Genomic DNA, 115,343 nt, shown 5'->3' with positions numbered 1-115,343 from the left:
TAAAGATAGAAATCATGCGTGACAGCAAATATCTCCTGCCTGATAACTATGAAACCATCAAGGCAACCGAAATTCTTGCAAAGGAAGGCTTTGTGGTAATGCCCTATATGTACCCCGATTTGAATGTGGCGCGTGATTTGGTGAACGCCGGCGCGGCAAGTATCATGCCTCTGGCTTCTCCCATCGGCTCCAATAAGGGTCTGGCAACAAAGGAATTCATTCAGATTCTGGTGGATGAAATTGATTTGCCCATCATCGTAGATGCAGGCATCGGCAGACCTTCTCAGGCTTGCGAAGCAATGGAAATGGGCGCAGCGGCAATCATGGCGAACACCGCTCTGGCAACCGCAGGCGATTTGCCCCTTATGGCAGCGGCATTCCGTCAGGCGATTGAGGCAGGCAGAAAGGCGTATCTTTCCGGTCTGGGCAGAGTGCTGACCAGAGGTGCATCCGCATCCGATCCGCTGACAGGCTTCCTGCGTGATTAAGGAGGGATAAGCATGGAAAATCAATTTTTTGTAGACTCTGAATTTCTTTCCCCCGAAGCGCTGAAGCGTAAGCATGAGCTGGAAACAAACCCTGCTTCCAGAAAGAATCACATGGAATATATGCCCGGAATGGAAATCATCAAATCCGATATCCGTGAAACTGTCATGGCGCATGTGGAGGAATACGATTACGATAAATATACGGCAAGAGATGTGCGCGCGGCGCTTGATCATGAAACCTGCTCTGTGGAGGATTTCAAGGCGTTGCTTTCCCCTGCGGCGGCTCCCTTTTTAGAGGAAATGGCGCAGAAGGCAAGAATCGAAACCGGTAAGCATTTCGGCAATACCGTTTATCTTTTCACCCCCCTGTATATTGCCAACTATTGCGAGAATTACTGTGTATACTGCGGCTTCAACTGCTATAACCACATCAACCGCATGAAGCTGAATATGGAGCAGATTGAAAAGGAAATGCAGGTCATCGCGGACAGCGGCATGGAGGAAATCCTGATTCTGACAGGCGAAAGCCGTGCCATGAGTGATGTCAAATACATCGGTGAGGCTTGTAAGCTGGCAAGAAAATATTTCCGTATGGTCGGTGTGGAAATTTATCCTGTGAATACGGATGAATATCAGTATCTGCATGAATGTGGTGTGGATTATGTCACTGTTTTCCAGGAAACCTATGACAATGTAAAATATGAAACCCTGCATCTGATGGGGCATAAGCGTGTTTGGCCCTACCGCTTTGATGCACAGGAAAGAGCCCTGCGCGGCGGCATGAGAGGGGTTGCGTTCTCTGCTTTGCTGGGCTTGTCCGATTTCAGAAAGGACGCACTGGCAAGCGCACTGCATGTTTATTATTTGCAGCGGAAATATCCTCATGCAGAAATGTCCTTATCCTGTCCCAGACTGCGCCCGATTATCAATAATGATAAAATCAATCCTCTGGATGTCGGGGAGAAGGAGCTTTGTCAGGTTCTTTGTGCCTATCGTATTTTCATGCCCTTTGTCGGCATCACGGTATCCTCCAGAGAAAGCAAATCCTTCCGTGACGGTATCGTAAAAATTGCCGCAACGAAGGTTTCCGCAGGTGTTTCTACAGGCATCGGTGACCATGAAAGCAAATACACCGGCAAGGAAGCGGAGAATGCAGAGGGTGATGAGCAGTTTGAAATCAATGATGACCGCAGCTTTGAAACCATGTATGAGGATATGTCTGAGGAAGGACTTCAGCCTGTGCTGAATGATTATCTGTATGTCTGATATTTTGTGTGTCACAAACCGCAACCTTTGTCATGAGGATTTTTTGCAGCGTATCCGGAAAATCGCAGCCTGTCAGCCGAAGGGCATCATCCTGCGCGAAAAGGATTTAAGCGAAGCGGCATACAAGGCACTGGCGGAAAATGTAATGCAAATCTGCAAGCAAAATGACGTTCCCTGCATCCTGCATAGCTTTATTGATGCAGCACTTTTACTGGGAGCGGAGCAGATCCATTTGCCCCTGCATATTTTGCGCGGCATGGAGGAAGAAAAAAAGAAACAGTTCCGAAGCATCGGCGCATCCTGCCATTCTGTTGCGGAAGCACAGGAGGCGGCTCGGCTTGGCTGTACCTATATCACAGCAGGACACGTTTTCGTGACGGATTGCAAGAAGGGACTTGCCCCCAGAGGGCTGGCGTTTTTGCAGGAGGTTGTGGAAAGCGTAGCCATTCCTGTTTATGCCATCGGCGGCATCGGCAGCGAAAATGCGGCATCGGTCAGAAAAACGGGTGCGGCAGGTATCTGTGTGATGAGTGGGCTCATGCAATGCGAAAATGTGGAGGAGCAAATGAAAAAACTGGAAAAATAGAAGAATGTCAATGAAAATTTCTGACAGCATCCGAAAGGAACAGCCCGAAACGGGAAGGCAGAAGGGGAGCGCCTTAGGCCTTGCAGAGATGAACAGCGATGGGAAGCCGTGTTCCGGCGTGAGAGGAGACCATGAAGTTTCGACCGATTTTTTTGAAGAGAACCAAGGATGTTTTTTTGGTTTGCGAAAAATTTCGGGAGAACGCTGTATTGGGAGCCGTTCTCCCGCTTTTTTTATTTTGTCTGCAAAAAGAAAAAATCCCAAAGGGGCTTTGAGATTTTTTGTTCTTACAGACATTTTTTTATTTTGCAGATTCCTTTTTGCGTACTGCGGGTGCGGCATCAAAGGTATGGTTGCGCCCCAGCATATAGGCCAGCTTGACAAGTGCCTTTTCTTCCTCGGTCAGCGGTCGCTCCAATCGTTCTTCAATGTGCAGGAACAGAGACTTCACGTTTGTACGCAGACGCTTCGGCTTTTTCGTCAGCATAGTCAGCGGCTGAAAGGTATCCGGCTGTATATGTTCGGGATGCGTAATGGCAAAGATTTTTGCCGTATAGGTCGCATCGTTCAGAGCATTGTGGAATGTTTCCTCCTGCGGCAGCTCCAGTGCCTCAACCGCATTTTTCAGACCGATTGCCTTGCCTGTTTCATGGTGCAGATATTCCGCTGCAAAGGGCTGTACATTCAGAAACTGATTTGTCATTGCATCGGCATCCAGATTGTAATACAGGATGTTGCGGTACAGGGATTTGATATCGTCCCCGCCCCATGCGCAAAGAACGGCAGGCTCCTTGCCGATAAACGTAAGAAACGCCTGATACGCCTCAGGAAAATGGGGCTGTCCGGTGAGCATCTTCGGACGAATCCCCGTAATTTTTTCCACGAAGGGGTGCAGACGGGGATAAATCTGCGGCGAAATCATGCAATTAAAGGAATCCAGCTGCTCAAAGCGTTCATTCAGCTTCACCGCCCCGATCTGAATAATCTCAAAGGGACATTCCGGGTTCGGCTCCACCTTCTTTCCGGATTTGAAGGGGAACGCCTGATTGAATTCCAAATCCAAAACAATGTAATTCATAGAAAAAACTCCTTTATAGAAAACTTCCGCCGGGAAGTATTAGATTGTTTTAATAGGTCGAAACGCTGCTTTCGATTTAAGTGCGCCTTTTTATCTTACCATGAAAGCAGTCGGAAGAAAAGAGGAACTTCCTTCTTGTTCGATTCTAAAAGAAATGATACTATAAGGAGAAGAAAACGAAACAAAAAAGGGAGGACGAAAATGAAGCTGACATTCACAGAGGAGCAGATTGCAAACGAACTGCACAAAATTTATCTCGAAGAGGATGACCTTCTTATGGAGGGTGAATTTGTCACAGGAGAGGGCAAAAATTATATTATTACAGGCGTAGCAACGATTGAGGGTGAGCGCTATCATGAGTTTGAAATTGAATTTGAGCTGACAGAGGAGCCTGCGGAGGAAACCCTTGAGGCGATTATGCAGACTGATTGGGAATGGTACGATTTCCTTTGTTGATTATATTTTTCGGAGAAAAGAGAAAGGATGTGGAGTGAATGGGAAACTTTCATTATTTTATGCCGACAGATTGCTATTTCGGCAGAGGCTGCGTAGCGGAGCATAAGGCGGCAATGGCGAAGCTCGGCAAAAAGGCAATGGTTGTCACAGGGAAAACCTCCGCCAAGAGAAACGGCGCACAGCAGGATATCACCGATGCACTGGACAGCCTTGGCATTGCGTGGATTCTGTTTGATGAAATCGAGGAAAACCCTTCCGTAGAAACCGTAGAACGGGCGGCAAAGCTTGCCATCGCGGAGGGCGTGGAATTTTTCATCGGCATTGGCGGCGGTTCCCCGATGGATTCCTCTAAGGCGATTGCGACCATGGCGGCGCATCCCGAACAGGGGACGGATGCCCTCTGGAATGCAGAAAATAAGGCATTGCCCGTAGTAGCCGTACCCACAACCGCAGGCACAGGCTCGGAGGTAACGCAGTATGCCATCGTGACCCTGCATGCAAAAAGAACAAAATCGAGCATTGCCGCGCATATCTTTGCCACAGTGGCATTTCTCGACCCGAAATATATGGATACCCTGCCTGCAAGAACCACAAACAATACCGCTGTAGACGCGCTGACGCATCTGGTGGAAAGCTATCTTTCCGCAAAGGCAACCGCGGTCAGCAGAGAAATCGCCAAGCAGGGGCTGCTGCTTTTCAAGGAATGTATGCCTGCCCTGCGTGAAAGAGTCTATTCCCCCGAAACGAGGGATAAGCTGATGCTGATGTCCGCCCTTGGCGGCGTTGCAATCGCACAGACCATGACCTCTCTGCCCCATGGCATGGGCTATTTCCTGACCTACGAGAAGGGGCTGCCTCATGGCATGGCAAATGGCGTTCTGACGCAGGCATATCTGGAGCTGTTCCCCGCAGGGGATGAAAATGTCGCGAAGGTTCTGGAATATCTTGGCTTTGCAAGCACAGACGAAATGGGCACCTTTCTGGATGCCGTTCTGGAGCATAATTCCGTTTACACCGAAGCAGATGTCACAAGCTATACCGACCGCTTCATGGAGCAGAAGGGCAAGCTGGCAACCTTCCCTTATCCTCTGGAAAGAGAAGATATCTACAATATGTATAAAAAAAGCCTGCTGAAATAAGCAAGCCTGTTGCAGACCGAGAAGGAAACTTTTCGGTCTGTTTTCATATATTGAAGGAAAAAGGGGAGAAATGCTATGCCCAGAATTTATCTCAGTCCCTCCTTGCAGGAATATAATCCCTTCTACGGCGGCGGTTCGGAGGAGGAGGTCATGAATCTGATTGCGGATGCCATGGAGCCGTATCTTGCGGCGGACGGCATTGAATATCTCCGCAATGCCCCCGAAATGACACTGGGGCAGGCGATTGCCGATTCCAATAACAGCAATGTTGATTTTCACCTTGCCATCCATTCCAACGCCGCCCCTCCGTCTGTCGCAGGCACAAGGCGTGGCCCTGTGGTCTATTATTATGCCACAAGCCCTTATGGCAGACAGATGGCGGAGCTGATTGCCGATGAGCTGCGTGAGATTTATCCCGACCCATCCAAGGTGCAGGTGCTGCCGACCACAACCCTGCGTGAGCTGCGCCGGACAAATGCCCCCTCTGCATTGGTTGAGGTTGCGTATCATGATAATCCGGAGGATGCCGCGTGGATCAGGGGGAATATTGACGAAATCGGAAAAGCGTTGAGCAACGCGGTCGCTGCCTATTTCGGTTTGCGGTAAGGAGATTGAAAATTTTAATGTAAAAAGAAAGCCATACATCTGTCCACAGAGGTGTATGGTTTTATTTTGCACAAAAACGGAACGAGAAAATGCGACTTCTTTCGGCAAAACCGTCAATACGAAATTTTTTTGGAAAAAAATAAAGGGAAATTCAAATAATGGTCGAATTTAATGTAGTGTATAGATTGTACATATTTTGTGCGCTGTATACGTTAACAAGCCCCTTGACGGACACAAATCCGTTCAAAAATAAACCTATGGGAGGGAAGATTCTATGAAAAATTATGCATCTAACAGAGTGAGAAACGTAGTTCTTTTGGGCCACAGCGGTTCCGGTAAAACCACATATTCCGAAGCAGCGTTGTATTATTCCGGTGCAACGAAGAGATTCGGCAAGGTGGAAGACGGAAACACTGTGTCCGACTATGAAGCAGAAGAAATTCGCCGTAAGGTTTCGATCAATACATCTGTAATTCCCGTTGAATGGCAGGATACAAAGATTAACTTCCTGGATACTCCCGGTTACTTTGACTTTGCAGCCGAGGTAAAGCTGGCAATGAACGTAGCAGATACAGGGCTGATTATGGTTTCCGCAAAATCCGGCGTAGAGGTCGGTACGGAAAAGGCATGGGAATACTGCGAAGAAATGCACCTGCCCCGTATCATTTTCATTAACCAGATGGATGATGAAAATGCAGACTTTGAAAAAACACTGGCTGATTTGCGTAAAAACTTCGGCAAAGCCGTTGCCCCCCTGCAAATTCCCTTTGATGATGAAAACGGCAACTTCATCGGCTTTATCAATCTGATTAAGAGAGATGCCAGAAAGAAGGTAAACGGCAAGCTGGAAAAATGCGAAATGCCGGAGGATAAAAAGGATCAGGTTGAGGTTCTGCGCTCCATGCTGATTGAGGTAGCGGCAGAATCCAGTGAAGAGCTGATGGAAAAATTCTTCAATGATGAAGAGCTGACCGAAGAGGAAATCTATGACGGTTTGCAGGTTGGTATCGCAAACCATAGCATTGCACCCGTTATGTGCGGTTCCGCAACACTGGGCTATGGCGTTAAGCTTTTGATGAATACAATCGTTCGCTTCACCCTTCCTGCAATCGAAGCAAAGGCAAACTTCCATGCCTTCCATGACGGGAAGGACGTTGTTTATTGCTCCTCCGATGACGAACGCTTCTCTGCGTATGTATTCAAAACCATTGCCGACCCCTATATCGGCCGCCTGAACCTGTTCCGCGTGATGACAGGTAAGCTGGATACTACCATGAGTGTCTATAATGAAGAAAAGGATACCGTCGAAAAGGTTGGACGTTTGTATGTTATGCGTGGGAAGGAGCAGATTGAGGTGGATGAGCTGCACTCCGGTGATATCGGCGCACTGGCAAAGCTTTCCAACACCTCTACACAGGATACCCTTTCTCTGAAGGATGCAAATATTATCATTCCCAAGATTGCGCTGCCTGGCTCCGTGCTTTGCATGGCAATCAAACCGAAGGGCAAGGGCGATGAGGATAAGCTTTCCGCAGCCCTGACAAAGATTCGTGAGGAAGACCCCACGATTAAGATGGAAGTAAACCCCGAAACCAAACAGACGCTGGTTTATGGCGTTGGCGAACAGCAGCTGGATGTTATGGTGCAGAAGCTGAAAGCAAAATATAAGATTGAGGTTGATCTGACAGACCCCATCATCCCTTACAGAGAAACCATTAAGGCAAAAGCATCCGTGCGCGGTCGTTATAAGAAGCAGTCCGGCGGTCATGGTCAGTTTGGTGACGTTGTGATGGAATTTGAGCCCAGCTATGATACCACAACACCTGTTATCTTTGAAGAAAAAATCTTCGGCGGCTCCGTTCCCAAGCAGTATTTCCCTGCGGTTGAAAAGGGTTTGCAGGAATGTGTACAGAGCGGCGTGCTGGCAGGCTATCCCGTTGTTGGTCTGAAGGCTACCCTGACAGATGGCTCCTACCATCCCGTTGACTCCTCCGAAATGGCGTTCAAGATGGCAACCTCTGTTGCATTCAAGGAAGGGATTCCACAGGCGAAGCCCGTTATTCTGGAACCCATCGAACACGTTGAGGTGCTGATTCCCGATAAATACATGGGCGATATCATGGGCGATATCACAAAACGCCGTGGGCGTATTTTGAGCATGGATGCAGTCGGCATGAAGAAGTGCATTGTTGCAGAGGTTCCTACCGCAGAAATGCACAAATACGCAACCGACCTGCGCTCCATGACACAGAGCCGTGGTGAATACAGACATCATTTTGAAAGATATGAGGAAGCACCCATGGAGGTACAGAAAAAGATTATTGAAGCACGCGCCGCTGAAAAAGAAAAATAATTTCCGAAAAGTGGCAGATGCAACAGATTTTTCTGAAATAATATGATAAAATGAACCACGAGAAGATATTTTTTCCTCTCGTGGTTTTTTATTTTGATTTTGGACGATACTTGGATAGGTCAATCGGAAGGAGGCTTTTCTATGTACGATATCGGGATTATCGGCGGCGGCCCTGCGGCGTTATCGGCGGCAGTCAGCGCAAGGCAGCGGAATAAAAGCGTTTGCATCTTCGGCAGAAGTCTGGATAGCTCTCTGCTGTTTGCGGCGGAGAAGGTTGATAATTACCTTGGTCTGCCCGATTTAAGCGGCGAGGAGCTGCTGAATCAGTTTTATGCCCACGCCAGAAAGCAGGGCGTGGAGTTTGTGGAATCGCGCATCAAGCAGATTATGCCCATGGGAGAGTATTTTGTTATCAATGCGGATAATAATTTCGTGCAGGCAAAAACGCTGATTCTGGCAACGGGCATCAATAAAAGCCGCGGCATTGCGGGCGAAACGGAGTATCTCGGCAAGGGGGTCAGCTATTGTGCGACCTGCGATGGGATGCTTTATCGCGGTAAAAATGTTGTGGTTGTGGGCGAAAATGCAGAGGGGGAGGCAGAGGCAAACTTCCTTGCGGATGTCTGCGCGCGCGTGACGTATCTGCCTTTGTATCAGCCGGTGATGTATTTAAAGGAAAACATCCATTTAAAGGAAGGAAAACCGCAGGCAGTGCTTGGCGAGAATGGCAGGGTTTCCGCGCTAGAGGTGGGGGGAGAAGCGATTCCCTGTGATGGGATTTTCTTTGCGAAAAACAGCACAGCCCCCGAAAGTCTGCTGTTTGGGCTGGAAACGGATGGCAAGAATATCGTGGTTGACCGTGCGATGAAAACGAATCTTCCCGGTGTTTTTGCGGCAGGAGACTGCACCGGTGCGCCGTATCAGATTGCGAAGGCGGTCGGCGAGGGACTGGTTGCGGCATTGAGCGCGGCGGCATATCTGGATGAAGGCAACCGAAAATAAGAGTGGACAGGTGTGGACAGATTGGACAGATTGGACACGAAAAGGACAGCCAAAAAAGCAAAAGCGGACAGCGGAAATGGACAGAGATTGTATGTGAATGCATACAGTCTCTTTTTTTATGAACTTTTTAAACAATTTGTGAATTTTCAAAAAGGGTCTTGAATATAACTGGATATGGTGTTAATATATGTATTGTAAATTAGCACTCGGATTAGATGAGTGCTAACAGATAGAAAATTATAGGAGGTAATGAAAATGAAACTTGCACCATTAGGAGATAAAGTCGTATTGAAACAGGTAGAAGCACAGGAAACCACAAAATCCGGCATCGTGCTGACAAGTCAGGCGAAGGAAAAGCCGCAGGAAGCAATCGTTGTTGCTGTCGGCCCCGGCGGCATGGTTGGCGATACCAAGATTGAGATGGTAGTGAAGGAGGGCGACCATGTGCTGTATTCCAAATATGGCGCAATGGAAGTGAAATATGACGGTGAGGAATACCTGATTATGCGTCAGAATGATATTCTGGCAATCATCAAGGATTGATTTTAATTGATTTTTGAAAATAAAAATTTGAAAATTTGATTGGAGGAAAGCATTATGGCAAAAGAAATCAAATACAGCACCGATGCCAGAAACGCAATGGCGGCAGGTGTGGATAAGCTGGCAAATACAGTAAAGGTAACACTGGGGCCCAAGGGCAGAAACGTGGTTCTGGACAGAAAATTCACTTCTCCCCTGATTACAAACGACGGTGTTACTATTGCAAAGGATATCGAGCTGGAAGACCCCTATGAAAACATGGGCGCGCAGCTGGTAAAAGAGGTTGCAACGCAGACAAATGATGTTGCCGGCGACGGTACTACAACAGCGACCGTTCTGGCACAGGCAATGATTCAGGAGGGTCTGAAGAATATTGCGGCAGGCGCAAATCCCATCATTCTCAGACGCGGGATGCAGAAGGCAACGGAAGCAGCTGTTGCAGAAATCAAGAAGATGAGCCAGTCCGTTACCACAAGCAAGCACATTGCAAACGTAGCGGCAATCTCCGCAGGGGATGAGGAAGTCGGCAAGATGATTGCGGAAGCAATGGATAAGGTTACAAATGACGGCGTTATTACCATTGAGGAATCCAAGACCATGAAAACAGAGCTGGCTCTGGTAGAAGGGATGCAGTTCGACAGAGGGTATCTTTCCGCATACATGTCTACGGATATGGATAAGATGGTAGCGGTTCTGGAGGAGCCTCTGATTCTGATTACAGATAAGAAAATTTCCAATATTCAGGAAATCCTGCCGATTCTGGAGCAGGTAATGCAGACAGGCAGAAAGCTGCTTTTGATTGCAGAGGACGTAGAAAGCGAGGTTCTGGCAACTCTGGTTGTGAACAAGCTGCGTAATGTATTCACCTGCGTTGCGGTAAAGGCACCCGGCTACGGCGAAAGAAGAAAAGCACAGCTGGCAGATATCGCGGCACTGACAGGCGGTCAGGTTATCTCCGAGGAGGTTGGCATTTCCCTGCAGGATGCAACCTTGGATATGTTGGGTACCGCGAAAACGGTTCGTGTGGAAAAGGAAGCAACCATCATCGCAGACGGTGCGGGTGACAAGGCTGCCATCGAAGCGCGTATCGCACAGATCAAAAAGGGCATGGAAGAAACAGATTCCGCATTTGATAAGGAAAAATATCAGGAAAGACTGGCAAAGCTTTCCGGTGGCGTAGCTGTGATCAAGGTTGGTGCGGCAACAGAAACAGAAATGAAGGAAAAGAAGCTGCGTATGGAGGATGCACTGGCGGCAACAAAGGCAGCAGTGGAGGAAGGTATTGTAGCCGGCGGCGGTACTGCTCTGGTTCATGCCATGGATAAGGTAAAAGCAGCCTGCGCAGAGCTGGCAGGGGATGAAAAAACAGGTGCGGATATCGTCATCAAGGCACTGGAAGCACCTCTGCGTCAGATTGTTGCAAATGCAGGTCTGGAAGGGTCTGTGATTGTAAACAAGGTAAAAGAGATGAATGACAGCATGGGCTTCAACGCGCTGACAGAGGAATATGTGGAAATGGTTGAAGCAGGTATCCTTGACCCTGCAAAGGTAACAAGAAGTGCATTGCAGAATGCAACCAGCGTTGCTTCCACCTTCCTGACAACAGAAGCGGTTGTTGCGGAGCTGCCTGCGAAAAACGCACCCGCAATGCCTGATCCCGGCATGGGTAACTACATGTAATAATTTAAGTCGAAAGCAGACTTCGCCCTACTCTAAAAGGTGCGCCCAAATAAGAAAACTTGAATTCTGAAATGCTGAAAGCTACGGCTACTGCGTCAGTTCCCCTTGACAGCCTAAGTCAAAGGATGCCTGCGGGAAACTTCCTTGTATCCGCAGGCTTTCAGCTATTTCATTTTCTTCATGTTTTCTTATTGGGACACACCTAAGAGTGGGGCATTTTTCTTGTAATTTTTCGTTTTTATGGAAAAGAAATTCAAAAATTTTTGAAATTTTGTGGAAAATCACACTGGTGTATTTGCAGAGCGGACAAATATCCGAGAATAAGAAAAAATGTCTTTCTACAAGGAACTTTTTTATGGATACCTATTGACTTTGTTGAATTTAATCATATATAATTGGGAAGGTCGATAAATTATGCGGTTTTTGTCAAAAATACTTGGGTTATCGACAGAAAATTGAAATAAGGTTAGGAGGGATTTTAGTGTTACAGGTATTTGATATCATCGGACCTATTATGATTGGCCCTTCCAGTTCTCATACAGCAGGTGCAGTGCGTATCGGGAAATATGCCCGTTCTGTTCTGGGCAAGAAGCCCGTGAAGGCTGTGATTCAGTTCAGCGGCTCCTTTGCCAAGACCTATAAGGGTCACGGTACGGATAAGGCTGTGATTGCAGGGATTCTGGGGATGGACACAGACGATGCCCGTATCCGCAACAGCATGCAGATTGCGACAGAGGAAGGTCTGGATTTTACCTTTATCGAAGAAGATATTGACGGCGCACACCCCAATACGGCGGAAATTACGCTGACAGATGAAGCAGGAAGAACCGCGCTGATTCGCGGTGCATCCATCGGCGGCGGCAATATTATTATCAATAAAATCAATGATACAGAGGTATCGATTTCCGGTAAATCCGATACATTGGTGATTCCCCATGATGACGTTCCCGGTATGATTGCCGTGGTAACAAACATTCTGGCAGACAAGGGTGTAAACATACATGGGTTCTCTCTGGGCAGAGACCATAAGGGCGGTACAGCTGTTATGACAATCGAGATCGACGGTCATGTGGACGAGTCTATCAATGATGCAATCATGGAATGTCCCCATATTCACGCATCTACGATTCTGAAAGCAATTTAAGAAGGAGAGGCGGAGAACTTGTTAAAATATGATTCTATTGCCGAATTGGTAAACGAAGCGGAAAAGAGAGGCTTGAAGCTTTCTGAGCTGGTTCTGAAAACACAGGCGGCAATGACGGAAAAGACAGAAGAAGAAATGTTCGCAACCATGGAGCGATCCCTGCAGGTCATGAAGGAATCCGTACAGGATGGGCTGGATAAGGACAAGCGTTCTGCCAGCGGATTGACAGGCGGCGATGCCTACAAGCTGAATGAGGCATTGAAGGCAGGCAAGAATATTGCAGGTCATTTCTTCGGCAATGCAATGATGAAGGCGGTTGCGGTTGCACAGACAAATGCCTGCATGGGCAGAATCGTAGCATCCCCGACAGCGGGCAGCTGCGGTATTCTTCCTTCTGCACTGCTGACATTGCAGGAGGAAAAAAATATTTCGGATAAGGATCTGGTTATGGCACTGTTTACTGCATCTGCGGTTGGTATCGTGATTGCAACGAATGCCAGCGTGGCAGGGGCGGCAGGCGGCTGTCAGGCAGAATGCGGCGCGGCAAGCGCAATGGCGGCGGCGGCAATGGTAGAGCTTTGCGGCGGCACACCCAAGCAGTGTGAGCACGCTTGTGCAATCGCGCTGAAAAATATTCTCGGTCTGGTTTGCGACCCTGTTGCAGGTCTGGTTGAGATTCCCTGTATCAAAAGAAATGCCGGCGGCGTAGGCAATGCGCTGGTAGCGGCTGAGCTGGCACTGGCAGGCGTGGAAAGTCATATTCCTGCGGATGAGGTAATTGTAGCGATGAAGAAAATCGGTGATACAATGTCCTCTACGCTGAAGGAAACCGCAGAAGGCGGTCTGGCTGTGACACCGACAGGGAAAAAGCTTTGCGAAAAGGTATTTGGTTGATGCAAAAGGCAAACCTCAATACTTTTCATATTTAGTTTTCGTACAAACCGTAGAAACAAGCAATTATACAAACATTTATCAAATCAATCATTTAATAGGAGAAGGTCAAAATGAGTATTATTCAGAAATGGAATAGCATTTCCTTAGTAAAACGTATCGTTTGTGGTCTGATCATTGGTGCAATCCTTGGTCTGCTGATTCCACAAGTAAAAGTTATCGGTGTTCTGGGTACCCTGTTCGTTGGTGCTCTGAAGGCTGTAGCACCTATTCTGGTATTCTTCCTGGTTATCGCAGCTCTGGCTTGCGGTCAGGAGGGCGGCGGCAGAACAATGGGCCGTGTAGTTGCACTGTACCTGATTGGTACATTCGCAGCGGCTGTTGTTGCTGTACTGGCTTGCCACTTCATCCACATCGTTCTGCCTCTGGGCAACGCTGCTTCCACAGATGGCTACACAGCAGCAGGCGGCATTGGTGAAGTATTCTCCAATCTGCTGAACAACATTGTTTCCAACCCCATCGGTTCCATGGTAAACGCAAACTACCTGGGTATTCTGTTCTGGGCTGTTATCTTTGGTCTGGCACTGAAAAAAGCAAGTGACACAACAAAGAAAGCACTGAACGATTTCTCCGAAGCAGTTACAGCAGCAGTTAGAGCAGTAATCTCCTGCGCTCCCTTCGGTATCCTGGGTCTGGTATTCACAACAGTATCCGAAAACGGTCTGGGTATCTTCACAGAATACGGTAAGGTTCTGGCAGTTCTGGTTGGCTGCATGGCTTTCGTAGCTCTGATTCTGAACCCCATCATCGTATGGACACAGATCAAATCCAACCCTTATCCTCTGGTATTCAAATGCCTGAAGGATTCCTTTATCACAGCATTCTTCACAAGATCTTCCGCAGCGAATATCCCTGTTAACATGACTCTGTGTGAAGAACTGGGTCTGGATGAAGATAACTACTCCATCTCTATCCCTCTGGGTGCAACCATCAACATGGGCGGTGCTGCAATCACAATCACAGTTATGACACTGGCTTGCGTAAACACACTGGGCATGGAAGTTCCCCTTGCAATGAAGGTTCTGCTGTCCTTCGTAGCAGCTATCTCCGCTTGCGGTGCTTCCGGTGTTGCAGGTGGTTCCCTGCTGCTGATTCCTCTGGCTTGCTCTCTGTTTGGTATCCCCAACGATGTAGCAATGCAGGTTGTAGGTGTTGGCTTCATCATCGGCGTAATTCAGGACTCCTGCGAAACAGGTCTGAACTCTTCTACAGACGCACTGTTCACAGCTGCTGCTGACTTCCACGATATGAAGAAAGCAGGCAAGGACATCTGGGCTTGGAGAAAGAAATAATTTTCAAAGGGAATTTAAGCAACAAAATTTTATAAAAAAATACGGTTGGTACGAGCCCCCGTCGCTTACGCGACGGGGTTTTCTTTTGCAGGAAGGGCTTAAAGAAAATTTAATATTTTCCCAGTTGTAATCTATGATTTTTTTGCTATAATTGACTTGAAAACACAGTTGGAACAGCTTGTGGACGAAATTGAGGTGGAAAGTATGTTGTGGATGTTTTTATTTATCATTTGTATGATTGGAGTATTCGGGAAGCTGCTGCTTTTCGGGATACAAATGGCTTGGGGAATCTCCAAATTTTTACTGACGATTGTAATATTGCCGCTGATTTTAATTGGTATGGTGGTAGGAGGCTTGCTTTATATCGCATTCCCGATTCTGATTGTGATTGGGATTATCACACTGCTTTGTAGGTAAGAATAGAGGCGTTCATCGAAGGATGGACGCCTTTTCTGTCGAGGGGTTTCGGAAGAAAGGTATTCCTTCTAAATTGTATTTGTGGTATACTTACAAATAAGTATGTAATTATGAAAAAGAGGAGAGGGAGTGCAGTTCATGAAAAACAGAGTGAAGATTTCCATTGACGGAAAAAGCTTTACGCTGGTTGGCGAGGAATCGGAGGAACATATCCGCAGTGTGGCGGCTTATATTGATGAGAAAATGACGGAAGTCCGTGAAAAGGCCGTTGCTGTTACGTTGGATTCCAGCCTTGCTTATGTGCTGACCTCTGTGAATGTGGCAGATGATTACTTCAAGGAAAAGGCATATACTGCTGAGCTGGAGGGCAGACTCATCGGCATGACGGCGCGCGTGCAGGAATTGACGCATAAGCTGGAGGAAGCGGAAAAGGCGAGAGAGAATGCGGAAAACAAGCTGGATGAATATATTCTGGCGATGGAGGACAACGGCAGCGCGCAGATGCACCAGACATACCATTCCGCAGGGAAAAATAAAAAAGGAAAGAAATAATCATAAAAATTAACGAAAAAAGAAATAACGAAAAGCAGCATGCCGATGAAGCATTTGAGAGAATTTCATAGGTTTGCTCTTTTCTTTTACAACGGGTTTGCATGAGAGAGAAAGGAGACTATTATGTCTGGAGTGAATCGACCGGAGCTGCTTTCCCCTGCGGGTTCCATGGAGAGCCTGAAGGCGGCAGTGAACGGCGGCTGTGATGCGGTCTATCTGGGTGGCAAGCAGTTCAGCGCAAGGCAGTATGCGGGGAATTTTGATTTGAAGGAATTGGAGGATGCCTGTGATTATTGCCATCTGTGCGGCGTAAAGGTGTATGTAACGGTAAATACGGTATATAAGGATGAGGAGCTGGCAGGGTTTTTGACCTATATCAGGAGCCTGTACGAAATGGGCGTGGATGCGCTCATTATGCAGGATACAGGCGCGGAAAGACTGGTAAAGGCACATTTTCCTGATTTTCCCCTGCATGCAAGCACGCAGATGACCTGTAATTCTCTGGCTGATGTGAAATACTGGGAAGGCCGTGGGTTTGATAAAATCGTGCTGAGCAGAGAGCTTTCTCTGGAGGAAATCAGGCATATTACGGAAAACACCGAAGCGGAAATCGAAACCTTTGTGCATGGGGCGCTTTGTGTTTGCTATTCGGGGCAGTGCATTATGAGCAGCATGCTGGGCGGCAGAAGCGGCAACCGCGGACGCTGCGCGCAGACCTGCCGGTTGCCCTATACGCTGTATAAGGGCTATGACAGCATGGCGGAGGGATATCTGCTTTCCCCGAAGGACGTGATGACGGTGGAAATTCTGCCGCAGCTGATTGAGGCAGGAATTGCATCGCTGAAAATTGAGGGCAGAATGAAAAGCCCTGAATATGTGGCAGGGGTAACGCGGATTTACCGCAAATATATTGACCTGTATTTTGAAAACCCGGAGGAATACAAGGTAGATCCCGCGGATATCAAGGCGCTGCAGCAGCTGTTTAACCGTGGCGGCTTTACGGAGGGATATTACACCTCCTTTGCCGGACGGGAAATGATGAGCATTGAACGCCCGAAATCGTGGGGGCTGAAGGTCGGCATTGTGGACAAGTATCTGCCGAAATATAAGAAGGTGACGATTCGCACAAGAGAGCCCTTGGTTCCCGGAGATGGTCTGGAAATCTGGACGCAGACAGAGCCGCACGTTGGGACGAATGTTTCCAAGCATTCCAAGGCGGGCGAGGTGATTACGATTACCCTTGAGGGGGATATCAACAAAAATGATGTGGTTTACCGCACCTTTGGGAAGGCATTGCAGGATGAGCTGAAAAAGACCTACGAAAAGGATACACGCAAGCTTCCGATTTACGGGATGCTGCGTGTGAAGGAGGGCGAACCGATTTCCTTACAGCTTTGGGATAACGGCGGCAACAGCGTTTTTGTCAGCGGCAGTATCGTAGAGCCGGCAGGCAGCTCGCCTATGCTCCCGATGAAGCTGCGGGAAAACATCAGCAAGATGGGCGCAACCCCCTTTGTTCTGGCGGATTTGCAGACGGATATCGACAGATATATTTATGTGAATATCAGCGAGGTGAACCGTGTGCGGCGTGCGGCGTGCGAGGCACTGGAGGCGGCGATTCTGAAAAAATCCAAGCGGAAGGCGAAGGATGACGCGGTGTATGCGAAACCGGAGAAGCAGCCGATGCAGCTGCGGAAAAAGCTGACAGCGGTTGTGACGAACATGGGGCAGCTGGATGCCGTTTTGCAGGCGAGAGGCATTTGCAGGGTGTATTATGAAGCGGCGGCGGATTTGGAGAAAAATCTGGACAAGATTCTGGCAAAATGCCGCAAGGCAGGCGTGACGCTTTATGCCGCACTGCCGAGAGTGGCAAGAGAATGGAATGCGGAAGCAGAACAGCCGATGATTGACAGGCTGATTGCGAGCGAGATTGATGGCTTTTTGGTGCGTGCCGCAGGGCAGTTTGCACAGGTGCAGAAAAGCGGCAAGAAAATTGTTGTTGACTACAATCTGAATGCGATGAACCGGCAGACGGTGGAATACTGGAAGGAGCAGGGGGCGGACAATGTCTGTCTTTCTGTGGAGGCGAATTTGCAGGAAATTAACCGCATGGGGGACAAGGACTGCGAAATGGTGGTTTACGGCTATCTGCCGTTGATGAAAACACAGCAATGTCCCATCGGGAATTATGTGGGCGGCAAGGACGGACATAAATTCTGTACGGAGCGCAGCAATGAGGATTTGTATTTCCTCAGAGACAGAAAGGGCGTGAAATTCCCCTTGATGACGGACTGCGAGAGATGCGTCTGCACGATTCTGAACGGCAAGCCTTTGTTTACGCTGAAATTTTATGATGAAATTCTGGAAAGCACAACGGGTCTGGTGCGTCTGGACTTTACAAAGGAGGGCCCCGGCAGGGCAGAGCGGATTGCGAAGGCATACGGGGAAATGACGGCGGATGCGGAGCGGATGAGCCCCGCGACACGCAATCTTTTGGGAGAAATGAGCGAAAAGGGCAGCACGAAGGGGCATTTCTTCCGCGGAGTGGAGTGATGTAAATGTTTGATTTAATCATAATGCTGAGCAGATACCTGTTCATTTTCTATATCGTTTTGTTCCTGTGGCAGGGCATTGTTTATGTTGCCTATGAGCAGGGCGGCTTTCTGGGGAACCCCTATACGGCGGTTTCCATGCAGAGACGGATTACGGTATTGATGCACATGACGGCGTTTCTGATTCTGGGATACAACAGAGAAACATATATGTTTGATATTACGACGCTGCTATTTGGGGCGATTTCGTTGGTTTTTCTGCTGTTCGCGGTGAAGCTTCTGGACAGGTTTTATTACGAGGGCTGTCCGCTCATCTGGACGGGGATGCTGTTTCTGATGGATGTGAGCTTGATTATTTTACAGAGGGTGGAGCCTTCTCTGGCACACAGACAGCTGATGTGGATGTGCATTGGGCTGGCAGGGATGTCTTTTTTGCCGACCTTCTTTCGATGGATTCCAAGGTTTGAAATGTTTGAATGGGTGTATATCATCGGGTGCTATCTGCTGCTGCTTTCGACAAGGTTTTTCGGCGTGTCAAAATACGGCTCTACCAACTGGCTTGCCATTGGCCCGGTTACCTTTCAGCCCTCGGAGATTGCAAAGTTTCTGTTTGTATTCTACCTTGCGAGCGTATTCCGCAAGAGGGTGGAATGGAAGCAGTTTCTGACAACGGGGATTTTGAGCGCAGGACTGGTGATGCTGTTGGTTTTGCAGAAGGACTTGGGCAGTGCGCTTATCTTTTTTATGACATACATGGTGATGCTGTATATTGCGACCTCGAATGAATTTCTGTTCTTTCTGGGGATGGGTGCGGCAAGCGTGGCGGCAATGGGGGCGTATAAGCTGTTTTCTCATGTGCAGGTGCGTGTGGCGGCATGGCGCAACCCCTGGGCGGATATTGATGCAGGAGGATATCAGATTGTCAGCTCCCTTTTTGCCATTACGACATGGGGGCTGTTCGGCAGCGGCTTGACGAAGGGGATGCCGAAAAGTATTCCCGTTGTGGAAAGCGATATGATTTTCTCGGCAATCTGCGAGGAATTCGGTGTGATTTTCGGCGCAGGCATCATCGGGATATTTATTATGCTGCTGTACCGCGGGGTGCGTATTGCACTGGACTGCAACAGAAGATACTACAGTATTCTGGCGGCAGGAGTGACCACGCTGATTTCGTTTCAGGCGTTTGTGATTCTGGGCGGCGTGATGAAGCTGATTCCCCTGACGGGGGTAACACTGCCGTTTGTCAGCTACGGCGGCAGCTCGGTTCTGGTCAGCCTGATGATGATTGGGCTTTTGCAATGGGTATGCGTATATTGCGAGCAGCGCGCTCAGCAGGAGCAGGAGGAGCAGCGGATGATGGAGGAAATGCAGATGGGAGGCGGCAGATATGAGTAATATGAAGCGAAGCATGCGCCGCGTATTCTGGCTGCTGGCGTTATGCTTTTTCCTGCTGTTGGGCTATCTGGGGAAGCTGGTTTTTGTAGACAGAGAGGAAATTTCCGGCAACTCCTATAACAGCCGTCTGCGGTATGTGGATGAAACCATCAAGCGTGGAGACATTCTGGACAGAGAGGGCGAGGTCATCGCGACCAGCACAAGGCAGGAGGACGGTATCTACAAGAGAGAATATCCGCGCGGACGGATGGCGGCACATATTACAGGCTACAGCAGTGTCGGGAAAACCGGCGTTGAGGCAGCAGAAAATTTTGAGCTGATGAAGCTGCACAATGAATTATTTCAGCGCGTGAGCAGTGTGGTGCGGAAAACGGAGCTACAGGGCAACAGCGTTGCTTTAACGATGGATATGGATATTCAGACAACGGCAGGCAACCTTCTGGGCAGTGCCAAAGGAGCGATTGTTGTGATGGAGCCTTCGACGGGGCGGATTCTTGCCTTGCAGGCGTATCCCGACTTTGACCCGAATACGGTGGAGGAGCAATGGGATACACTGAAGGAGGATGCGGACAGTCCACTGGTGAACCGTGCGACGCAGGGGCTTTATCCGCCCGGCTCAACATTTAAGACTGTAACGGCTTTGGCAGGGATGGAGTACCTTTCTGACTGGCAGAGCTTTCAGGTGGAATGTACGGGCGAAAGAGTTTTTCAGGATAAGGTGATTCATTGCTACAATAATAAGGTGCATGGCATGGTGGATATGAAAAGTGCGCTTGCCTACTCATGCAACTGCTATTTTGCGGCACTGGCGGATGAAATCGGTGCGGGCAAGCTGGCGAAGACCATGCGGCAGGTCGGCATGGATGCAGACAGCCGCTTTGAACTGGAAACAAGCCGAAACAGCATTTATCTGGCGAAGGGTGCTACGGAAAGCGAACTGGTGGAAACGGCAATCGGGCAGGGCAGAACGGGAGTTACGCCCCTGTATATGGCAATGCTTGCCTCTGCGTTTGCGAATGACGGGATGATGATGAAGCCATATATCGTAGACCACGTGGTTTATCCGGATGGGACGGAAACAAAAAACACCGTTCCCGAAAAGCTGACGGAAATCTGCACGGCGGAGGAAGCGGCAGCCATCAGGGACATGATGATAGGGGTTGTTTCCGGCGGCACAGGCACGGCGGCGGCAATCAATGGTGTGACGGTTGCCGGCAAAACGGGTACGGCGGAAAATGCCACAGGCTATGACCATAGCTGGTTTATCGGCTTTGCGCCTGCGGAGAACCCGAAGGTTGCGGTTGCGGTTGTGATTGAAAATGCCAACTACGGCAGTGCAACGCCGATTGCAGGCAAGGTGATGCAGGCGGCTCTGGCAGAACTGGAAAAATAAGCTGAGGTGACGAAATGAAGCTGTGGTTGGATACATCGAAGGCATACGCCATTGCCCTGGAGGGCGGTGGCGCAAAGGGTGCGTATGAGGTCGGTGTCTGGAAGGCGTTGGACGAGGCCGACGTGCGGTTTGATGCGGTGGCAGGCACCTCTGTCGGCGCACTGAACGGGGCGATGATGGTGATGGGAGAGCTGGAGCAGGCGCTGCGACTCTGGGAGAACATTCGCTTTTCGCAGGTATTTGATGCGGATGATGAGCAGCTAAAGAAGCTTTATGACCATAAGCTTTCGGAGGTGGATTTTCGGACGCTTTTCAAGGATGTGATGGAAGCCATCCACGAGGGTGGCCTGGATATTGAACCGCTTCGGAGGCTGATTGCGGAATGGGTGGATGAAGAAAAAATCAGAAGCTCCCCGAAAAAGCTGTTTCTTGTGACGTATTCTCTGACGGACAAAAGGGAACTGGACATGGATGCGGACGAGCTGGAGGAAGGCAAGCTGCGGGATATGCTGTTGGCGAGTGCGTATGTGCCGCTATTTCAGCGGAAGAAGCTGGACGGTAAGGATTATGTAGACGGGAGTGTGCATAATATTGTGCCAATTAGCAGCTTGCTGGAACGCGGCTATCGGGATATTATTGTGATTCGGATTTTCGGCGTGGGCTTTGAAAAACGGACGCGGATTCCCAAAGATGCGAATATCATTACGGTTGCGCCGAGAGAAAGACTTGGCGGTGTATTGCAGTTTGATGCGGCGCAGAGCAGAAGGCTGTTGCAGCTGGGATATTTCGACGGACTGCGGATGCTGTATGGTCTGGCAGGGGAGAAATATTACATCGACAGGCAATGGAGCGAAACAGAGGCGTATTTTGCGTTGCAGGAGCTGTGCAGACTTTTTATAAAGGAAGAAACACCTTCTCTGCGGGCGCTGAATGAAACGATTCTGCCTAAGCTGGCGAAGCATTTAAAGGTGAAGGACGGGGGATATTATGACCTGCTGACGGCACTTCTGGAAAGGCTGGCGGAGCGGCAGGGGATTTCACCGTTTCGGGTGCGGACGGAGGAAATGCTTCTGCTTGAGATTGCGGCGAAAATGAAGAAAAAATAGGAAATATAACTATGAAGGAAATTCTTTTCTGAAATATTTAAAATACGAAGTGTTTTTCCTTTTTCAGAAAAGATTTTCCGAATATAATAGAAGAAACTCATAGAAATGAAAGAAAGTGCTTTTCGCTCCAAAAGGGGCGGAGGGCCTTTTTTATGCAGAAAACAACGGAAAACACAGAAAATACTCAAAAAAGAGAAAGGAAAAAAGGATAACTTTTCTGCAAAGAAAACGGACAGGCAAACATACCAATAAATATTTTTGCATATAATTTAACAATATAGGGGGTTCGGGCAGGCGTTTTAAAACCCTGTAGAACCGGTAGGAATAAAAATCCCCCTTTTTTGGTAGGGTACGAAAGAAAGAAATACCAACAAAGAGATGGGAATTGTCGGCGGTTTCTTGTGTGGAGATAGTCATTTTGTGCAAAAATCGACACTTTTTTTCAAAAAAACATAGGAATTAGATAGCATACGAAGTATCCTGTATACAAAAAAACGAATTTTCTGCATTTTTCTTCTTTTTTTGCAGGATTTTCTAAAATAAAAACAATTTTTTAACAATTTCTATTGAAATACGGAAACAATGATGTTATAATCTAAACAAATACAAGAGGCGGATATAGCCTAGGGTATTTGGAATGATTAAAAACTTATATTCACGATATTCAAGAATAGAAAGGATATAGGTTTTTTCTAATGTCATCCGATGTGCAGCCTGTCTTTTAGGGAATACGGGGACGACGGGCGGCACCAAACGTTTCATGATTGTTTTATCGCATGGTTAAAATATAGAAACAGAGGAGGTAAAACAAGATGTACACAATGGGTGTTGACATCGGCTCCGCATCTTCAAAGGCAGTTATTTTGAAGGACGGGAAGGATGTTCTTGCTGCAGAGGTTGTACAGGTAGGTACAGGCTCTACAGGTCCCAAGAAGGCTATGGAAATGGCCTTTGAAAAAAGCGGTGTGAAGGAGGAGGAAATCGACTTCATCATTGCGACAGGCTATGGCAGATTTTCCTTGGAGGATGCGGATAAGCAGATGTCCGAAATCAGCTGCCATGCAAAAGGTATTTACCATTTGGTACCCACTGCACGTACCATCATTGATATCGGCGGTCAGGATGCGAAAGCAATCCGACTGGATAACAAGGGTGGTATTAAGCAGTTTTTTATGAATGATAAATGCGCAGCAGGTACAGGTCGTTTCATCGAGGTTATGGCCAGAGTATTGGAAACAACACTGGATGAAATGGCAACACTGGACGAACAGGCAGAGGATACCGCACCAATCAGCAGTACTTGCACTGTATTCGCTGAATCCGAGGTTATTTCTCAGCTCTCCAAAGGCACTGACAGAAAGAGCATTGCCAGAGGGGTTCACATGTCCGTAGCTAGCAGAGCGTGCGGCCTTGCATACAGAGCGGGTCTGGAAAAGGACATTGTCTTTACAGGCGGCGTTGCAAAAAATGCAGGCGTAGTAAGAGCGGTCTCTAGCGTATTGAAAACAGATGTAATTGTGGCACCCAATCCACAAACAACAGGCGCGCTCGGTGCGGCACTTTTCGCATACGAAGCGGCAACAAAAAAATAATAAGAAAGAGGGATTAGAATGAGTTTAACACAAGGCATGACAGCAAAGAAATTGTTAGGCTACTATCAGAACAAAGCTGACCAGGACGCAAGAGAAGCTAAAGCAAGAGGCGACCTTGTTTGTTGGTCCGCATCCGTAGCTCCTTCCGAATTCTGCGTAACAATGGGTATCGCTATGATTTACCCCGAAACACACGCAGCAGGTATCGGCGCAAGAAAAGGTGCTATCGATATGCTGGACGTTGCAGCAAGAAAAGGCTACAACATCGACTGCTGTTCTTATGGTAGAGTAAACATGGGTTACATGGAATGTCTGAAAGAAACAGCTATCACAGGTAAGAAACCCGATGTACTGGTTAACTCTCCTGCAGCTGATGTTCCTCTGCCCGATCTGGTAATCACATGTAACAACATTTGTAATACACTGCTGAAATGGTATGAAAACCTGGCTGTAGAGCTGGATATTCCTTGCATCGTTATCGATGTACCTTTCAACCACACAATGCCTATTCCTGAATATGCAAAAGCATATATTGCAGACCAGTTCAGAAACGCTATTTCTCAGCTGGAAGTAATCTGCGGCAGACCTTTTGACTGGAAGAAATTCAAAGAAGTAAAAGACCAGACACAGCGTTCCGTATACCACTGGAACAGAATCGCTGACATGGCTCAGTACAAACCTTCTCCTCTGAATGGTTTCGACCTGTTCAACTACATGGCACTGATCGTAGCTTGCCGTTCTCTGGACTATGCTGAAATCACATTCAAGGCATTTGCAGATGAACTGGAAAAGAACCTGAAGGCTGGCGTTTATGCGTTCAAGGGCGCAGAAAAAACACGTTTCCAGTGGGAAGGTATCGCAGTATGGCCTCACCTGGGTCACACATTCAAGACAATGAAGAACCTGGGCTCCATCATGACAGGTACAGCTTACCCCGCACTGTGGGATCTGCACTATGATGCAAACGACGAATCTCTGCACTCCATGGCAGAAGCTTACACAAGAATCTACATCAACACATGCCTGTCCAATAAGGTTGAAGTTCTGTTGAACATCATGGAAAAAGGCAAAATCGACGGTACAATCTACCATCTGAACAGATCTTGTAAGCTGATGAGCTTCCTGAACGTTGAAACAGCTGAAATCATCAAAGAAGCAAACGGCAAACCTTACGTTTCCTTCGACGGCGACCAGACAGACCCTAACGTATACTCCGAAGCACAGTATGAAACACGTGTACAGGCTCTGGTTGAAATGATGGAAGCTAACCTGGCAGAAGCGTAAAATAGGAGGAGGAGAAAACGATGAGTAAAGTAGAAGCTATCTTATCCCAACTGAAAGAAGTTGCAGCTAATCCCAAAAAAGCAATGGATGATTATAAAGCTGAAACAGGTAAAGGCGCTGTAGGTATTATGCCTATCTACGCTCCCGAAGAAATGGTACACGCAACAGGTTACCTGCCTATGGGTATCTGGGGCGCACAGGGCAAACAGATTTCCAAAGCACGTACATATCTGCCCGCATTCGCTTGTTCCATCATGCAGCAGATCATGGAACTGCAGTGCGAAGGCGCTTACGATGATCTGGCAGCAGTTCTGTTCTCTGTACCTTGTGATACACTGAAATGCCTGTCCCAGAAATGGAAAGGCGCTAACGCTGACAAGGTAATCGTATTCACACACCCTCAGAACAGAGGTCTGGAAGCAGCTAATCAGTTCCTGGTAACAGAATATGAACTGGTTAAAAAACAGCTGGAAGCTTACCTGGGCGTTAAGATCACAAACGCAGCTCTGGAAAACTCCATTGCTATCTACAACGAAAACAGAGCAGTTATGCGTGAATTCGTTAAAGTAGCAGCTGACTACCCTCAGGTTATCAGCGCTGTTGACCGTCATGCTGTATTCAAAGCAAGACAGTTCATGCTGAAAGAAAAACACACAGCTCTGGTAAAAGAACTGATCGAAGAAATCAAAGCTATGCCTGTACAGCCTTGGGATGGTAAGAAGGTTGTTGTTACAGGTATCCTGCTGGAGCCCAATCAGGTTCTGGAAATCTTCGACGAATTCAAGCTGGCTATCGTTGATGACGATCTGGCTCAGGAATCCAGACAGATTCGTGTTGACGTTCTGGACGGCGAAGAAGGTCCTCTGTACAGAATGGCAAAGGCATGGCAGCAGATGTATGGTTGCTCCGTTGCAACAGATACAAAGAAAGGCCGTGGCAAGATGCTGATGAACAAGGTTGCTGCTACAGGCGCAGACGCAGTTATCATTGCTATGATGAAATTCTGTGACCCCGAAGAATGGGATTACCCTGTAATGTACAGAGAATTCGAAGAAAAAGGTATCAAGAACCTGATGTTTGAAGTAGATCAGGAACTGACATCCTTCGAACAGGTTAAGACAAGACTGCAGTCCTTCGTAGAAATGCTGTAATTTTCCTACCGCATTTGCTTTGATGGAAATGTAAATAAACAGGGGTAGGTGACTACCCCTGTTCTTGTTCATGTAATATTTTAAGAATTACAAATTTTTTAATAGGAGGTCTAACAGAATGGCTAGACAGGTAAAAGTTATTACTGCTGCTGAAGCTGCTGCATTGATTAAAAACGGCGATACCGTTACAACAAGTGGTTTCGTAGCATCCGCTATCCCCGAAGCTCTGGACAGAGCTGTAGAAGAAAGATTCCTGGCAACAGGCGAACCCAGAGATATTACTTATGTTTACTGCGGTTCTCAGGGTAACAAAGACGGTCGTGGTGCAGAACACTTTGCACACGAAGGTCTGCTGAAAAGATATATTGCAGGTCACTGGGCAACAGTACCCGCTCTGCAGAAAATGGCTCTGGAAAATAAGATGGAAGCTTACAACGTATCTCAGGGTGCTCTTTGCCACCTGTTCAGAGATATCGCTGCACATAGACCCGGCTGCTTCACAAAGGTAGGTCTGGGTACATTTATCGACCCCAGAAACGGCGGCGGTAAAGTAAACGATGTAACCAAGGAAGACATCATCGAGCTGGTTAACATCAAGGGTCAGGACTATCTGTTCTACCCCGCATTCCCCATCAACGTTGCTCTGATCAGAGGTACATACGCTGATGAATCCGGTAACATCTCCTTTGAAAAGGAAGTTTCTCCTCTGGAAGGCACATCCGTATGCCAGGCTGTTAAAAACAGCGGCGGTATCGTTGTAGTTCAGGTAGAAAAACTGGTTAAAGCAGGCACACTGGATCCTCGTCTGGTTAAGGTTCCCGGCATCTATGTTGACTATGTAGTAGTTGCTGACCCTAAGGATCACCAGCAGACACTGGATTGTGATTACGATCCCGCTCTGTCCGGCGAAATGAGAAACCCCGACGTTGCTCCCGAACCCCTGCCTCTGAGCGCAAAGAAGATCATCGGTCGTCGTGGCGCTGTAGAACTGGAAAAAGACGTTGCAGTTAACCTGGGCGTAGGTGCTCCTGAATATGTTGCATCTGTAGCGAACGAAGAAGGTATCGGCGACTTCATGACTCTGACAGTAGAAGGCGGCGCTGTTGGTGGTGTACCCGCAGGCGGCATCAGATTCGGTTCTGCTTACAACGCAGACGCACTGCTGGATCAGGGCTATCAGTTCGACTTCTATGATGGCGGCGGTCTGGATCTGTGCTATCTGGGTCTGGCTGAATGTGACCCTCACGGCTCCATCAACGTTTCCAGATTTGGCCCCAGAATTGCCGGCTGTGGTGGTTTCATCAACATTACACAGTGCACACCTAAGGTATTCTTCTGCGGTACATTTACAGCAGGCGGTCTGAAGGTTAAGGTTGAAGACGGCAAGGTTGTTATCGCACAGGAAGGTAAGAACAAGAAGTTCGTTAAATCTGTAGAACAGGTTACATTCAACGGCGATATCGCAAACAAGAATGGTCAGCACGTAATGTACATCACAGAAAGATGTGTATTCGTTCTGAAGGAAGATGGTCTGCACCTGACAGAAATCGCACCCGGTATCGATTTGCAGACTCAGATTCTGGATCAGATGGAATTTGAACCTATCATTGACAGAAACGCTGACGGCAGCATCACTCTGATGGATGCAAAACTGTTTGCAGACGGTCTGATGGGTCTGAAGGAAATGAAGGAAGGCAAATAATTTAATTATTGGACAACTTCGTTTTGATTCATAAAAATTCGGCTCCTACCTGAAAAGGTAGGAGTCTTTTTTATATTGTTTTCCGGTTGTAATTTCCTGCATAATTCTTTATAATAAGAAGCAGTAATCATTGGTTTGGGAAGGCAGGAAAAGGGTGAAGGTATGCCGAAGCTTTATAGAAAAAGATTTATACCCGATGAAATCGTGGAGTTGAAGGATGACCGCATTGTGTATCATGAGGGAAATATTATGATTACCGAATGGGATGTGCTGCATCCGAAGGCAAAATTCAGCCATGGCATTTCCTGCTATTACATGGATAAGGGTTGGAAAATTAGTAAATTCTTAAACAAAAAGAAAGAACTTGTTTATTATTATTGTGATATTATAGAAACAGCATACTTGAAGGCTGAAAATGCGTATATTTTTACAGACCTGCTGGCGGATGTGATTATTCATCCCGACGGTGCGGTTGAGGTGGTTGATTTGGGTGAGCTTTCTGATGCGCTGGAGGACGGCAGCATTACCGAGAGAGAAATCAAGCTGGCATTGCGAAATCTGGACTCCCTTCTGCAAGTGATTTATAGCGGCGGTCTGCCGGAAATGATTCACTTTATGGAGAAGAAGGTGTGAAGATGGAAAATATACACGGCGGGCACAGGGATCGGATGCGTTCCCGCTATTTGCAGGAAGGCCCGGATGGCTTTGCCGACCATGAGCTTCTGGAAATGCTCCTATATGGCTGTATTCCCAGAGGGGACACAAACCCCGTTGCACATCTGCTACTAAAGGAATTCGGCTCACTTTCCAATTTGCTGGAAAGCGATGCACATGAAATTGCAAAGACAGAGGGCGTTGGGCTGAAAAGTGCGGTTTTTCTGACACAGCTGCATGAGGTGATTCGCAGATATGAAAGGGAAAAGCTTGGCAGCAAACCGGAGCTGACCTCGATTACACGCTGCGTGGAGTATTGCAGACAGCTGCTCAGCCATTACAGCACAGAGAGATTTTACATAATCTGCACGGACAGCCGCAGAAGGGTGATTCATGTGGCAAAGCTGGCGGAGGGCACGGTTGGCAGTGTATTTGTTTCCAATCGGCAGGCGGTAGAGGTTGCGCTGCGGTATAAAAGTGCAGGCGTGATTTTCTGTCATAACCATCCCGGCGGCAGGGTGACACCATCCAATGCAGACCTGACACTGACTGTTTCACTTAAAAAAATACTGGATTCTCTGGGTGTTAGAGTGCTTGACCATATCATCATAGGGGAAAACGGAAGCCATTTCAGTTTTTTTGCGAATGGGCTGTTGAAAAATGAAGAAGATGATGAGGAGGAATTTTAATATGACGAAAAGATTATATCGTTCCAAAACAGATAAAAAAATTTCAGGCGTATGCGGCGGCATGGCAGACTATTTTGCGATTGACCCCGTTATTGTGCGTCTGCTTTGGGTACTGGGGACATTGATGAGCCTGTTCCTTGGCGTGGCGGCTTATATTGCCTGTGCATTTATCATCCCCGAAGAGCCGGACACCATTGATGCCGATTTTGAAGAAAAGAAATAAAACGAAGCAAGGAGTGTTAGAAAATGGAACAGAAAAAGCGTATTTTCAGCGGTATGCAGCCCTCCGGTGTGATTACACTGGGCAACTATCTGGGGGCGCTGAAAAACTGGACAAAGTTGCAGGATGAATATGACTGCTTATACTGCATCGTGGATATGCACGCGATTACGGTGCGTCAGGATCCTGTGAAGCTGCGCAAGCAGGCAAAAGATTTGCTGGTGCAGTATCTGGCGGTTGGCTTAGACCCCGAAAAGAATATCATTTATTATCAGTCTCATGTGCCACAGCATGCAGAGCTGGCTTGGATTCTGAACTGCTACACCTATATGGGTGAGCTGAACAGAATGACGCAGTTTAAGGATAAATGCGCAAAGCATGCGGACAACATCAACGCAGGACTGTTTACCTATCCCTCTTTGATGGCGGCAGATATTCTGCTGTATCAGACGGATCTGGTTCCTGTTGGGGAAGACCAGAGACAGCACCTGGAACTGACAAGAGATATCGCGCAGCGGTTCAACGGCATATACGGGGATGTATTCAAGGTGCCGGATGCGTATATCGGCAAGGTTGGCGCGCGTGTGATGGCATTGCAGGAGCCTACTAAAAAAATGTCCAAATCTGACGAAAATCAGAACAACATCATTACCTTGATGGATGACCCCAAGGTGATTATGAATAAGATGAAGCGTGCGATGACGGATTCTGACACAGAGGTACGCTTTGCGGAAGAAAAGCCCGGCATTTCCAACCTGCTGAGCATTTACTGTGCGGTGACAGGCAAAACGATTGCCGAGGCGGAAAAGGAATTTGCAGGCGTGGGCTATGGTACGTTTAAAACGGCGGTCGGTGAGGCGGTTGTTGCGGAGCTGGAGCCTGTGCAGAAGCGCGTGAAGGAGCTGGAGGCAAACAAGGACTATCTGGATGCGATTATTAAGAGCGGCGCGGAAAAGGCAAGCCGTCTGGCAGACAGAACACTGACGAAGGTGCAGAAAAAGGTTGGCTTTCTTCCCAGAATCAGATAAGATTTGAAAATAGGCACTATCCGAGAAAATTTCGGGTAGTGCTTTTTTATGTTACAGGATGCTTGTATGTTACAGGATGCTAACAACTTTCTTACGGCTTTCTTAAGAATGGTGTGCTGTGGTTGAAGGAAGAATGTCTTTCTGCTATGATAAAAGCAGAAACTTGTCATACAAATTGAAGGCAAAAGGGAGGCGTTCCGAATGAAGAAAAAAGTATGTCTGGCGATGAGTCTGCTGATGTTGGCAGGGACGGTGCCTGCGCAGGCGGAAACGATTGGAGAGGCGGAGCAGATTACATTTACTGCGCAGGTTGGCACAAAGGAGCTTTATCGAAACCAGAGCAGGATTTCGTTGGATGCGGCAATTTATATCAAGGATGGCTATGCGATGTTGCCGCTGCGCGCCTTTCTGACCTCGATTGACAACGGTACGATGCACTGGGAAAAGGAAACGAAGCTGGCATGGATGATGCTACGGGGGAATACGGTCGCCTGCGACATTGAGAAGAACAGCATTACGGTGAACGGAGAGCCGATCGAAGTAAGCGGAAGGATGGACATTCGGGATGGGCGGATTTTTGTGCCACTGCGGAACTGGAAAAATATTCTGAATGGCTGCGGCTATACGGTGGCAGATACGGATATCATCTGGGACGCGGCGGAGAAAACGGCAACGGTGCAGCTTCTGGATGACAGCAAGGTGATTGAGATTCCTGCGGATGCGCCGAGAATGACGGGCGAAGGGAGAAAGGCGAGCTATACCATGCCTTTGCGCAGTGAATACGATGAAATTGAGAATATCGGGGATGGATATTTTATTGCAACGAAATTTCCGGAAGCGGCTGGGATTGGTTTGTCTATGCTGGGGAAGGCTTATTACCTTCTGGACAGCAAGGGGAAACGGCTGTTATCCTACGAGAATGGAGAAATTGAATATCTGAAATATCTGGGAGAAGGCTATTTAAGGTTGGAATACGAAAACGGAGAGACTGCTCTGATTGACAGAAACGGAAAGGAGCAATTCAGAACTGCGGAATATTCGATTTATCAGGTTTCGGAAGGACGTGTCAGGGTATCGAATCGGGGTAAAATGGGCTTCTGGGACTTGCAGGGGAATGAAATTACACCGTTTCTTTATGACACGGTATGGATTTTCTCTGAAGGAATGGCTGAGGTGGCAATTTATGAGGAAACAGGAGGAAAGCCTGTGCCGCGGTATGGCTTTATTGACAGGGACGGAAACGAGGTTGTTTCTCCCAAATATATAGAGAGCAGAGATTTCCATGACGGCGTGGCGGCAGTGCAGACGGCGGACGGCTGGGGCTACATCGACAAGACGGGCAAGGAAATGCTTGTGCCACAGTACGCATGGGCAGGAGATTTTACGGACGGCAAAGCCTTTGTGACGGAGCAGAACGGGAAAACGTGGCTGATTGACAAGAGCGGCAAAAAGGTGCAGTTTATTACAGAGGGACTGCCTGTGATACAGGCACGGGAGAATAGTAGTGCGGTAATTCAGGTGCCACTTGCAGACTGGGGCTATGGGGACGATATGACCGGCTGTCCATATTACAACCAAAAGGGCGAGAAGCTGAACTTGACAGAGATTGCGCTGCTGGATGCGGTTGACGGCATTGCGGTGGCGTATGATTGGGTGACGCACAAGCGGTTTTATATTGACGAAAGCGGCAAGCAGTGCATTGCGGATACGTTTGACGGAGTGGACGCATTTCTGGACGGCTATGCAGTGGTGCAGAAGGCGATTACGGGAGCAGACGGAAAGGAAGATGTGGAATGGGGGATTATAAAAAGATAAGTCGGCACCCTAAGTAAAGCCTTGAAACTCGCTGTTTTCCTCGTCGGAAGTGAATTCCGACTGCGGATTCCATTTGGGAAACTACTTACCGCCCAAGAAGGGGCGGCAGGCGAAGCCTGCTTTGCGTAGCAAAGTAATGAACAGTTTGTTTCCCAAGCCCTTCCGCTACCTCAAAAATTATTTTGTCTACAGTCTGAGCCTTTCTGCGGAAAGGCTTTTTTATATGAAATATGAACAAAGGATGAACAAAAGTGCAGTAACTGAATGTTTTATGTTAAGAAGTCTTAACACGGATTGACACGGAAAAGTCCGAGATGATAAAATTGAAAGTAATACACTAGGAAAATCAGGTATTTCCTGAAAGATGTGGAAAGGAGGAATTTTTCTGTTAGAAAATATTCGTTTGAAAGAAAAAATTATGGAATCGCTGGCTTCCGTACTGCCATTAACGGCAATCGTTTTTATTCTGAGCATTACGCTTTTGCCGTTATCCTCGGGGGCATTGGTGCTGTTTTTATTCGGGGCAGTGATGCTGATTATCGGCATGGGCTTTTTTACGATGGGTGCGGATATGTCCATGATGCCGATGGGCGAGGGCATTGGTATGGAGATGAGCCGTACAAAAAATATAGGTGGCCCATTATTGGTTTGTTTTATTCTGGGGATGCTGATTACGATTGCAGAACCGGATTTGCAGGTTCTGGCGGAGCAGGTGCCCGCGATTCCGAATAAAATTCTGATTCTCTCTGTTGCGGCAGGGGTGGGGCTATTCCTGATGATCGCGCAGATTCGTATCTTTTTTCATATTCCTCTGGCGAAGATGCTTTGGGTATTTTATCCTTTGGTATTTCTTCTGGCATTTCTGGCACCGGATTCCTTTATTCCCGTTTCCTTTGACAGCGGCGGCGTGACAACGGGGCCTGTAACGGTACCGTTTATTATGGCACTGGGGATTGGTCTGGCAACGCTGCGAAGTGACAAAAAATCGAGAGAGGACAGCTTTGGTCTGATTTCGCTCTGTTCCATCGGCCCGATTCTGGCGGTGCTGCTGTTGGGGATTTTTTATGAACCCGATCAGGCGTTATACAGCCCGACAGAGGTGCCTGCGGTGGAAACAACGAGAGATGTGGCGCTGCTGTTTGCGCATGAGATTCCCGAATATTTCAAGGAGGTTGCGGTGGCACTGATTCCCATTGCGGCAGCATTTGCGCTGTTTCAGATGCTGTTTCGGCGGTATAAAAGGCATCAGCTGATGCGTGTCGGCTTTGGGTTTTTGTTTACATATATCGGTCTGGCAATGTTTCTTTGCGGCGTAAATGTCGGCTTTATGCCGGTTGGGCAGATTATCGGCGCAGGGATTGCGGACTGTGGGTATGCGTGGCTATTGATTCCCATTGGGATGGTGATTGGGTATTTCATTGTTGCGGCAGAGCCTGCGGTTCATGTGCTGACCAAGCAGGTAGAAGAAATTTCCAACGGCTTTGTGACGGCAAAAATGATGCAGACGGCACTTTCTGTCGGGGTATGTATTTCTGTCGGGATTGCGATGCTGCGGATTTTGACGGGGATTTCGGTTCTCTGGTTCTTAATTCCGGGGTATGTGTTTGCGCTGGTGCTGACACGCTACGTTTCTCCGATTTTTACGGGGATTGCATACGACAGTGGTGGCGTTGCCTCCGGCCCGATGACGGCTACGTTTTTATTGCCCTTTGCAATGGGGGCGTGCGAGGCTCTGGGCGGCAATGTGATGACGGATGCGTTTGGCATTGTTGCGATGGTAGCCATGACACCACTGATTACGATTCAGATGATGGGCTTTATCACGCAGATGAAGGAGAAGGCAAAACGGCGGTATATCGAGGTGCAGATGCACCAGCTGGAGGACGATATTCTGTATTTTGACTGAAATGGGGTGGAAAAATGAAGGATTTGAAAATAGAGCCGATGAAGCTGATTGTTTCCATTGTGGAGCGAGGGCAGGGCAGAAATATGATTGAATTATTCAACGGGCAAAGGCTGACACACCATTTGCAGTGCGCAGGAAAGGGAACAGCGACCTCTGAAATCAGAGATTTACTCGGCTTGGACGGCGTGGAAAAGGATGTTATATTTACGGTTGGCAGGGGAACGATGGTGAACCGCGTGATGCGAGATTTGAATAACGAGCTGCGTGGCGCGGCGCGTTCCCGTGGGATTATATTTGATATGAAGCTGACGGCTATGGCGCATGTAACGGCGCTGGCAATACAGATGAATGTGCAGAACGAAGTGGGGAGGGTGGATACGATGACGGAAGAAGGCATGGAAAACAGCATGATTCTGGTGACGGTGAATCAGGGCTTTACGGAGGAAGTGATGGAAACTGCGAGAAAGGCAGGCGCGCGCGGCGGCACGATTATTCATGCACGCTGGGCAGGCAGTGAAAGCGTTGAGGAATTTTACGGAATTACGGTACAGCAGGAGAAGGAGGTTATCGCGATTGTTTCGTCTGCTGCGAAGCGTAAGGACATCATGGAGGCAATCAATAGAAACCATGGCATGAAAACAGAGGCGCGCGGTACGGTCTGTTCGCTTGCGATTGAGGATATCGTGCGTCTGGGATAAGGGTCCGGCTAAAAAATTGACAAAAGGCGAAAAACGAATTATCATAAAAAAGACGGATGCAGGGTTTTCTGCATACAAAGAGGGATGCAGGGAAGGATGGAAACAGAGAAGGCAGAGGGGAGGTTAAGCAGATGTACTACAGCATCAAAAGCGGCGGATGGCAGAGGATTGCAGAGCCGACAGGGCAGGAGGAAGGTCTGCTTGGCATTTTCCCTTATGAAAAAATGCTTGCCTGTGGCAAAAAATGGGGGATTTCTGCGGAAATTCTGGAGGAGGCAAGACGGTTCAGCTATGCCAGATATGACTCCTTTGAGAATTTTGACTGCGTGAGCCTGGAAATGCTTGATTTTGAGAATATCCTGCTGAGCATCGGCAGTGTCATTCTGTATCTGGAAAAGGGGAAGGCCTTTTTCTTTACCTCTAAAATGGATATTGTGACGGCACTGCTGGAGGAATGTCTGGAGGGACTGGGCGAAAGGGTGACGCTGAACCGCGTGATTTATTCGTTTTTTGAATTACAGACGAAGAAGGATGATATTATTTTTGACAGCATTGAAAAAGAGATTATGGACTTGGAGCAGGCACTCATTGCAACGGGGAAGCGGGATTGTGTTTCGGAGATCATCAGCCTGCGCAAACGGCTGATGGTGCTGAAAAAATATTACGAGCAGTTTCTGAATGTACTGGATATTCTGGTGGAGAACGAGAACGGAATTTTTGACGGGAAAACCCTGCGCTCCTTTAAAATGCTTTACAGAAGAACGGAGCGGCGGTTTCAGAACGTACTGAACCTGCGGGAATATGTGACGCAGGTACGAGAAAGCTATGAGGCGGAGGTTGACATCAGCCTGAACACAACAATGAAGATTTTTACGGTTGTGACAACGATTTTTTTGCCGCTGACGTTAATCGTAGGGTGGTACGGGATGAACCTGAAGATGCCCGAATATGGCTGGAAATACGGCTATCTTTTTGTGGGGCTGCTTTCGCTTACCTGCATTGCAGGCATTATCATCTTTTTCAAACGCAAGAAATGGTTCTAATGTACACCGAAAACGGACATTTGTAAATAAATTTGCGAAAAACTGTTGACAGAATCATTCTGCATGCTATAATGATTCTTGTGGAAGACACAAGATATGGTAAATGCGTTGATGAGGACAGTAGTCCTTTCCGAATGCCACAGAGAGGGATGTATTTTGCTGGGAGCATCCTGCTTTGGAAAGAGAACGAAAACCACCTCTGAGCGGCTTTAATACAGCCCGGTGACTCCGTTATCGTCGGAAATGAGTGGTTTAATCAGAACAATTAGGGTGGAACCGCGGGAGTAGATGCTCTCGTCCCTTTTCGTAGAGGAAAGTGGATGATGGGCTTTTTCTTTTGCCCAAAATTCTCTTTCAAGGAAAAATGTTCTAAAAAGGAGAGATAGCAATGAAGATTACACTGAAAGACGGCGTAGTAAAAGAGTTTGACAATGCGGTTTCCGTTCTGGAGATTGCAAAATCCATCAGCGAGGGTCTGGCAAGAAATGCCTGCGCCGGTATCGTTGACGGCGAAGTAAAGGATTTACGTTTTGTTGTGGACAAGGATGCTGAGGTTTCTATCTGTACATTTGAGGATGAAGCAGGGAAAATGGCATTCCGCCACACAGCATCTCATATTCTGGCACAGGCAGTAAAGCGTCTGTATCCCGAAGCAAAGATTGCAATCGGCCCTGCCATTGCAGACGGCTTCTATTATGACTTCGACAGAGAAAAGGCCTTCACACAGGAAGAACTGGAAGCACTGGAAGTTGAAATGAAGAAGATTGCGAAGGAAGATATTCCTATTGAAAGATTTGAGCTGCCCAGAGCAGAAGCAATCAAATATATGGAAGAAAGAGAAGAACCCTACAAGGTAGAGCTGATTCAGGATTTGCCTGAGGATGCAATTATTTCCTTCTACAAGCAGGGGGACTTCACAGACCTGTGCGCAGGCCCTCACCTGATGAGCACAAAGACAGTGAAGGCAATCAAGCTGACCTCTGTTGCAGGGGCTTACTGGAGAGGCTCCGAAAAGAACAAAATGCTTTCCAGAATTTACGGGACTGCTTACCCCAAGGCATCCGAACTGGACGCATATCTGACAATGATGGAGGAAGCAAAGAAGCGTGACCACAGAAAGCTGGGCAAGGAGCTGAAGCTGTTTGCACTGCTGGATGAAGGCCCCGGCTTCCCCTTCTTCCTGCCTAAGGGTATGGTACTGAAAAACACACTGCTGGATTACTGGAGAGAAATCCACAAAAAAGCAGGCTATGTAGAAATTTCTACACCCATCATTCTGAACAGAGAGCTTTGGTACAGATCTGGTCACTGGGAACACTACAAAGATAACATGTATACAACAGTCATCGACGGTGAGGATTATGCGGTAAAACCTATGAACTGCCCCGGCGGTATGCTGGTTTATAAGCAGGATATGCACTCCTACAGAGACCTGCCGATGCGTGTGGCTGAAATCGGTCTGGTACACAGACACGAAAAGAGCGGCGCACTGCATGGTCTGATGCGTGTTCGTTGCTTCAACCAGGATGACGCGCATATTTTCATGACAGAAGAACAGATTAAGGATGAAATTTCCGGCGTAATCAGCCTGATTGACGGTGTATATAAGCTGTTCGGCTTTAAATATCACATTGAATTGTCCACAAGACCCGAAGACAGCATGGGCTCTGACGAGGCTTGGGAAATTGCAACAGCAGGCTTGCAGAACGCACTGGATGAAAACGGCATTAACTACACAATCAACGAAGGCGACGGTGCATTCTACGGCCCTAAGATTGACTTCCATCTGGAGGACTCCATCGGCAGAACATGGCAGTGCGGTACCATTCAGCTGGATATGCAGATGCCCGAACGATTTGAGCTGGAATACACAGCAGCAGACGGCACAAAGAAACGCCCTGTTATGATTCACCGCGTATGCTTCGGCTCTATTGAGCGTTTCATCGGTATTCTGATTGAGCATTTCGCAGGTCAGTTCCCCGTATGGCTGTCTCCTGTACAGGTTAAGGTGCTGCCGATTTCCGAAAAATTTGCAGACTACGCAAAGAGTGTAGAGGATGCACTGGATGCAGCAGGTATTCGTGTGGAAACAGACAACCGTGCAGAAAAGATTGGCTACAAAATCAGAGAGGCAAGAAACGAAAGAGTACCTTACATCATCGTTGTGGGGGAAAAGGATCAGGAAGCAAACATGGTTTCCCTGCGTTCCAGAAAGAACGGCGAGGAAGGTCAGGTTGCTCTGGCAGATTTCATTGCAAGAATCAAGGAAGAAATCGATACAAAGGTTCTGGATTGATTTTTATAAGAAAAGAAACAAGGGTGGGGAGAAATCCTCACCCTGTTTTTAAAAATCCCGTAAAATCGGCAAAAAATGTTTGACAATAGGGGATATACATGATATACTGCTTTAGTAAAACAAAGAAGAAGTTCCGCTTCTCACCTTATGGCATGGGCAAATAGGGTTAATACAGTATCCAAACAGAGGGTTGCTCTGTTTTTCTGTGTGCGGCGGATTCTTCCGGCGCTTTTCTTTTTTGGAAAGGGCGCTTGTGGACACAGTTTATTTGGGAGGTGCTTGACAATTACTGAATTGATGATTAACGAACAAATTAGGGACAAGGAAATCAGACTGATTGACGAAAACGGCGAACAGCTTGGTATCGTTTCTTCCAGAGAAGCCCAGAAAATCGCTGACGAAAGAAAGCTCGATCTGGTAAAGATCGCACCAACAGCGAAACCCCCCGTATGCCGCATTATGGACTACGGTAAATACAAATTCGATCAGGCAAAGAAAGAAAAAGAAGCCAGAAAGAAGCAGAAAACTGTTGATGTAAAGGAACTGCGTTTGTCCCCCAGCATCGATACACATGATGTTCAGGTAAAAGTCAAAAAAGCAAACGAATTTTTGAAGGACGGCGACAAGGTGAAAATCAGCATCCGTTTCAGAGGACGTGAAATCGGTCATTCCAAGGTTGGCATGCAGATCATGGAGGATTTTGCAAAGGCAACAGAGGAATTCGGCACGGTGGATAAGCAGCCGAAGATGGAGGGCAAGAGCCTGGTTATGTTCCTTGCACCAAAGAACTGATCCGCAAAGGCGGAAGGAAACTATCACAAAACATTTTTAGGAGGAAAATACAATGCCTAAGTTGAAAACAAAAAAAGCTGCTGCTAAAAGATTCAAAATTACCGGCACAGGTAAGCTGAAAAGAAACAAATCCAACACACAGCACATTCTTGGTAAAAAGTCCAGAAAGAGAAAAAGAAATCTGAGACATGCTACAACCGTAGACAGAACAGTAGAAAACAAGGTTAAAAAGACACTGCTGCCTTACGCATAATCAAGCATTCTTGGGACAGTTATTTTTCGAGTATAATTTATTAGGAGGACTTTACAATGGCAAGAGTAAAAGGCGCGCTGAACGCTAGAAAAAAACATAAAAAAGTACTGAAGCTGGCTAGAGGCTACCGTGGTGCCAGATCCAAACAGTACAGAGTAGCAAAACAGTCTGTAATGAAGGCAATGGCATTTGCTTTCGCAGGCAGAAAACAGACAAAGAGAGAATACAGAAGCCTGTGGATCGTAAGAATCAACGCAGCTGCAAGAATGAACGAAATTTCCTACAGCAAGCTGATTCATGGTCTGAAGGTTGCCGGTGTAAACATCAACAGAAAGATGCTGGCAGAACTGGCTGTATCCGATCCCGCTGCATTCACAAAGCTGACAGAAACAGCAAAGGCAGCTCTGTAATCGAAAAACAGAATTTGAAAAAAGGCTTTCGTCTATGATAGATGGAAGCCCTTTTTTATACGCAGGAAATGGGAGGCGTTTTATGGATGAAATATTGATAAAGGCGGGCGGCTTTCTGTTTATGATTGCGCTGGGGTTTGTACTGAAGCGTATCGGGCTTTTTTCTCTGGATGACAGCGGCTTTTTAAGCAAGCTCGTGCTGAAGGTTACACTGCCGATGGCGATTATCAAAAACTTTCAAGGGCTGGAGCTGAACAGAAGCTATCTGATGGCGATTGGCATTGGCTTTGCGGTGAACTTTATTGCGATTGCCGTTGTGCTGCTGCTGACGCGGAAAAAATCCCCCGCCCATCGGGCGTTTTATATCATCAATACGGCAGGGTTTAATATCGGGCTTTGCACACTGCCCTATATGTCCAGCTTTTTTGCGGCGGATGCGGTGGCATTGGTCTGCATGTTTGATGTTGGCAACGCGATTATGTGCTTTGGGATTACCTTCTCGATTGCGATGGTGATTTCCAAGGGGAGCGTGAACGGCAAGGAGATTTTGCGGACGCTTTTTTCCTCTATGCCGTTTGTGACCTATTTGGTGATGATTTTGCTTTGTGCGGCGCAAATCCATCTGCCGCAGCCCGTCTACACGGTTGCAGGGATGATTGGACAGGCAAACTCCTTTCTTGCAATGCTTTTAATCGGGATTTTGTTTGAGCCGAAAATCAACCGCAGCGAGAGGAAGGACATGGCAGGCGTTTTTTTACTGCGAATGGCGTTGGGGATTGCATTTTCTTTGCTGATTTATCATTTCCTGCCTATACCGCTGCGGTATCGTCAGGTTTTGGCAATTATTGTTTTTTCGCCCATTTTGAGTGTTGCGCCGATTTATACGGAACGCTGCGGCTATAATCGTTCGGTGGCGGCGGTTTTAAATTCGCTGATGCTGCCCTTTAGCATGGTTGTGATGACGATTCTGCTGATGCTTTTGAAGGTTTATTAAATTGCGCTATTTATCAGTTTAACTGATTATTTTTATGGAAATAATCAATTTTACAAATAAATAAAGCTGTGCTATGATAAGGCTGTAAGAAAGAGATGGGTTCCGGAACCTCCTATTCAAAGAGCATATTGAAAATCAAGGGAGGCATCATCATGAAAAAAGTAGATAAACAGTGGGCAAGAGAAGTTGTAGCAGTGGGCGTTTTTGTGGTTGCGCTGTGCGCAGTTTGTGCATTTATGAACGGAACAGGCTATGTGCCTTTCAGCGTTGTATGTTAAAGAAGGAAAATCCGGTCATTTGAGGATATCAAGTGACCGGATTTTTTATGTCTTTTTATGGGTTGGACGCTGCGGAAGGGGAGAAAAATTCCTCTGCGGTTTCCGTAAAATATTTCATGGCAGGGGTAACCCATTTTTGCCTGTGATAAAAAATAAGCAGATCCATTTTGATATCAAAGCCCGCTACGGTAAAGAGAGCGAGATTTTTTTCTTGCAGGATAGGTAGGGTTGCATATTTGGGCAGGAAGGAGATGCCCATCTTTTTTTGCAGGAAATGCAGAATGATGGCAAAGCTGGAAATCTCCTGCGTATGATGAAAGGATGCACCGTGCTGGATTGCCAGTTCATCGAAAATCTGGCGATAGTTGTTGTTTTTTTCGGTCAGAAGGATGGTTTCTTCCATCAGCCGCTCAGGGGGCACGTTCTTTTGATTCGCCAGAGGATGCTCCGCAGAGGCGATAAAAGGAACGGCAACCGGGCGAGAAAATACGGTTTTCAGGGTAGGGTGATAGGCAGGACGGTCGGCAAGGAAAATGATATCCAGATTGCCCTTTTCCAGTTGGTCATATAATTCCAGCGTCACGCCGATGATAATATCCAGATGCACCTGCGGACATTTTTTCAAATATTCTTCCAGAAGCAGGGGCAGAAAGGAGCTGGCGATAGATTCAATCGTGCCGATGCGCAGGGTGCCTGTAGGGGTGGTATTTTCGGAAACGGTTTCGATGGCTTCCGCTTCCAGCTGTACCATATCATTCGCATAGGAAAGAAAGGCGCGCCCCTTTTCGGAAAGCAGCACACGCTTGCCGATGCGGTCAAACAGATTGACACCCAATTCCTGCTCCAGCTGTTGAATTTGCAGGGTGATGGTGGATTGTGCATAGCCCAGAACCTCCGCCGCCTTGGAAAAGTTTTCAAATTCCGCTACTTTGATAAATGATTTGATATTTCTCAGTTCCATTGTAATCTTCTCCTTTTTTCTATCTTACAGGGAAAACGGGAAAAAGACAAGGTCAGAATATTTTATGAGACAAAAGGTTTTCGTTGAAAGTTTATCGGCGGTTGTAGTATAATGGAAGGACAGAAAGGGGAAAGATACATGATTGGCGAAAAAATAAAATTTATCCGGACGGAAAAGGGGATTACCGGAAAAGAGCTGGCAGAAAAAGCAGAGGTGACACCGGGATATATCTCACAGATTGAGCGTAATCTGATTAGTCCCTCTCTTTCCGTACTGATGCGGATTGCAGAGGTGCTGGAAATCCCCTTGGTTTCTTTATTTACAGAGGAAGAGGAGGAGCAGGTGACTGTCATCCGGAAGGATAAGCGCACAAAAATACAATTTGCTGATATCAACATGGAGTATCAGTTTGCGACACCCTACAGCAGGAATAAGAATATCTGCACGCAGATGGAGATGATTTGTTTGCGCCTTGGCCCGAAAAGCTGGGGCAGTACGATTGTGCAATATCACGAAGAAGCGGGAGAATGTACCCTGGTGCTGAAGGGAACATTGGAATATCATATCGGGGATACCGTTTATACCCTGAATGAGGGAGACAGTATTTATGTGCCGCCAAAGACGTATCATCAGCTGTATAATCCTACGGATGAAGACGTAGAAGCGGTGGCAACAATTTCGCCCGCCTATTATTAAAAAAATAATTTTGAAGCAGGAGACACATTTCAAATGAGATGTGTCTTTTTTTAGCATTTATAAAAATTTAATTATTCTAAATAAATTTAAGTAGTTCTTATTGACAATAAGCGTTAAACTATATATAATATAGCTAAATAATTTAATGAGGACGGATACAAAAGAAAAAAGGCAACAGAAAAGGCACAAGAACCCCCTGACAGAAAAGATAGGAGGAAGGTCTATGAGTATTTTAACATCGAAAAGGTTTCAAAAGTATTTTGTTCCCGGCATTGTATTTCAGTCTTGCGTAATTGCCGGCGGCTACGGAACAGGGCGTGAACTGGTAGAGTACTTTATGGGGTACGGCCCGAAGGGCGGCTTGCTCGGCATGTGTATCGTATCTCTGCTGGTGTGGTCCCTTATCTGTGCGATATCCTTCATGTTTGCACAAATTTTCAAAAAATATGATTATAAGAGCTTTATGAAGGAGCTGATGGGCCCCGGCTGGGTTGTTTTTGAAATTGCTTACATCTGCTTTATTGTTATTGTATTGGCGGTTGTATCTGCTTCAGCCGGTTCGATTCTGCATGAATTATTTGGGCTGAACAAATGGATCGGGATTATCGGGATGTCTGTAGCAGTATTTGCATTGGTTATGAATGGTTCTTCCTTGATTGAAAAGGTTTTATCCTTATGGTCCTTTGTATTATACGGTGTATACATTTTGTTCCTGATTCTGGTATTCGCAAATTTCAGCGGACAGATTGGTCACAATATTGCATCCGTTCCTGTCACGGGGAATTGGGCAATCGGTGGTTTCCAGTATTCCTTCTACAATCTTGCGATTATCATTGCGGTTTTGTATACCATTAAACATAGTGATACACCAAAGGATGCAGCGATTGCCGGTGTTCTTTCCGGCTTTATTGGTATTTTGCCCGGGATCATTCTCTTTATCGCAATGTGTGGATTCTATCCTACGATTATCGAGCAGGAGCTGCCGGTTGACTATATTCTGACACAGATGAATATGCCTTGGCTGCGTTATATTTTCCAGATTGTACTGTTTGGTACGCTGATTGAAACAGGCTCCGGTCTGATTTATTCCATCACTGACCGTATCGCGGAGGCGTTTAAAAACAAAGGGCAGGAGGTGCCGAAATGGTCCACACCTGTGGTAGCAGTTATTTTGCTGGTAGGCACAACAGCAATTTCTTCCTTTGGTCTGACGGGGCTGATTGCGAAGGGATACGGTACATTGGCTTGGGTAATGTTCATTGTATATGTAATTCCCATTCTGACATTGGGTATTTACAAAATTTCAAAAGCTAAAAAAAATTAACGTGAAATGCTGAAAAGCGGTTGACAAATTTTTTTGGAGTTATATAATTAGTTCATGTTGTTTCTGTAAAAAAACATGAACAAAAAACAAAAGAGAAAATTGGTGAATTGGCCTAAAGTAAGGAGTGGTATTTATGGCATTGAATACAGAGAAATGTAATGCGTGGGTGGAAAGAGATAAAAAGGTTTTTGCGCCTACCCAGCATTTGTCCTATTATCCTATGGTAATCAAAAAGGTTGATCAGGATGTTATTTACGATGAAGATGATAACCAGTATATCGATTTCCTTTCCAGTGCATCTTCCCTGAATCTGGGCAGCTGCAATCCCATCATTACGGCGGCTGTAAAGGAACAGCTGGACAATTATTCTCAATATACGATTGCTTATACCTATGGCAGAAAGAGCATTGAATATGCGGAACGGCTGACTTCTGTTTACCCCGGTGGCGTGCCTGCAAAAATCGTTTTCGGCAACTGTGGTTCCGATGCGAATGATGCGGCAGTGAAATTTGCAAGAGCCTACACCGGCAGAAGCAAAATCATCACATTTATCAATGCGTACCATGGCAGCACATACGGTTCTATTTCCATGTCCATGGTAACAACGCGTATGCGTGCAAAGATGGGCCCTATGCTGCCTGATATTTACTGCTTCCCGTTTTATGATGTATCCTATGATGATGAAACCTGCGAGAAGGAATGTATCGCAGATATCGAAAGAGCATTTGCAACCTATCTGCCTGCGGAGGAGGTTGCGGCAGTCATCATTGAGCCTGTGCAGGGTGATGCAGGGCTGTTGGCAGGGCATCCTATCTTTATGAAAAAGCTGTATGACCTGTGCAAAAAGAACGGTATCCTGTTTATTTCCGAGGAGGTTCAGCAGGGCTTCTATCGTACCGGCAAATTCTTTGGCATTGAGCATTATGATATCATCCCCGACGGTATCATCATGGGCAAATCCATCGGTGCAGGCTTCCCTCTGGGCGGCTTTATGGCAAAAGCAGAAATCATGGATTGTCTGCCTGCGCCTGCACACCTGTTCACACTGGGCGGCAATGCGACTGCCTGTGCAGCCGGCGTAGCGGCATTTGATTATTTGCAGTCTGACGAATTTCAGAAAATTCTGGCAGATAATACAAAGCTGCTGGAGGAATGTGTTGCTGACCTGCGTGCGACATTCCCCGATGTTATCACGGGCAGAAGGGGCATTGATATGTCCTGCGCACTGGTTGTGACAAAGAAGGATGAAAACGGCAATGACGTACCCGACGGTGACGGGACATTCAAGATTCTGTACAGAGCGTATGAAAGAGGCTTGCTGATTATTTCTCTGTCCGAAAATATTCTGCGTGTACAGCCCCCTCTGAACATCAGACCCGAAAATCTGAAAAAGGGCTTTGCAATTCTGAAGGATTCCATTCGGGATTATGTAAATGGAGATATTCCCGATTCTGTAATGGAATTCCGTGCAGGCTGGTAATCTGAAATAAAATAAAAGATAAAGTCGAAAAAAGCATCCGTATGAAAGGGAATTCCTTCGTTTCGGATGCTTCTTTTTTTGATATTATTCGGTTTCGATCCAGTAATCTGTGCCGCTTAGACCGATATCGGCGGCGTGGAACACGGGATTTTTGCCTTCGCTTTTCTGCTTCCGATAATCCACCAGAGCCTTGCAGGCGGTTTTTCCCATGATGAGACAGGAGGGGACGTTAATCAGTGCCATGATGCCCATGAGAACATCGGCTAAGTCCCAAGCAAGCCCTGCGGAGAACTGCGCGCCCATGAAGATGATGACTGCTGCCAAGAGGCGATAAAACAGCATGAAGGGCTTATTTTTGGTTGCCTTGGGGTAAAGATAGCTGATATTCATTTCGGCATAGAAATAATTGCCGACCAGCGTGGTGAAGGCAAAAAGCGTGAGGGCAACGGTGATGAAAACGCTGCCGGCGGAGCCGAAATTTGCGACCAGAGAATCCTGAATATAGGCGGCATTCATGGTATTTCCTGCGGCATCCACATAGGCGGAGGCATCCAGATTCGTACAGAGAATCATGAAGGCGGTGGAGGAGCAGATGAGGATGGTGTCGATAAAGACGGAGAGCATCTGCACCAGACCCTGCTTGGCAGGGTGGGAAACATCGGCAGAAGCGGCGGCATTCGGGGCAGAGCCGATGCCGGCTTCATTGGAATACAGACCGCGCTTGATACCGTTCATCATTGCCGCACCAAGAAGACCGCCGAAAACGGATTTCGCGCTGAAGGCTTCGCGGAAGATGCGGACAAAGACGAGGGGCAGAGTCTGAATATGCAGGAGCACAATAATGACTGCTGCAAGAATATAAATACCTGCCATGATGGGGACGAGCACCTCTGTTACCTGAGAGATGCGCTTGCCGCCGCCCAGAATGACGATGCCTGCCAGAACGGCAACGATGGCACCGATATAGAGGGACGACCGCTCGCCCGGTACATAGACCTTGATGAAATCAGTCATATTGAAGGAAGCAAGGGCATTAAAGCCGCCCATATAGGTGAGGATGAGGGCAACGGCAAAGGCACCGCCCAGAAGCGGAGAGCCAAGCCCCTGTTTGATATAATAGGCCGGGCCGCCATAGGAGCCATGCTCGCCCTTTTTCTTATAAATCTGTGCGAGGGTGGATTCGATAAAGGCGGAGGCACTGCCGATGATGGCAATGAGCCACATCCAGAACACGGCACCTGCGCCGCCTGCAATGATGGCACCCGTTACGCCGACCACGTTGCCGGTTCCGACACGGGAGGCGGTGGAAACCATAAGCGCTTGAAAAGAGGAAATGGATTCTCTGTCCTCCTTTTTTTCCGCGATGACGCGAATCGATTCTCCAAACAGGCGGAACTGGATAAAGCCTGTTTTTATGGTGAAATAAAGACCTGCTGCGATGAGCAGGGCAATCAAAATATAGCTATACAAAAAGCTGCTGATTAAGCTGATAATATTTGCAAATGCTTCCATAGAATACTCCTTTCAAAAAAATACTCCTACTATATTAAAGGAAAGAACCCGTTTCGTCAAATAAGTACGAAAAAAAGAACAGAGCCGGAGAGGAGGTGGGGTTAATATCTCTGAAAGCAGGTGATTTTATTCATTTGCATACGAAATGTTTTTGAGATACGGAAAAATGTTTGCAGAAAAAAGACAAAAACTATTGACAAGCAAAATTTTCCTGTTAAAATCTTTATTATCACGAAAAAATAGTGACGAAGGTTTTAAAGGTAAATTGTGTACGGAGGATACAAAATATGGAGCAAGCAGTTAGAAAAATCGCCTTACTGGGCATGGGCACTGTTGGCGGTGGTGTATATGAAATTATTGAAAGACAGAAAGAGGAAATGCCCTTTAAAATTGGGGCGGCACTGGAGGTTGTGAAGGTTCTGGTGCGGAATAAGGCAAAATATGCGGACAGGATACCTGCCGAAAAGCTGACGGATGTCTGGGAGGATGTTATCGGCGATGACAGCATTGACATTGTGGTTGAGGTGATGGGCGGTATTGAGCCTGCGCGTACATACATTAAGGCGGCATTGGAAAAGGGCAAGCATGTTGTGACAGCCAATAAGGACCTGATGGCAATGCACGGACATGAGCTGCTGGAGCTGGCAGGAGAGCACCATTGTGATTTGCTGTTTGAAGCGGCAGTGGCAGGCGGAATTCCCATTATTCGCCCGCTGAAGCAGTGCCTGGCAGGCAATAATATTACAGAAATCATGGGCATTATCAACGGGACAACAAACTTCATTCTGACAAAGATGAAGGAGGATGGTATGGACTTCGGCGAGGCTTTGCAGCTGGCAACGGATTTAGGCTATGCCGAGGCAGACCCTACAGCGGATATTGAGGGCTACGATGCCGGCAGAAAGCTTGCTATTATGGCCTCTATCGCGTTCCATACATCGGTTACCTTTGATGATGTTTTTACGGAAGGGATTACGAAAATTACAGCGAAGGATATGCGCTATGCAAAGGAAATGGGCTGCAGCATCAAGCTTCTGGGGATTGCGAAGAATACGGAAACGGGTATTGAGGTAAAGGTACATCCGACCATGATTCCTGAGAACCACCCCTTGGCAGCGGTCAACGATTCCTTTAATGCCGTATTTGTGCATGGGGATGCGGTGGATGATGCGATGTTTTACGGACGAGGTGCAGGGGCCCTGCCGACCGGCAGTGCTGTTGTGGGCGATATTATGGATGTGGCGCGCAACATGCTTTTCCACTGCAACGGACGCATTGGATGCAGTTGCTACAAGAACCTGCCAATTAAGCAGATTGGCGATACAACCAGCAGATATTACATCCGCATGAGACTGGAGGACAGAGCAGGTACATTGGCGGCAATGGCAGGTGTTTTTGCGGAAAATGATGCGAGCATTGCGATTCTTTTGCAGAAGGAAACGATTGAAAATGATGCGGAAATCGTTGTGGTAACACATGAGGTGGCGGAAAAGAAATTTATGGATGCCATCAAGAAATTCTCCTCTATGGAAATGGTAAAGGAAATTTCTTCCATTATTCGCGTGTATGCACTTGGAAACATATAATTTTTAGAAAAGACAGACAAATAGTCTGTCTTTTTCTGTCTGAATTTGTTAAGAATGATGAATGGCATTTCTTTTCTTGGGATGTTATGATATATCCTGTGAAGAAAAGAGGGGGAAAAAGAAACATGAAGTATTTTACAAAAGAATGGTACGAAGCGTGTCAGGCTGCCGATTGGTGTTTGAATATGGCAGTTTCCAAGAATGCGGAGGAATTTTCCGAGGAATACTATAAGGATTTGTATACACGCCGCCGCCGTGCCTTTGTGAAACAGATGAAGGAAGAAGAAGGAGAAGCCTTTGACAAAATTGCGGCTGAGGTTGCATTTATGAAGCATCATGAGGAAACCGTAAAGCGCATGGAGAGGATTCTGCCCATCGAAATTAAGGCTGCGGTTGCGGATATGCGCGTGCTGGCACTGGACATTGCGACAAAAGAGGTGCGCCATCAGCTGAAAGCATGGTGCGAGGAGCAGAAAAAGCTTGCAGACGCAAAGGAGGCAGAATATGCCGCAGACGGCACGAAGGAGAGCAGTGAGACCTTCGCAGGCTGCGAGCTGACGGGGGTGGAAATGAAGGAAACGACATTGACGCTGACGCTGAAGGGCAATGTGAAAAAGGCTGTTTTTAAAAATTATAAAATTCTGAAGCAGGAAGGCTATCTTCTGGGGGCAAAATGGCTGAAAGAGGAGGCTTATGCTGCGGAGGGCGGCAAGGAATACCATATCTTGCTCAGAAAAAGCAACGGTACACTTGGGTATCTGACGATTTTTGCGGAGCAGCTTACAATTTTAAAATAAAGACAGAAAAAGGCGGACTGACTGTCCGCCTTATTTTTATTCGTTCATAACGAATGCAATCATTTCCATATCTTCATCGGTATTGTTTTCCATGGCATGCCATTGACCAACCTTGATGGAGCAGACATCTCCGGGATGTACCTCTGTTTTTGTGCCGTCGTTATCCACGAAGGTACCAACACCCTTGAGGATGTAATAGGGCTCTGTATTGCCGACGTGCTGATGCCAGCCAATGGAGCTGTGAGGCTTTACGATGACGCGGGCGAACATGGTGCCATGCCCCATCAGATCCTCGCCTTCCAGAATGTGATGGATTTCTACACTGCCCTTGCCATCTCTCAGACCTTCTACGGTAACAACTCTCTCTTTTTTAATCATGATGATTCTCCTCTCTTTTCATAAAGCTTTCGGCGGCGGCAACGCCCGATAAATCAAAGGTTGGGGTATATTCCCCGGTTGCCGAAGAGCGTTTTTGCATAAAACCGTTTTTTAAGCCGATTTCAAAAAAATAATCAATTACCTTTTCATATTCAAAGGTAGTCAGTTTGCGGGAAAGTGCCTTGATTTCCTTTGCACGATACAGGGGCGTATACTGGCTCATGAGAGAAACAAGAGTTTCTTCGCCGAGGGATGCCCGCACCCAGTCGAGAATTCGCATGCTGTCGCGATATTGCCCGGGCAATATCAGATGACGCAGAAGCAGCCCCTTTTGCAGGAGACCCTCTGCATCAAAAACATCCTGCGGCATCTGCCTGCGCATTTCCAGAATGGCAGCTGCGGCGGTTTCCCTGTAGTGCGGCGCATGGGAATAGGAAACGCCGAGGTCATTGTTCCAATATTTAAAATCGGGCAGATAGATATCCACCAAGCCATCCAGCATGCGTAAGCCTGTCAGGGATTCGTAGCCGTTGGAATTATAGACAACGGGAATCCGCAGACCCTGCGCCCTTGCCGATTCCAAAGCCTTTGCCACCTGCGGAATAAACTGCACCGCGGAAACCAGATTGATATTATGAAAGCCTCTTTCCTGCTGTTCCAGAAAAATCTCCGCCAGACGGAGGATGCTGACTTCTTGCCCGAAGCCCTCCTGACTGATGGTATGATTCTGGCAGAAGACACAGCCTAGATTGCAATGGCTGAAAAAGATTGTGCCGGAGCCTTTTGTGCCGCTGATGGGCGGTTCTTCCCACAGATGTCCGCTGACAAGAGCAACCTTCGGCAGGAGGGGGGCATGACACCACCCTGCTTTGCCTGCGGTGCGGTTAATGCCGCAGCCTCTGGGGCAGATTTCGCAATGGGATAACGCGGTTTTCATTTTTTCCATAGCAAGTACACCTCTGTCTTTCTTATTGTGATTGTATCATAGGGGAACGGAAAAAGACAACTGTTTTTCGACAGAAGAACGAAAGAGATGTTTTTTGAGAACGACATTGCCAGAGATTCCCCTTTGCTTTTTCGACAAAAAGATGCTATTCTATGGTCTGTAACAGGTGATAGGAGATAAACAGAAGTGAAGGAGCATGGGGAGGAAACGAGCATGAGAGAATATCAGACAGGCATGAGAGAAGAACGGGTTCTTTCTAAGGTTGTTTGCAATGGCTGCGGCAGGGAAATCCCCTTGAGGGGGGCGGACTATTTCCATGCGGAAAAAACATGGGGATATTTTTCCGAGCAGGATGGCAGGCAGGATGCCTTTGACCTTTGTGAGGAATGTTATCGGAAAATGACGGAAGGGTTTCGGATTAAAATAGAAGAAAAATAGCAACAGCAGATTTTGGCGTTCATCGGAGGGATGGACGCTTTTTTGTTTGGAGAAAGGATTTATCTGCTGCGGAAGAATCTTTCAGAATGGACGGAGACAGCCTGTGACGAGGAATGTCAAATTTGCAGAGATGGGACAGTTGAGGTAGTGGATGCGCCGGAATATCACAATACGTGAAGTAATATGGAAAATAAAGTTCGATTTGTGATACTGCCAAAACTGTTTGACTATAGTTATAGACAATGCTATAATCTGACTATAACTATAGTCAAAATGATGCGGAAAATAGAAAAGAGATGTTTATATGCAGTTTTATGATTCGGAGATAAAGGTTTTGAATATCCTCTGGAGATACGGAGAGCTTGCGGCAGGAGAGGTTGCAAAAATTCTGGGGGAGGAGGAAGGCTGGAAAAGGACAACTACCTATACTATGCTGCAGAAGTGTATTGATAAGGGATATGTAAGGAGAAGCGAGAAGGGCTTTCGCTGCAGGGCAACGATGACGAGAGAAGAAGCGCAGATGAGCAGTGTATCGGAACAGATTGAAAAATCCTATTCTTCAAAGACAGCTTTTTTCAAAGCGTATTTAAGCAAGGAAAATTTATCCGAGCAGGAGATTCAGGAATTATTTCAGATTGTGGATGATCTGAAGAAATAAAGGGGGGGCAGCATGAATTTTCTTTACATGAGCTTTTCTGCAGGCTGTATTGTATTGTTTACGGTTCTTTTGCGGACACTTTTCAAGAAAAAATTGCCCATAGAGCTTTTCTGTGGCTTATGGTGGCTGGCAATGCTGCGGGCATTGATTCCGTTTTCGATTCCGTCTGTTTACAGCGTTTATAATGCGAAAATAGGTATCGGAGGATGGTTTGAGAAAAGTCTTGATTTTACACTTTCGGAGAGAATCTTTGCAGAACGGGCGGAAGCTGTTGTTTCTGTTATATGTATGATACTCATTTTTTCTGTAGCGGTTTTTTCTGCGAGATATTTTATAAGGGTACATAGGTGCTGTAGTAATATTGCGGAAAATGCCGCCCTTGTGCAGAGCGCGGAGATAAGGTCTGCGCTGAAAGGCTTGAAATTGCCGATGAACGGAATCAGAATAAGGACATCGGATTTTGTGGACAGCCCTGTATCCTATGGATTTTTTCAGCCGGTTATTATTCTGCCGAAAAATTTAGCGACGGAGGACAAGGAAGCGCTGCAGTGTATTCTGCTGCATGAGGGGATACATATCAGGTATCTGCATTATATATGGAAAATTGTAGCTGTGATTGCTGTTTGTATCCATTGGTTTAACCCATGTATGTGGCTGCTTTATTGGTATCTGGAGAGAGATACGGAGATTTTCTGTGACAAGAAGGCTATCGGGATTCTGCATGAGGATAAAAAGGAGCTGTATGCGAAAACGCTTATCAATATGGCGATTAAACAGAGGGAGAGCGTTGCTTTCGGCAATCATTTTGTGCAGAAGGGTATGCTGAAGGAAAGAATCCTGATGATTATGCATTGGAAAAGAAATTCCTTGGGACTGCTTTTGGTCTCTCTGTTTCTTTTTGCGGGGACAGCAGCAGCTTTTGCGACAACAGATATTTCTGTTGCAATGAATGAGGAAAACAATAACCGGATACAGGTTATGGACGTGTCGGAGGAAAAGGTCTGTTTCGTAGGCGATGAAGAAATAGATATGGCGTTATCCTATGAGGAGCTGAAACCGTATCTGTATTCGGGGGATGCGGAAGAAACAGAAAAATCGGTAGCTATCAGGGGGTATAAATATACGGCGCAAACGCCTGCACCTGCTGTAATTCATGTATCTATGGAGAAAGACGGAGAAATTTACACAGGGATACTCGCATTTTCTCATGGGGAAAAAACAGCAGGCAGAACCTATGTGGGGTATTATTGCGGTTCCTTACGGCAATAGGGTATCTGTAAAAAAGTACGGGTGGAATTTTTGTCAGATTACCGAAAAACGATGTCAAACAAGCGACGAAATCGAGAAAGAATTGTGAAGGATTGCAGATTGACACGGAAAAACGCAGATTATATAATATAAAAAAATACAGTAGAAAAAAATATAGTCGAAAAAGGGTGAAGCGAAGTGAAGGTACAAAAGAATTATTTATCTCCAAAGGAATATGAAATTATGACGATTTTCTGGAGCATGGACAAACCGCTGACGGCATCGGAAATCCTACAGCACAGAAAAGAGGGCACATGGGCGGCGAATTCCATTCATCCTCTGCTGAATAAGCTGTTGGAGAACGGGTATATTGCGGTCTGCGGTTCGCAGAGGGTGGCGAAGGTGAACAGCCGTTTATATGAGGCGAAGGTGAGCCTTTCCGATTACATCACGAATCAGGTTTCGGAGGTTTTTGAAAATGAGACGAACAAGTTCAATGTTTCCTCCTTTTTATCCGGACTGATGGGCGGCGATGAGGAAAAGGACGAGAAAATTATTTCCGAACTGGAAAACTGGTTGGACGATTACAGCAAAAAGAGTGTATAAATAGGGGAGACGTATGATTTTCGTTACGAGATATTCATTTATTACGGCAATTCTGCTCAGCAATCTGTTTTTTCTGTTTTTTATAGGCTTATCCAGAAGCAACAGGGTGTTGCTGCGGATTCCGTTAAGGGTATTTGCGGTGCTGGGGGCGGCGTTGCTGGTGAAGCTTCTATTCCCGATAGAGGTGGAAAGCACAATAGAAATCAGTTCCTTTCAGATTTATCCTGCGATTATCGCGTTTCTGGGAAAAAAGCTGTTTACGATTGGCGGCTTTGTGGTGCAGGTGCGGTGGCTGCTGCTTGCGGTCTGGATGACGGGGACGGTCTGCATTGCGTGGAGCAGGATTCGTTTTTACAGACAGCTGGTTCGCAGGTTTGGACATCTGCCGAGCATCTGCGACGAAAGCTATCTGAAAATTCTGGAGGAGGTCAAGCGGGAGAACGGGTATGCATTTGAAACAACGGTGATTGTGGATAAAAATATCCGAACGATACTGGAATTCGGCTATTTCAGGCAGATTATCTTCCTGCCGAAGGCGGCATATACCGAGGGTGAGCTGCGGTACATTTTCCTGCACGAACTGGAGCATTTCGCAAATAAGACAAACTGGATGAAGCTGATTGTTATGGTATTGGAGTGCATTTTCTGGTGGAATCCGTTGGTGTATCTGTTCAGAGATGCCTGCGCGCAGCTGCTTGAGGTATACTGCGACTCCTGCGTGAGCAGAAAGCTGAACAAACAGGAGAAGGTCGATTATCTGGGGTGTCTGCTGCAGGAAATGAAACGGGAGCGCGCCGTCTGCCGTAGCTACCCGTTCGGAAGTCAGTTTTTCCGACAGGCGAATCTGAAACAGCGGTTTGCGGTGATGATGCAGTTTGAAAGGGACAGAAAAATTGAAAAATGTATTTATTTTATGATTTTTGCACTGCTTTTCCTTTCTTATAGTATCGTGCTGCAGCCGGAATATAGACCGCCGGGGCTGAATCTTGATTATATCTATACAACAGATTATATCATAAAGCATGGAGAAGATGGCGTATACACGCTTTATATAGAGGATGAACCGGAAATGATATTTATGTCTGTGGAGGAAATCGAACATCTGGGATTGCATTACGATGCGCAGAATGACGAGAAATGAGAAACGATGACGGAGGTGGAATCACATGAACAGGAATCGAATCATCAAGGTTATTTTAGGTGTGCTGACGGTGCTTCTGGTTGTATGGTTTTGCGTATTATTTTATCAGGACGGCTATGCACGTGACTACGGCATTTATCGGAGCCGGACATTGCTGCTTATGGCGGTGGTTTTGCTGCTTTGCTGTGTGGTTTTGTTTTTCTATGGCAGCTTTTTCTGCAAAAAGGGAATCGGAAAGGTGCAAATCTGCAATTTCGTTTTTCTGATTCTGACGGTTGCGAGTCTGGGGCTGTGGGGGAATAGTGCTGCGGTAAAGGATGAGGATGCAGAGGTGAAGGCGGTGCTGGAAGACTATATCAAAGAGGAAATGGACGGCAAGGTGCTATTTCTGAATCTGACAGAGGTGCCGCGGTCGTTTTATCAGAATCCTTCTGCGGATGCGCCTTACTATGATGCGCAGGATTATGACTGGCGTTACTATAATGTGAGCTTCTATTATGAGGATCAGCAGGATAAAGAGGCTTCGGGGGATTATCATTGGAATGCTTATATGGTGAAGGAGGATGCAGAAGCGGCATGGAAGGTGGTGTCACTGGGGGAATCGTAAGCGTGGACAGGTGAGAAATGCTATATAGAAATGGAGGGAATGCAGATGAAAAAACAGATTGGTTTGTTTCTTGGAGTTTTACTGCTGATTGGTGCAACGGGGTGCGGAAAGGAACCGCAGAAGCAGGACATGACCGGGGCATACAATGTATATGAAGGCTATCTGACGGTTAAGGATAATCAGCTGATTGTTGATGAGATTAAGTTTATTGATTTAGCAGATAAGTATTGGATAGATTCTTTAAACTTAACAGAGGAAGATATGACGAATGGATACTATATCTATAATCCTTCGGATGAGAAACTCACATTCACATTAAATGACGAAACAAGATACGATTTTTATGATACAGGTGCTTTATTTATTTCGGAAGATAATGAAACCCGTATGTATACAACACAAGAGGTATCTGAGTTTCTGGAGAAATTTGATGCGGGAAATGGAGAGCTTGGGAAAACACCTTTTGAAATACAGGTGCTTGAAGATGGCAGGGTGATTTCTATCAGAACGATGATTGAAATTGCATGAGGTAAATTTTGATAAAGAAAAAGGGGACAGGGATATGAAGAAAAGAAAAATGATTCTGAGCGTGATGCTTCTATTATCTATCACAACGGGCTGTGCTGCGGGAGAGGCGAAGGCGCTTTCTGACAGCAAAGGGCGCATGAGTCTCTCTCAGCAGATTGCGAAATGCAACAGCAAGGAAAGCGCGATTTCCATTGCGGAGAACGGCATAGAGAAGATTTTCGGGGCGAATAAATACGCTCTGGAGGGGGACGCATCCTATAATCAGGACAGCAGTATTCAGCCGGATGGCTGGTTTGTGCAGCTTTATGACGGGGCTTGGGATTATGCCGTCTGGATTACGGAGGACAAGAACCGCATCCACTTTGTCAGAGGCGGCGAAGCGCATCCGTTGGAGTTTATTTCTGCGCAGGAGATGAAGGAAATCATCGAGAGTGAGGAAATACTGGATTCTGCCAAGGCACTGGTTGCGGAGCAGCTGGGGGATGACAGGGAAATCAGAGACGCGTATTTTGATAATACGGAGGAAGGCACACCGCATAATTCTGTGGATGTGACGCTTGTGATGGAGGATGGGCATATTTACATGCTGACATTCTATAAGGATGGCACACTGCGGTCTCTATTATATCTGGAATAAAAAAGGTGTTGGAGAAATCCAACACCTTTTTATATACTTTAACGCCAGTTGAAGGTAGCCATGCCATAGATATAGATGAAGGCAATCAGCCCTGGCAGGACGAAGCGGAAAATCGGCTTCATCCAAGGGCGCACCTTCAGGCCCTTACCGCTATTTGCTTCTGCAAGGAAGTTATCCCAGCCCCAGCCGAACTTATTACAGCAGAAGAGAGCAAGCACCAGAGAGCCAAGCGGCAGAATATTATTGGAAACAAAGAAGTCCCAGAAATCCAGCCATGTTGTACCTTCTGCGAAGGGCTGAAAATGAACGATGCTGAAGCCCAGCGCCGTTGTCAGCGCGAGCAGGAAGATGCCGATGCCGCAGATGACACTGCCCTTCGGACGAGACCAGCCTGTCAGCTCACGAATCATGGCGAGGATATTTTCGCATACGCCGAGTACCGTGGACAATGCCGCGAATACCATGAACAGGAAGAACAGGGAGCCCCAGACACGACCGCCGGGCATGTTATTGAAAACAGCCGCCATGGTATCAAACAGCAGACTGGGCCCTGCGGTTACTTCAAGGTTATAGGTGAAGCAGGCAGGGAAGATGATTACGCCTGCGAGGAAGGCAACCAGAGAATCCAGAATGATGACATGAATTGCTTCGCCCATCAGGGAGCGTTCCTTGCCGATATAGCTACCGAAAATTGCCATGCCGCCCATACCTGTGGACAGGGTGAAGAATGCCTGATTCATTGCACCAACCACAACGGAGCCTTTGATTTTGGAAAAATCGGGCTTGAGGTAGAAGCTCATCCCTTTGCCGGCACCGCCCAGAAGCAGGCTATGTACTGCCAGCGCGAGCATCAGCACCAGAAGGGCAGACATCATATATTTTGTGACACGTTCCAGACCGCCCTGCAAATTGAAGGAAAGAATAAAGAACGCAACAACCAATGTAATCAGCAGGAACAGCACATTGACCGATGGTGAGGATATCATGGCACCAAAGCCGAGGCTCGCATGGTTCCCGGTGAGGAATCGGAAGAAATAATAGATAATCCAACCGCTGACAACGGTGTAAAATGCCATCAGCGCGATATTCCCTGCCAGACAGAACCAGCCGAAGATGCCCCATTTCTGTCCGGGCTTTTCCAGCTTTTTATACATGAAAAGAGGGCTTGCCTGCGCTGCTCTCCCGATGGAAAATTCCAGAACAAGCGCGGGAATCCCCAGAAGAATTAGACAGAGAATATAGACCAGCATGAAGCTGCCGCCGCCATTTTGTCCACACATCCATGGAAATTTCCAGACATTCCCGCAGCCAATGGCACAGCCTGCGGAAAGCATGATGAAGCCCAAACGGCTTCCGAGTTGTTCACGTTTCACGAGAGAATACCCCTTTCCTTTACACGATCCTGTCTGCTTTGCAAAGAACAGGACATTTTTTGTTCTTGTTTTCATGAAAAATTGATAATACATCCATAAAGAATATTATATAAAAAAACATAATATTTGTAAAATTGATTGTTTTGCTGTATACTAACGAAAAAATCGTTTGTATAAAAAGGGGTGTTACAATGAATACCAACAGCTTGAAAACATTCATTGCCGTTTGCGAGCATGCGGGCTTTTCTGCGGCAGCGAAGGAATTGGGCTATACGCAGTCTACGGTTTCCTCGCAGATTAAGCAGCTGGAGGCAGAATTGCAGGTGCGGCTGTTTGACCGCTATTATCACAGAGTCAGCCTGACAGAGGAGGGGATTCTGGTCTTACAACAGGCGCGAAATATTCTCAATGCGCAGGAAAAAATGCTGGCATCCCTGAAATTCGGGGAACGGATTGAGGGGGAGATTCGCCTTGCGATGTCAAGCTCCATCTGCAATCGCTATTTTAAAGAGGAGTTTTTGCAGTTTCGCCGTAAATATCCGGGGATACGGGCGGAAATCAAGGAGGGCGGCACGGAGCAGATGTTTGATATGCTGCGGAAAAATGAGGCGGATATTGTATTTACATTGGACAGGCATATTTATGATTCCGATTTTATCATCTGCGCGGAGCAGGAGGAGCAGGCGCATTTCATTGCGGCGACAGATCATCCCCTTGCGAAGCGGCGGCTGACGTTGCAGGAATTATGCGGAAATGAATTTGTGCTGACGGAGCGAAAAATGAGCTATCGTGCCATTCTGGATGAAGCACTTGCGTCCAAATCCATGGAAATTCGTCCGATTCTGGAAATCGGGAACCCAATTCAGATTTGCGAGTTGGTGAAAAAAAGCAATCTGCTCTCCTTTCTGCCGGATTTCGTTACGGAGGACTATGTGCGGACAGGGCAGGTGACACGATTGCCGGTGGAGGACTCCATGGAGACAGTCTGGACACAGCTTCTGATTCATAAAAATAAGTGGCGTTCCCCTGCCATTCACGCATTTCTTGATTTTTATAAGGATGTCATGCAAAAGAACAGCATTTTGACTGAAAAATAGCAGAATAGCGGAGAAATAAAGGTAGGAAAATCGAATTATCTGTGATATAATGGCAAGAAAACTTTTGAAATGCTTTAAAATAAGAACAATACAAAAGAAAAAAGGGGGAAAAACATGGCAGACAAAATTAAGGAATTATTGGAAAAAAACGGACAGATGATTATTGACGGATCGATGTCCACGGCGCTGGAGCAAATGGGCGCAAATTTAAACTGTAACCTTTGGACGGCACGCGCATTGGTGGATACACCTGAGCTGGTCAAAAAGGTACATACGGACTATTTCAAGGCGGGCGCGGATTGTGGAATTACCTGCAGCTATCAGGCAACGATTCCCGGCTTGATGGAAAACGGCTTTACCCATGACGAAGCGGCAGAAATTGTTGCGAACAGCGTAAAGCTGTTTTTAGAAGCAAGAGAGGAATGGTGGAATGCGGAGGGCAAGGCGCAGGGGCGCGTGTATCCTCTTTGTCTGGCAGGCATCGGACCTTACGGCGCATATCTTGCGGATGGTTCGGAATACCGCGGGAATTACGGCGTATCCGATGAAGCCCTGCGTACATTTCATAAGGAAAGAATGGAGATTCTCTGGAACGCAGGCGCAGATATTCTCTTGATTGAAACACAGCCCTCTCTGCAGGAGGCTCTGATTGAAGCGGAAATTGCAGAGGAGATGGGAGCGGATTACTGGATTAGCTTTTCCTGCAAGGACGGGCATCATATTCATGAGGGCAACACCATTGCGGAATGTGCAAGGGTGCTTTCCGAGAACCATCCCGGACTGAAAATGGTTGGCGTGAACTGCTCCAAGCCGGAGCATATCGTAAGCCTGGTTCGGGATATCAAGCAGGAAACGAATTTGCCTGTCGGCGTATATCCCAACAGCGGCGACATTTATGATCCCACCACAAAAACATGGGAAAAGGTCGGCGGTGGTGCGAGCTTTGAGGAAAATGCACTTTCCTATTTTGAAGCAGGCGCAGATGCGGTCGGCGGCTGCTGTACCACAACCTGCACCCACATCGAACAGGTTGTGAAGGCGCGGGATGCGTTTCGCGCGCAGGCAGTATCAACAAAAGATAAAAACGAAAGATAACAGAAAGGAATTATAAATATGCAGTCAATTGTAGATTTTCTTTATATGGTGGATGACATGCTCTGGGGAACACCCATGGTTGTCATCGTTCTGGGTACGGGCATTTTCCTGTCCCTTCGGTTTGGCTTCAGCTATCAGCGAAAGCTGAAATTTAACATAAAAAATACCTTCGGCAATATGACCGCCGCAGGCGAGGGCGTGGGTACGGTATCCAGCTTCCGCGCGGCTTGTACGGGGCTTGCGAATACGGTCGGCACGGGGAATATCAGCGGCGTTGCAACGGCAATCGTAAGCGGCGGCCCGGGCGCACTTGTCTGGATGTGGGTTTCCGCATTTTTCGGGATGTCTACAAAGGCATGCGAAATCATCCTTGGCCAGCGCTACAGAGAGCATTACAAAAACTCTATGGATGAATATGTCTGCGACCGTTCCTTCGTCATGAAAAATGCGTTTGGCTGGAAAAGAGGTGCCATTGTGCTTGCGGTTTTTGCCTTTGTGCTTGGCCCCTGGACCTGTTGCGTGCAGACAGAGGCGGTAACCAGCTCCATGCAGCAGGCCTTCGGCGTGACACCCCTCATCAGCGTGACAATCATCGGTGTTACCTGTATTGTTACGATTTTCGGCGGTCTGAAAAGAATTTCTGAGGTTATGAGCAAGGCGGTTCCTATTATGGCGGTGCTTTATATTCTGATGGGGCTTGGCGTAATCATTCTGAATATCAAGCAGGTTCCTGCGGCGGTTGCTCTTGTGTTTGAATCTGCATTTTCTCCTACGGCGGCTGTGGGCGGCTTTGCCGGCGCAACGGTAAGAGATGCGGTGAAATACGGCGTGGCGCGTGGGATTTATTCCAATGATGCAGGTACCGGTTACGGTATCATTGCGCATGCACCGGCAATCACAGACCATCCTGTGCGCCAGTCTGTATGGGGCTGGGGTGAAATTACACTGGATACGCTCATCATCTGCTCCATTACGGCGTTTACCATCATTATCACAGGCTCTTATTTCCAGAGTGATGCGACATCCGGCGCGCTGACAACGATTGCCTTCGGCATGGCGTATGGGCATGTCGGCGCGAAGCTGACTGCGATTGCAATCGCTGTTTTCGCATGGACAACCATCATCGGGATGTACTATACCTGTGAAAAATCTGTAAACTATGCTTTTGGCGATACCGAAAGAAATAAAAAAGCAATACCGATTTATATTATTTACTATATGCTGCCCTGTGTTATTTTCTATAACATTGAGGCGGATGTGCTCTGGGCACTGACAGATATTCTTTCTGCCTGCTATGTAGCACTTACCATCTTCTTTATTTATGCAAAGCACAAGGTTATTTTTGCACTCTTTGATGATTTCTGGAAGAGATTCCTGCCTGCGAAGGAAAGAGGGGAAAATCCTCCTGTTGTTTCCTTCGACTGCGCACTGGAAGGAGAAGGTGCAAAAGCAACAAAATAACAGGATGAAATTTGGCGTGTTTGATACACGCCTTTTTCTATGCAAAAAAAGTCCCTGCCATGGCAGGGACAAAAATGTGTGGAATGGATGCTTTTTATGCGTCACAGTCCTCTCTGCTTCTGCGTGTATCGCAGTCATCCCCGAAAACCGTGCCGAAGCCGCAGCAGGAACGGGGCTTTGCGGTGGGAGAAAAGAGGTCTAAGGGGAAACGGATATCCTCAAAGCCGTTGCAGGGGTCACTGTTTGTGGCATTTGTAGTACAGCGTTCGGGGACACATCTGCCCAAAGAATTTACCATGATATTGACTGTACGGAACAGCTTTACAATCGTAAACAGCCCGATGGTTACATTAACTGCAATGGGTGCGCCGAGAGCAGCATCGCCGCTGCTTTGGGAGGAATCGCAGTCGCAGCCGCAGGAATGGCAGGGATTGCAGGAATGGCAGGGATTGCAGGTGTTACAGCCGGGGAAACGCAGCTCTGCATTCAGCGCAACTGCTTTCCCCTCCGCAATGATGAACGGTCCGCCCTTGGATGCGGCATTCTCGAACTGATCGGTTACGGTGGTCACATCTGCCTCGGTAGAGCCAAAGAGCGTTACGCGCAAATGATGGCTGTTGGTGGCATCAATCGTCCCGATAAAACAGCCGTCGGCGCGGCGAAACTCCAGTGTATAATTGAATACATATTTCAGCTCGATATCCCAGCAGCCCTTTTGCAGCGGATTTGGCCGTTTCCGCAGAATTTCAATGCGGGTCAGGTCTAAATCGCGGATGGTCACATCGGCGGCGTTGCAGGGAGGAATGATGATATCACCCTCGCAGAGCATATCGTTGCAGCTGGGGGTTTCGCTCCTTGCGGCACGAGCGGGGCCCAGAATACTGCTGCCCAAGCATTTCTGGATGCGGCACTGGTCGAAAATCTTCTGCACAATGATACAGGTTTCCTCGTTCCGCCCGTTGCTTTCGTTGCTGCCGTTTCCGCAGAAATTGCAGCTTCTTGCACTTAAATCAGCCTTGGAATCAAATTCAAAAGCGCCCATAAGACAGCCTCCTTTAAAGTTGTGGTTTCTTTTAACATAGTATGAAAGACGAAGGAAAGCGTGACCGCATGCAGGAAAGAAGGATTGTTTTCTTGCGAAAACAATGTTATAATGAAATTTAATGAATCATATAAATTTCACTTAGAAGTGTGAGGAATCGAAATGAAACGATTGATGGATATTCATACCCACGCCGTTGCAAGCGGGCATGCCTACAGCACAGTGGATGAAAACTTGAGATGGGCGGCAGAGCAGGGCTTGCAGCTGGTCGCTTTGACAGACCATGCGCCTGCTATGAAGGATACCACCTGTCATGCCTATTTTGCAAATCTGCACGTTTTGCCCGAAATGCTGCATGGAGTGCGGCTTTTGAAGGGGATTGAACTGAATATTCTGGATTTTGACGGCACGATAGATATGGATGAAGCGGTTTTGCAGAGATTGGATCTTGCGATTGCAAGCCTGCACATGCCCTGCATTAAGCCAGGCACGAAAAAGGAGAATACACAGGCGTTTTTAAAGGTGATGGAAAATCCCTATGTGGACATCATCGGACACCCCGGAGACCCTCGCTATGCGGTGGATTATCGGGAGCTGTTCCGCATGGCGAAAGAAACAGGCACGCTTCTGGAAATCAACAACGCTTCTTTAACACCGGGCGGCTTTCGGGAGGGCAGCAGGGAGAATATTAAGAAAATCCTTCTGATGAGCATGGAGGAGGGACAGCCTGTGGTTCTGGGCAGTGATGCGCATTTTTATCGGAATGTGGGGGATTTTTCCTATGCGGAGGATTTGCTGAAGGAGCTGCAATTTCCGGAGGAGCTGATTCTCAATAATACGCCGGAAAAATTTCTTGCAGGACTCAGACATGGCAGAAAATAAAAAATGTATACGGAAAAGAACGTGGAAAATCTCTTTACTTTAATGCTTGAAAGTGTTACAATATTTTTAATAGAAATATGAAAAATAACAGGAGAAGGTGGCGTTCCGAATGAATAAAAAGATCAAAAATGAATTGACCGATAAATTGTTTGAGTGCATTCTCAGCATGGAAACCGTGGAAGAGTGCTATCAGCTCTTTGAAGACCTTTGTACCATCAACGAAATTCAGGCAATCGCGCAGAGAATGGAAGTGGCGGCAATGCTGGATGCCAAGCGGACCTATGTGGAAATTGCGGAAAAAACAGGCGCTTCCACAGCAACTATCAGCCGTGTCAATCGTTGCCTGCATTACGGCACGGATGGCTATAAGCTGGCGATTGACCGTGTGAAGGCAAAAAAAGAAAAAGAAGATAACGAATAATCTTTTTGAATCGATTTATTTGAGAGAGATTATAGGGCTGGTTTGACAAGACGATTTTGCCAAATCAGCCTTTCTTATGTTGGCATCCTGCGAAAAAAGCGGAAACAGAAAAGAAATGGGAGAGAATGACATGATTGGATTTGATAAACTGAACGATATGCAGAAAAAAGCAGTTTTGCAGACAGAAGGGCCTGTGCTGATTCTGGCGGGGGCAGGCAGCGGCAAGACCGGTGCCTTGACGGTGCGGATTGCACATCTGCTGGAAACGGGTGTAAAGCCTTGGAATATTCTTGCGATTACCTTTACGAATAAGGCGGCGAAGGAAATGCGCGAGCGTGTGGAAAAGCTTGTGGGGGATACAGCAAGAGATATGTGGATCAGCACCTTCCATTCCACCTGTGTGCGGATTCTGCGCAGAGAAATTCAGCATCTGGATTATGAAAATCAGTTTTCTATCTATGACAGCGACGATCAGGAAAAAATCATGCGCGAAGCCTTCAAGCGGCTGAATATGAGCACAACGGATAAGACCTTTTCCGTTAAGGGGGCAATGAGCATCATCAGCCATCTGAAAGAGGAGATGACAAGCTGGGAGGACTACGCACAGCATGTGGACAAAAATGATTTGAAGGCAGTGCGTATCGCAAAGGTATATCAGACCTATCAGAAAATGCTCAAGGAAAACAACGCGCTGGATTTTGACGATCTGATTTATAAAACCGTTCTGCTTTTCCGTCAGTTTCCCGATGTTCTGGAAAAATATCAGGAAAGATTCCGCTATATCATGGTGGATGAATATCAGGATACGAATACAAGCCAGTATGAGCTGGTGGCAATGCTTGCGGCAAAATATAAAAATCTCTGTGTGGTCGGGGATGATGACCAAAGCATCTACGGCTGGCGTGGGGCAAATATCCGCAATATTCTGGATTTTGAAAAGGATTTTCCCGATACAACTGTAATTAAGCTGGAGCAGAATTACCGTTCCACAAAGAAAATTCTGGAGGCGGCGAATGCTGTCATCCATCATAACCAGACCAGAAAGGATAAGACACTCTGGACAGAAAACGACAGCGGCAGTATCCTGCATATCTATAAGGCGGATAACGAATATGATGAGTGCCGCTTTGTGGCAGAAAAAATTCTGGAGCTGGAAAAGCAGGGCAAGACCAGAAACCAGATGGCTGTTTTGTATCGCACCAATGCACAGAGCCGTGCGGTGGAGGATCAGATGGTGAAGCGCGGGATTCCCTATCGCCTGTTCGGCGGCGTGCGCTTCTATGAACGAAAGGAAATCCGAGATATTCTTTCTTATTTAAAGGTGCTGGCGAACCCTGCGGATACGATTGCTCTCAGAAGAATCATCAACGTACCCAAGCGCGGCATTGGCGAAACCTCTCTGGATAAGCTGGCTGCTTTTGCAGATGAAAACGGGCTTTCTCTTTACGGCGCACTGAGCCGTCTGGATGAAATTACTACGCTGAAAACAAGGGTGGCAAAATTCAAGGATTTCTATGGCCTGTTTGAACAGCTGCGCGCCGATGCGGATGGACTTTCCGTTTCCGAATTGATTGACGCCATTGTGAAGCGGACGGGCTATTTACAGCTGCTGATGGCAGAGGGGACGGATGACGCGCTGAACCGTATCCAGAATATTGATGAATTTGTGAATAAAGCGGCGGAATATGATAAAGCTAACCCCGAAGGCAAGCTGGAAGGCTTTCTGGAGGAGGTTGCTCTCGTTGCGGATATTGACAGCTATGAGGAGGGAGAGGAAACCGTTGCCCTCATGACACTGCACAGCGCGAAGGGTCTGGAATTCCCCTATGTTTTCATCATCGGTATGGAGGAGGGAATTTTCCCCGGCTTCCGTGCGGTGATGTATGGCGGCGAAAAGGAAATTGAGGAGGAACGCAGACTTTGCTATGTGGGCATTACACGTGCGAAGGAGGAGCTTTACCTGACGCACGCAAAAAGCCGCATGCAGCATGGGATTACGCAGTATAATCCGCCTTCTCGCTTCCTGAAGGAAATTCCTGCGGATTTGGTAGATATGCCGACCAGACAGATTTCCGATATGGCGAAAAAATATGATGCCATGACGCAGAATAAGCCTGCTCTCGGCAGAAAGAATGTGCTGCCCCCGACAGCAAAATTCGGCGGGGTCGGCATGAAAAAGGAAATGCCTGCGCCCAAGGATTTCAAGCTGAGCTACGGCGTGGGGGATAAGGTGCGTGCGCCGAAATACGGCATTGGCACAGTGGTTTCCATCAATAACGGCGGCGCAGATTTCGAGGTTACCGTTTCCTTTGGCGCAAAGGGGACGAAGAAATTCATGGCGCGCTTGTCGAAGCTGATTAAGGTAAGCGAATAAGCAGAGACGGTGAGGGATGCGATATGACAGAGAGAATAAAATATCTGGTGGAGCAGTTGAACCGGGCGGCGAAGGCATATTATCAGGAGGACAGGGAAATTCTTTCCAATCAGGAATATGATGCGCTGTATGACGAATTGGCTGCACTGGAACAGAAAACAGGCACGATTCTTGCGAACAGCCCCACGCAGAAGGTTGGCTATACGGTGCTGAGTAATCTGGTGAAGGTGGCGCACGAAAGCCCGATTCTTTCCTTGGATAAAACGAAGGAAACGGCGAAGCTTGTCAGCTTTCTGGGGGATAAAGCAGGGATTTTATCATGGAAGCTGGATGGACTGACGATTGTGCTGAAATATAATCATGGGAAGCTGGAGCAGGCAGTCACGCGCGGAAACGGCGAAATTGGCGAGGATGTGACGCATAACGCCCGTGTGTTCCGCAATGTGCCGCTTTCCATTCCCTTTCAGGGGGAGCTGGTGCTGCGCGGCGAGGGGGTCATTCCTTACAGTGAATTTTACCGCATCAATGAGGAGCTGGGCGAGGAGGAGCAGTATAAAAATCCCCGTAACCTTTGCAGTGGCACGGTGCGGCAGCTAAACAGCGAGATTGCCGCGAAGCGAAATGTGAAATTCATTGCCTTTACCTTGGTGCGTGCCGCAGGCAGAACCCTTTCGGACAGCAAGGCGGAAAATATGGCTTGGCTTGCCGAAATGGGCTTTGATGTGGTGGAGCACTGCATGGTGACGGCGGAAACGGTTGCCGCTGCGGTAGAGAAATTCCGCGATAAAATCGAGCAGAATGACATTGCCTCCGATGGACTGGTGCTGACCTTTGACAGCATTGCCTATAGCCAAAGCCTTGGCAGAACGGCGAAATTCCCGAAGGATTCTATTGCCTTCAAATGGGCGGACGAAATGGCGGAAACCACTCTGCGGCAGATTGAATGGAACACCTCTCGTACGGGGCTGATGAACCCTGTTGCGGTGTTTGACCCCGTGGAGCTGGAGGGCTCAACGGTGAGCCGCGCAAGCCTGCATAATGTCAGCATTTTGAAGGAATTGAAGCTGAGCATCGGGGATACGATTAAGGTCTATAAGGCGAATATGATTATCCCTCAGATTGCGGAAAATCTGACGGGAACGGTTTCCACGGCGGAAATTCCCAAGCATTGCTTTGTCTGCGGCGAGGAAACGGAAATCCGTAAGCTGCGCGACGGCGAAGCGCTTTACTGCACTAACCCGAACTGTTCCGCACAGCGGATACAGGCACTCAGCCATTTTGTTTCCAGAGATGCCATGAATATCGAGGGGCTTTCGGAGGAAACGCTGAAGAAGTTTCTCGAAAAGGGCTTTGTGGAGAATTATCCTGATTTGTTCCGCTTGGAAAAGCATCAAGCGGAAATCACAGCCATGGAGGGCTTTGGGGAGAAATCCTATCAAAATCTGATTGCATCTGTGGAAAAGGCGAAAACCGCCGAGCTGCCGAACTTCATCTATGCACTGGGCATCAATCATGTAGGGCTGCGAAATGCAAAGCTGCTCTGCAAGGAATTTGATTATGATTTGGAGAAAATCAAGGCGGCAACGGAGGAGGAGCTTGTGCAGGTGGAGGGCTTCGGCGAAATCATCGCACACAGCATTGCCTATTATTTCAGACAGGAAGCGCATTTGGCACTGCTTGCGGATGTTTTGCAGTATCTTTCCTTCCAAGAGGCAGAGCAGGCAGAGACCGGCGAAAGCCCTCTGGCAGGGCTGACCTTTGTTGTGACGGGGGATTTGGAGCAATTCGCCAACAGAAAGGAATTGCAGGCACTCATTGAAAAGGGTGGCGGCAAGGTGACGGGCAGTGTCACCAAAAAGACGAATTTCCTCATCAATAATGATATTCATTCTGCATCCTCGAAGAATAAAAAGGCGGCAGAGCTGGGGATTCCCATTCTCAGTGAGCAGGATTTTATAGATAAATTTTTAAAATAATGAGATAGGACAAAAAGCGGCTTCTGGAGAAAAAGTCGCTTTTTGTCGTCATTTGTCACGAAATCCGGCTGTTTTTTTGTTTATTAAATCTATAGATTTTTTCTATTTATTTTGCTATACTCATTAAAAATACATTAGGATTTTAATAGCAGCGATAAGGATTCCTGATTTGCTGCTTTCTTATGCGCTTTTTTGCATGAGAATGGGAGGGAAGGCAATGAATTTAAACCAGTTGTATTATTTTAAAACGCTGGCAGAATTGGAGCATTACACTAAGGCGGCGGAAAAGCTGAATATTTCTCAGCCGACGCTCAGCCACTCCATTTCTTCCATGGAAAAGGAACTGGGGGCAAATTTGTTTGAAAAGCAGGGCAGAAATGTTGTTCTGACAAAATATGGGCGGATTTATATGTTCTATGTGGAAAACGCCCTGACACAGCTGGAGTTGGGGAAAAATCAGATTGAACGTCTGGTTTCCGAGGGGGGCGGACACGTTGGACTGGCGTATATGACATCGGTCGGGACGAACTTTGTCCCCGGACTGATTGCGGGCTTTTTGGATGATCCACAGAATAAGAATATCTCTTTTTCCTGCTATGAGGGCAACACGAAAACGCTGTTGTATAATCTGAAACGAGAAAAGTATGATCTGGTTTTCTGCTCCATGGTGGAGGCGGAGAGCGATGTGGAATTTATTCCTGTTTTCGAGCAGAGCCTTGTGGTTATTTTGCCGGAGGGGCATCCCTTGGAGGATAGAAAGAAGGTAACGATTCAGGATATTTGCCCGTATCCGCTCATCAGCTATACGAAGGAAAGCGGCATGCGCCGTATCATTGATGATATGTTTACAAAGGCGCAGATTATGCCGAATATTCTTTGTCAGTTTGAAGATGTCAATTCCATGGCAGGTCTGGTTGAGAAGAATCAGGGGATTGCCATTGTAACGGATAGCCAAGCACTGCGTAACTATAACGTCACCAAGCTGGAGTTGGATACGCCATATTCCCGCAGAATGGTTTATATGGCGTATGTGCTGAATCGGTATCTGCCGCCGGCGGTGGAAAAATTCAAGGATTACACCATTCAGCGGACAAAAACAAAGAAATAAGCAAACAGGATTTAAGGGAAGGAAATAGAAATGCTGCAGGATTTAGAATACGGAAGATTAGAAAACGAGTTTCGCCATACGGCACCTGTTGCCACGGCGAAGGTGGTCTGCGCACAGGGCAGCCGGCTATTGGTGAAACGTAAGGAAGATGATACATTGGTTTTGCCGACCTATGCGGAGGTAATGGCATGGGCGAAGGAAAAAGGCTGGACGCATTGGTATGAAAACGAGGTACAGTATGTGTTCCGCATGCAGGAGGAGGATTACTTCATTTGGATGGGCGAAGCAGGTGCGCCTGCGGATACGTCCTTCTGCTATGAGCCTGCCATGACATTGCGTCAGGTGAAATCCAAAAATATCTGCTATGCCATGATGACGGCGTGGCATTTGTTTGACTGGTATCGCAGCAATCGTTTCTGCGGACGCTGCGGTGCGAAAACAAAGCATGACGAGAAGGAACGCATGATGCGCTGTCCGGAATGTAATAACATGATTTTTCCTAAAATTGCGCCCTCTGTCATTGTCGGCGTGACGCATGGGGATAGATTGCTTCTGAGCAAATATGCCAACCGCAGCTATACTCGATACGGCATGATTGCAGGCTTTACGGAGATTGGCGAGACGGTGGAAAAAACCGTGCAGAGGGAGGTTATGGAGGAAGTCGGTCTGAAGGTAAAAAATATTCGTTATTATAAAACACAGCCCTGGGGTGTAACGGGCGGCTTGCTGTTGGGGTATTTCTGCGATCTGGACGGAGAGGGTGAGGATATCACGCTAGACCGAGAGGAGCTGGCGATGGCTGAATTTTTTCCGAGAAATAACCTCCCTGCACACGATGACGGCATCAGCCTTACAAGAGAAATGATGCGCATGTTTGAGGAAGGCAGAGAGCCGAAATAACGAGGAGAAGGCCGAATGAACGAGAGGCTTAGGTACGAATCTGTTCTCCGGAAAGAAAACATTGGTCGAGGAAATGGGCTATGATGCCTTTGAGGCGCAGCTTGCCATGTCCTCGCGATATTACAAAAAGCACTTCTTTGAAGGCGAATAAGCAATCAAAAAGAGACTCTGCATAGAGTCTCTTTTTTCATGCTTTCGTTAATCTTCGTTATCGCCGTAGCGGGTATCCTCGTTAAAGTTAGGAATCATATCAATGCCGCGGTTTGCATCGCCGCCTGCGTTTTTGCCGAAGTGATAATCATTCCCCGGCAGGATAGCATTCAGCACAATGCCTGCGATTGCCGCAATGGCGAGGGAGGTCAGTGTGATATCTGTGTTGGCAACATTGAAGGTCAGTCCATCGGAGAAGCCCAGACCGCAGACAAAAATCACACCTGCGATAATCAGATTGCGAGATTTTGTGAAATCTACGCGGTTTTCTACTACGTTACGCACGCCGATTGCGGAAATCATACCATACAGCATGAAGCTGACACCGCCGATAATCGCAGAGGGCATAGAACCAATCACCTCTGCCATTTTGGGGATAAAGCTCAGGATGATGGCATAAACCGCAGCAATGCGGATGACCTTGGGATCATGCACCTTACTCAGCTCCAGAACGCCTGTATTTTCGCCATAGGTGGTATTGGCTGGGCCGCCCACCAGTGCGGACAGGGAGGTTGCAAGCCCGTCCCCAATCAGGGTACGGTGCAGACCGGGGTCTTCAATCAGATTTTCACCGACCGTTGCGGAAATGGCGGACATGTCACCGATATGCTCCATCATGGATGCAAGCGCGATGGGTGCCATTACCAGAATGGCGGAGATGTTGAATTTGCACAGAGAAAATTCGGGCACGCCTACCATGGGGGCAGCCGTGATATTTGTAAAATTCAGAATTGCAGAGCCGTCTGCATTTGTCATACCCATTGCATTGAAAATCAGAGCCGCAATATAGGAAATGACAACGCCCATCAGGATAGGGATAATCTTAAACATGCCCTTGCCCCAGATATTGAAAACAACGATGGTTGCAAGCGCAATAAAGGCAAGCAGCCAGTTTGTGGAGGCATTGCTGACAGCGGAGCCTGCCAGACTCAGACCGATACAAATGATAATCGGGCCTGTTACAACAGGGGGAAGAAAACGCATAACCTTTTTTACACCGATTAGGCGAATGATGAGAGCAAGCACCAGATACAGAAGCCCGGCTACCAGAATTCCGCCGCAGGCATAGGAAAGCTTTTCGGCATTGGAAATATTGGCAAAAGCACCTGTGTTCAGCTTAGAGATGGTAGCAAAGCCGCCAAGGAATGCAAAGGATGAGCCGAGGAAGGCAGGAACCTTGCCCTTAGAGCAGAAATGAAACAGCAGTGTGCCGACACCGGCGCAGATAAGCGTAACCTGTACATGCAGAACGTCCTCGCCAAAGTAGCTGTTTACCAGAATGGGCACGAGAATTGTTGCGCCGAACATGGCAAACATGTGCTGTAGACCTAAAAGTAACATTTTCGGAACGCCTAAGACCGAGGCGTTGCGGATGATTCCGTTGTTTTCGTTCATAAAAAACTTCCTCCTGTTATGATAATGGATGATAACAAAATAGATTGTCGTGGCAGATAAGCACTGTAAGCGGCTAATCCACGGACAGAGCCGTGTATATGAGCAGGCTCTGCGAATCGTAGAATTTGCTGTGAAAACAGCAGATAGACGCTGTAAGCGGCTAACCCACGGACAAGCCGTGGGTATTATACCATAGCTACAGGAGAAAGCACAATGTAAAATCAAACGATTTTTAGAAATTTCTGTCAGAATCAGTCTGTATGTGAGGCATCATAGTATGCCTGAATTTCTTCCGGCAGGCGATCCGGCAGCATTTCATGGATTCTGTCCTCATTGCCGTCCGCAAGAGCCGTTTCGTAATACCAGCATTTGAATTTCAGCATGGCGAGCGCCTTTTCCATGCGCTTGATTTCCTTTTCACATTCCAGCTTCTGCTTCTGAATCAATTCCAGACGCTTGGGATAGGTTTCACTGCCCTCGGTACACCATTGCATAAACTGCTTGATGTTTTTGATTTCCATGCCGGTTTTTTTCAGACATTCCACCAGCCGCAGGGCTTCCAGCTCCGTGGTATCAAAATGGCGGATGCCGCCGCTGCGCTTGATTTCGGGGAAGAGCCCCTCCTTATCATAATAGCGCAGGGTGGAAACGGGTAATTGGAACAGTTCGGATACCTGACCGATGGTATACATAAGAATCGCCTTCTTTCAGAAAAATATAAATTCGGTATTAACCTAAAGTTAAGTTTAAGTATTAAAGCAATCGTAGCACAGGAGCGGGGGACTGTCAAGCGGAGGAAATCGCAAAAAAAACAGGCTTGGTTATGGATTGTCATAATCGAGCCTGTTTTTATAGGAGAAGGTTTCCTTTTTCAGTATTTGTTGCTTTCGCTTTATGCGTTGATGGTATCGCAGATGCGCTTGCCCATTTCCTTTGTGCCGATTTTTTTGGTGCCTTCGCTGTAGATATCGGGGGTTCTGTAGCCTGCATCCAATACCTTTGTGACAGCATCCTCAATCGCCTGCGATTCTGCAACCAGACCGAAGGAGAATTTCAGCAGCATAGCGGCGGAAAGAATGGTTGCGATGGGGTTTGCCATATCCTTGCCTGCGATATCGGGGGCGGAGCCATGGATGGGTTCGTACATCCCGAATGCGCCATCCGCCAGACTTGCGGAGGGCAACATCCCGATAGAGCCGGTAATCTGGCTTGCTTCGTCGGAAATAATATCCCCGAAAATATTAGAGGTTACGATAACATCGAAATGCTTGGGATTTCTCACCAGCTGCATTGCAGCATTATCCACATACATGTGGTCTAATTCCACCTCAGGATAATCCTTTGCAACCTCTGTCACGGTTCTGCGCCACAGCTTACTGCTTTCCAGAACGTTTGCCTTATCAATGCTGGTAACGTGCTTATTGCGCTTCATAGCGGCTTCAAAGGCCTGTACGGCAATGCGTTTGATTTCAAATTCGCTATATGCTTCAACATCATACGCTTCTTCGCCGTGCTTGCCTTCACGATAGCCGCGCTCCCCGAAATAAATGCCGCCTGTCAGCTCTCTGACAACCAGAATATCCAGACTGTCGCCGATGATTTCGGGCTTGATGGGGCTTGCGTCGCTCAAAGCCTTATGGATGATGGCAGGGCGCAGGTTTGCATACAGCCCCAGACTGCTGCGCAGCTTCAGCAAAGCGCCTGCTTCGGGGCGGAGATTAGCAGGCAGATGATCCCATTTTGGGCCGCCAACCGCACCCAAGAGGATGGCATCACCGTTTTTGCAGGCCTCTAAGGTTTCCTCAGGCAGGGGCTCGCCATACGCATCATACGCACAGCCGCCTGCCAGCTTTTCATTGAATACAAAGTCATGACCGTATTTTTTGCCGACACATTCCAATACGCCCATGGCTTCAGTCACAACATCGGGGCCGATGCCGTCCCCCTTTAATACTGTAATATGATAAGAACCCATTTTCTTCACCTTAACCTTCGATTTTTTCCTTTGTATATGTTACCAGACCGCCCGCAGCCATAATCCTCTGCATGAATGCAGGGAACGGCTCAGCCTGATAGGTTTTGCCCTTTGTTTCGTTTGTAATCACGCCTGTGTTGAAATCAACAGATACGGTATCGCCTGCATCAATATCATGTGCGGCTTCCTCACATTCCAGAATCGGCAAGCCGATATTGATGGCATTGCGGTAGAAAATTCTGGCGAAGGTGGAGGCAATGACACAGGAAATGCCTGCACATTTGATTGCCAGAGGGGCATGCTCACGAGAGGAGCCACAGCCGAAATTCTTTGTGGCTACGATAATGTCGCCTTCCTTTACATTGTTTACGAAATCCGCATCAATATCAATCATGCAGTATTTTGCCAGCTCCTCGCCGCTGGATACGTTCAGATATCTTGCGGGGATGATAACGTCTGTATCGACGTTATCCCCGTATTTAAAGACTTTCCCTTTTGCTGTTTCCATTATTCCATCCCTCCTGCAATCTTTTCGGGGTCTGCAATATAGCCTGCGATGGCAGATGCTGCTGCAACTGCGGGGCTTGCCAGATACACTTCACTTTCTGTATGACCCATTCTGCCGACAAAGTTTCTGTTCGTTGTGGATACGCAGCGTTCGCCTGCTGCCAGAATCCCCATGTGCCCGCCAAGGCAGGGACCGCAGGTAGGGGTGCTGAAAATTGCGCCTGCTTTTACGATATCCTCTACATAGCCAAGACGGATGCAGTCCAGATAAATCTGCTGTGTGGCAGGGATAACGATGGTGCGCACCTTGGGGTGTACCTGTTTTCCTCTGAGAATTTCTGCCGCAATCTTCATATCGTTCAGTCTGCCGTTGGTGCAGGAACCGATTACAACCTGATCGATGGCAATCTCGCCTGCTTCGTCAATCGTTTTTGTGTTTTCGGGCAGATGAGGGAAGGCAACGGTCGGTCTTAATTTGCTTAAATCAATCGTATAAACCTCGTCATATTCCGCATCGGGGTCTGCCTCGTAAACAACAGGCTCTTTTGCGGAATGTTCCTTTACATATTCCATTGTTTTTTCATCCACGGGGAAGATGCCGTTTTTCGCACCGGCTTCAATCGCCATATTCGCCATGGAGAAGCGGTCATCCATCGTCAGATACTGAATTCCGTCACCGACAAATTCCATGCTGCGGTACAGTGCGCCGTCCACACCGATCATGCCAATGATGTGCAGAATGATATCCTTGCCGCTGACCCATTTTGCAGGCTTGCCTGTCAGCACGAATTTGATGGCACTGGGCACCTTGAACCATGCTTCGCCGGTTGCCATGCCGATTGCCATATCGGTGCTGCCGATGCCCGTGGAGAACGCACCCAATGCGCCGTAGGTACAGGTATGGGAATCCGCGCCGATGATAACCTGACCGGGAACAACAATCCCTTTTTCGGGCAGAAGGGCGTGCTCAATGCCCATCTGTCCAACGTCGAAGAAGTTCTTCACTTCCATATCATAAGCAAAGGTACGGCAGGCCTTGCACTGCTCTGCCGCCTTGATGTCCTTGTTGGGGGTAAAGTGATCCAGAACGATAACCACCTTATCCTTATCAAAAACCTCCTTTGCGCCTGTTTTCTGAAATTCCTTCAAAGCAACGGCGGTTGTGATGTCGTTGCCCATAACAATATCCAATTTTGCCTGAATCAGCTGTCCGGCTTTTACGCTTGCTTCCCCCGCATGGGCTGCAAGAATCTTTTGTGTCATTGTCATTCCCATGATGCTATCCTCCAAAAATTTCTTTTGTACTCTCTTGCTCTTTTCTTATCTGATAATCTTGTTTGTTGTGCTCACTACCGCACGCAGACCGGATTTTGTGATATTGCTGGATGTGCCTGCGCCGAAATATATGCCGCCTTCGTTATCGGCAATCTGGATGTAGGAGATTGCACGGGATTTTGTGCCGTGGGACATGGAATGTTCTCTGTAGTCCACAACCTCCATCACGATATGGAAGTAGTCTTCGATGGCATGGCAAAGAGCGGAAATAATGCCGTTGCCGGTGCCTTTCAAGGTAAGGGGCTTGCCGTTGAAGTTACATTCTGCCTCAATGGCAACGTCCTCGTGGTTTTTCAGAACGATTTCCTTATAAGTAACCAGCTCCAGAGGGGCTCTGCCGTCTACATAATGGTCGATGAATGCTTCGTAGATATCAGCAGGTGTCAGATCCTTATGCTGTCTGTCGCTCATGCTTGTGGTAACAGTGCTGAAATCCTGCTGGAAGGCCTTGGGCAGATACAGACCGAAATTCTGTTCCAGAACGAAGGCAACGCCGCCCTTGCCGCTCTGGCTGTTGATACGAACGATGGGGTCGTAGTTTCTGCCGACATCCATAGGGTCGATGGGCAGATAAGGAACCTCCCAGTGGTCGGGATGCTGCTTCATTGCTTCCATACCCTTTCTGATGGCATCCTGATGAGAACCGGAGAAGGCTGTATAAACCAGAGAGCCTGCATAGGGGTGTCTGGGGGAAATGCTCATTCTTGTGGATTCCTCGTAAATCTTTACGGCTTCATCAATATGGCTGAAATCCAGTTCGGGGTCAATGCCCTGAGAGAAGATGTTCATGGCTACATTCATGATGTCTGTGTTGCCGGTTCTTTCGCCGTTGCCGAACAGTGTGCCTTCCACACGGTCAGCCCCTGCCAGCATAGCCAGCTCGGTTGCCGCTACGGCTGTGCCGCGGTCGTTGTGTGCATGCAGGCTGACGTAAATGCTGTTTCTGTATTTCAGGTTTTCACAGCAGTATTCAATCTGGTCGGCGTAGATATTGGGTGTCGCCATTTCTACGGTAGAGGGCAGGTTGATGATTGCCTTGTGGTCGGGTGTGGGCTCCCAGACATCCAGAACCGCATTGCAGATTTCTACGGCAAAGGGCATTTCTGTGCCTGTGAAGCTTTCGGGAGAATATTCAAAGAAAAACTCCGTTTCGGGGATAGCTGCTGCTTCTTCCTTAATCTGCTTTGCGCCTGCAACTGCCAGATCAATGGTTTCCTGCATGGAATTGCCGAAAACAACATCTCTTTGCAGGGTGGAGGTGGAGTTATACAGATGTACGATTGCTTTTTTTGCACCCTTCAATGCTTCGAAGGTTTTATGGATGATGTGGGGTCTGCTCTGTGTCAGCACCTGTACGGTAACATCATCGGGAATCAGGTTGTTGTCAATCAGGCATCTTGCAAATTCAAATTCGGTATCGCTTGCCGCAGGGAAGCCGATTTCGATTTCCTTAAACCCTGTATCCACCAGAAACTGGAAGAATTTCAGTTTTTCGGGCAGGTTCATGGGGATTTCCAAGGACTGGTTGCCGTCTCTCATGTCAACGCTGCACCATACGGGTGCTTTTGTGATGGTGTTGTTGGGCCATTTGCGGTTGGGCATGTCCATTGTGGGGTAGGGTCTGTATTTTGTGTAGTTCATCATTGGTAGTTCCTCCTTAAAATTCTGTGTGTGTTTTTTGTTTGATTTTATCTTTGGTTCGTTTGTATGCGTGGTTAGAATGAGCGATGAGCAAAAGAAAAAGCCCTTCATCTCCCTCATTAAGAGACGAAAGACCAGAAATCTCCGCGGTACCACTCTTTTTTATTCCCGAAAAGGAATACACTTTCCCAGATACAGGCTGTAAGAACCAATATCCTGTCGGTATAACGGCCGACTCGCCGGTTGCGCCTACTTGCTCTCAGTTCAGCGAACCACTCCGAGGCCAGTTCAAACATTCTTCCGTTATCTGCTCGCACCAGCCGCAGACTCTCTGAAAACATCCAAAGGTTTTACTACTCCTCTTCCCTGTGTTTGTTGTGTTGTATTGGAATGAATACAATTTAAACACCAAATTGCTTTTTTGTCAATACAAAATTTGAAAGTTTTTTGTATTCATATAAAAACAAGAAATCGGAATTTCCCCTGTAAGAAAGAAGAAAGTTGTGCTATAATGAAACGATAGCATATAAAAGAATGAAACAGCTCCAAAAATCATGAGGAGGGATAGATATGAAGGGAAAAAAGAAAATTGCTTCGATTCTGGCGTGTGCCATGCTTTTGAGTGCGGCACCCGTAGAAGCAATGGCATATACAGTACCCGATACGGTGCGTGTCGGGCTGGAATCGGTTTGTAAAAACGTGGCATCCGCAAGCATCGGTGTGTGGGAATTGCAGATTGGCATGCAGAAGGGCGATGGCTTTCAAAGGGGCGGCGTGATTACCTCAAGCGGTCTGTTTACGGCAAGGCCTGCCGTGGGGGACTATATCGCAGTGGACAAAACGATGGACTGTGCGGACGCATTGGACATGGCAAATGACATGAAAAAAAGCGGATTGGACACCTATGCGGCGTACCTGAGCGGAGGGGACTGGACGGTCTATGTGAAGGATGCCTCTGTTTCCGCTGTGGAGGCTGCGGCAGATGAAAATGCAAGCCGCGTTTCCTTTGAGGGCGTTGCGATTACGGGCGGCGAAGCCCCTGTGCTTGTGCCGGAGAATGCCGTCATGATGGGCGGCAATGTGGCAGATACCTTTAAGCTCAACAGCATGCCCTATCGCGGAATGCTGACGTTTTCCGTGAATGGCAGCAGCATGACGGGCGTGAATATCATTGGCTTAGAGGAATATCTCTACGGCGTGGTGCCTTCCGAAATGCCGAAAAGCTATGATGCAGAAGCGCTGAAGGCGCAGGCGGTTGCGGCGCGCACCTATGCCATGACGAAGCTGGGCGCGCATACGGGCAGCGGCTATCAGCTTTGCGACACCACAGCCTGTCAGGTTTATAAGGGCTACAGCAATGAGGCGGATGCCACCACAGCGGCGGTAGATGCAACGGCAGGCGAGGTTGCCTGCTACAACGGCAGCCCGATTGAAGCGGTGTTCTCCGCATCTACAGGCGGCTATACCGAAAGCAGTGAAAACGTATGGAATGCGGCGGTGCCGTATCTGCGTGCGGTTCCCGAACCGGGGGAATATGGCGATAACAGCTGGACAAAGACTTTGACACTGGATGAGCTGACTGCGCTTTTGCAGGCGAAGGGTGAGAATATCGGCACAGCGAAGGATATTGTGATTACGAAGCTTTCCACAGGCGGGCGAGTGCAGGAGCTGCAAATCGTCGGAACAAGCGGCACAAAAACGCTGACGAAGGAAACCATTCGGACCTATTTTTCCTCTGCCTGCGGCACACTGCCGAGCAAGATGTTTACGATTAACGGCAAGGGCGGCACGGTAACGGGTGGCACGAGCACAAGTGCGAAGGGCGGTCTGCTTTCTGCGGCGGCAAGGCAGGGCATTGTTGCAAAAACAGAGGGTGCGCTTTCCTATCTGAATGGGAAAAAGCTTTCCGTTGATGTGGATGCAGCACAGCCTGCGCAGAATACCGATAACGGAGCCTATACGGTTTACAACGTGAGCATCAGCACCGTTGCAAATGGAAAATTCGTATTTTCCGGCAGCGGCAGCGGTCATGGTGTCGGCTTGAGCCAGAAGGGCGCACAGGGCATGGCGCAGATGGGCTATGATTATAAGGAAATTTTGTGCCATTATTATACAGGCATTACGATTGAGGGCTGATATTATGAAGGAATTCAGAGCCTTCCTGCTTTCCCGAACGGGCTGGCAGGATGAAAACGGCAATACGGTTGTTTTTTCCGAAACGAACCTGACAGGGGAAACGGCAGGGGATGGGCTTTGGCTGTTTCTGGATGAGGGACTGCGCTGCGGCGGCATGCACCGCAGGATTGCGGCAAGCGAAGCGGCAATCAGAGAGACACTCTGCGGTGTCGGGAAGGAGCAGCTTTGGGAGAAAATAGCAGCCGATTGGGCAAAGGAGGCATAAAAATGTTTTGTGAAAAGCTGACGGAGGAACAAATCAGAAGGGTGATGAATGTCATTTCCGATGACGGCGCACTGACGATTCTGAAAATCCGTACCTACGATAAAAGCTTTGAGGATGCGGTTGCGGTTTCCGCTGTGCCGGAGGTAACGGCGAAATTTCAGGAGGATATTGAAACCTATCAGCTGCATGATTATTTCATCAGAGGAAAGAATCGCGCAGGGGCAGGCTCCGATTATATTTACAGAAAAATGATGTATGAATGGTTCGGCGAGCCGTATGTTGTAAAATATCTGATGGAATATTAAGGGGGAACGGATATGTATGTAAAAAGACTCAAGGATGATGAAATTTTGCAGATTATGCGTGTCATTTCCGACCCCGACTGCGAAATTGTGAGCATTTTCCGCAAGGTGACAGACCCTGAGGTGGTTATCAATTCGCAGGATATGGAGGAACGCTATGTGCTGCATGATTATGATATAGAAGGGTTTGATTATCTGCCCGATGATTCCACGCGGATGTACCGTAAGGAAATGCTGAGGATTTTCGGTGAGAAATATGCGGCGGATTATATGTTGAGAAGATAAAGAGGAACAGAAATGAAAACAAGTGATTTTTACTTTGACCTGCCTGAAGAATTGATTGCGCAGGAGCCGCTTGCGGACAGAGCATCCAGCCGTCTGATGGTGGTGCATAAGGACAGCGGAAAGCGTGAGCATCGGCATTTTCGGGATATTAAGGAGTATCTGCGCGCAGGGGACTGTCTGGTTATCAACAATACCAAGGTTTTGCCTGCCAGATTATACGGCGAAAGAGTCGGCACAGGCGCGGCGATGGAGATTCTTTTGCTGGTGAGAAGGGATATAGATACATGGGAGGTTCTGGTGCGCCCGGGGAAAAAAGCGCGCCCCGGTGACAGGATTTCCTTTGGCGGCGGCAAGCTGATTGCGGAGGTTTTAGAGGTCATCGAAGGCGGCAATCGTATTATCAAATTTGAATATACGGGTGTGTTTGAAAATATTCTGGAGGAGCTGGGAGAAATGCCCCTGCCCCCTTATATCACCCATAAATTAGAGGATAAAAACCGCTATCAGACGGTTTATGCGGAGCATGAGGGCTCTGCGGCGGCACCCACGGCAGGTCTGCATTTTACGCCGGAATTATTAAAGGAAATTGAAGACATGGGGGTAAGGATTGCCCATGTTACCCTGCATGTTGGTCTGGGCACCTTTCGCCCCGTGAAGGTGGAGGATGTGCTGGAGCATGAAATGCACTCTGAGTATTATGTGGTAGAGCCGGAGCAGGCGGCGATTATGAATGAAACGAAGAAAAACGGCGGCCGCATCATTGCGGTTGGCACAACAAGCACAAGAACACTGGAATCCGTAACGGATGAAAACGGCGTGATTCAGCCCAAAAGCGGCTGGACGAAGATTTTCATTTATCCCGGATACACCTTCAAGGCGGTGGATTGCCTTGTGACAAATTTCCATCTGCCGGAATCTACGCTGATTATGCTGGTTTCTGCGCTGATGGGGAAGGATTTGGTTATGGAAAGCTACGCCGAGGCGGTAAAGGAGCGGTATCGGTTCTTTAGCTTCGGGGATGCGTGTCTGTTTCTTGCAAAAGAAAAATGAGCAATAAAAAAGCCTTACTGTAAGTAAGGCTTTTTCTTTTGCTTAGCCGATGCCGCCGTTCAGTGCGCCGAGAATCAGCACCAGAACGCAGACGGGGCAGAGGACATATTTACAGAGCGGATAGAACCAAGGGAACAGGGGCTTATCCCGTCCCTTATTGACCTCCGCTTCCACAAATTCACGCTTGCAGAACCAGAAGAACATGATTGCCGCCAGACCTGCGCCGAGGGGGCAGATATAAATGGACAGCACATCCATCCAACCGGAAACAATGCCCTGGATACAGATGGAAACAACGATGCCAATGATGCCGATGGTAAGGCAGGCAGGCACGCGGGCAAAGTTGAATTTTTCCTGTAGGGTTGCGATGGGCGTTTCATACAGATTGAGGAGAGAGGTCATCCCTGCGAACAGCACTGCCACAAAGAAAATGATGGCGAACAGAGAGCCGCCGGGCATGCTGTGGAACAGATTCGGCAGGAAGATGAACATCAGCCCCGGGCCGCCCTGATCCAGCTGAGAGCCTGTGGTTGCCATGGCAGGAATGATGACCAGTGCCGCAAGGCATGCCGCCAAGGTATCAAAGAAGGCAACGCGCGCCGCAGAGGCAGGAATATTTTCTTCATCGGAGAGATAGGAGCCATAGATGATGGTGCCGTTGCCTGCGATGGAGAGGGAGAAGAATGCCTGTCCGAGGGCGTAAATCCATGTCATAGGGCTTTTCAGCGCGACAGGGTCTACGCGAAAGATATAGCGATAGCCTGCCACTGCACCGGGCTGTAATGCAATATAGACAGCAAGCCCGACAAACAGCAGGAAAAACAGCGGCATCATGATTTTATTTGCTTTTTCGATGCCCTGCCCAATGCCCATCATCATAATCAGGATGCAGAGGAGCAGTGCCGCAATCTGCCACCCGTTATTGCCGAAGGCGCTTGCCATGCCGCCGAATGCCGCCGCATAGGAATCAACATCCGCCGGGGCAAGGGTTGCGCCGGTAAATGTGCCGACGGCGTATTTCAAAATCCAGCCCATGACAACGGTGTAGCCGATTGCCATTGCCAATGCGCCGACCATGGGAATCAGCCCCAGTGCCTCCCCCAGCTTGCGCTTGCCGCGGCTTTCCAGAGCCATGCCGAAGGCATTGACAGGGCCGGAGCGTGCCGCACGCCCGAATGCCATTTCCCCGATGACACCTGTTGCGCCAATCAGCACAACAAAGATAAAATAAGGAATCAGAAAGGAACCGCCGCCGTAAAGGGAGACCCTTGTCGGGAACATCCAAAGATTGCCCATGCCGACCGCGGAACCCACACAGGCAAGGATGAAGCCGAGCCTGTTGGTAAAAGAATCACGTTTTTTCATAAGTTTCTCCTTTATAAATGATAAATGCCTGTGTAGTATACCATTTTTTTCGGGAGAAGGACAGAATAAAACGGAAAATTGTACAGAATCGGATGATTTTTTTGAGGAACAGAGAGCAGATTCTTTTCCTTGAAATAAAGGGAAATCTACTATAAAATAGAAGGAGTGTTTAGGGAAAGTCGGTGAGAAAAATGGACTTATTTGAATATAACCGCAGCCTGCAGGGCGGCAAGGAGGCACCGCTTGCGGCAAGGATGCGCCCAAGCTGTCTGGAGGATTTTGTCGGGCAGGAGCATATTGTCGGGAAGGGCAAGCTGCTTTACAGAGCCATTCAGAGCGACAGGCTCAGCTCTGTTATTTTTTATGGCCCGCCGGGGACAGGCAAGACCACTCTGGCGAAAATCATTGCCAACACCACGAAAAGCAAATTCTGCCAGATTAACGCGACAACGGCAGGCATAAAGGAGATTAAGGAAACGGTGGAGGATGCCAAGGCGGAGCTTGGGATGTACGGCAAAAAGACGATTTTGTTTATTGACGAGATTCACAGGTTCAACAAAAGCCAGCAGGATGCCCTTCTGCCGCATGTGGAGGACGGCACGCTGATTCTGATTGGGGCGACAACGGAAAACCCTTATTTTGAGGTGAACAAGGCGCTGGTTTCCCGCTCGATTGTCTTTGAGCTGCGGCAGCTTGAGGACAAGGACATCAAAAGACTGCTGGAGCGGGCATTGACGGATGAGAAAAACGGCATGGGTATCTATCATGCGAGGATGGATGCGGACGCGATGGATTTTCTTGCAAATACGGCAAACGGAGACGCGAGAGCCGCGCTCAACGCTTTAGAACTGGCAGTGCTGACAACGGAGCCACAGGCGGACAAAACGATTCACATCACCTTGGAGGAGGCGCAGGAGTGCATCCAGAAGCGCGCGCTGAATTATGATAAGGATGGGGACAACCATTATGATACGATTTCCGCGTTCATCAAGAGCATGCGCGGCTCTGACCCCGATGCGGCTTTGTATTATCTGGCGAAAATGATTTATGCAGGGGAAGACCCGAAATTTATTGCGCGGCGAGTTGTCATCTGTGCATCGGAGGATGTGGGCAATGCAGATCCGCACGCGTTGCAGGTAGCGGTTTCTGCCATGCAGGCGGTCAATTTTATCGGGATGCCGGAGGGGCGGATTCCCTTGGCGCAGGCGGTGACATACGTTGCCTGTGCGCCGAAAAGTAATGCCGCCTATCTTGGGATTGACAAGGCGCTGAGTGATGTACGCAATATTCGGATTCGTACCGTTCCACCGCATCTGAAGGACAGCCATTACAGCGGTGCGAAGGAGCTGGAGCATGGCGTAGGCTACAAATACGCACATGATTACCCCGGACATTATGTGAAGCAGCAATATCTGCCGGATGAATTGGTTGGCACGGTATATTATGCGATGACAGAGAATGGCGTGGAGCGGCGCATGAAGGAGCATCTGAGGCGGCTGAAGGGGGAGTAACAGGATTTTTCTTGGAAATTTCTTGACTTTCCGATTTGATATGTTAAAATAAATTTATTATGATTTGAATGACTGTGAAGATGAAAAGTACGCAGTGAACCATCTCCAGAGAGAGGGCTTTCGGGGAAACCTGAGCTGAAAGAGCCCTTAGCCTGTGAAGCTGCGGAAGTTCCCATCGGAGTCGGCTTTCTGAACAGAGAAGTAGGAAAGCCCGTTTCATGCTCGTTACGCATCAGAGTGCCTGTGATAGCAGGAATTTGGGTGGTACCGCGAGCCTTCGTCCCTTTGTGTGACGGAGGCTTTTTCTTTTTTGGGTGTGCCCCACCCCGTAAAAATCTGAAAAAACCTTGCAAAAGAGAGGAGAAAGCAAAAATGAAGGATAAGCTGAAACAAATCCAGCAAAAAGCGCTGAGCGCATTCCAGGATGCAAGAGAGATCAAGGATGTAGATGATTTAAAGGTGAAATTTCTGGGTAAGAAGGGCGAGCTGACTGCCATTCTGAAGGAAATGGGCAAGCTTTCCGCAGAGGAAAGACCTGTCATCGGGCAGATGGCGAATGAAGTAAGACAGAGCATTGAAAAAATGCTGGAGGAAAGCAAGAAACGTCTGGAGGCGGCAGAACTGGCGCACAGACTGGAGGCAGAAAAAATCGACGTAACCATGCCGGGGAAGGAAAGACCCGAAGGGCATAAGCACCCCATGAGCATTGTGATCGACGAAATCTGCGATATTTTCAAGGGCATGGGCTACGAGGTGGCAGACGGCCCTGAGGTGGAAAAGGACTACTATAACTTTGAGGCGCTGAATATTCCTGCAAACCATCCTGCAAAGGATGAACAGGATACCTTCTATATTAATGGGGATATTCTGCTGCGTACACAGACCTCTCCCGTGCAGGTGCGTACCATGGAGAAGGGCAAGCTACCTATCCGTATGGTTTGCCCCGGTGCGGTATATCGTTCCGATGAGGTGGATGCAACCCACTCCCCTGTATTCCATCAGCTGGAAGGCATGGTGATTGATAAGAACGTAACTATGGGCGATTTGAAGGGTGCATTGGCAGTGTTTGCGAAGGAGCTGTTCGGTGAGGATACAAAGGTTCGTTTCCGTCCCCATCATTTCCCCTTCACAGAACCCAGTGCGGAAATGGACGTAACCTGCTTTGCTTGCGGCGGCGAGGGTTGCCGTGTGTGCAAGGGCGAGGGCTACATTGAGCTGCTGGGCTGCGGCATGGTTCACCCCAAGGTGCTGAAAATGAGCGGCATTGATCCTGAGGAATACAGCGGCTTTGCATTTGGTATGGGTCTGGAGCGTGTAGCTATGCAGAGATACGGCATTACAGACCTGCGCTTGCTGTTTGAAAACGATGCGAAATTCCTGAAGCAGTTCTAATAGACTGCAAAAGATTGCGGGGCGTTGGTTCAAGCAGGCTTTGCTTCGCAAACCTTGCCCTTCGGGCAACCGCCGCATCTGTTCGGCGGTGCGTACCCACACCCCACGAGGTGATGAGAACAAAAACAGGATTCAAGTTGAATATATCTGTCTGCAAAGAGAGGAATCCCCTTGCAGGAGTCTGAGGACAGCGTCCTCGGAGAAAAAGAAAGGAGAGTTAATTTCATGGACGTACCTATGTCTTGGATGAAAGAATATGCACCCGTTACAGCGGATATCAAGGATTTTATTGAGGATATCACGTTGTCCGGTTCCAAAGTAGAGGGCTACACAACCGTAGCCGGCGAAATTAAAAACGTAGTGACAGGCTATATCAAGGAAATCGTAAAGCACCCCGATGCCGATAAGCTGGTGATCTGCACGATTGATGCAGGGCAGGGCAGGGACTTAACGATTGTTACCGGCGCACCCAATGTGAGAGTGGGAGATTATGTACCTGTTGCGCTGAACAATTCTGTTATCGCAGGCGGCAAGGAAATCCACACAGGCGAGCTGCGTGGGGTTGTTTCCGAAGGGATGCTCTGCTCTGTGGAGGAGCTGGGCTGCGATAGACACGATTTCCCAGAAGCACCCGAATACGGCATCTATATTTTCCCCGAACCCGTAGAATTGGGTAAGGATATTGTAGAAGTGCTGGATTTGAAGGATGAAGTGGTGGAATACGAAATTACCTCCAACAGACCTGACTGCTTCTCTGTTTTGGGGATTGCAAGAGAGGCTGCCGCAACCTATGATATTCCCTTCCATTATCCCGAAATTAAAGTGGCAGAAAAGGCGGAAGGCAAGGCAGAGGATTTTGTAAAGGTAACGATTGAGAACCCTACACTTTGCCCCAGATACGTTGCAAGAGTGGTAAAGAATGTAAAAATCGGGCCTTCTCCCAGATGGATGAGAAAAAGACTGCGTATGGCAGGTGTACGCCCCATCAACAATATCGTTGATATCACAAACTATGTGATGATTGAAATGGGACAGCCGATGCATGCATTCTCCATCGAAACCATCAAGGACAGCCATATTATTGTAAGAAACGCAAAAGAGGGCGAAACCATTACAACACTGGACGGACAGGTGAGAAGCCTTGATCCCTCCATGCTTGTGATTGCCGACCCCGAAAAGGCAGTTGCGATTGCAGGCGTAATGGGCGGCGAAAATTCCATGATTGTGGAAGGCTCTCAGGCGGTGCTGTTTGAATCCGCAAACTTTGACGGTCCGAACGTGCGTATCACAGCGAAAAAGGTTGGTCTGCGTACAGACGCATCCAGCAAGTTTGAAAAGGGACTTGACCCCAATCTGGCACTGGAGGCAGTGAACCGCGCGGTGCAGCTGGTGGAGCTTCTGGAGGCAGGTGAGGTTGTGCCCGGCGTTGTGGATGAATATCCCAACAAGAGAGAGCCTTGGCAGCTTGCCTACAACCCTGCATGGATTAACAAATTCCTTGGGACAAGCATTTCCGAAGAAGAAATGCAGAAGATTTTTGAAAAAATCGAATTGAAGGTTGACCCTGTAAACCATATTGTAACGATTCCTACCTTCCGTCCCGATTTGGAGGCACAGGCAGACCTGGCAGAGGAAATTGCACGCTTCTACGGCTACAATAAGATTGAAGCAACACTGGCTTCCGGCACACCTACGGTTGGCAAGAGAACCTATGCGCAGAGCATTACTGCACTGGTGAAGGATACTGTGATTGCAAACGGTCTGTGCGAGGCAATGACATATAGCTTTGAAAGCCCGAAGGTGTTTGACAAGCTGCTGATTCCTGCGGACAGTGACTTGAGAAAGGCCATTGTGATTTCTAACCCTCTGGGTGAGGATTTCTCCATCATGAGAACGGTTTCCTTTAATGGGATTCTGACCTCTCTGGCAACCAACTACAACAGAAGAAACGAAAGCGCAGGGCTGTTTGAGGTGGCGAAGGTTTATATTCCCAAGGCACTGCCCCTGACAGAACTGCCTCACGAAATTCCCACACTGACCATGGGGATGTACGGCAATATGGATTTCTATGATTTGAAGGGGATTGTGGAGCATCTGATGCACGTTCTTGGCATGAGCAAGGTGGCAGAATATGTGACAGAAAAGGCACTGCCTTGGATGCACCCCGGCAGAACGGCTTCTGTGATCGTAAACGGCGAAAGCATTGGTTATTTGGGTGAAGTGCATCCTGCGGTGCTGAAAAACTACGGCATTGGTACAAGAGCATATCTGGCTGTTCTGGATATGGAAAAGGTAATTGCGAATGCAAACAGAGATGTGGTTTATCAGGCATTGCCGAAATTCCCCGCACTGACAAGAGATATTGCGATGCTGGTGAAGGAAGATGTAACCGTGAAGGAAATTGCGGATATCATCAAGAAAAACGGCGGCGCATATCTGGAGGAGGCAAAGCTCTTTGACGTATATCAGGGGGCGCAGATTGAAGCAGGCTATAAATCTGTGGCATATTCCATCACCTTCCGCAGTGCGGAAAAGACACTGGCAGATGCCGATATTGCAGATGCAATGGATAAGATTTTGAAGGGCTTGGCAGAGGAGCTGGGCGCACAGCTGAGAGATAAATAAGGAATCGGGATTTCCGAGAGAAAGAACCGCCATGGCTAAAGGTGCGCCCAGATAAGAAACCATAAATTCTGAAATGCTGAAAGCTACGGCTACTGCGTCAGTTCCCCTTGACAGCCTAAGTCAAAGGATGCCTGCGGGAAACTTTCTTGTACCCGCAGTCTTTCAGCTATTTTATTTTCTTCATGTTTTCTTATTGGGACACACCTAATGCTGTGGCGTTTTTTGATGGAATTAACAGTGTTTCGCACTGGTTGGGCGCGGGTGCGCCAAAATGAGGAGGTTGGACAACGTGGACGGTTCGCCCGTTTGGAACTTTTGCGGCGAAACAGAGGATTTCTTCCTTACTTTTTATGCTAAAAAGTAACAAAAACTTGGAACCCGTTTCGTGATGGGTTCCAAACCTCCACAGACGAGGAAAGGGCAACAAGGTTTCCCTTTCCAAACCCTTCCCCACGAGCCGGAAACGGCAGGGAGAAAAGCGGCGCAGGTGCGCCTAAAGAGGTTAGAAGAATCCATTTGCGAAATAGTGTAAATAATAGTAAAAAGAAATGGAATGGCGGCAGGGGGTGCAGGTATGCGTTTATTTAGAATGATTGTTTCTATTTTTGTGATGCTGATTGCGGGCTTGATTGGTTTTTTCGTGGGCATTAGAATAGATGAGGCAATGGGCGGTGCGGTTTTATTTTCCGTGATTGCCGGAATTGCCTGCGTGATTTATACGATAGAGAATCAGGAAAAATGAGATTGCCGACAGGATTCTGAAAAGCGGAGAGCGTTTTTTGGAGAGGATTTTTTACTGACGAGAGAAGAAATGAAAAAGAGCGAAAAAACAGCCCTTGGAGAGTGCTTTCCGAGGGCTTTTGTTATTTTATTTTACATATTCATATTTTTTAATATAGCAGATACCGATGGGGGTGGGGCCGGTATGGGTGCCGATGGTGATGCCGACGGGCCAGATTTCATCCATTACATCGAAGCCTTCTGCCAAGAGGGTCTGGCGCATTTCTTCTACGGTGGCGTGGCGTTCCTTTTCCCCACGCACCAACAGCACGCGATAGTGTTCCTTCTCGCTGTCGATTTCGTTTCTTGTCATATCCATGATGGTTTTGAGCGCTTTTTTATGCCCGCGCACCTTGCTTTCGGGATACAGTTCGCCATCGCGCATGACGATAATCGGCTTAATATTCAGAATCGCGCCTGCCAGAGCGGCGGCTTTGCCGATTCTGCCGCCCTTCTGGAGATAATCCAGAGAATCGACGGTGAAGTTGATTTTTGTCATATATTTTTGCTTATCCAGAACGGCAAGCAGTTCTTCCATAGAATAGCCGGCATCGCGCATGCGGCATGCTTCGTAGACCAGAAGCCCCTGCGAGCCTGTGACACAGGCACTATCCAAAACGATGATTTTGCGCTCGGGATAGGCTTCGCTGAGGATATTTGCCGCATTTACGCCGCTCTGATAGGAGCCGCTGAAATTTGCCGTAAGACAGATACAGAAAACATCCTTACCTTCCTTTAAAACGGGTTCCATGGCATCCATGTAATCCTGCACAGAGGGCAGAGAGGTTTTCGGATAGAGCTTATCGGCATTGATTTTATCGTAAAATTCATCGGGGGTAATATCCTGCAATTCCTTTAGGTAATTTACCGTATCAAAGGAAACATGAAAGGGGACGTAGGTTACATCCAGCTGTTCCAGCACGGCGGCAGGAATATCGCAGGAGGTATCGGAAAGTATTTTATATGTAGACATAGAGCTATTCCTCCATTTGAAATCTATAAAATCGATTTTGAATTAGTCTTTCTATCGGTTTATTTTACTTTGTATTTTGGGCGTTGTCAATAAAAAACACTGTCACACTGACGTAGTAAAGCATACCAGATGTTGTGTTATTCTGCTGTGCGGAAGTGGTTTTTATTGTAGGATTTGCCAATTTCCGAAGAAGATGGTATCATTTGTAGGCATGAAGAAAACGGAAGGGAGGAAACAGAGATGGGAAAGATTCTGGTCATTGCCGAGAAGCCCTCTGTGGCAAGGGACATTGCAAAGGTTTTGCAGGCAAAGCAGAAGGGAGAAGGTTGTCTTATCGGGGAGCGCTATGTGGTTTCCTGGGCGGTCGGGCATCTGGTGACGCTTGCGGAGCCGGAGGAATATGACGAGAAATACAAGAAATGGAATTTTTCCACGCTGCCGATTCTTCCTGAGGAAATGCAGCTGAAAGCAATCAAACAGACGAGAGACCAGCTAAAGATTCTGCACAGCTGGATGCACAAAAGGGAGATTGACAGCTTAATCTGTGCAACGGATAGTGGGAGAGAAGGGGAGCTGATTTTCCGCTATATTTATGAGATTACGAAATGCAAAAAGCCGTTTCGGCGGCTCTGGATCAGCAGCATGACGGAGGAGGCCATCAAGGAAGGTTTTGCAACGCTGAAGGACGGCAGAGAATACGATTTATTATACACCTCCGCGAAATGCAGGAGTGAGGCGGACTGGCTGGTAGGGATGAACGCCACGCGGGCGTATACCCTGCAATATCACGCGCTTCTGAGCATTGGGCGTGTGCAGACACCGACACTGGCGTTGATTGTGGAGCGGCAGAAGGAAATCGATGCCTTTACGGCGGAGGATTATTTTGAAGTACAGGCAGACTTCGGCGGCTATACGGGGCTTTGGATTGACAGGGAGGAGCATACCCGTATCGACAGGGAGGACGCGGCGCAGGCGATTCTTGCGAAAACAAACGGCAAGCCTGCCACGATTACAAAGGTGGAAAAGGAAGAAAAGAAAACGCCGCCGCCCCTGCTTTATGATTTGACGGAATTGCAGAGGGAATGTAACCGAAAGTTCGGGTTTTCCGCGAAAAAGACACTGGACATCGCGCAGAGCCTGTATGAAAAGCGAAAAATGATTACCTACCCCAGAACGGACAGCCGCTACCTGAGCGAGGACATGAAGGGAAAGGTGAAAAGTACGATTCACCGCTTGCAGGCGTTGGAGGAATACGCGCCCTATGCGGAGCCGCTTATGCAGGAAATCCGATTCACGAAGCGTATCATTGACAATGCGAAGGTGACAGACCACCATGCCATCATCCCGACGGATGGGAAGCTGCGCCCCGAAAGCCTTTCCGAGGATGAGAGAAAGGTGTTTTCTCTGGTGGCGGCACGTTTTCTGGCGGTGTTTTATCCGTATTATCGCTATGAGGTGACGAAGGTTTACGCCGAGGCGGAGCAGGAACGCTTTCTTTCCAAGGGGACGGTTGTTCTGGAGGAGGGCTGGCAGGCAGTGGAAAAGGCACTGGTGCCGACTGCAACGAAGAAGAAAAAGGCAAAGAACGAGGAGGAGCAGAAGCTGCCGCCCTTGCAGGAGGGTGAGGTGCGGGCGATTCGCAGCATGGAGCTGCTGCGGAAAAAGACGAAGCCGCCTGCACCCTATACGGAAAGCAGCCTGCTTTCTGCGATGGAAAACGCAGGACGGTTTGTGGAGGACGAAGCACTCAAGGAGCAGATGAAGGACAGCGGCTTAGGCACACCTGCGACAAGAGCTGCCATCATTGAGCGACTGCTGACGGTGGGATATCTGACGAGAAAGGGGAAAACCCTTCTGCCGACGGAAAAGGGCAGAAAGCTGATTGAGGTTGTGCCGCAGGAGATGCGCTCGCCGCAGACCACGGGCAAATGGGAAAAAGGACTTTCCTCGATTGCAAAGGGCAAAATGACGGAGGAACGCTTTATGGCAAGTATTCGCCGCTATGTGCAGTTTCTGATACAGGATGCGGCATCGGGCAGACGGGCGGATGTTATCTTCCCTGAGGAGCAGGTGCGCGGAAAACGCCGCAAAACAAATGCCTTTGGGAAATGCCCTTTCTGCGGACGGGATATTCTGGAAAATTCAAAATCCTTTTATTGCGCAGGATGGAAAAGCGGCTGCAAATTTTCGCTCTGGAAGGACAGCCTGAAGCCATACGGTCTGGAGCTGGACGGCGGTATGGTGAAGCTGCTGCTGAAAAAGAACAAATCCGAGCGCGTGGCGGTGACACTGCCGCAGACGGGCGAGAAGGGAACGGCGGTTCTGATTCTGAACAAGGACAAGGGCGGACAGATAGAGCTGATGGATTTTACAAGAGAGAACGCTTAAGTCGAAATCAGGAGAAAGAAAGAGTTGAAAGAAGAAAAAAGATTTGATATGATTTTAAATTGTGAGAAAAAATTTCTGAAATAGATTGGAAAGATAGTAAGGATTGGAGAAGAACATGGAACAGATTTACAGTATGCTGGGGATTTCTGCGGAGGTAGAAGCCTTTGGCAATGCGGTTTTAAAGGATTTAAAGGAACGCTTTGAAAAAATTGACGCGGTGGCGGAATATAATCAGGCGAAGGTACTGCGTGCCATGCAGGAGGAACGCGTGGATGGTACCTGCTTTGCGGGCTCGACGGGCTATGGCTACAATGACAACGGGCGCGATAAGCTGGAAAAGGTGTATGCGCGCTGCTTCGGGACAGAGGCGGCTCTGGTGCGCCCCCAGATTACCTGCGGCACACATGCACTGGCAATCGCGCTGAGTGCGAACCTTCTGCCCGGAGATGAACTGCTTTCCCCTGTCGGCAAGCCGTATGATACACTGGAAAACGTCATTGGGACAGTGCCCTCTGCCTGCTCTCTGATGGAATACGGGGTCAGCTACAGACAGGTGGAGCTTATGGAGGATGGGACATTTGACTATCCTGCCATCAGAGAAGCCATCAACGAAAAGACAAAGCTGGTGACGATTCAGCGTTCCAAGGGCTATGCCATGCGCCCGACCTTTTCTGTGAAGCAGATTGGGGAGCTGATTGCATTTATTAAGGAAATCAAGCCTGATGTGATTTGCATGGTGGATAACTGCTACGGTGAATTTGTGGATGTGATTGAGCCTTCCAACGTGGGGGCAGATATGATTGTCGGCTCTTTGATTAAAAATCCCGGCGGCGGTCTGGCTCCTATCGGCGGCTATATCTGCGGCAAGCAAAGCTGCATTGACAGATGCGCATACCGTTTGAGCGCACCCGGTCTGGGGCAGGAGGTCGGTGCCTCTCTGGATCTGAACCGTGCGCTGTATCAAGGCTTTTTCCTTTCCCCTACGGTTACGGCAGGGGCATTGAAGGGGGCTGTTTTTGCGGCGAATGTGTATGAAAAGCTGGGTTTCTGCGTGATTCCCAACGGCACAGAGTCCCGTCATGATATCATTCAGGCGGTGGAGCTGGGCAGTGCCGAGGCAATGGAGGCATTCTGTCAGGGGATTCAGGCGGCGGCCCCTGTGGACAGCTATGTTACGCCGATTCCCTATGCGATGCCGGGGTATAACTGCGATGTCATCATGGCGGCAGGGGCATTTATCCAAGGCTCCTCGATTGAACTGAGTGCGGATGGTCCAATCAGAGCACCCTATTCCGTTTATTTCCAAGGCGGACTGACGTGGTTCCATGCGAAAACGGGGATTCTGATGAGCTTGCAGAAGCTATATGAAAAAGGATTGGTAAAGATATAAATCAAAATCAGAAGGTGGTCGGATTTACCGACCGCCTGTTTTTTTGCCCAAAAGCAAGGAGAGCATCCTTTTATCCAGACAGCCGAGGAGAAAAAGAAACAGGAGATACAGAATCCCCATGCCGCAGAGCGAGCCGAGGAACAGCAGCTTGGACGGGGCAAAAATGCGGATACAGTATTTTGTTATCAGCCCGGCGGCCGCACCGGCAAGCAAAGGTTTGAAAAAGCAGCTGCGGCAGGAGGGCAGAACGGCGGTGCGCTTCCAGAGGCGGTGCAGGGAGCAGCTGACGGAAAACAGCAGGCTGAGAAACCAGCCGCCCAGAAACGCCGCCACGCCATAGGCAGGCATGCAGAACCAGATGACGGCGATGCTGATGCAGGAGGAAAGAATGTTGTTGCGGAAAAGGAAAAGCTGCTCTCCCAAGCCATTCAGAAGTCCGTGAAGGGTGGTCTGCGCATAAAGCAGAGGACAGAGGAAGGCGAGCGGAAACAGCACCTGCCCCAATGCCGCGCGGTCATAGACGATATAGCAGATTTCGTGTGGAAAAACGGCAAACAGCGCCGCCGCCCCGAACCCAATGACAGAGGTAAAGAGGAAGGTGGCGGAAACGGTTTTGCTGATGCGGGTATCCTGCCTGACGGCGCAGGCCTCGGAAATTTCCGGCACGAGGGAAACGGATGCTGCCATCAGGCAGGCGGAGGGCAGGAGAACAAGGGGCATTGCCATCCCTGTCAGCTCACCGTAGGTGGAGAGGGCTTGGACGGTATTCTGCCCGTGGAGCTGCAGCTGTCTGGGAATCAGGAGATTTTCAACGGTGGAAAGGAGTGAGCCGGCAATGCGGCTTGCGGAAAGCGGCAGGGCGGTGCTTAAAATCATGGCAAGGACGGCAGGAGAGGACAGCGTGGGCTTGCGTATAAATTTATGCTTCCTTTTATAATGGAAATAATTCCAGACGGTAAAGCCGCAGGAAAGCAGTTCCCCGAACAGGATGCCGCAGACGGCGGCACCGCAGGCATAGCTGAGCCCGCGTGGGACAAAAATGCCTGCCAGAAAATAAATCGTCAGGATACGGACGGTTTGCTCCAGCACCTGTGAAAAGGCAGGGACGAGTGTCTCCTGTATGCCGAGGAAGAAGCCGCGAAAGCAGGAGCTTGCTGCCATAAACGGCACAGCCAATGCCAAAAGGCGCAGGGAAAAAGCGGCGCGCCTATCCCTGAGCATAGAAAGGGCGATGCTATCCGCGCCGAAAAACAGGACACAGCTGACAGCCGCACTTGCACAGAGGGAAAGGCAGACCGCCTGCTTGACAATGCGCCCGATATTCCCATTCTGTCCGCGGATGTATTCCTGCGCGACAAGGTGGGAAATGGTTGTGGTGAAGCCGGCAGAGGTGATGCTCCATGCAAGCATATACAGCGGCAGAATCAGCTGATACAGCCCCATGCCCTCTGCGCCGATGGCGTTTGACATGAAAACACGATAGAAAAAACCCATACATTTTGTAATGAGATTGGCACAGGTCAGGATAAGGGTTCCGGTGATGATATTTTTTCTGCTCATGGCAAAGCCTCCGAAGGGGGTTCTTTTACTTATATGACAAGAGGACAGGAAATAGAAGGGAAACAAGGAGAAAACGGGGATTTGACTGAACAAAAGTAATGCTTTTTTGGAAGAAAAAGGTAGAAAATGATACGAATATTTCGCATATAAACCGTCAAAAAGACTGAAAAACAAATATTCTTATGATTTTCGTACGTTATAATAAACAATTTTGCAAGGGCGATAAAAAAATTCATTGAAATGTATTGACAACAATTTCTTTGAGCGATATAATCTACTCACAAAGAGCATATAGCCGAAGGAAGAAGTGAATTTATTTCATTCATTTCTTACAAAAACAAATGAAATTCTGCTGCGGACGGGAAAAAAAAGAGCCGTTTTTCCCCAAGAGCCGGTTGCCGCAGAGAAGCTTTTGTGTGATGCTTCGGAACGTGCTTCACTTGCTGGAAAACTGACGGAAGCATTTCTGTGCAGGCAAAAACGGAATTATTTTATCAGCATTATTTATTGCCTGCGTTACAGAAGCACCGATGGTTTCAGCGCATACCCTAAAAAGGAGGAAGGAAGAAATGAGTAACAACAACAACGAAATGAAGAAGGAGCTCGGCATGGGCGCTGCGATGGCTACAGTAGTCGGCTGCGTAATCGGTTCCGGTGTATTCTTCAAACCCACAGCAATCTACACAGCAACAGGCGGTGCGCCCGGTCTGGCAATCATCGCATGGGTGGTAACCTCTCTGGTTTGCCTGTGTGCGGCAATGACATTTGCCGAAATCGCAATCTTGATTCCCGAAACAGGCGGTATGCCCGTATATCTGAAAAAGGTATTCGGTGACAGGGTTGGTTATCTCTGCGGTTGGATGCAGACTGTTGTATTCTATCCCGGTCTGGTTGCGGCACTGGCAGTAGCGGTTGCAAACCAGGCAAAGCTGTTCCTGGGCGACGGCATGGTTGTTCCTGTGGCAATCGTATGTATCATCATCATGGTTGCGCTGAACTGCATGGGCGCTAAGGTTGGCGGTGCAGCACAGACTATCTTTACCGTAGCAAAGCTGATTCCTCTGGTTCTCATTATGATTTTCGGCTTCATCAGAGGCAACGGCAATCCCATTTTCGACCCTATGCTGGGTGAGGGACTGAAATTCGGCTCCGTTTTGGGGCAGCTGATGATTGCAGTTCTGTTCGCATACGAAGGCTGGACAAACGTAGGTGCAATCGCGGGCGAAATGAAAGATCCCGGCAGAGATTTGCCTAAGGCGATCGTTGGCGGCGTAGCGCTGATTATGGCGGTTTATATTATCATCAACCTGGCTTACCTGTGGGTACTGCCTGCTGATGTAATGATGAATCTGGAATCCCCTGCATCCGCAGTAGCAATGCAGATCTTCGGCAACATGGGTGGTAAAATCGTATCCGTTGGTATCATGATTTCTGCCGGCGGCGCATGCAACGGCTTTATCCTGTCCGGTTCCCGTACAGCACTGTACATGGCAGAACAGGGTGACCTGCCCGGCAGCAAGGCTCTGTCCAAAATCTCCGGCACAGGCGTTCCCATCAACTGCATTTTCCTGATTGGTATTCTGGGTGCAATTTATGCACTGACAGGTCAGTTCGACCTGCTGACAAACCTTGGTACATTCGTTGGCTGGGTATTCTACACACTGACATTCCTGGCAGTTATGGCTTACAGAAAACAAGCACCCGATCTGGAACGTACTTACAAGGTACCTGCATACCCTGTAATTCCTATCATCGCAATCGTTTCCGGTCTGTATGTTCTGCTGAACCAGCTGTTCATGGCAGGTCCTGATGCAAGAAAGGTTGCTGTAGGCGGTATCATTCTGGTACTGATTGGATTGCCCGTTCGTGCAATCTTCACAAAGAAGAAAGCGGCATAAGGCAGTCTGAACGATTTCGTTCCATAAATTAAAAATATTTGCTTATGAAAGGCTTCAAAGGCGTATTCTTTCTGAACTAGGCGGTTCGGAGGGGATACGCCTTTTGTTTGTGAAAATAAAGTTGTCTGAGAAGACGGAAAAGGTAGGAAATGCCCATAAAACCGAAGCAGGCAAAACTTTTTCCCTTTTGCACAAATGCAGAATACGCTGAAAATTCTGCTAAAATGTACGACTTATCTACGAAATTTAGTGGTGGAATATACAAAATATACAATAAAAATGAGGGTGTTAAGAAAATGGTAAAAAATATATCGTCAGATACCACTAACAGTCTTGACATTTTTTTGATAATCATTGATAATATATTGTATTGGAGTAAATGCAGATGTCAGTTTCAGCTTGAATTTTCAACAAAAGCCGGAGGAATTTCGGCTTTTTCGGCAGAAGGAAACGGCATTTTCATGGAAACAGAAGGGAAGTAAATGCTTTTGAGGGAAGGATGGTTCAATGTATTTATTATTGTTACTGCTGTGGTTTATTTTTAATGGCAGAGTAACGCTGGAAGTTGCCCTGTTTGGGATAGTGATCTGCGGCTGGCTTTATTGGTTTATCTGCAAGTACATGGGCTACAGCTTTCAGAGAGAGAAGGTTCTTGTGAAAAAGATTCCTCTTTATCTGAAATATGCCTTTGTTTTGCTCTGGGAAATTTTCAAGGCGAATGTGGATGTCATCAAGATTATTTTTTCGCCGAAAAAAGCAGAGATTCAGCCTGCACTTGTAAGGTTTCATACGGATTTGAAAAGTGAAGCCTCTTTGGTTGCTCTGGCGAATTCCATCACACTGACCCCCGGCACCTATACGGTGGAATTGGAAAACGGAGAATATGTTGTGCAGGCGCTGGATCGGGAAAAATTCGGCGAGGGTCTGGAGGATTCCGTTTTTGTAAAGCAGTTGAGAAGGTTGGAGGGATGAGCGTATGAGCGGTACAATGCATTTTATTCTGGAAATCGCTATGTTCGTTCTGGCGTGCGGCATGATTCTGGCGTTTATCCGTGCAGTCAGAGGGCCTCGTTTTACGGATCGTATTGTGGCGATTAACATGATTGGTACCATGACGACGGTAATGATTGGGATTCTTTCCGCTTATCTGGGCGAAACCTCTCTGGTGGATGTTTCTCTGGTTTATTCCTTGCTGAGCTTCTTGGCGGTAGTGGTGATGTGTCACGTTGTTACCCTGCATCATAAGGGTCGTCTGCTGTTTCTGGCAAGAAAGGAAAAGGAGGCAGAGGAAAAATGTCAATAAGAGAAATCATTGCAGCAATCTGCATTTTTATAGGGCTGTTTGTGTTCCTTTGTTCGATTCTGGGGATTTATCGCTTTAAATATGCGATGAACCGTATGCACGCAGCAGCCTTAGGGGATACCATGGGAATTTTCTTTGTTGTATTAGGTCTTCTGATTTTAGGGCAGGATATTTTCCACATGGCAAAATATGCCCTTATCATTCTGTTTTTCTGGCTATCCAGTCCCATTTCGACACACCTGATTGCGAAGGTAGAGCTTCTGACAAACAAAGACTGTGAAGAAAGGATGAAGGACAGATGAGCGATTTTAGCGTTACCATTCAGATGATTTTGGTTATTTTTCTCATTGCCAGTGCCATCGGCGTTTCTGTAACAAGAAAGCTTTTTATGGCGGTTATCGTTTTCATGGGGTATAGCTCCGTTATGGCAATTGTGTGGCTTTTTCTGGAATCTCCCGACCTGGCTATCACAGAGGCGGCTGTTGGCGCAGGGATTGATACGGTACTGTTCTTCCTGACGCTGAAGAAGGTTCACGCACTGAAAGGCACAAGGGAGGGGTGATGAGATGAAAGAAGAAAAATCGTTTTGGGAGAAATTGAAACGTTGGATTGACGGGGACGAGGTGCTTCTCGATGCAGATGAAATTATCTCCAAAAAAGAGAAAAAAGAGTTTATTTATGAAGAAAGAATTTTTCCGATTGGAGACATTCGCTCCAATGTAACCCTGTATTGTGTGCTTTCCGTTTTCGTTACGGTGGTATTCATTGCAGTTATGCTGCATGTAGTTATGGAGCTGCCGATGTTTGGCGACCCGAACAGCATCACCAACAACGAGGTTGCGGCGCGCTACTTGGAAAAAGGGATTGCGGAAACAGGCGCAATCAACTTTGTTGCAGGCATGATTCTGGATTACCGTGCCTTTGATACCTTTGGCGAATCCAATGTACTGTTTATGGCGGTTATCGCGGTGCTGATGCTGCTGCAAAGAGATAAAAAGAACATTGATGCGGCAGAGGATCAGGAAATGCAGGAGGACGAAATGCTGGATGCAGAGGATTCCAAGCTGATTCTGAAAAAGGGCGCGAAATGCCTTGCTCCTGTGGTTATCCTGTATGGAATCTATGTTGTTTTAAACGGACATCTTTCTCCCGGCGGCGGCTTTTCCGGTGGGTCTATCATCGGCGCAGGTCTGATTCTGTATTCCGTGGCATTCGGACATAAGAAGATGCAGACCTTCTTTACGATTAAAACACTGACTTTGACAACGGCAGCGTGCCTGCTGACCTATTGCGGCTGTAAGAGCTATTCCTTCTTTACAGGGGCAAACCATGTCGGCTGGGAGGTACCGAAGGGCACACCCGGTGCAATTCTAAGCTCCGGCTTTATCTTGCCGTTGAATATCTGTGTCGGTCTGGTTGTTGCATGTACGATGTATGGGTTCTATGCGTTATTTACAAAAGGAGAAGTCTGATTATGAGTCAACTGTTGACAAATTATTATGAAGCAGCTTCTGTTATTCTTTTTGGCATTGGATTCATGAATCTGCTTCTGCAAAGAAATCTGATTAAAAAGTTTATTGGTCTGAATATTATGGATACGGCTACCTATCTTTTTCTGGCGGCGAAGGGCTATGTGGCAGGCAGAACTGCCCCGATTTTGACAAACGGCATTATTGATGCGGATTATTATATCAACCCCATTCCTGCCGGTCTGGTTCTGACGGGTATTGTTGTATCGGTATCTGTAACAGCGTTCTCTCTTGCTCTGGTTCTGCGGCTGTATAAGCATTACGGCTCGTTGGATATGGATGAAATCCTGAGAATGATGAGAGAGGAGGAAGGGGAATAATATGGAACATCATGTAAACCTCGTACATAATATACCTTTCTTCAGCGTCTTTTTTGCGATGTTCTGCGGCATCATTACGCCTCTGCTCAAAAGCGGACGTGCGGCACGCCATCTGCATGGCTTCATGGTAGGGCTTGTCGGCATACTTTCTGTTGTGCTTCTGGCGAACGTGGTGAAAAATCAGGAAGCATATACCTTTATGATGGGGCATTTTCCTGCACCTTGGGGCAATGAATTGCGCATCGGGCCTCTGGAGGCGTTGCTGGCGGTTATGGTCAGTGTGGTTATGTTTTTAACCATCACGGCAGGCAGCAGGCAGATTTTTGAGGAAATTGTTCCGGAAAAACAAAAATTTTACTTTATTATGCTGAATGCAACCTATGGCGCAATGCTGGCAATGACATATACAAACGATATGTTTACAGGCTACGTTTTCATTGAGATTCTGACGATTGCCTCCTGCACACTGATTCTGGCAAGAGGGACAAAGCAGGCAATTGTCGGCACAACGCATTATCTGGTGTTCGGCTGTATGGGCTCCGGTCTGTTCCTGCTGGGTGTTTGTATTCTTTATGGCATCACAGGGCAGCTCTTATTCCCGCAGATGAAGGAAACGATTGCCATGCTGATGGAAACAGGGCAGTATCATTTCCCGCTGATGATTGTAGTCAGCCTGATGTTTATGGGTCTGGGCATCAAGAGCGGTCTGTTCCCGTTCCATTCTGCACTGCCTACGGCTTACGGCTCTACGATGACAACCTCGAACGGGATTTTGTCCGGTCTGGTGCTGAAGGCATATATCATTCTGGCAATCAAGCTGGTATTTGAAGTATTTACCATTGAAACACTGGTTAAATTGAGAATTGCGGACGTTCTGTTCGTTCTGGGCGTTCTGGGCATGATTATGGGCTCCTTCTATGCCGTACGGGAAAGCCGGCTGAAGCGTATGCTGGCATATTCCTCTGTGGCACAGATTGGCTACATCTTTATGGGGATTGGCTTAGGCTCAGAGGCGGGGATGCTTGCAGCCTGCTTCCATGTTCTGGCACACGCCGTTACAAAATCTATGCTTTTCCTTTGCTGTGGTACCTTTATTGAGGAGGCCGGCGGCAAGGAGCAGCTGGAAAACCTCAAGGGGGCGGCTTACCGCAACCCTCTGGCAGGGGTTGCCTTCATCGTTGGGGCTATGTCCATGATTGGTGTGCCGCTGTTTGCAGGGTTCATCTCCAAGCTGTACTTTGCGGAGGCTGCATTAAAAATGACGGGGACACGTCTGGTTCTGGTTCTTGCGGCACTGGCTATTTCCATGATTCTGAATGCGATGTATTTCCTGCCCTCTGTTATTGCAATCTGGTCTCGCCCTGAGACAAAGGAAAAAACAGTCAGAGTGCAGAATTCTCCGCTGTTTGCAATGGCAATGGTACTGTTTATTGTAGTCAATTTGGCACTGGGTATCGGCTATCGTCCCATTATCGAAATCATGAAAATGGGTATCGAGCTGATTCAGGTTGCATTATGATGAGAGAATGAGGTGAAAGAAATGAACGGATCTGTACTTTTGCTGCTCCCGATGATTTTACCCTTCATTTTTGGTCTCATCATTGGTTTCCAAAAGGAGGAAAAGCAGCGCAATATCTTGGTATTTATTGCAATGGCTGTGGAAGCGGCTCTGGTCTGGTATCTTTGCAGCGGAGAGATGCAAACCTTCGTGCTCTGGCGGATATCTGACCGATTGGCACTTGTTTACAAAACGGACGGATTGGCAAGATTCTTTGCCTGCCTCATCAGTACCATCTGGCTGATTGCAGCAGTGTTCTCCATGGAATATATGAAGCATGAGCATAAGCCGGCGCGGTTCTTCATGTTTTATACGTTTTCTCTGGCGGCATTGATGAGTCTTTGCTTCTCCGAAAATATGATGACGATGTATCTGTCCTATGAATTTATGACAATTCTGACAGCACCACTGGTTATCCATACGGGTACACCTGAGGCAACGCGTGCGGGCTTGAAATATCTGGGGTATTCCTTCTTCGGCGCAGGCTTAGGGCTGATGGGGTTCTTCTTCCTGAACACCTATTGCAGAACAACCATCTTTATGCCCGGCGGCACACTGGATATGGCGATGGTGGCAGGGCATGAAAACCTGCTTCTGGTTGTGTTCTTCCTGATGGCGCTTGGCTTTGGCTGTAAGGCGGGTATGTTCCCCCTGCATGCTTGGCTGCCGACGGCGCACCCCGTTGCACCTTCTCCTGCATCCGCAGTGCTTTCCGGTATCATTACGAAGGGCGGTATCATTGCTATCATTCGTGTGACATATTATCTGTTTGGCGTGGATTTTCTGCGCGGCACTTGGGCGCAGACGGCTTTGCTTGTGCTTTCCATTGTGACGATTTTCATGGGTTCCATGCTGGCATATAAGGAAAAGCTGCTGAAAAAGCGGCTGGCGTATTCCACGGTTTCAAACGTATCGTATGTTGTGTTCGGGCTGATGCTGATGTGCCCTGCCGGATTTATGGGCGCGCTGCTGCAGGTGGTATTCCATGCGGTTGCAAAGAATATCCTCTTCCTTTGTGCAGGTGCGATTATCTATAAGACGCATAAGACCTACGTTTCCGAGCTGAAGGGCATTGGCAAGGAAATGCCGATTGTGATGTGGACGTTTGCGCTTGCGGCACTTTCGCTGATAGGGATTCCGCCCACAAGTGGCTTTGTGAGCAAATGGTATCTGGCACAGGGCGGCTTGCTGCCACAGGCGGGGATGCTTGGTCTGGTCGGCGTAGTGGTGCTGATGGTCAGCGCACTGCTGACGGCAGGCTATTTGATGAGTATTGTAGTGAATGGGTTCTTCCCCGGCAAGGATTTTGATTACGCATCCTTGCAGAAGAAGGAGCCGAATTATTTGATGACGGTACCTCTGGTGCTGCTGAGTATTGCTGTAGTCGGCTTTGGCATGATGCCTGCGCCTTTGATGCAGGCAATCCGCAGTATCAGCGGAATGATTTTCTAAGGGAAAGGGAGGAAACATTATGAACGCATTTGCGATATTGTTACCGGTGATCTTTCCGATCATTGCAGGTGCCTGCCTGCTGCCGGTAAAATTTAGTGACAGAAAGGCGCGCCAGAGGGTGGTTCTGCCGATTATCGTGCTGAATGCGATTTTTGCATTGTATGCCATCTTCTTTGCGGACAGCGGCGCGATTACGATTTTCCGCTTCAGCAACAGATTGTCTCTGGCACTGCATGTGGATGGCTTATCCAAGATTTTCGGTACGATGGTATCTCTGCTTTGGATTCCCACAACGATTTATGCCTTTGAATACATGACACATGAAGGACATGAAGACCGTTTCTTCTCCTTCTTTACCATGACATTCGGCGTAGTTATCGGGATTGCCTTTGCGGATAACTTCTTAACGATGTATCTGTTCTACGAATTTCTGACATTGGTGACATTGCCCATCGTGATGCACCAGTTCGATAATAAGGCGCGCCACGCCGGGAAAACCTACGTCCTTTATATGATGTTCGGTGCATCTCTGGCGTTTATCGGGTTCGTGTTTGTGCTGTTCTACGGCACAACGACAGATTTTGTTTACGGTGGTGTGCTGAATCCCGATTTGATTGCAGGCAATGAACAGATGCTGCGGTTGGTATTTGTGCTGGCGTTCTTCGGCTTTGGTGTAAAAGCGGCGGTATTCCCGTTTTATCGCTGGCTGCCGAAGGCATCCGTTGCCCCCACACCCGTTACGGCTCTGCTGCATGCCGTGGCAGTCGTAAAATCCGGTGTGTTTGCCATCATCCGTCTGACGTATTACGCCTTCGGTACGGAATTTCTGATTGGCACATGGGCGCAGTATGTGATGCTGATTGCAGCTTCGATTACGATTGTGTTCGGCTCGACCGTTGCACTGCGGACACCGCATATCAAAAGAAGATTTGCATATTCTACCATCTCCAATCTGTCCTATATCATTTTTGGCGTTGCCATTATGACACCGATAGGGCTTGCGGCAGGGATGCTACACATGATTTATCATGCGGTAATCAAAATTACACTGTTCTTTACTGCCGGTGCGATTTTATATAAAACCCACAGAGAATATCTCTACGAGGTGGAGGGCTTCGGCAAGCTGATGCCGATTACCTTTGCAACAATGGCAATTACGGGGATTGGTCTGGTTGGCGTGCCGCCCTTTGCAGGCTTCCACAGCAAATGGGCATTGGCAACTGCGGCAACCGCAAGCGGCAACCCGGTTACCTATATCGGCGTGGTTGCGCTGATTTTGTCTGCACTGCTGACGGCATTGTATATCTTCTCCATCATCATTCGGGCATATTTCCCGCGGGAGAAGGAATACCCTGCAGGCTATTACGATCATGTATCCGATCCGAATAAATATATGACAGTGCCTTTGATTGTTCTGGCAGCTGTTTCGATTCTGATGGGTCTGATGCCTGCGACACTGCTGGGCATTATGAATGATGCGATTATGGGCATACTGTAAAGGAGGGGAGAAAGCATGGAAACTATGACAACAAGCATAATTTTACCGTTTCTGGTGTTCTTTCCTTTTCTGGGTGCGGTAATCAGCTACATCATCGGGCGCAGCAATAAGGGCGCAAGGGATATCTGGTGCTGGATTTTATCTGCGGTGATTTTCATTGCGAGCCTGACGCTGATTGGGAAGGAAACAGTTTATAGCCTGCGCGGCTTCTGCGGCTTGGGTCTGAGCTTTGCGGCGGATGGCTTCGGCGTGATTCTTGCCGTGCTGACGGGCGCAATCTGGCTGATTACAACCATCTTTTCCAAGGAATACATGGCGGCTGAACGGAACAGAAATCGGTATTATTTCTTTGTGTTCCTGACATTGGGCGCAACGATGGGAATTTTCCTTTCCGCCGATTTGTTTACGACATTTATTTTCTTTGAAATTATGTCCTTTACCTCTTTTGTGCTGGTTATGCATGATGAGGAGGACTTTACGGTTCGCTCCGCAAAAACCTACCTTGCGGTAGCGGTGATTGGCGGTCTGGTGACACTGATGGGTCTGTTTATGATGTATCAGAAGGCAGGCACGCTGAACATGGCAGAGCTGACCGCGTTTATGCAGAGCAGGGAAAACCCTGCGGAGTTCTATGCCATCGGCGTATTGATTCTGTTTGGCTTTGCGGCGAAGGCTGGGCTGTTTCCGCTGCATATCTGGCTGCCGAATGCGTATACCGTTGCACCGGCACCCTCCAGTGCGCTGCTCAGCTGTCTGCTGACAAAAACAGGCGTATTCGGTACGATTATCGTCAGCTGCAAGCTTTTCCTGCATGATGCGGCTTGGGGGCAGTTTATTCTTATTCTGGGCATTATCACAATGGTGCTTGGCGCGGTTCTGGCGGTATTCTCCGTCAATCTGAAACGCACATTAGCTTGCTCCTCCATGTCCCAGATTGGCTTTATCATCATCGCCATCGGGATGCAGGGACTTCTGGGCGAGCATAACGCCTTGGCGGCAAGCGGCACACTGCTGCACTTCCTGAATCACTCTCTGTTCAAGCTGCTGCTGTTCCTTGGTGCAGGTGTGATTTTCATGAACCTGAGAGAATTAAATCTGAATAAGATTCGTGGCTACGGTAAGGATAAGCCGCTACTGAAGCTGATTTTCCTGATGCCGATTCTGGGTATCGGCGGTATCCCTCTGTGGAACGGTTATATCTCCAAAACGCTGATTCACGAGAGCATGGTGGAATATATCGAGGTGCTGAAGGAAGCAGGGCAGTCCATCGCGTTTATGAAGGGCGCGGAAATTCTGTTCCTGTTCTCCGGTGGGCTGACACTGGCCTATATGACGAAGATTTTCGTATGTATCTTCCTTGAGGATAACCCCTACGGCACACCGAAGCCTGTCAAAAATGGGCCTTATATCAGCAGGCTGATGGCAGTCATTCTGGGCGCGATTGCAATTTGCCTGCCGATTCTGGGTATCTTCCCTCACCAGACACAGGATGCTCTGGCGGCAATGGGCGCACATTTCATGAATGCACATACCCCTGCGCATGCCGTGCATTATTTCGCATGGGTAAACCTCAAGGGTGCGGTGATTTCCATCTGTGTGGGCATTGTGGTGTATTTCCTGTTCATCCGCAAGGTGCTGATGCAGAAGGATGCAAACGGCAATCTGGTTTATGTGGATCGCTGGCCGGAATGGTGCAATCTGGAGGATAAGGTATATCGCCCGATTCTGCTGACCGTTCTGCCTTATGTGGGTGGCTTCTTCGCCCGTATCGCAGGAAATCTGATGGATGATATCATTGCATTGCTGCGTATCTTTATCTTCAATAATGATAATGGACGCATTGTTCCGCCGGAGGATAAATATTTCTCTGCTTATACGGATTATGAAAATGACCATCAGGTATACCGCGAAGGCTTCGCGCAGAGTATTCTGCTGATTGGTCTGGGTCTGACGATTGCGGTAATCTATATCATTGTTTAACGGAAAAATTTTGAAAAGTCCCTATTAGGGGTGTTCCGATAAGAAAGCATGAAGAAAATGCAATAGCTGTAGCTTTCAGCATTTCAGAATACAAGGCTTCTTATCCGGGCGCACCTTTTATGGGGACTTTTTTAATGTGAAAAAAGAAGGGTATAGCTGCTTCATCTTTGTCCATACTAAGGAAAAAGAAGGAGAGGGAAAGCTATGGATTTTAAACAGAGCGAAACAAAGAAAAACCTTATGCGTGCCTTTGCAGGGGAAAGTCAGGCGAGAAACCGTTATATCTTCGCTGCGGCGCAGGCGAAAAAACAGAAAATGCAGGTGGTGGAATTTGTATTCAGGTTTACTGCCAAGCAGGAGGAGGCGCATGCAGCGGTTTTTTATCAGCATTTGAAGGAGCTTTCGGGGGAAACGGTTCACATTGACGGCGGCTATCCCGTGGATATTTACGAATCCGTTTCGGAGCTTTTGCGTGCGGCAGAGCATAACGAATATGAAGAATTTGACCCGGTATATCAGGCGTTTGGGGATAAGGCGCTGGAGGAGGGCTTTCCGCAGGTGGCAGCATCCTTTCATCAGATTGCAGGCATTGAAAAAACACATGGAGACCGTTTTGGACAGCTTGCGGATTTATTGGAGGAAAATAAATTATTCATCAATTCTGTGGAATGTAAATGGATGTGCTTAAATTGCGGCTTTATTTTTGAAGGGAAGGAGGCTCCGCAGGAATGTCCTGTTTGTCAGCATGACAGGGGCTTTTTCATTCGATTGGAGCTGGCACCCTATACGGCAAAGGCATAAAAAAGGGGATAAGGCAAAGTTACCTTATCCCATACATAGCCTTTAAAAGGGCGCATTGTTCCAATGCTTTCCGTTGATGGTGGCATGCTCATCCTCTTCTAAGGGGATGACAATGCACTTTTTACCATTGATAAATTCCGTCTGGATGTCAGGCAGCTTTTCCGCAGAAACCTGCAAAATGACCTCTTTTTCAGGGAGTGCTTCCTTTTCCTCCAATTTTTGCTTCAGGCTTTCTACCTCTAATGCCAGCACATTCGCTTTTTTCGCGGCAGCGTGCGTTTGCAATGCCTTGCTGTCAATCAGATTTTCCGCAAGGGGAGGGGTATCGCCGAAGGTTTCCTCACAAATTTCCTCCACCTTGGAAATGACTTCCTCGGAAAGACCTTTTTCTGCCATAGCCTCCCGAATGGCAGGTGGTGTTAGGAGAACAGGCTCGTTTTCAAACACATTTTTGTGTTCCTCCACCATATCATTCAAATCCTGCTGAATATCCAGAATGACGGTTTTCGCATCCTCCACCTCCTCGGAAATAACATCCTTTAAAATGCCATGGAAGGTCTTTTTTTCCTCGGCGGCGGTGCGCTTTGCTTCACAGCCCAAAACCTCCTGCATGAACGCAGGCTGCGCCTTTTTGGCATCCTTCACATAATAGCCCATGGCATTAACATCGCTGCTGCGGTCGGAAAAGGCAGGAAAGAGAAACCCTGTTTCGGGGACGGAAACCACCCAATCACGAATACGAGGCGCGATGATGTTTTTATCCTTATGATAGCCTAAGCCTGCCTTTGTCAGCTCGACAGGGCAGATGGCACATAGGACATATTCATAAACCTCTTCGGATTCGTCCAGCTTATTGTTATCGGTCGTTTTCGTGATAACATCATAGGCATCATGGAACAGGAGAATCAGATAATTCCCTGCAAAATCATATTCGCGAATGATGCGCTCATAAAGCAAATCCAACAGCCCATCCTGCTTCAAAGCACTGTCGCGCAGGGCAAGGAAGAACTTCTGCGCTTCTTCTCCTGCTTCATCCCTGCGGAAGGAAAGCTCTAAAAGATTGTTGCCGATTGTGCCGGAAAGAGCCTTTTTTGCAATTTCCAGATATTTATAAAATTCATCCTCCTCCAGATTGAGAAAGGTTTCGTCGATATGTAAGAGAATATTTTTTTGGTTGTCCACATAACAGCCGCGCAATTTCGTAAAGGTGCAGGCATCTTTTTTGAAGCGGCGCTTTAATTCCAAAATGTCTTTTTTCTGCATGGGTTGCTCCCTTCTTTCGTTTTGATTTCAAAAGCTATTATAAATACTTTTTTCGGGGAAAGCAAATTTTTAAATTAAGAAAAATTTCCCTTGCAATCTCGGAAAAGGTATGCTATTATATTTAAGCAGTTTATTTCTGCGGCTGTGGCGGAACTGGCAGACGCATCAGACTCAAAATCTGACGCTGGTGACAGCGTGTGGGTTCGAGTCCCACCAGCCGCACTTTTTAGAACCTTGTTTGCTTCAAGGTTCTTTTTTTATGCTCTCATTTTATCTTAATCGTTCTTTAAGGAAAAACATGGATTATTCACCTGACGTTCATACTTCGTTCAAATTCAAACAGTATAATAACGGCATAAGATAAAACAAAGCCATAAAAGATATGGAGGGATAGAGCATGTACGAATATGATGAGTACAATCCGAAAAAGAAAGATGAATATGAAGAAACAGAGCAGGAATCCATTGACTATTCCGCAGACGGCATGGAAGACGAACCCCATGTAGACGGAGAATCCATAGAGATGGAGGCAGAGGTGATTTCCGGCGAGGAATATACAGAGGAAATTTCCGGTGAGCAATTTTCCGAGGAGGAGGGCTTTTCTGAACAGGAAGACGTTTCAGAGACCGTTGCTGAGGAAGGCGCAGAGCAAGCAGAAGCCTTTGCGGAAGAAACCGCAGAAGCAGAGCAGGAATATACAGGCCCCTGCGTCAGAGAATATCATTATGAGGAAAAGGTGAAAAAGCCGAAAAGAAAGCAGGGCGGAAACGGCTGGAAGAAATTCATTGCAGCCTGTCTGGTTTGCAGCATCGCAGGCGGCTCTGCGATTGGGGTCAGCTACAGCGCGGCACAGAGTCATTTCGGAAAGGAAACCGGTGCAAAGACCGCATCCACAAGCAATACGGAAAGTGTATCCTATCTGACGAACGGGCTTTCCACTGTGGATATCGTGAAGAAGGTAAAGCCCTCTGTTGTCAGCGTTTCCACTACCACAACAGGCGTGACACAGTATATGGGGCATTTCACTGTACCATACGAAGCAGAGGGCGCAGGCAGCGGCGTGATCTTCTATTCGGATGATGATAAGATTGCCATTGCGACAAATAACCATGTCATCGAGGGTGCAAATTCCATTTATGTGACGCTGGACGGCGATAAGAGCGTACCGGCGAAGGTAGTCGGTACAAAGAGTGAATCCGACCTGGCGGTGCTTTCTGTTTCTTGGTCTGATTTGAAAAAGGCAGGCGTGGAAAAGGTAACAACCGCAACCTTCGGCGATTCGGATGACCTTGAGGTCGGCGAATGTGTCATTGCCATCGGCAACGCCATGGGCATGGGGCTTTCCGCAACGGACGGCATTGTCAGCATGAAGGAGCAGACCATTAACGTAGACGGCAATTCCCTGACTGTTTTGCAGACCAGCGCGGCAATCAACAGCGGCAACAGCGGCGGCGCACTGGTAAACAGCAAGGGCGAGGTCATCGGTATCAATACGGCAAAATATAATTCCTCTATGGCGGAGGGCATGGGCTATGCCATCCCCAGCAATCAGATTAAGCCAACCGTAGAAAGCCTGCTGGAAACAGGCACACAGCCGCAGCCCTATATCGGCATTACCGGTACAAACGCATCTCTGTATAACCTTGAGGTCGGCGCACTGGTGCTTGAGGTAAAGGACAACAGCCCTGCGGCAGCGGCAGGTCTGAAATCCGGCGACATTATCACACAGTTCAATGGCAAGACCATTAAGGATATGGACAGCCTGCTGAACGCAATGGACAGCTCGGATATCGGCAAAAAGGTTGACCTGACGGTTGTGAGAGATAACAAGGATAAAATCAAGCTGCAGCTTACCGTTGCAGATAAAAACAGCTAAAGCAATTCCTACAGATAAAAATTAAGAAAAATGCGGTTGAAATGCCGATTCACATACATTCACATAGATTCTTTCTATCAACGACCGAAAAAATCGAATGAGATAGATAAACTTGCATCAGAAAAACTCCTATTGCAGACAGTGTAGACAGCTTGCAGTAGGAGTTTTTTTGTGGGGGGATATTTTTATTTGCCTGTCATGACTTTTTCGGCAAACTCCGTCACAACAATGGAATCATAAGGGATTTCCTGCGAAAGCTCCTTTCCTTCCATCATGATTTTCTGGATGAGGACAAAGCCTTCGGGGGAAACGGTCGGGTCGGTTTTCCAGGTATCCTGTTTCTGATAGCGCTCCACGATGGTGGTGAGGGTATCAAGGTCGGTTTCGGCAAACTGCGGCTGAATTACCTTTGCAATTTCTGCGGCAGAATGGCTTTCTACCCATTGCTGCCCTTTATAAATGGCACGGGTGAAGGCTTCGACGACATCGGGATGTGCCTGTAGGAAAGCATCCTGTGCCATATAAACGGTGTAAGGCACATAGCCGCTTGCTTCACCCAGAGATGCCACAATATGCCCCTTGCCGCTCTGCTCAAGCGTGGTTGCGGCAGGCTCAAATTCTACGGTATAATCGCCGACCTCTCCCAGAAATGCGCCTGCGGTGGAGGTGAAATCAATGTTGTTGATGATTTCCATATCCTTACCGATAGTCATGCCGTTTTCCTTGATGACATATTCCAGAACCATTTCCGGCATGCCGCCCAATCTGCCGCCGATGACGGATTTTCCTTCCAAATCAGACCATTGGAAATCGGGCTCATCCTCTCTGGAAACAAGAAAATTCCCTGCGCGCTGGGTCAGCTGGGCGAAGGTTTTGGGGTAATCTGCCTTCCCTTCGGCATAGACATACAGACCTGCCTCTGTGCCAAGCAGGGCAATATCCGCGGAATCGGAAAGCAGGGCGGTCATGGATTTATCCGCACCATTGCCGACCGCAACGCTCACATCTAAGCCCTCCTCCTCGAAAAAGCCCAATTCCTGTGCGACATACTGCGGCGCATAAAAAACAGAATGGACGACCTCATTCAGACGGACGGGGGTCAGCGTTTCCTCTGCCGTTTCTGTGCCGCAGCCAACTCCTGCGGACAGGCAGAGCGCCCCCGATAAAGCCAAGCAAAGTTTCTTTTTCATAGCCGTTCCTCCTAAGAGACTGATTCTGATTTATGATATGCCATATCTCGGAAAAAGGTGTGCTGTATTTTTTTTCGCGTCAGATATATTTTTTCTCAATTTTGTAGTATAATTATTTTTAATATGGAAAATTAGGCTTATATCGCCTTGTATATAAATTTTGTGATGACAGGAGGCTATTTTCATGGCTGAAAAAATCATGCTGATTGACGGCAACAGTATTGTGAACCGTGCATTTTACGGCGTTCCGCTGCTGACCAACGGAGAAGGTCGCTATACCAACGGGGTATATGGATTTCTGAATATTTTATTTAAGCTTCTGGATGAGGAGCAGCCCGATTATCTGGCGGTGGCGTTTGATTTGCATGCGCCCACCTTCCGCCACAGAACCTTTGACGGCTACAAGGGAACCAGAAAGGGTATGCCGGAGGAGCTGCGCGAACAAATGCCCCTTTTGAAGGAGGTGCTGCAGGCCATGCACATCCCTATTTTCGAGCAGGAGGGCTTTGAGGCGGACGATATTCTGGGGACGCTTTCCGCTCTGGCGGAGAAAAACGGCATTGTGCCTGTTGTGGTTTCGGGGGACAGAGACCTTTTGCAGCTGGCAGGGGAAACCCTCAAGGTGCGGATTCCCAAAACGAAGGGCGGACGCACGGAAACAGAGGATTATTACGCGGCGGATGTGCAGGCGAAATATGGCGTGACACCTGCCGAATTTATTGATATGAAGGCGCTGATGGGGGATGCGTCCGATAATATCCCCGGCGTGCCCGGCATTGGCGAAAAAACCGCGGCGAAGATTATCACGCAGTATCACGATATTGAAACGGCGATTGCCCATGCGGCGGAAATCAAACCGAAAAAGGCATCCGAAAACCTTGCGGCGTATCAGGAGCAGGCAAGATTGAGTAAATTTCTGGCGACGATTGTGCGGGATATGCCTTTAGAATGGGATAAGGAGACCCTGAAAATCGGCGATATGTTTAACCAGACGGCATACGAATTGGTAAAACGTCTGGAATTTAAGAGCATGTTCAGCCGCTTTGAGGGGAGTGCTTCCGCACCCAAGCAGGCAGAGCAGACCTATCGCTTTGTTGCGGATAGGGAAGGTGCGAAGGAGGTGCTTGCCGCGCTCAAAAAGGGCGAGGTCGGGTATGCCTTTGTTTACGAAAACGAGGAGGGACAGGGGCTTGCGCTCTATCAGGAGCAGCTTGGGGGTGTCTGGATGGAAGCATCCATGGCATTTTTGATGCAGGAGCTTCTGGAGATATTTCAGCCGTTTTTTGCGGACAGCGCATACCGTAAAATCGGGCATGATGTGAAGAAGGATATTCGTTTTCTGCGCAGCTATGGCTATGACGGCTTTACGGCGGAATTTGATACCGCTATCGGGGCGTATATCCTCAATGCGACGGGCAGCTCCTACGAATATGACGATATTGCGGCAGCCTTTCTGAATGAAACCTATCCTTCGCAGGAGGAGGTTTTCGGGAAGGGCAGAACGAAAAAGGCCTTTGCCGCGTTGCCCGAAGCAGAACGCACCGCCTATGGCGCAAGGCAGGCGGAGATTTTCTTCCGCGCGAGAAAAGTGATGGAGGAGCGGCTTGCGGAAAATGAGCAGAAAAGCCTGTTTTATGATATGGAAATGCCGCTGATTTACGTTCTGGCGGATATGGAAAAATACGGCATCAAGGTGGATAAGGCGGCGCTTTTGGCGTATCAAAAGCGTCTGGGCGAAAGTCTGGACGGCATGGAAGAAGAAATTTACACATTGGCAGGGGAAAAATTCAACATCAATTCCCCGAAGCAGTTAGGCGTGATTTTATTTGAAAAGCTGGGGCTGAAGGGTGGCAAAAAGACCAAAACGGGCTATTCCACCGCGGCGGATGTGCTGGAAAAGCTGCGGACGGCGCATCCCATTGTGGAGCGGATTCTGCACTACAGACAGCTGGCGAAGCTGAAAAGTACCTATGCGGACGGACTTCTGGCGGTGATGGATGCCGAAACGGAGAAGATTTATTCTACCTTCAACCAGACCATTACGGCAACGGGACGGATTTCCTCAACAGAGCCGAATTTGCAGAATATTCCTGTCCGTCTGGAGCTGGGCAGAGAGCTTCGGAAAATTTTCATTCCCGAAAGTGCGGAATTCTGCTTTCTGGATGCCGATTATTCGCAGATTGAGCTGCGCGTACTGGCGCATATCTCCGGGGATGAAAGCCTGATTGCAGCGTTCAAAAGCAATCAGGATATTCACCGCATGACGGCTTCGCAGGTGTTCCATGTGCCGTTTGACGAGGTGACACCATTGCAGAGAAGCAATGCCAAGGCGGTTAATTTCGGCATTATCTACGGCAAGGGCGCGTTTAGCTTGGGGCAGGATTTAGGCATCAGCCGCAAGGAGGCGGAGGAGTACATCAACGCTTACTTCGCGAGATATCCCAAAATCAAGACCTTTATGGAGGATACGATTAAAAACGGGACGAAAAACGGCTATGTCTCTACGCTCTGGAACCGCCGCAGAAATATGCCCGAATTGCAGAGCAGCAATTTCATGCAGAGGGCGGCAGGTGAACGTGCGGCAATGAATATGCCTATTCAGGGCACTGCTGCGGATATTATTAAGCTTGCCATGATAAAGGTGCATCGTGCCTTGCAGGAGGGCGGCTATCGTTCTCGTCTGATTTTGCAGGTACACGATGAGCTGCTGATTGAAGCATATAAAGAAGAAAAGGAGGCTGTCGCAAAAATCCTGAAGGAAAACATGGAGCATGCGGCGGATTTACTGGTTCCCTTGGATGTGGATGTGCATGAGGGCGCATCGTGGTTCGAGGCGAAATAAAAAAGAGGGGAAACGAAATGAAGGTAATCGGTTTGACAGGCGGCACGGGCAGCGGTAAAAGCGTTGTCAGCAAAAGCCTTGCGGCGGCAGGCGCAGTGGTGATTGATGCGGATAAAATTGCGCATGAAATCATTTTAAAAGGCGAGCCTGCATATCAGGAAATTGTGAAGTATTACGGAACGGGAATTTTGGATGCAAAAGGAAACATCATCCGCAGAAGGCTAGGGGAAATTGTCTTCCATGATGCCGAAAAGCTGGCATTTTTGAACCAATGCACCCATAAATATATCTGTGCGGAGGTGGACAGACAGATTGCCAAGGCAGAGAAGGAAAACACCGCCAGGGCAGTGATTCTGGATGCACCGCTCCTGCTTGAGGCAGGGCTGGAAAACCGCTGTGATACGGTCTGGGTGGTCTATGCCGATCCGGAGGTGCGCGCAAAACGTGTGATGGCACGCGATGGTGTCAGCTATGACCTTGCCAAGGCGCGCATTGCCAACCAGAAAAGCTGGGAGGAATATAAGGAGTCGGCATCGGTTGTGATTGACAACAGCAAAGAGCTTGCCTATTTACAGGGGCAGTTGGATGAAATTTTAAAAACAATATAAAAAGGAAGCAAGGAACAATGATTCGATGTATCAGGAAATTGTTTACGCTGGCGGTGGTTCTGGTGCT

At 48.0% G+C, this 115,343-nt stretch carries 105 protein-coding genes, 1 tRNA gene, 1 pseudogene and 3 other annotated features (2 of these 110 cut by a window edge); of the genes and pseudogenes, 89 read left to right on the top strand and 18 right to left on the bottom strand.

Translation table 11 applies throughout. The annotated features are described in order from the left end of the window. The 3 genes in view from GPK49_RS05220 to GPK49_RS05210 are tightly spaced (at most 12 nt apart) and all read left to right on the top strand, a layout consistent with a single transcriptional unit that may run on beyond the window. Positions 1-488, top strand: partial view of a thiazole synthase gene (locus GPK49_RS05220; RefSeq protein WP_016408288.1) — the 3' portion only. Its footprint begins 286 nt before the window's first position; the window shows 488 of its 774 coding nt (coding positions 287-774); its start codon lies off the left edge, out of view; the stop codon is at positions 486-488. 12 nt (positions 489-500) lie between these two features. Continuing rightward, positions 501-1,754: a 2-iminoacetate synthase ThiH gene (gene thiH, locus GPK49_RS05215; protein WP_215676958.1), complete on the top strand. Its 1,254-nt coding sequence runs from the start codon at positions 501-503 to the stop codon at positions 1,752-1,754. Further along, a complete protein-coding gene (locus GPK49_RS05210; RefSeq protein ID WP_215676957.1) occupies positions 1,747-2,340 on the top strand; it encodes a thiamine phosphate synthase in 594 nt (197 codons plus the stop codon). Before thiH ends, GPK49_RS05210 begins: the two co-directional genes overlap by 8 nt. A gap of 301 nt (positions 2,341-2,641) precedes the next feature. On the opposite strand, the gene GPK49_RS05205 is transcribed toward GPK49_RS05210, so the two are convergent. Beyond that, positions 2,642-3,418: an exonuclease domain-containing protein gene (locus GPK49_RS05205; RefSeq protein WP_215676956.1), complete on the bottom strand. Its 777-nt coding sequence runs from the start codon at positions 3,416-3,418 to the stop codon at positions 2,642-2,644. A gap of 201 nt (positions 3,419-3,619) precedes the next feature. On the opposite strand from GPK49_RS05205, the gene GPK49_RS05200 reads away from it, so the two are divergent. The 34 genes and pseudogenes from GPK49_RS05200 (at position 3,620) to GPK49_RS12915 (ending at position 40,801) form a co-directional block, all read left to right on the top strand. After that, the gene (locus GPK49_RS05200) at positions 3,620-3,874 is read left to right on the top strand and encodes a hypothetical protein (protein ID WP_118579649.1); all 255 of its coding nucleotides are present in this window, start codon (positions 3,620-3,622) and stop codon (positions 3,872-3,874) included. Between the two features lie 38 nt (positions 3,875-3,912). Next, positions 3,913-5,013: an iron-containing alcohol dehydrogenase family protein gene (locus tag GPK49_RS05195; RefSeq protein WP_215676955.1), complete on the top strand. Its 1,101-nt coding sequence runs from the start codon at positions 3,913-3,915 to the stop codon at positions 5,011-5,013. A gap of 75 nt (positions 5,014-5,088) precedes the next feature. After that, positions 5,089-5,619 (top strand): N-acetylmuramoyl-L-alanine amidase family protein, encoded by a 531-nt coding sequence (locus GPK49_RS05190; protein ID WP_215676954.1) that lies wholly within the window; start codon positions 5,089-5,091, stop codon positions 5,617-5,619. A gap of 274 nt (positions 5,620-5,893) precedes the next feature. Continuing rightward, positions 5,894-7,972 carry an elongation factor G gene (gene fusA / locus GPK49_RS05185; protein WP_016408295.1) on the top strand — a complete coding sequence of 693 codons (2,079 nt, stop codon included), beginning with the start codon at positions 5,894-5,896 and terminating at the stop codon, positions 7,970-7,972. A gap of 141 nt (positions 7,973-8,113) precedes the next feature. Beyond that, entirely contained in the window at positions 8,114-8,974 is an 861-nt protein-coding gene (locus GPK49_RS05180; RefSeq protein WP_118579640.1) for an NAD(P)/FAD-dependent oxidoreductase, read from the top strand. Between the two features lie 255 nt (positions 8,975-9,229). After that, positions 9,230-9,517, top strand: coding sequence for a co-chaperone GroES (locus tag GPK49_RS05175; RefSeq protein WP_118579637.1), 288 nt, complete (start codon positions 9,230-9,232; stop codon positions 9,515-9,517). Between the two features lie 54 nt (positions 9,518-9,571). Continuing rightward, on the top strand, positions 9,572-11,194 hold the full coding sequence (gene groL / locus GPK49_RS05170; RefSeq protein ID WP_215676953.1) for a chaperonin GroEL: 1,623 nt from the start codon (positions 9,572-9,574) through the stop codon (positions 11,192-11,194). Positions 11,195-11,741: 547 nt separating this feature from the next. Further along, positions 11,742-12,338 (top strand): annotated as a pseudogene (gene sdaAB / locus GPK49_RS05165) (L-serine ammonia-lyase, iron-sulfur-dependent subunit beta); the annotation flags it as partial. 18 nt (positions 12,339-12,356) lie between these two features. Next, the gene (sdaAA, locus tag GPK49_RS05160; protein WP_016408300.1) at positions 12,357-13,232 is read left to right on the top strand and encodes an L-serine ammonia-lyase, iron-sulfur-dependent, subunit alpha; all 876 of its coding nucleotides are present in this window, start codon (positions 12,357-12,359) and stop codon (positions 13,230-13,232) included. A gap of 110 nt (positions 13,233-13,342) precedes the next feature. Further along, the gene (sstT, locus tag GPK49_RS05155) at positions 13,343-14,581 is read left to right on the top strand and encodes a serine/threonine transporter SstT (protein WP_118579631.1); all 1,239 of its coding nucleotides are present in this window, start codon (positions 13,343-13,345) and stop codon (positions 14,579-14,581) included. 213 nt (positions 14,582-14,794) lie between these two features. Continuing rightward, positions 14,795-14,998: a hypothetical protein gene (locus tag GPK49_RS05150; RefSeq protein WP_444876938.1), complete on the top strand. Its 204-nt coding sequence runs from the start codon at positions 14,795-14,797 to the stop codon at positions 14,996-14,998. A 138-nt stretch (positions 14,999-15,136) separates the two neighbouring features. After that, entirely contained in the window at positions 15,137-15,550 is a 414-nt protein-coding gene (locus GPK49_RS05145) for a cell division protein ZapA (protein ID WP_016408303.1), read from the top strand. 123 nt (positions 15,551-15,673) lie between these two features. Then, positions 15,674-18,103 carry a U32 family peptidase gene (locus tag GPK49_RS05140; protein WP_215676952.1) on the top strand — a complete coding sequence of 810 codons (2,430 nt, stop codon included), beginning with the start codon at positions 15,674-15,676 and terminating at the stop codon, positions 18,101-18,103. Positions 18,104-18,108: 5 nt separating this feature from the next. Next, on the top strand, positions 18,109-19,497 hold the full coding sequence (locus tag GPK49_RS05135) for an FtsW/RodA/SpoVE family cell cycle protein (protein ID WP_215676951.1): 1,389 nt from the start codon (positions 18,109-18,111) through the stop codon (positions 19,495-19,497). Then, positions 19,490-20,890 (top strand): penicillin-binding transpeptidase domain-containing protein, encoded by a 1,401-nt coding sequence (locus tag GPK49_RS05130; RefSeq protein ID WP_215676950.1) that lies wholly within the window; start codon positions 19,490-19,492, stop codon positions 20,888-20,890. The genes GPK49_RS05135 and GPK49_RS05130 overlap by 8 nt, the downstream gene beginning before the upstream one ends. Positions 20,891-20,904: 14 nt before the next feature. Next, a complete protein-coding gene (locus GPK49_RS05125) occupies positions 20,905-21,996 on the top strand; it encodes a patatin-like phospholipase family protein (protein WP_215676949.1) in 1,092 nt (363 codons plus the stop codon). A gap of 812 nt (positions 21,997-22,808) precedes the next feature. Beyond that, positions 22,809-23,588, top strand: coding sequence for an acyl-CoA dehydratase activase (locus GPK49_RS05120; protein ID WP_016408308.1), 780 nt, complete (start codon positions 22,809-22,811; stop codon positions 23,586-23,588). 18 nt (positions 23,589-23,606) lie between these two features. Continuing rightward, the gene (locus GPK49_RS05115) at positions 23,607-24,872 is read left to right on the top strand and encodes a 2-hydroxyacyl-CoA dehydratase subunit D (RefSeq protein ID WP_016408309.1); all 1,266 of its coding nucleotides are present in this window, start codon (positions 23,607-23,609) and stop codon (positions 24,870-24,872) included. A 20-nt stretch (positions 24,873-24,892) separates the two neighbouring features. After that, on the top strand, positions 24,893-26,023 hold the full coding sequence (locus GPK49_RS05110) for a 2-hydroxyacyl-CoA dehydratase subunit D (RefSeq protein ID WP_118579613.1): 1,131 nt from the start codon (positions 24,893-24,895) through the stop codon (positions 26,021-26,023). Between the two features lie 118 nt (positions 26,024-26,141). Next, a complete protein-coding gene (locus tag GPK49_RS05105) occupies positions 26,142-27,725 on the top strand; it encodes an acyl CoA:acetate/3-ketoacid CoA transferase (RefSeq protein WP_016408311.1) in 1,584 nt (527 codons plus the stop codon). A gap of 162 nt (positions 27,726-27,887) precedes the next feature. After that, a complete protein-coding gene (locus tag GPK49_RS05100; RefSeq protein WP_016408312.1) occupies positions 27,888-28,358 on the top strand; it encodes a DUF402 domain-containing protein in 471 nt (156 codons plus the stop codon). A 2-nt stretch (positions 28,359-28,360) separates the two neighbouring features. After that, entirely contained in the window at positions 28,361-29,068 is a 708-nt protein-coding gene (locus GPK49_RS05095; RefSeq protein ID WP_118579607.1) for a JAB domain-containing protein, read from the top strand. A 1-nt stretch (position 29,069) separates the two neighbouring features. After that, positions 29,070-29,291 carry a PspC domain-containing protein gene (locus GPK49_RS05090; protein ID WP_016408314.1) on the top strand — a complete coding sequence of 74 codons (222 nt, stop codon included), beginning with the start codon at positions 29,070-29,072 and terminating at the stop codon, positions 29,289-29,291. A gap of 23 nt (positions 29,292-29,314) precedes the next feature. Next, entirely contained in the window at positions 29,315-30,316 is a 1,002-nt protein-coding gene (gene trpS, locus GPK49_RS05085; protein WP_215676948.1) for a tryptophan--tRNA ligase, read from the top strand. 201 nt (positions 30,317-30,517) lie between these two features. Continuing rightward, positions 30,518-32,131 carry a WG repeat-containing protein gene (locus tag GPK49_RS05080; protein ID WP_215676947.1) on the top strand — a complete coding sequence of 538 codons (1,614 nt, stop codon included), beginning with the start codon at positions 30,518-30,520 and terminating at the stop codon, positions 32,129-32,131. A gap of 403 nt (positions 32,132-32,534) precedes the next feature. Beyond that, the gene (locus GPK49_RS05075) at positions 32,535-34,037 is read left to right on the top strand and encodes a DUF1538 domain-containing protein (RefSeq protein WP_318283839.1); all 1,503 of its coding nucleotides are present in this window, start codon (positions 32,535-32,537) and stop codon (positions 34,035-34,037) included. A 14-nt stretch (positions 34,038-34,051) separates the two neighbouring features. Continuing rightward, complete coding sequence (locus tag GPK49_RS05070; RefSeq protein WP_215676945.1) at positions 34,052-34,735, top strand: hypothetical protein; 684 nt, start codon at positions 34,052-34,054, stop codon at positions 34,733-34,735. 131 nt (positions 34,736-34,866) lie between these two features. After that, the gene (locus GPK49_RS05065; protein ID WP_016408319.1) at positions 34,867-35,778 is read left to right on the top strand and encodes a magnesium transporter CorA family protein; all 912 of its coding nucleotides are present in this window, start codon (positions 34,867-34,869) and stop codon (positions 35,776-35,778) included. A gap of 99 nt (positions 35,779-35,877) precedes the next feature. Beyond that, positions 35,878-36,083 (top strand) — a binding site (T-box leader). A gap of 83 nt (positions 36,084-36,166) precedes the next feature. Next, entirely contained in the window at positions 36,167-38,074 is a 1,908-nt protein-coding gene (gene thrS / locus GPK49_RS05060) for a threonine--tRNA ligase (protein WP_215676944.1), read from the top strand. A gap of 297 nt (positions 38,075-38,371) precedes the next feature. Further along, positions 38,372-38,866, top strand: coding sequence for a translation initiation factor IF-3 (gene infC, locus GPK49_RS05055; protein ID WP_118579598.1), 495 nt, complete (start codon positions 38,372-38,374; stop codon positions 38,864-38,866). Between the two features lie 52 nt (positions 38,867-38,918). Next, positions 38,919-39,119, top strand: coding sequence for a 50S ribosomal protein L35 (gene rpmI, locus GPK49_RS05050; RefSeq protein ID WP_016408322.1), 201 nt, complete (start codon positions 38,919-38,921; stop codon positions 39,117-39,119). A gap of 56 nt (positions 39,120-39,175) precedes the next feature. Next, on the top strand, positions 39,176-39,529 hold the full coding sequence (gene rplT / locus GPK49_RS05045) for a 50S ribosomal protein L20 (RefSeq protein ID WP_016408323.1): 354 nt from the start codon (positions 39,176-39,178) through the stop codon (positions 39,527-39,529). A gap of 82 nt (positions 39,530-39,611) precedes the next feature. Then, positions 39,612-40,523, top strand: coding sequence for an AEC family transporter (locus GPK49_RS05040; protein ID WP_215676943.1), 912 nt, complete (start codon positions 39,612-39,614; stop codon positions 40,521-40,523). Between the two features lie 152 nt (positions 40,524-40,675). Further along, positions 40,676-40,801, top strand: coding sequence for a hypothetical protein (locus GPK49_RS12915; protein ID WP_318283838.1), 126 nt, complete (start codon positions 40,676-40,678; stop codon positions 40,799-40,801). A 55-nt stretch (positions 40,802-40,856) separates the two neighbouring features. On the opposite strand, the gene GPK49_RS05035 is transcribed toward GPK49_RS12915, so the two are convergent. Continuing rightward, on the bottom strand, positions 40,857-41,762 hold the full coding sequence (locus GPK49_RS05035; RefSeq protein WP_215676942.1) for a LysR family transcriptional regulator: 906 nt from the start codon (positions 41,760-41,762) through the stop codon (positions 40,857-40,859). A gap of 138 nt (positions 41,763-41,900) precedes the next feature. Here GPK49_RS05035 and GPK49_RS05030 point away from each other — a divergent pair, with 138 nt between their 5' ends. The 3 genes from GPK49_RS05030 to GPK49_RS05020 all read left to right on the top strand — a co-directional run bounded on the left by GPK49_RS05030 (position 41,901) and on the right by GPK49_RS05020 (position 45,262). Further along, a complete protein-coding gene (locus tag GPK49_RS05030) occupies positions 41,901-42,458 on the top strand; it encodes a helix-turn-helix domain-containing protein (protein WP_016408327.1) in 558 nt (185 codons plus the stop codon). A 223-nt stretch (positions 42,459-42,681) separates the two neighbouring features. After that, a complete protein-coding gene (locus GPK49_RS05025; protein ID WP_118579586.1) occupies positions 42,682-43,782 on the top strand; it encodes a YkvI family membrane protein in 1,101 nt (366 codons plus the stop codon). 133 nt (positions 43,783-43,915) lie between these two features. Next, positions 43,916-45,262 (top strand): aminotransferase class III-fold pyridoxal phosphate-dependent enzyme, encoded by a 1,347-nt coding sequence (locus GPK49_RS05020; RefSeq protein WP_016408329.1) that lies wholly within the window; start codon positions 43,916-43,918, stop codon positions 45,260-45,262. A gap of 84 nt (positions 45,263-45,346) precedes the next feature. On the opposite strand, the gene GPK49_RS05015 is transcribed toward GPK49_RS05020, so the two are convergent. After that, complete coding sequence (locus GPK49_RS05015) at positions 45,347-46,774, bottom strand: alanine/glycine:cation symporter family protein (RefSeq protein ID WP_215676941.1); 1,428 nt, start codon at positions 46,772-46,774, stop codon at positions 45,347-45,349. A gap of 287 nt (positions 46,775-47,061) precedes the next feature. On the opposite strand from GPK49_RS05015, the gene GPK49_RS05010 reads away from it, so the two are divergent. Together GPK49_RS05010 and GPK49_RS05005 are read left to right on the top strand one after the other, a co-directional pair. Beyond that, positions 47,062-48,360: a homoserine dehydrogenase gene (locus GPK49_RS05010; RefSeq protein WP_215676940.1), complete on the top strand. Its 1,299-nt coding sequence runs from the start codon at positions 47,062-47,064 to the stop codon at positions 48,358-48,360. 125 nt (positions 48,361-48,485) lie between these two features. Then, positions 48,486-49,157: a DUF4085 domain-containing protein gene (locus GPK49_RS05005; protein WP_215676939.1), complete on the top strand. Its 672-nt coding sequence runs from the start codon at positions 48,486-48,488 to the stop codon at positions 49,155-49,157. A 36-nt stretch (positions 49,158-49,193) separates the two neighbouring features. On the opposite strand, the gene GPK49_RS05000 is transcribed toward GPK49_RS05005, so the two are convergent. Both GPK49_RS05000 and GPK49_RS04995 read right to left on the bottom strand, forming a co-directional pair. Next, positions 49,194-49,535 carry a cupin domain-containing protein gene (locus GPK49_RS05000; protein WP_215676938.1) on the bottom strand — a complete coding sequence of 114 codons (342 nt, stop codon included), beginning with the start codon at positions 49,533-49,535 and terminating at the stop codon, positions 49,194-49,196. Beyond that, entirely contained in the window at positions 49,528-50,481 is a 954-nt protein-coding gene (locus GPK49_RS04995) for a radical SAM protein (RefSeq protein WP_277119205.1), read from the bottom strand. Before GPK49_RS04995 ends, GPK49_RS05000 begins: the two co-directional genes overlap by 8 nt. 186 nt (positions 50,482-50,667) lie before the next feature. On the opposite strand from GPK49_RS04995, the gene GPK49_RS04990 reads away from it, so the two are divergent. From GPK49_RS04990 to GPK49_RS04950, 9 genes are all read left to right on the top strand, one after another. Next, on the top strand, positions 50,668-50,919 hold the full coding sequence (locus GPK49_RS04990) for a hypothetical protein (protein ID WP_016408335.1): 252 nt from the start codon (positions 50,668-50,670) through the stop codon (positions 50,917-50,919). Positions 50,920-50,949: 30 nt separating this feature from the next. Continuing rightward, the gene (locus GPK49_RS04985; RefSeq protein WP_215676937.1) at positions 50,950-51,096 is read left to right on the top strand and encodes a hypothetical protein; all 147 of its coding nucleotides are present in this window, start codon (positions 50,950-50,952) and stop codon (positions 51,094-51,096) included. Positions 51,097-51,223: 127 nt separating this feature from the next. Then, on the top strand, positions 51,224-51,577 hold the full coding sequence (locus tag GPK49_RS04980; RefSeq protein ID WP_215676936.1) for a BlaI/MecI/CopY family transcriptional regulator: 354 nt from the start codon (positions 51,224-51,226) through the stop codon (positions 51,575-51,577). A 12-nt stretch (positions 51,578-51,589) separates the two neighbouring features. Then, a complete protein-coding gene (locus GPK49_RS04975; RefSeq protein ID WP_215676935.1) occupies positions 51,590-52,846 on the top strand; it encodes a M56 family metallopeptidase in 1,257 nt (418 codons plus the stop codon). 177 nt (positions 52,847-53,023) lie between these two features. After that, positions 53,024-53,431, top strand: coding sequence for a BlaI/MecI/CopY family transcriptional regulator (locus GPK49_RS04970; RefSeq protein ID WP_215676934.1), 408 nt, complete (start codon positions 53,024-53,026; stop codon positions 53,429-53,431). A gap of 13 nt (positions 53,432-53,444) precedes the next feature. Next, on the top strand, positions 53,445-54,572 hold the full coding sequence (locus GPK49_RS04965; protein ID WP_215676933.1) for a M56 family metallopeptidase: 1,128 nt from the start codon (positions 53,445-53,447) through the stop codon (positions 54,570-54,572). Positions 54,573-54,597: 25 nt separating this feature from the next. Further along, a complete protein-coding gene (locus GPK49_RS04960) occupies positions 54,598-55,179 on the top strand; it encodes a hypothetical protein (protein WP_215676932.1) in 582 nt (193 codons plus the stop codon). Positions 55,180-55,224: 45 nt separating this feature from the next. Next, a complete protein-coding gene (locus GPK49_RS04955) occupies positions 55,225-55,707 on the top strand; it encodes a hypothetical protein (RefSeq protein ID WP_215676931.1) in 483 nt (160 codons plus the stop codon). Between the two features lie 34 nt (positions 55,708-55,741). After that, a complete protein-coding gene (locus GPK49_RS04950) occupies positions 55,742-56,344 on the top strand; it encodes a hypothetical protein (protein ID WP_215676930.1) in 603 nt (200 codons plus the stop codon). Positions 56,345-56,382: 38 nt separating this feature from the next. On the opposite strand, the gene GPK49_RS04945 is transcribed toward GPK49_RS04950, so the two are convergent. Further along, positions 56,383-57,717 carry a sodium-dependent transporter gene (locus tag GPK49_RS04945; RefSeq protein ID WP_215676929.1) on the bottom strand — a complete coding sequence of 445 codons (1,335 nt, stop codon included), beginning with the start codon at positions 57,715-57,717 and terminating at the stop codon, positions 56,383-56,385. Positions 57,718-57,908: 191 nt separating this feature from the next. Here GPK49_RS04945 and GPK49_RS04940 point away from each other — a divergent pair, with 191 nt between their 5' ends. The 3 genes from GPK49_RS04940 (at position 57,909) to GPK49_RS04930 (ending at position 61,370) form a co-directional block, all read left to right on the top strand. Continuing rightward, a complete protein-coding gene (locus tag GPK49_RS04940; protein ID WP_215676928.1) occupies positions 57,909-58,814 on the top strand; it encodes a LysR family transcriptional regulator in 906 nt (301 codons plus the stop codon). Between the two features lie 114 nt (positions 58,815-58,928). Then, entirely contained in the window at positions 58,929-59,909 is a 981-nt protein-coding gene (gene mmuM / locus GPK49_RS04935) for a homocysteine S-methyltransferase (protein WP_215676927.1), read from the top strand. Positions 59,910-59,927: 18 nt separating this feature from the next. After that, positions 59,928-61,370: an alanine/glycine:cation symporter family protein gene (locus tag GPK49_RS04930; RefSeq protein WP_215676926.1), complete on the top strand. Its 1,443-nt coding sequence runs from the start codon at positions 59,928-59,930 to the stop codon at positions 61,368-61,370. A 94-nt stretch (positions 61,371-61,464) separates the two neighbouring features. Here the strand turns inward: GPK49_RS04930 and GPK49_RS04925 are convergent, their stop codons facing one another. Further along, positions 61,465-62,412, bottom strand: coding sequence for a hypothetical protein (locus GPK49_RS04925; protein ID WP_215676925.1), 948 nt, complete (start codon positions 62,410-62,412; stop codon positions 61,465-61,467). A gap of 162 nt (positions 62,413-62,574) precedes the next feature. Here GPK49_RS04925 and GPK49_RS04920 point away from each other — a divergent pair, with 162 nt between their 5' ends. The 6 genes from GPK49_RS04920 (at position 62,575) to nudC (ending at position 70,073) form a co-directional block, all read left to right on the top strand. Continuing rightward, positions 62,575-63,294 carry a phosphatase gene (locus GPK49_RS04920; RefSeq protein ID WP_215676924.1) on the top strand — a complete coding sequence of 240 codons (720 nt, stop codon included), beginning with the start codon at positions 62,575-62,577 and terminating at the stop codon, positions 63,292-63,294. Between the two features lie 109 nt (positions 63,295-63,403). Continuing rightward, on the top strand, positions 63,404-63,715 hold the full coding sequence (locus GPK49_RS04915) for a YerC/YecD family TrpR-related protein (protein ID WP_016408350.1): 312 nt from the start codon (positions 63,404-63,406) through the stop codon (positions 63,713-63,715). A gap of 130 nt (positions 63,716-63,845) precedes the next feature. Beyond that, positions 63,846-66,089: a DNA helicase PcrA gene (pcrA, locus tag GPK49_RS04910; RefSeq protein ID WP_215676923.1), complete on the top strand. Its 2,244-nt coding sequence runs from the start codon at positions 63,846-63,848 to the stop codon at positions 66,087-66,089. A 23-nt stretch (positions 66,090-66,112) separates the two neighbouring features. Then, positions 66,113-68,065, top strand: a complete 1,953-nt coding sequence (ligA, locus tag GPK49_RS04905; protein WP_215676922.1) for an NAD-dependent DNA ligase LigA — start codon at positions 66,113-66,115, stop codon at positions 68,063-68,065. Positions 68,066-68,282: 217 nt separating this feature from the next. Next, the gene (locus tag GPK49_RS04900) at positions 68,283-69,173 is read left to right on the top strand and encodes a LysR family transcriptional regulator (protein ID WP_016408353.1); all 891 of its coding nucleotides are present in this window, start codon (positions 68,283-68,285) and stop codon (positions 69,171-69,173) included. A 30-nt stretch (positions 69,174-69,203) separates the two neighbouring features. Next, complete coding sequence (gene nudC / locus GPK49_RS04895) at positions 69,204-70,073, top strand: NAD(+) diphosphatase (RefSeq protein ID WP_124984440.1); 870 nt, start codon at positions 69,204-69,206, stop codon at positions 70,071-70,073. Between the two features lie 198 nt (positions 70,074-70,271). Here nudC and GPK49_RS04890 read toward each other — a convergent pair whose 3' ends face one another. The 6 genes from GPK49_RS04890 to leuA form a co-directional block, all read right to left on the bottom strand. Further along, positions 70,272-71,678, bottom strand: coding sequence for a uracil-xanthine permease family protein (locus tag GPK49_RS04890; RefSeq protein WP_016408355.1), 1,407 nt, complete (start codon positions 71,676-71,678; stop codon positions 70,272-70,274). Between the two features lie 251 nt (positions 71,679-71,929). Continuing rightward, entirely contained in the window at positions 71,930-72,370 is a 441-nt protein-coding gene (locus tag GPK49_RS04885) for a MerR family transcriptional regulator (protein WP_215676921.1), read from the bottom strand. A 200-nt stretch (positions 72,371-72,570) separates the two neighbouring features. Further along, positions 72,571-73,653 carry a 3-isopropylmalate dehydrogenase gene (gene leuB / locus GPK49_RS04880; protein ID WP_215676920.1) on the bottom strand — a complete coding sequence of 361 codons (1,083 nt, stop codon included), beginning with the start codon at positions 73,651-73,653 and terminating at the stop codon, positions 72,571-72,573. 10 nt (positions 73,654-73,663) lie between these two features. Beyond that, a complete protein-coding gene (gene leuD, locus GPK49_RS04875) occupies positions 73,664-74,161 on the bottom strand; it encodes a 3-isopropylmalate dehydratase small subunit (RefSeq protein ID WP_215676919.1) in 498 nt (165 codons plus the stop codon). Next, positions 74,161-75,435 carry a 3-isopropylmalate dehydratase large subunit gene (leuC, locus tag GPK49_RS04870; protein ID WP_215676918.1) on the bottom strand — a complete coding sequence of 425 codons (1,275 nt, stop codon included), beginning with the start codon at positions 75,433-75,435 and terminating at the stop codon, positions 74,161-74,163. Before leuC ends, leuD begins: the two co-directional genes overlap by 1 nt. 45 nt (positions 75,436-75,480) lie before the next feature. Continuing rightward, a complete protein-coding gene (leuA, locus tag GPK49_RS04865) occupies positions 75,481-77,136 on the bottom strand; it encodes a 2-isopropylmalate synthase (RefSeq protein WP_118580416.1) in 1,656 nt (551 codons plus the stop codon). 119 nt (positions 77,137-77,255) lie between these two features. Then, positions 77,256-77,512, bottom strand: a binding site (T-box leader). Positions 77,513-77,706: 194 nt separating this feature from the next. Here leuA and GPK49_RS04860 point away from each other — a divergent pair. The 5 genes from GPK49_RS04860 to queA are packed head-to-tail and all read left to right on the top strand — an operon-like array spanning position 77,707 to position 81,174. After that, the gene (locus tag GPK49_RS04860; RefSeq protein WP_215676917.1) at positions 77,707-79,272 is read left to right on the top strand and encodes a SpoIID/LytB domain-containing protein; all 1,566 of its coding nucleotides are present in this window, start codon (positions 77,707-77,709) and stop codon (positions 79,270-79,272) included. A gap of 4 nt (positions 79,273-79,276) precedes the next feature. Next, a complete protein-coding gene (locus tag GPK49_RS04855; RefSeq protein ID WP_215676916.1) occupies positions 79,277-79,537 on the top strand; it encodes a hypothetical protein in 261 nt (86 codons plus the stop codon). Positions 79,538-79,539: 2 nt separating this feature from the next. After that, positions 79,540-79,842 carry a hypothetical protein gene (locus tag GPK49_RS04850; RefSeq protein ID WP_215676915.1) on the top strand — a complete coding sequence of 101 codons (303 nt, stop codon included), beginning with the start codon at positions 79,540-79,542 and terminating at the stop codon, positions 79,840-79,842. A 12-nt stretch (positions 79,843-79,854) separates the two neighbouring features. Continuing rightward, a complete protein-coding gene (locus tag GPK49_RS04845) occupies positions 79,855-80,124 on the top strand; it encodes a hypothetical protein (protein WP_016408364.1) in 270 nt (89 codons plus the stop codon). A gap of 12 nt (positions 80,125-80,136) precedes the next feature. Then, positions 80,137-81,174 (top strand): tRNA preQ1(34) S-adenosylmethionine ribosyltransferase-isomerase QueA, encoded by a 1,038-nt coding sequence (queA, locus tag GPK49_RS04840; RefSeq protein WP_215676914.1) that lies wholly within the window; start codon positions 80,137-80,139, stop codon positions 81,172-81,174. 42 nt (positions 81,175-81,216) lie between these two features. Here the strand turns inward: queA and GPK49_RS04835 are convergent, their stop codons facing one another. Then, positions 81,217-82,539 (bottom strand): sodium-dependent transporter, encoded by a 1,323-nt coding sequence (locus tag GPK49_RS04835; RefSeq protein ID WP_215676913.1) that lies wholly within the window; start codon positions 82,537-82,539, stop codon positions 81,217-81,219. A gap of 191 nt (positions 82,540-82,730) precedes the next feature. On the opposite strand from GPK49_RS04835, the gene GPK49_RS04830 reads away from it, so the two are divergent. From GPK49_RS04830 to GPK49_RS04815, 4 genes are all read left to right on the top strand, one after another. Continuing rightward, positions 82,731-84,050 carry an AAA family ATPase gene (locus GPK49_RS04830; RefSeq protein ID WP_016408367.1) on the top strand — a complete coding sequence of 440 codons (1,320 nt, stop codon included), beginning with the start codon at positions 82,731-82,733 and terminating at the stop codon, positions 84,048-84,050. Between the two features lie 65 nt (positions 84,051-84,115). Further along, positions 84,116-84,338 (top strand) — a binding site (T-box leader). A gap of 84 nt (positions 84,339-84,422) precedes the next feature. Further along, complete coding sequence (gene pheS / locus GPK49_RS04825) at positions 84,423-85,442, top strand: phenylalanine--tRNA ligase subunit alpha (protein ID WP_016408368.1); 1,020 nt, start codon at positions 84,423-84,425, stop codon at positions 85,440-85,442. A 225-nt stretch (positions 85,443-85,667) separates the two neighbouring features. After that, the gene (gene pheT / locus GPK49_RS04820) at positions 85,668-88,067 is read left to right on the top strand and encodes a phenylalanine--tRNA ligase subunit beta (protein ID WP_215676912.1); all 2,400 of its coding nucleotides are present in this window, start codon (positions 85,668-85,670) and stop codon (positions 88,065-88,067) included. 574 nt (positions 88,068-88,641) lie between these two features. Next, entirely contained in the window at positions 88,642-88,809 is a 168-nt protein-coding gene (locus tag GPK49_RS04815) for a hypothetical protein (protein WP_170158617.1), read from the top strand. Positions 88,810-88,935: 126 nt separating this feature from the next. Here GPK49_RS04815 and GPK49_RS04810 read toward each other — a convergent pair whose 3' ends face one another. Beyond that, positions 88,936-89,820, bottom strand: a complete 885-nt coding sequence (locus GPK49_RS04810) for a DegV family protein (RefSeq protein WP_118579491.1) — start codon at positions 89,818-89,820, stop codon at positions 88,936-88,938. Positions 89,821-90,060: 240 nt separating this feature from the next. Here GPK49_RS04810 and GPK49_RS04805 point away from each other — a divergent pair, with 240 nt between their 5' ends. Further along, complete coding sequence (locus tag GPK49_RS04805) at positions 90,061-92,208, top strand: DNA topoisomerase III (protein ID WP_215676911.1); 2,148 nt, start codon at positions 90,061-90,063, stop codon at positions 92,206-92,208. A 115-nt stretch (positions 92,209-92,323) separates the two neighbouring features. Beyond that, positions 92,324-93,598, top strand: a complete 1,275-nt coding sequence (locus GPK49_RS04800; protein ID WP_215676910.1) for a methionine gamma-lyase family protein — start codon at positions 92,324-92,326, stop codon at positions 93,596-93,598. A 24-nt stretch (positions 93,599-93,622) separates the two neighbouring features. On the opposite strand, the gene GPK49_RS04795 is transcribed toward GPK49_RS04800, so the two are convergent. Beyond that, complete coding sequence (locus GPK49_RS04795) at positions 93,623-95,158, bottom strand: polysaccharide biosynthesis protein (RefSeq protein WP_215676909.1); 1,536 nt, start codon at positions 95,156-95,158, stop codon at positions 93,623-93,625. 569 nt (positions 95,159-95,727) lie between these two features. Between GPK49_RS04795 and GPK49_RS04790 the strand changes: the two genes are divergently transcribed. The 13 genes from GPK49_RS04790 to rbr all read left to right on the top strand — a co-directional run bounded on the left by GPK49_RS04790 (position 95,728) and on the right by rbr (position 107,497). Next, positions 95,728-97,056 carry an APC family permease gene (locus tag GPK49_RS04790; RefSeq protein ID WP_215676908.1) on the top strand — a complete coding sequence of 443 codons (1,329 nt, stop codon included), beginning with the start codon at positions 95,728-95,730 and terminating at the stop codon, positions 97,054-97,056. Positions 97,057-97,205: 149 nt separating this feature from the next. Further along, positions 97,206-97,538 carry a hypothetical protein gene (locus GPK49_RS04785; RefSeq protein ID WP_215676907.1) on the top strand — a complete coding sequence of 111 codons (333 nt, stop codon included), beginning with the start codon at positions 97,206-97,208 and terminating at the stop codon, positions 97,536-97,538. A 25-nt stretch (positions 97,539-97,563) separates the two neighbouring features. Further along, a complete protein-coding gene (locus GPK49_RS04780; RefSeq protein ID WP_016408376.1) occupies positions 97,564-98,028 on the top strand; it encodes a Na+/H+ antiporter subunit E in 465 nt (154 codons plus the stop codon). 4 nt (positions 98,029-98,032) lie between these two features. Further along, on the top strand, positions 98,033-98,359 hold the full coding sequence (locus tag GPK49_RS04775; RefSeq protein WP_215676906.1) for a monovalent cation/H+ antiporter complex subunit F: 327 nt from the start codon (positions 98,033-98,035) through the stop codon (positions 98,357-98,359). Beyond that, on the top strand, positions 98,350-98,661 hold the full coding sequence (locus GPK49_RS04770; protein WP_016408378.1) for a cation:proton antiporter: 312 nt from the start codon (positions 98,350-98,352) through the stop codon (positions 98,659-98,661). Before GPK49_RS04775 ends, GPK49_RS04770 begins: the two co-directional genes overlap by 10 nt. After that, on the top strand, positions 98,658-98,921 hold the full coding sequence (locus GPK49_RS04765; RefSeq protein WP_016408379.1) for a hydrogenase subunit MbhD domain-containing protein: 264 nt from the start codon (positions 98,658-98,660) through the stop codon (positions 98,919-98,921). Before GPK49_RS04770 ends, GPK49_RS04765 begins: the two co-directional genes overlap by 4 nt. A 4-nt stretch (positions 98,922-98,925) precedes the next feature. Next, positions 98,926-99,831: a hydrogen gas-evolving membrane-bound hydrogenase subunit E gene (gene mbhE / locus GPK49_RS04760; protein WP_016408380.1), complete on the top strand. Its 906-nt coding sequence runs from the start codon at positions 98,926-98,928 to the stop codon at positions 99,829-99,831. Between the two features lie 2 nt (positions 99,832-99,833). Beyond that, on the top strand, positions 99,834-100,208 hold the full coding sequence (locus GPK49_RS04755) for a sodium:proton antiporter (RefSeq protein ID WP_016408381.1): 375 nt from the start codon (positions 99,834-99,836) through the stop codon (positions 100,206-100,208). Between the two features lies 1 nt (position 100,209). After that, positions 100,210-101,727, top strand: a complete 1,518-nt coding sequence (locus GPK49_RS04750; protein ID WP_215676905.1) for a proton-conducting transporter transmembrane domain-containing protein — start codon at positions 100,210-100,212, stop codon at positions 101,725-101,727. Positions 101,728-101,748: 21 nt separating this feature from the next. Continuing rightward, positions 101,749-103,218, top strand: a complete 1,470-nt coding sequence (locus tag GPK49_RS04745; protein WP_215676904.1) for a complex I subunit 5 family protein — start codon at positions 101,749-101,751, stop codon at positions 103,216-103,218. 19 nt (positions 103,219-103,237) lie between these two features. Further along, a complete protein-coding gene (locus GPK49_RS04740) occupies positions 103,238-104,716 on the top strand; it encodes a complex I subunit 5 family protein (RefSeq protein WP_016408384.1) in 1,479 nt (492 codons plus the stop codon). A 15-nt stretch (positions 104,717-104,731) separates the two neighbouring features. After that, entirely contained in the window at positions 104,732-106,696 is a 1,965-nt protein-coding gene (locus GPK49_RS04735; RefSeq protein ID WP_318283837.1) for a proton-conducting transporter transmembrane domain-containing protein, read from the top strand. Positions 106,697-106,900: 204 nt separating this feature from the next. Further along, positions 106,901-107,497, top strand: a complete 597-nt coding sequence (gene rbr / locus GPK49_RS04730) for a rubrerythrin (protein WP_215676903.1) — start codon at positions 106,901-106,903, stop codon at positions 107,495-107,497. A gap of 42 nt (positions 107,498-107,539) precedes the next feature. Here the strand turns inward: rbr and GPK49_RS04725 are convergent, their stop codons facing one another. After that, positions 107,540-108,760, bottom strand: a complete 1,221-nt coding sequence (locus GPK49_RS04725) for a DUF4317 domain-containing protein (protein ID WP_215676902.1) — start codon at positions 108,758-108,760, stop codon at positions 107,540-107,542. Positions 108,761-108,898: 138 nt separating this feature from the next. On the opposite strand from GPK49_RS04725, the gene GPK49_RS04720 reads away from it, so the two are divergent. Both GPK49_RS04720 and GPK49_RS04715 read left to right on the top strand, forming a co-directional pair. Further along, positions 108,899-108,982, top strand: a tRNA-Leu gene (locus tag GPK49_RS04720). 175 nt (positions 108,983-109,157) lie between these two features. Further along, positions 109,158-110,636 (top strand): trypsin-like peptidase domain-containing protein, encoded by a 1,479-nt coding sequence (locus GPK49_RS04715; RefSeq protein ID WP_215676901.1) that lies wholly within the window; start codon positions 109,158-109,160, stop codon positions 110,634-110,636. Between the two features lie 185 nt (positions 110,637-110,821). Here GPK49_RS04715 and GPK49_RS04710 read toward each other — a convergent pair whose 3' ends face one another. After that, positions 110,822-111,826: an ABC transporter substrate-binding protein gene (locus GPK49_RS04710; RefSeq protein ID WP_215676900.1), complete on the bottom strand. Its 1,005-nt coding sequence runs from the start codon at positions 111,824-111,826 to the stop codon at positions 110,822-110,824. A 184-nt stretch (positions 111,827-112,010) separates the two neighbouring features. Between GPK49_RS04710 and polA the strand changes: the two genes are divergently transcribed. The 3 genes in view from polA to GPK49_RS04695 are tightly spaced (at most 17 nt apart) and all read left to right on the top strand, a layout consistent with a single transcriptional unit that may run on beyond the window. After that, complete coding sequence (gene polA, locus GPK49_RS04705) at positions 112,011-114,668, top strand: DNA polymerase I (protein ID WP_215676899.1); 2,658 nt, start codon at positions 112,011-112,013, stop codon at positions 114,666-114,668. 17 nt (positions 114,669-114,685) lie between these two features. After that, complete coding sequence (gene coaE / locus GPK49_RS04700; protein WP_215676898.1) at positions 114,686-115,276, top strand: dephospho-CoA kinase; 591 nt, start codon at positions 114,686-114,688, stop codon at positions 115,274-115,276. Positions 115,277-115,293: 17 nt separating this feature from the next. Further along, positions 115,294-115,343 carry the 5' portion of a lytic transglycosylase domain-containing protein gene (locus GPK49_RS04695; RefSeq protein WP_016408042.1) on the top strand. Its footprint extends 574 nt past the window's final position, so only the first 50 of its 624 coding nucleotides appear in the window; its start codon is at positions 115,294-115,296; its stop codon lies off the right edge, out of view.

The sequence above is a fragment of the Clostridium sp. MCC345 genome (assembly GCF_018785345.1).
GTDB lineage: Bacteria > Bacillota > Clostridia > Lachnospirales > Anaerotignaceae > Anaerotignum_A > Anaerotignum_A faecicola.
Note: the sequence above shows the minus strand (reverse complement) of the source record. Positions and strands in the feature narration are given on the sequence as shown.

Coding starts and splice junctions, on each gene's coding strand:
- thiH (WP_215676958.1), top strand. CDS start 501: ATGGAAAATCAATTTTTTGTAGACTCTGAATTTCTTTCCCCCGAAGCG.
- GPK49_RS05210 (WP_215676957.1), top strand. CDS start 1,747: ATGTCTGATATTTTGTGTGTCACAAACCGCAACCTTTGTCATGAGGAT.
- GPK49_RS05205 (WP_215676956.1), bottom strand. CDS start 3,418: ATGAATTACATTGTTTTGGATTTGGAATTCAATCAGGCGTTCCCCTTC.
- GPK49_RS05200 (WP_118579649.1), top strand. CDS start 3,620: ATGAAGCTGACATTCACAGAGGAGCAGATTGCAAACGAACTGCACAAA.
- GPK49_RS05195 (WP_215676955.1), top strand. CDS start 3,913: ATGGGAAACTTTCATTATTTTATGCCGACAGATTGCTATTTCGGCAGA.
- GPK49_RS05190 (WP_215676954.1), top strand. CDS start 5,089: ATGCCCAGAATTTATCTCAGTCCCTCCTTGCAGGAATATAATCCCTTC.
- fusA (WP_016408295.1), top strand. CDS start 5,894: ATGAAAAATTATGCATCTAACAGAGTGAGAAACGTAGTTCTTTTGGGC.
- GPK49_RS05180 (WP_118579640.1), top strand. CDS start 8,114: ATGTACGATATCGGGATTATCGGCGGCGGCCCTGCGGCGTTATCGGCG.
- GPK49_RS05175 (WP_118579637.1), top strand. CDS start 9,230: ATGAAACTTGCACCATTAGGAGATAAAGTCGTATTGAAACAGGTAGAA.
- groL (WP_215676953.1), top strand. CDS start 9,572: ATGGCAAAAGAAATCAAATACAGCACCGATGCCAGAAACGCAATGGCG.
- sstT (WP_118579631.1), top strand. CDS start 13,343: ATGAGTATTATTCAGAAATGGAATAGCATTTCCTTAGTAAAACGTATC.
- GPK49_RS05150 (WP_444876938.1), top strand. CDS start 14,795: ATGTTTTTATTTATCATTTGTATGATTGGAGTATTCGGGAAGCTGCTG.
- GPK49_RS05145 (WP_016408303.1), top strand. CDS start 15,137: ATGAAAAACAGAGTGAAGATTTCCATTGACGGAAAAAGCTTTACGCTG.
- GPK49_RS05140 (WP_215676952.1), top strand. CDS start 15,674: ATGTCTGGAGTGAATCGACCGGAGCTGCTTTCCCCTGCGGGTTCCATG.
- GPK49_RS05135 (WP_215676951.1), top strand. CDS start 18,109: ATGTTTGATTTAATCATAATGCTGAGCAGATACCTGTTCATTTTCTAT.
- GPK49_RS05130 (WP_215676950.1), top strand. CDS start 19,490: ATGAGTAATATGAAGCGAAGCATGCGCCGCGTATTCTGGCTGCTGGCG.
- GPK49_RS05125 (WP_215676949.1), top strand. CDS start 20,905: ATGAAGCTGTGGTTGGATACATCGAAGGCATACGCCATTGCCCTGGAG.
- GPK49_RS05120 (WP_016408308.1), top strand. CDS start 22,809: ATGTACACAATGGGTGTTGACATCGGCTCCGCATCTTCAAAGGCAGTT.
- GPK49_RS05115 (WP_016408309.1), top strand. CDS start 23,607: ATGAGTTTAACACAAGGCATGACAGCAAAGAAATTGTTAGGCTACTAT.
- GPK49_RS05110 (WP_118579613.1), top strand. CDS start 24,893: ATGAGTAAAGTAGAAGCTATCTTATCCCAACTGAAAGAAGTTGCAGCT.
- GPK49_RS05105 (WP_016408311.1), top strand. CDS start 26,142: ATGGCTAGACAGGTAAAAGTTATTACTGCTGCTGAAGCTGCTGCATTG.
- GPK49_RS05100 (WP_016408312.1), top strand. CDS start 27,888: ATGCCGAAGCTTTATAGAAAAAGATTTATACCCGATGAAATCGTGGAG.
- GPK49_RS05095 (WP_118579607.1), top strand. CDS start 28,361: ATGGAAAATATACACGGCGGGCACAGGGATCGGATGCGTTCCCGCTAT.
- GPK49_RS05090 (WP_016408314.1), top strand. CDS start 29,070: ATGACGAAAAGATTATATCGTTCCAAAACAGATAAAAAAATTTCAGGC.
- trpS (WP_215676948.1), top strand. CDS start 29,315: ATGGAACAGAAAAAGCGTATTTTCAGCGGTATGCAGCCCTCCGGTGTG.
- GPK49_RS05080 (WP_215676947.1), top strand. CDS start 30,518: ATGAAGAAAAAAGTATGTCTGGCGATGAGTCTGCTGATGTTGGCAGGG.
- GPK49_RS05070 (WP_215676945.1), top strand. CDS start 34,052: ATGAAGGATTTGAAAATAGAGCCGATGAAGCTGATTGTTTCCATTGTG.
- GPK49_RS05065 (WP_016408319.1), top strand. CDS start 34,867: ATGTACTACAGCATCAAAAGCGGCGGATGGCAGAGGATTGCAGAGCCG.
- thrS (WP_215676944.1), top strand. CDS start 36,167: ATGAAGATTACACTGAAAGACGGCGTAGTAAAAGAGTTTGACAATGCG.
- infC (WP_118579598.1), top strand. CDS start 38,372: ATGATTAACGAACAAATTAGGGACAAGGAAATCAGACTGATTGACGAA.
- rpmI (WP_016408322.1), top strand. CDS start 38,919: ATGCCTAAGTTGAAAACAAAAAAAGCTGCTGCTAAAAGATTCAAAATT.
- rplT (WP_016408323.1), top strand. CDS start 39,176: ATGGCAAGAGTAAAAGGCGCGCTGAACGCTAGAAAAAAACATAAAAAA.
- GPK49_RS05040 (WP_215676943.1), top strand. CDS start 39,612: ATGGATGAAATATTGATAAAGGCGGGCGGCTTTCTGTTTATGATTGCG.
- GPK49_RS12915 (WP_318283838.1), top strand. CDS start 40,676: ATGAAAAAAGTAGATAAACAGTGGGCAAGAGAAGTTGTAGCAGTGGGC.
- GPK49_RS05035 (WP_215676942.1), bottom strand. CDS start 41,762: ATGGAACTGAGAAATATCAAATCATTTATCAAAGTAGCGGAATTTGAA.
- GPK49_RS05030 (WP_016408327.1), top strand. CDS start 41,901: ATGATTGGCGAAAAAATAAAATTTATCCGGACGGAAAAGGGGATTACC.
- GPK49_RS05025 (WP_118579586.1), top strand. CDS start 42,682: ATGAGTATTTTAACATCGAAAAGGTTTCAAAAGTATTTTGTTCCCGGC.
- GPK49_RS05020 (WP_016408329.1), top strand. CDS start 43,916: ATGGCATTGAATACAGAGAAATGTAATGCGTGGGTGGAAAGAGATAAA.
- GPK49_RS05015 (WP_215676941.1), bottom strand. CDS start 46,774: ATGGAAGCATTTGCAAATATTATCAGCTTAATCAGCAGCTTTTTGTAT.
- GPK49_RS05010 (WP_215676940.1), top strand. CDS start 47,062: ATGGAGCAAGCAGTTAGAAAAATCGCCTTACTGGGCATGGGCACTGTT.
- GPK49_RS05005 (WP_215676939.1), top strand. CDS start 48,486: ATGAAGTATTTTACAAAAGAATGGTACGAAGCGTGTCAGGCTGCCGAT.
- GPK49_RS05000 (WP_215676938.1), bottom strand. CDS start 49,535: ATGATTAAAAAAGAGAGAGTTGTTACCGTAGAAGGTCTGAGAGATGGC.
- GPK49_RS04995 (WP_277119205.1), bottom strand. CDS start 50,481: ATGGAAAAAATGAAAACCGCGTTATCCCATTGCGAAATCTGCCCCAGA.
- GPK49_RS04985 (WP_215676937.1), top strand. CDS start 50,950: ATGGACGCTTTTTTGTTTGGAGAAAGGATTTATCTGCTGCGGAAGAAT.
- GPK49_RS04980 (WP_215676936.1), top strand. CDS start 51,224: ATGCAGTTTTATGATTCGGAGATAAAGGTTTTGAATATCCTCTGGAGA.
- GPK49_RS04975 (WP_215676935.1), top strand. CDS start 51,590: ATGAATTTTCTTTACATGAGCTTTTCTGCAGGCTGTATTGTATTGTTT.
- GPK49_RS04965 (WP_215676933.1), top strand. CDS start 53,445: ATGATTTTCGTTACGAGATATTCATTTATTACGGCAATTCTGCTCAGC.
- GPK49_RS04960 (WP_215676932.1), top strand. CDS start 54,598: ATGAACAGGAATCGAATCATCAAGGTTATTTTAGGTGTGCTGACGGTG.
- GPK49_RS04955 (WP_215676931.1), top strand. CDS start 55,225: ATGAAAAAACAGATTGGTTTGTTTCTTGGAGTTTTACTGCTGATTGGT.
- GPK49_RS04950 (WP_215676930.1), top strand. CDS start 55,742: ATGAAGAAAAGAAAAATGATTCTGAGCGTGATGCTTCTATTATCTATC.
- GPK49_RS04940 (WP_215676928.1), top strand. CDS start 57,909: ATGAATACCAACAGCTTGAAAACATTCATTGCCGTTTGCGAGCATGCG.
- mmuM (WP_215676927.1), top strand. CDS start 58,929: ATGGCAGACAAAATTAAGGAATTATTGGAAAAAAACGGACAGATGATT.
- GPK49_RS04930 (WP_215676926.1), top strand. CDS start 59,928: ATGCAGTCAATTGTAGATTTTCTTTATATGGTGGATGACATGCTCTGG.
- GPK49_RS04925 (WP_215676925.1), bottom strand. CDS start 62,412: ATGGGCGCTTTTGAATTTGATTCCAAGGCTGATTTAAGTGCAAGAAGC.
- GPK49_RS04920 (WP_215676924.1), top strand. CDS start 62,575: ATGAAACGATTGATGGATATTCATACCCACGCCGTTGCAAGCGGGCAT.
- GPK49_RS04915 (WP_016408350.1), top strand. CDS start 63,404: ATGAATAAAAAGATCAAAAATGAATTGACCGATAAATTGTTTGAGTGC.
- pcrA (WP_215676923.1), top strand. CDS start 63,846: ATGATTGGATTTGATAAACTGAACGATATGCAGAAAAAAGCAGTTTTG.
- ligA (WP_215676922.1), top strand. CDS start 66,113: ATGACAGAGAGAATAAAATATCTGGTGGAGCAGTTGAACCGGGCGGCG.
- GPK49_RS04900 (WP_016408353.1), top strand. CDS start 68,283: ATGAATTTAAACCAGTTGTATTATTTTAAAACGCTGGCAGAATTGGAG.
- nudC (WP_124984440.1), top strand. CDS start 69,204: ATGCTGCAGGATTTAGAATACGGAAGATTAGAAAACGAGTTTCGCCAT.
- GPK49_RS04890 (WP_016408355.1), bottom strand. CDS start 71,678: ATGAACGAAAACAACGGAATCATCCGCAACGCCTCGGTCTTAGGCGTT.
- GPK49_RS04885 (WP_215676921.1), bottom strand. CDS start 72,370: ATGTATACCATCGGTCAGGTATCCGAACTGTTCCAATTACCCGTTTCC.
- leuB (WP_215676920.1), bottom strand. CDS start 73,653: ATGGGTTCTTATCATATTACAGTATTAAAGGGGGACGGCATCGGCCCC.
- leuD (WP_215676919.1), bottom strand. CDS start 74,161: ATGGAAACAGCAAAAGGGAAAGTCTTTAAATACGGGGATAACGTCGAT.
- leuC (WP_215676918.1), bottom strand. CDS start 75,435: ATGGGAATGACAATGACACAAAAGATTCTTGCAGCCCATGCGGGGGAA.
- leuA (WP_118580416.1), bottom strand. CDS start 77,136: ATGAACTACACAAAATACAGACCCTACCCCACAATGGACATGCCCAAC.
- GPK49_RS04860 (WP_215676917.1), top strand. CDS start 77,707: ATGAAGGGAAAAAAGAAAATTGCTTCGATTCTGGCGTGTGCCATGCTT.
- GPK49_RS04855 (WP_215676916.1), top strand. CDS start 79,277: ATGAAGGAATTCAGAGCCTTCCTGCTTTCCCGAACGGGCTGGCAGGAT.
- GPK49_RS04850 (WP_215676915.1), top strand. CDS start 79,540: ATGTTTTGTGAAAAGCTGACGGAGGAACAAATCAGAAGGGTGATGAAT.
- GPK49_RS04845 (WP_016408364.1), top strand. CDS start 79,855: ATGTATGTAAAAAGACTCAAGGATGATGAAATTTTGCAGATTATGCGT.
- queA (WP_215676914.1), top strand. CDS start 80,137: ATGAAAACAAGTGATTTTTACTTTGACCTGCCTGAAGAATTGATTGCG.
- GPK49_RS04835 (WP_215676913.1), bottom strand. CDS start 82,539: ATGAAAAAACGTGATTCTTTTACCAACAGGCTCGGCTTCATCCTTGCC.
- GPK49_RS04830 (WP_016408367.1), top strand. CDS start 82,731: ATGGACTTATTTGAATATAACCGCAGCCTGCAGGGCGGCAAGGAGGCA.
- pheS (WP_016408368.1), top strand. CDS start 84,423: ATGAAGGATAAGCTGAAACAAATCCAGCAAAAAGCGCTGAGCGCATTC.
- pheT (WP_215676912.1), top strand. CDS start 85,668: ATGGACGTACCTATGTCTTGGATGAAAGAATATGCACCCGTTACAGCG.
- GPK49_RS04815 (WP_170158617.1), top strand. CDS start 88,642: ATGCGTTTATTTAGAATGATTGTTTCTATTTTTGTGATGCTGATTGCG.
- GPK49_RS04810 (WP_118579491.1), bottom strand. CDS start 89,820: ATGTCTACATATAAAATACTTTCCGATACCTCCTGCGATATTCCTGCC.
- GPK49_RS04805 (WP_215676911.1), top strand. CDS start 90,061: ATGGGAAAGATTCTGGTCATTGCCGAGAAGCCCTCTGTGGCAAGGGAC.
- GPK49_RS04800 (WP_215676910.1), top strand. CDS start 92,324: ATGGAACAGATTTACAGTATGCTGGGGATTTCTGCGGAGGTAGAAGCC.
- GPK49_RS04795 (WP_215676909.1), bottom strand. CDS start 95,158: ATGAGCAGAAAAAATATCATCACCGGAACCCTTATCCTGACCTGTGCC.
- GPK49_RS04790 (WP_215676908.1), top strand. CDS start 95,728: ATGAGTAACAACAACAACGAAATGAAGAAGGAGCTCGGCATGGGCGCT.
- GPK49_RS04785 (WP_215676907.1), top strand. CDS start 97,206: ATGCCCATAAAACCGAAGCAGGCAAAACTTTTTCCCTTTTGCACAAAT.
- GPK49_RS04780 (WP_016408376.1), top strand. CDS start 97,564: ATGTATTTATTATTGTTACTGCTGTGGTTTATTTTTAATGGCAGAGTA.
- GPK49_RS04775 (WP_215676906.1), top strand. CDS start 98,033: ATGAGCGGTACAATGCATTTTATTCTGGAAATCGCTATGTTCGTTCTG.
- GPK49_RS04770 (WP_016408378.1), top strand. CDS start 98,350: ATGTCAATAAGAGAAATCATTGCAGCAATCTGCATTTTTATAGGGCTG.
- GPK49_RS04765 (WP_016408379.1), top strand. CDS start 98,658: ATGAGCGATTTTAGCGTTACCATTCAGATGATTTTGGTTATTTTTCTC.
- mbhE (WP_016408380.1), top strand. CDS start 98,926: ATGAAAGAAGAAAAATCGTTTTGGGAGAAATTGAAACGTTGGATTGAC.
- GPK49_RS04755 (WP_016408381.1), top strand. CDS start 99,834: ATGAGTCAACTGTTGACAAATTATTATGAAGCAGCTTCTGTTATTCTT.
- GPK49_RS04750 (WP_215676905.1), top strand. CDS start 100,210: ATGGAACATCATGTAAACCTCGTACATAATATACCTTTCTTCAGCGTC.
- GPK49_RS04745 (WP_215676904.1), top strand. CDS start 101,749: ATGAACGGATCTGTACTTTTGCTGCTCCCGATGATTTTACCCTTCATT.
- GPK49_RS04740 (WP_016408384.1), top strand. CDS start 103,238: ATGAACGCATTTGCGATATTGTTACCGGTGATCTTTCCGATCATTGCA.
- GPK49_RS04735 (WP_318283837.1), top strand. CDS start 104,732: ATGGAAACTATGACAACAAGCATAATTTTACCGTTTCTGGTGTTCTTT.
- rbr (WP_215676903.1), top strand. CDS start 106,901: ATGGATTTTAAACAGAGCGAAACAAAGAAAAACCTTATGCGTGCCTTT.
- GPK49_RS04725 (WP_215676902.1), bottom strand. CDS start 108,760: ATGCAGAAAAAAGACATTTTGGAATTAAAGCGCCGCTTCAAAAAAGAT.
- GPK49_RS04715 (WP_215676901.1), top strand. CDS start 109,158: ATGTACGAATATGATGAGTACAATCCGAAAAAGAAAGATGAATATGAA.
- GPK49_RS04710 (WP_215676900.1), bottom strand. CDS start 111,826: ATGAAAAAGAAACTTTGCTTGGCTTTATCGGGGGCGCTCTGCCTGTCC.
- polA (WP_215676899.1), top strand. CDS start 112,011: ATGGCTGAAAAAATCATGCTGATTGACGGCAACAGTATTGTGAACCGT.
- coaE (WP_215676898.1), top strand. CDS start 114,686: ATGAAGGTAATCGGTTTGACAGGCGGCACGGGCAGCGGTAAAAGCGTT.